At 67.7% G+C, this 113,559-nt stretch carries 103 protein-coding genes, 1 tRNA gene and 1 pseudogene (2 of these 105 cut by a window edge); 66 read left to right on the top strand and 39 right to left on the bottom strand.

Going from position 1 to position 113,559, the window contains the following annotated elements:
- The 8 genes and pseudogenes from QZH66_RS02170 to QZH66_RS02135 all read right to left on the bottom strand — a co-directional run.
- Nucleotides 1-596, bottom strand: the 5' portion of a protein-coding gene (locus QZH66_RS02170) for a DUF4124 domain-containing protein (protein WP_305804300.1). Its footprint begins 88 nt before the window's first position; the window shows 596 of its 684 coding nt (coding positions 1-596); it begins with the start codon at nt 594-596; the stop codon falls past the left edge of the window.
- Between the two features lie 81 nt (nt 597-677).
- Nucleotides 678-1,238 (bottom strand): Sua5/YciO/YrdC/YwlC family protein, encoded by a 561-nt coding sequence (locus tag QZH66_RS02165; RefSeq protein WP_305804299.1) that lies wholly within the window; start codon nt 1,236-1,238, stop codon nt 678-680.
- A 96-nt stretch (nt 1,239-1,334) separates the two neighbouring features.
- A complete protein-coding gene (locus QZH66_RS02160; RefSeq protein ID WP_305804298.1) occupies nt 1,335-3,836 on the bottom strand; it encodes a DNA topoisomerase I in 2,502 nt (833 codons plus the stop codon).
- Nucleotides 3,837-4,025: 189 nt separating this feature from the next.
- Entirely contained in the window at nt 4,026-4,940 is a 915-nt protein-coding gene (locus QZH66_RS02155) for an RDD family protein (RefSeq protein WP_305804297.1), read from the bottom strand.
- 36 nt (nt 4,941-4,976) lie between these two features.
- Nucleotides 4,977-5,702: a GYF domain-containing protein gene (locus QZH66_RS02150; RefSeq protein ID WP_305804296.1), complete on the bottom strand. Its 726-nt coding sequence runs from the start codon at nt 5,700-5,702 to the stop codon at nt 4,977-4,979.
- A gap of 36 nt (nt 5,703-5,738) precedes the next feature.
- Nucleotides 5,739-6,212, bottom strand: a complete 474-nt coding sequence (locus QZH66_RS02145; RefSeq protein WP_305804295.1) for a DUF494 family protein — start codon at nt 6,210-6,212, stop codon at nt 5,739-5,741.
- Nucleotides 6,213-6,363: 151 nt separating this feature from the next.
- Nucleotides 6,364-7,500: pseudogene (gene dprA / locus QZH66_RS02140) on the bottom strand (DNA-processing protein DprA); the annotation flags it as partial.
- Between the two features lie 77 nt (nt 7,501-7,577).
- Complete coding sequence (locus QZH66_RS02135) at nt 7,578-8,702, bottom strand: LysM peptidoglycan-binding domain-containing protein (RefSeq protein ID WP_305804294.1); 1,125 nt, start codon at nt 8,700-8,702, stop codon at nt 7,578-7,580.
- A gap of 129 nt (nt 8,703-8,831) precedes the next feature.
- Between QZH66_RS02135 and def the strand changes: the two genes are divergently transcribed.
- The 5 genes from def to QZH66_RS02110 all read left to right on the top strand — a co-directional run bounded on the left by def (nt 8,832) and on the right by QZH66_RS02110 (nt 14,824).
- The gene (def, locus tag QZH66_RS02130) at nt 8,832-9,344 is read left to right on the top strand and encodes a peptide deformylase (protein ID WP_305804293.1); all 513 of its coding nucleotides are present in this window, start codon (nt 8,832-8,834) and stop codon (nt 9,342-9,344) included.
- A 73-nt stretch (nt 9,345-9,417) separates the two neighbouring features.
- Nucleotides 9,418-10,341 (top strand): methionyl-tRNA formyltransferase, encoded by a 924-nt coding sequence (gene fmt, locus QZH66_RS02125; RefSeq protein WP_305804292.1) that lies wholly within the window; start codon nt 9,418-9,420, stop codon nt 10,339-10,341.
- Nucleotides 10,342-10,345: 4 nt separating this feature from the next.
- Nucleotides 10,346-11,683 (top strand): 16S rRNA (cytosine(967)-C(5))-methyltransferase RsmB, encoded by a 1,338-nt coding sequence (gene rsmB, locus QZH66_RS02120; protein ID WP_305804291.1) that lies wholly within the window; start codon nt 10,346-10,348, stop codon nt 11,681-11,683.
- 24 nt (nt 11,684-11,707) lie between these two features.
- Nucleotides 11,708-13,444: a glycosyltransferase family 39 protein gene (locus QZH66_RS02115; protein WP_305804290.1), complete on the top strand. Its 1,737-nt coding sequence runs from the start codon at nt 11,708-11,710 to the stop codon at nt 13,442-13,444.
- Nucleotides 13,445-13,543: 99 nt separating this feature from the next.
- Nucleotides 13,544-14,824, top strand: coding sequence for an O-antigen ligase (locus tag QZH66_RS02110; protein ID WP_305804289.1), 1,281 nt, complete (start codon nt 13,544-13,546; stop codon nt 14,822-14,824).
- Between the two features lie 36 nt (nt 14,825-14,860).
- Here the strand turns inward: QZH66_RS02110 and QZH66_RS02105 are convergent, their stop codons facing one another.
- Nucleotides 14,861-15,658, bottom strand: a complete 798-nt coding sequence (locus QZH66_RS02105) for a glycosyltransferase family 2 protein (protein ID WP_305804288.1) — start codon at nt 15,656-15,658, stop codon at nt 14,861-14,863.
- Between the two features lie 4 nt (nt 15,659-15,662).
- Here QZH66_RS02105 and QZH66_RS02100 point away from each other — a divergent pair, with 4 nt between their 5' ends.
- The gene (locus QZH66_RS02100; protein ID WP_305804314.1) at nt 15,663-16,718 is read left to right on the top strand and encodes a CDP-glycerol glycerophosphotransferase family protein; all 1,056 of its coding nucleotides are present in this window, start codon (nt 15,663-15,665) and stop codon (nt 16,716-16,718) included.
- A gap of 18 nt (nt 16,719-16,736) precedes the next feature.
- Here the strand turns inward: QZH66_RS02100 and QZH66_RS02095 are convergent, their stop codons facing one another.
- The 4 genes from QZH66_RS02095 to QZH66_RS02080 all read right to left on the bottom strand — a co-directional run bounded on the left by QZH66_RS02095 (nt 16,737) and on the right by QZH66_RS02080 (nt 20,965).
- Nucleotides 16,737-18,239 carry a PH domain-containing protein gene (locus tag QZH66_RS02095; protein WP_305804287.1) on the bottom strand — a complete coding sequence of 501 codons (1,503 nt, stop codon included), beginning with the start codon at nt 18,237-18,239 and terminating at the stop codon, nt 16,737-16,739.
- A complete protein-coding gene (locus QZH66_RS02090) occupies nt 18,236-18,721 on the bottom strand; it encodes a PH domain-containing protein (RefSeq protein WP_305804286.1) in 486 nt (161 codons plus the stop codon). Before QZH66_RS02090 ends, QZH66_RS02095 begins: the two co-directional genes overlap by 4 nt.
- 112 nt (nt 18,722-18,833) lie before the next feature.
- Complete coding sequence (ribA, locus tag QZH66_RS02085; protein WP_305804285.1) at nt 18,834-19,967, bottom strand: GTP cyclohydrolase II RibA; 1,134 nt, start codon at nt 19,965-19,967, stop codon at nt 18,834-18,836.
- Nucleotides 19,968-20,044: 77 nt separating this feature from the next.
- The gene (locus tag QZH66_RS02080; protein WP_305804284.1) at nt 20,045-20,965 is read right to left on the bottom strand and encodes a lauroyl acyltransferase; all 921 of its coding nucleotides are present in this window, start codon (nt 20,963-20,965) and stop codon (nt 20,045-20,047) included.
- Between the two features lie 65 nt (nt 20,966-21,030).
- Here QZH66_RS02080 and dtd point away from each other — a divergent pair, with 65 nt between their 5' ends.
- From dtd to hemC, 7 genes are all read left to right on the top strand, one after another.
- Complete coding sequence (gene dtd, locus QZH66_RS02075) at nt 21,031-21,471, top strand: D-aminoacyl-tRNA deacylase (protein ID WP_305804283.1); 441 nt, start codon at nt 21,031-21,033, stop codon at nt 21,469-21,471.
- An 86-nt stretch (nt 21,472-21,557) separates the two neighbouring features.
- Nucleotides 21,558-23,417, top strand: coding sequence for an RNA polymerase sigma factor RpoD (gene rpoD / locus QZH66_RS02070; RefSeq protein ID WP_305804282.1), 1,860 nt, complete (start codon nt 21,558-21,560; stop codon nt 23,415-23,417).
- 265 nt (nt 23,418-23,682) lie between these two features.
- Nucleotides 23,683-23,758, top strand: a tRNA-Ile gene (locus tag QZH66_RS02065).
- Nucleotides 23,759-24,077: 319 nt separating this feature from the next.
- Nucleotides 24,078-26,000 (top strand): glucans biosynthesis glucosyltransferase MdoH, encoded by a 1,923-nt coding sequence (gene mdoH, locus QZH66_RS02060; RefSeq protein WP_305804281.1) that lies wholly within the window; start codon nt 24,078-24,080, stop codon nt 25,998-26,000.
- 51 nt (nt 26,001-26,051) lie between these two features.
- Nucleotides 26,052-26,717, top strand: coding sequence for a dienelactone hydrolase family protein (locus QZH66_RS02055; RefSeq protein WP_305804280.1), 666 nt, complete (start codon nt 26,052-26,054; stop codon nt 26,715-26,717).
- A gap of 184 nt (nt 26,718-26,901) precedes the next feature.
- Complete coding sequence (locus tag QZH66_RS02050; RefSeq protein WP_305804313.1) at nt 26,902-27,630, top strand: LytTR family DNA-binding domain-containing protein; 729 nt, start codon at nt 26,902-26,904, stop codon at nt 27,628-27,630.
- A gap of 30 nt (nt 27,631-27,660) precedes the next feature.
- Nucleotides 27,661-28,575, top strand: coding sequence for a hydroxymethylbilane synthase (gene hemC, locus QZH66_RS02045; RefSeq protein ID WP_305804279.1), 915 nt, complete (start codon nt 27,661-27,663; stop codon nt 28,573-28,575).
- A 57-nt stretch (nt 28,576-28,632) separates the two neighbouring features.
- Here the strand turns inward: hemC and QZH66_RS02040 are convergent, their stop codons facing one another.
- Entirely contained in the window at nt 28,633-29,409 is a 777-nt protein-coding gene (locus QZH66_RS02040) for a DUF481 domain-containing protein (RefSeq protein WP_305804278.1), read from the bottom strand.
- Between the two features lie 302 nt (nt 29,410-29,711).
- Here QZH66_RS02040 and QZH66_RS02035 point away from each other — a divergent pair, with 302 nt between their 5' ends.
- On the top strand, nt 29,712-30,677 hold the full coding sequence (locus tag QZH66_RS02035; RefSeq protein ID WP_305804277.1) for a YafY family protein: 966 nt from the start codon (nt 29,712-29,714) through the stop codon (nt 30,675-30,677).
- Nucleotides 30,678-30,724: 47 nt separating this feature from the next.
- Here the strand turns inward: QZH66_RS02035 and QZH66_RS02030 are convergent, their stop codons facing one another.
- Nucleotides 30,725-31,303, bottom strand: coding sequence for a lipocalin family protein (locus tag QZH66_RS02030; protein WP_305804276.1), 579 nt, complete (start codon nt 31,301-31,303; stop codon nt 30,725-30,727).
- 130 nt (nt 31,304-31,433) lie between these two features.
- Here QZH66_RS02030 and QZH66_RS02025 point away from each other — a divergent pair, with 130 nt between their 5' ends.
- Nucleotides 31,434-31,751 (top strand): hypothetical protein, encoded by a 318-nt coding sequence (locus QZH66_RS02025; protein WP_305804275.1) that lies wholly within the window; start codon nt 31,434-31,436, stop codon nt 31,749-31,751.
- A 68-nt stretch (nt 31,752-31,819) separates the two neighbouring features.
- The gene (locus QZH66_RS02020; RefSeq protein WP_305804274.1) at nt 31,820-33,922 is read left to right on the top strand and encodes a prolyl oligopeptidase family serine peptidase; all 2,103 of its coding nucleotides are present in this window, start codon (nt 31,820-31,822) and stop codon (nt 33,920-33,922) included.
- Nucleotides 33,923-34,021: 99 nt separating this feature from the next.
- Here QZH66_RS02020 and QZH66_RS02015 read toward each other — a convergent pair whose 3' ends face one another.
- Nucleotides 34,022-35,215 (bottom strand): pyridoxal phosphate-dependent aminotransferase, encoded by a 1,194-nt coding sequence (locus QZH66_RS02015; RefSeq protein WP_305804273.1) that lies wholly within the window; start codon nt 35,213-35,215, stop codon nt 34,022-34,024.
- A gap of 106 nt (nt 35,216-35,321) precedes the next feature.
- Between QZH66_RS02015 and QZH66_RS02010 the strand changes: the two genes are divergently transcribed.
- The 8 genes from QZH66_RS02010 (at nt 35,322) to hslU (ending at nt 42,866) form a co-directional block, all read left to right on the top strand.
- Entirely contained in the window at nt 35,322-37,442 is a 2,121-nt protein-coding gene (locus QZH66_RS02010) for a S9 family peptidase (protein ID WP_305804272.1), read from the top strand.
- Nucleotides 37,443-37,542: 100 nt separating this feature from the next.
- Nucleotides 37,543-37,953, top strand: coding sequence for a YbaN family protein (locus QZH66_RS02005; RefSeq protein WP_305804271.1), 411 nt, complete (start codon nt 37,543-37,545; stop codon nt 37,951-37,953).
- A 65-nt stretch (nt 37,954-38,018) separates the two neighbouring features.
- The gene (locus tag QZH66_RS02000; protein ID WP_305804270.1) at nt 38,019-38,249 is read left to right on the top strand and encodes a lipoprotein; all 231 of its coding nucleotides are present in this window, start codon (nt 38,019-38,021) and stop codon (nt 38,247-38,249) included.
- Complete coding sequence (gene dapF, locus QZH66_RS01995; protein ID WP_305804269.1) at nt 38,242-39,093, top strand: diaminopimelate epimerase; 852 nt, start codon at nt 38,242-38,244, stop codon at nt 39,091-39,093. Before QZH66_RS02000 ends, dapF begins: the two co-directional genes overlap by 8 nt.
- On the top strand, nt 39,090-39,767 hold the full coding sequence (locus tag QZH66_RS01990; protein WP_305804268.1) for a DUF484 family protein: 678 nt from the start codon (nt 39,090-39,092) through the stop codon (nt 39,765-39,767). The genes dapF and QZH66_RS01990 overlap by 4 nt, the downstream gene beginning before the upstream one ends.
- Before the next feature lie 19 nt (nt 39,768-39,786).
- Entirely contained in the window at nt 39,787-40,671 is an 885-nt protein-coding gene (gene xerC / locus QZH66_RS01985; protein WP_305804267.1) for a tyrosine recombinase XerC, read from the top strand.
- Nucleotides 40,672-40,864: 193 nt separating this feature from the next.
- The gene (gene hslV / locus QZH66_RS01980; RefSeq protein ID WP_305804266.1) at nt 40,865-41,416 is read left to right on the top strand and encodes an ATP-dependent protease subunit HslV; all 552 of its coding nucleotides are present in this window, start codon (nt 40,865-40,867) and stop codon (nt 41,414-41,416) included.
- Nucleotides 41,417-41,492: 76 nt separating this feature from the next.
- Nucleotides 41,493-42,866: an ATP-dependent protease ATPase subunit HslU gene (gene hslU, locus QZH66_RS01975; RefSeq protein ID WP_305804265.1), complete on the top strand. Its 1,374-nt coding sequence runs from the start codon at nt 41,493-41,495 to the stop codon at nt 42,864-42,866.
- Between the two features lie 85 nt (nt 42,867-42,951).
- On the opposite strand, the gene QZH66_RS01970 is transcribed toward hslU, so the two are convergent.
- Nucleotides 42,952-43,611 carry a TetR family transcriptional regulator gene (locus QZH66_RS01970; RefSeq protein ID WP_305804264.1) on the bottom strand — a complete coding sequence of 220 codons (660 nt, stop codon included), beginning with the start codon at nt 43,609-43,611 and terminating at the stop codon, nt 42,952-42,954.
- Between the two features lie 197 nt (nt 43,612-43,808).
- Between QZH66_RS01970 and QZH66_RS01965 the strand changes: the two genes are divergently transcribed.
- Genes QZH66_RS01965 through QZH66_RS01955 form a run of 3 tightly spaced genes read left to right on the top strand, consistent with a single transcriptional unit; the run spans nt 43,809 to nt 49,536 of the window.
- Complete coding sequence (locus QZH66_RS01965) at nt 43,809-44,987, top strand: efflux RND transporter periplasmic adaptor subunit (RefSeq protein ID WP_305804263.1); 1,179 nt, start codon at nt 43,809-43,811, stop codon at nt 44,985-44,987.
- Between the two features lie 12 nt (nt 44,988-44,999).
- Nucleotides 45,000-48,152 carry a multidrug efflux RND transporter permease subunit SmeE gene (gene smeE / locus QZH66_RS01960; RefSeq protein ID WP_305804262.1) on the top strand — a complete coding sequence of 1,051 codons (3,153 nt, stop codon included), beginning with the start codon at nt 45,000-45,002 and terminating at the stop codon, nt 48,150-48,152.
- A complete protein-coding gene (locus tag QZH66_RS01955; RefSeq protein WP_305804261.1) occupies nt 48,145-49,536 on the top strand; it encodes an efflux transporter outer membrane subunit in 1,392 nt (463 codons plus the stop codon). Before smeE ends, QZH66_RS01955 begins: the two co-directional genes overlap by 8 nt.
- Nucleotides 49,537-49,591: 55 nt before the next feature.
- On the opposite strand, the gene QZH66_RS01950 is transcribed toward QZH66_RS01955, so the two are convergent.
- Nucleotides 49,592-49,843, bottom strand: coding sequence for a hypothetical protein (locus tag QZH66_RS01950; protein ID WP_305804260.1), 252 nt, complete (start codon nt 49,841-49,843; stop codon nt 49,592-49,594).
- Between the two features lie 127 nt (nt 49,844-49,970).
- Nucleotides 49,971-50,423 carry a nucleoside deaminase gene (locus tag QZH66_RS01945; RefSeq protein WP_305804259.1) on the bottom strand — a complete coding sequence of 151 codons (453 nt, stop codon included), beginning with the start codon at nt 50,421-50,423 and terminating at the stop codon, nt 49,971-49,973.
- A 139-nt stretch (nt 50,424-50,562) separates the two neighbouring features.
- Here QZH66_RS01945 and ubiE point away from each other — a divergent pair, with 139 nt between their 5' ends.
- The 5 genes from ubiE (at nt 50,563) to QZH66_RS01920 (ending at nt 55,916) form a co-directional block, all read left to right on the top strand.
- Entirely contained in the window at nt 50,563-51,327 is a 765-nt protein-coding gene (gene ubiE / locus QZH66_RS01940; protein WP_305804258.1) for a bifunctional demethylmenaquinone methyltransferase/2-methoxy-6-polyprenyl-1,4-benzoquinol methylase UbiE, read from the top strand.
- A gap of 66 nt (nt 51,328-51,393) precedes the next feature.
- Nucleotides 51,394-52,293 (top strand): GGDEF domain-containing protein, encoded by a 900-nt coding sequence (locus tag QZH66_RS01935; protein WP_305804257.1) that lies wholly within the window; start codon nt 51,394-51,396, stop codon nt 52,291-52,293.
- Nucleotides 52,294-52,343: 50 nt separating this feature from the next.
- Nucleotides 52,344-54,281, top strand: coding sequence for a M1 family metallopeptidase (locus QZH66_RS01930; RefSeq protein WP_305804256.1), 1,938 nt, complete (start codon nt 52,344-52,346; stop codon nt 54,279-54,281).
- A gap of 265 nt (nt 54,282-54,546) precedes the next feature.
- Nucleotides 54,547-55,281: a hypothetical protein gene (locus QZH66_RS01925; protein WP_305804255.1), complete on the top strand. Its 735-nt coding sequence runs from the start codon at nt 54,547-54,549 to the stop codon at nt 55,279-55,281.
- Nucleotides 55,282-55,289: 8 nt separating this feature from the next.
- Nucleotides 55,290-55,916, top strand: coding sequence for an HAD family hydrolase (locus QZH66_RS01920; RefSeq protein WP_305804254.1), 627 nt, complete (start codon nt 55,290-55,292; stop codon nt 55,914-55,916).
- 57 nt (nt 55,917-55,973) lie between these two features.
- On the opposite strand, the gene QZH66_RS01915 is transcribed toward QZH66_RS01920, so the two are convergent.
- A complete protein-coding gene (locus QZH66_RS01915) occupies nt 55,974-56,906 on the bottom strand; it encodes a carbohydrate kinase family protein (RefSeq protein ID WP_305804253.1) in 933 nt (310 codons plus the stop codon).
- A gap of 272 nt (nt 56,907-57,178) precedes the next feature.
- Between QZH66_RS01915 and QZH66_RS01910 the strand changes: the two genes are divergently transcribed.
- From QZH66_RS01910 to QZH66_RS01830, 17 genes are all read left to right on the top strand, one after another.
- The gene (locus QZH66_RS01910; RefSeq protein WP_305804252.1) at nt 57,179-58,225 is read left to right on the top strand and encodes a rod shape-determining protein; all 1,047 of its coding nucleotides are present in this window, start codon (nt 57,179-57,181) and stop codon (nt 58,223-58,225) included.
- Between the two features lie 129 nt (nt 58,226-58,354).
- On the top strand, nt 58,355-59,374 hold the full coding sequence (gene mreC, locus QZH66_RS01905; RefSeq protein ID WP_305804251.1) for a rod shape-determining protein MreC: 1,020 nt from the start codon (nt 58,355-58,357) through the stop codon (nt 59,372-59,374).
- Nucleotides 59,371-59,868 carry a rod shape-determining protein MreD gene (gene mreD / locus QZH66_RS01900; protein ID WP_305804250.1) on the top strand — a complete coding sequence of 166 codons (498 nt, stop codon included), beginning with the start codon at nt 59,371-59,373 and terminating at the stop codon, nt 59,866-59,868. Before mreC ends, mreD begins: the two co-directional genes overlap by 4 nt.
- 2 nt (nt 59,869-59,870) lie before the next feature.
- The gene (gene mrdA / locus QZH66_RS01895; RefSeq protein WP_305804249.1) at nt 59,871-61,916 is read left to right on the top strand and encodes a penicillin-binding protein 2; all 2,046 of its coding nucleotides are present in this window, start codon (nt 59,871-59,873) and stop codon (nt 61,914-61,916) included.
- Nucleotides 61,913-63,019, top strand: a complete 1,107-nt coding sequence (rodA, locus tag QZH66_RS01890; RefSeq protein ID WP_305804248.1) for a rod shape-determining protein RodA — start codon at nt 61,913-61,915, stop codon at nt 63,017-63,019. The genes mrdA and rodA overlap by 4 nt, the downstream gene beginning before the upstream one ends.
- A 443-nt stretch (nt 63,020-63,462) precedes the next feature.
- The gene (mltB, locus tag QZH66_RS01885) at nt 63,463-64,599 is read left to right on the top strand and encodes a lytic murein transglycosylase B (RefSeq protein WP_305804247.1); all 1,137 of its coding nucleotides are present in this window, start codon (nt 63,463-63,465) and stop codon (nt 64,597-64,599) included.
- On the top strand, nt 64,596-65,843 hold the full coding sequence (locus QZH66_RS01880; protein ID WP_305804246.1) for a septal ring lytic transglycosylase RlpA family protein: 1,248 nt from the start codon (nt 64,596-64,598) through the stop codon (nt 65,841-65,843). Before mltB ends, QZH66_RS01880 begins: the two co-directional genes overlap by 4 nt.
- Before the next feature lie 96 nt (nt 65,844-65,939).
- On the top strand, nt 65,940-67,142 hold the full coding sequence (locus tag QZH66_RS01875; protein WP_305804245.1) for a D-alanyl-D-alanine carboxypeptidase family protein: 1,203 nt from the start codon (nt 65,940-65,942) through the stop codon (nt 67,140-67,142).
- Nucleotides 67,143-67,558: 416 nt separating this feature from the next.
- A complete protein-coding gene (locus QZH66_RS01870) occupies nt 67,559-67,837 on the top strand; it encodes a DUF493 family protein (protein WP_305804244.1) in 279 nt (92 codons plus the stop codon).
- Nucleotides 67,825-68,529: a lipoyl(octanoyl) transferase LipB gene (lipB, locus tag QZH66_RS01865; RefSeq protein WP_305804243.1), complete on the top strand. Its 705-nt coding sequence runs from the start codon at nt 67,825-67,827 to the stop codon at nt 68,527-68,529. Before QZH66_RS01870 ends, lipB begins: the two co-directional genes overlap by 13 nt.
- 16 nt (nt 68,530-68,545) lie before the next feature.
- Complete coding sequence (gene lipA, locus QZH66_RS01860; protein WP_305804242.1) at nt 68,546-69,556, top strand: lipoyl synthase; 1,011 nt, start codon at nt 68,546-68,548, stop codon at nt 69,554-69,556.
- Between the two features lie 219 nt (nt 69,557-69,775).
- Nucleotides 69,776-71,953, top strand: a complete 2,178-nt coding sequence (locus QZH66_RS01855; protein WP_305804241.1) for a carboxy terminal-processing peptidase — start codon at nt 69,776-69,778, stop codon at nt 71,951-71,953.
- Nucleotides 71,954-72,283: 330 nt separating this feature from the next.
- Nucleotides 72,284-73,495: a hypothetical protein gene (locus QZH66_RS01850; RefSeq protein ID WP_305804312.1), complete on the top strand. Its 1,212-nt coding sequence runs from the start codon at nt 72,284-72,286 to the stop codon at nt 73,493-73,495.
- A gap of 222 nt (nt 73,496-73,717) precedes the next feature.
- Nucleotides 73,718-74,071 carry a BON domain-containing protein gene (locus QZH66_RS01845; RefSeq protein ID WP_305804240.1) on the top strand — a complete coding sequence of 118 codons (354 nt, stop codon included), beginning with the start codon at nt 73,718-73,720 and terminating at the stop codon, nt 74,069-74,071.
- 227 nt (nt 74,072-74,298) lie between these two features.
- Nucleotides 74,299-76,116 (top strand): ATP-binding protein, encoded by a 1,818-nt coding sequence (locus QZH66_RS01840; RefSeq protein WP_305804239.1) that lies wholly within the window; start codon nt 74,299-74,301, stop codon nt 76,114-76,116.
- Nucleotides 76,113-76,553, top strand: coding sequence for a response regulator (locus QZH66_RS01835; RefSeq protein ID WP_305804238.1), 441 nt, complete (start codon nt 76,113-76,115; stop codon nt 76,551-76,553). Before QZH66_RS01840 ends, QZH66_RS01835 begins: the two co-directional genes overlap by 4 nt.
- A 6-nt stretch (nt 76,554-76,559) precedes the next feature.
- Nucleotides 76,560-78,077 carry a response regulator gene (locus QZH66_RS01830; RefSeq protein ID WP_305804237.1) on the top strand — a complete coding sequence of 506 codons (1,518 nt, stop codon included), beginning with the start codon at nt 76,560-76,562 and terminating at the stop codon, nt 78,075-78,077.
- Nucleotides 78,078-78,102: 25 nt separating this feature from the next.
- Here the strand turns inward: QZH66_RS01830 and QZH66_RS01825 are convergent, their stop codons facing one another.
- Nucleotides 78,103-78,864 (bottom strand): 20S proteasome subunit A/B, encoded by a 762-nt coding sequence (locus QZH66_RS01825; RefSeq protein ID WP_305804236.1) that lies wholly within the window; start codon nt 78,862-78,864, stop codon nt 78,103-78,105.
- Nucleotides 78,865-78,954: 90 nt separating this feature from the next.
- On the opposite strand from QZH66_RS01825, the gene folK reads away from it, so the two are divergent.
- The gene (gene folK, locus QZH66_RS01820) at nt 78,955-79,443 is read left to right on the top strand and encodes a 2-amino-4-hydroxy-6-hydroxymethyldihydropteridine diphosphokinase (RefSeq protein ID WP_305804235.1); all 489 of its coding nucleotides are present in this window, start codon (nt 78,955-78,957) and stop codon (nt 79,441-79,443) included.
- 18 nt (nt 79,444-79,461) lie between these two features.
- Here the strand turns inward: folK and QZH66_RS01815 are convergent, their stop codons facing one another.
- Nucleotides 79,462-80,199, bottom strand: a complete 738-nt coding sequence (locus tag QZH66_RS01815) for a pteridine reductase (protein WP_305804234.1) — start codon at nt 80,197-80,199, stop codon at nt 79,462-79,464.
- Between the two features lie 54 nt (nt 80,200-80,253).
- On the opposite strand from QZH66_RS01815, the gene QZH66_RS01810 reads away from it, so the two are divergent.
- Entirely contained in the window at nt 80,254-81,438 is a 1,185-nt protein-coding gene (locus tag QZH66_RS01810) for an SAM-dependent methyltransferase (RefSeq protein ID WP_305804233.1), read from the top strand.
- The gene (locus QZH66_RS01805) at nt 81,426-81,827 is read left to right on the top strand and encodes a VanZ family protein (RefSeq protein ID WP_305804311.1); all 402 of its coding nucleotides are present in this window, start codon (nt 81,426-81,428) and stop codon (nt 81,825-81,827) included. The genes QZH66_RS01810 and QZH66_RS01805 overlap by 13 nt, the downstream gene beginning before the upstream one ends.
- Before the next feature lie 204 nt (nt 81,828-82,031).
- Here the strand turns inward: QZH66_RS01805 and QZH66_RS01800 are convergent, their stop codons facing one another.
- Entirely contained in the window at nt 82,032-83,084 is a 1,053-nt protein-coding gene (locus QZH66_RS01800; protein ID WP_305804232.1) for a glucokinase family protein, read from the bottom strand.
- Between the two features lie 398 nt (nt 83,085-83,482).
- Here QZH66_RS01800 and QZH66_RS01795 point away from each other — a divergent pair, with 398 nt between their 5' ends.
- Both QZH66_RS01795 and nagA read left to right on the top strand, forming a co-directional pair.
- Nucleotides 83,483-83,671 carry a LacI family DNA-binding transcriptional regulator gene (locus QZH66_RS01795; protein ID WP_305804231.1) on the top strand — a complete coding sequence of 63 codons (189 nt, stop codon included), beginning with the start codon at nt 83,483-83,485 and terminating at the stop codon, nt 83,669-83,671.
- Entirely contained in the window at nt 83,671-84,813 is a 1,143-nt protein-coding gene (gene nagA, locus QZH66_RS01790; protein WP_305804230.1) for an N-acetylglucosamine-6-phosphate deacetylase, read from the top strand. The genes QZH66_RS01795 and nagA overlap by 1 nt, the downstream gene beginning before the upstream one ends.
- Nucleotides 84,814-84,995: 182 nt before the next feature.
- Here nagA and QZH66_RS01785 read toward each other — a convergent pair whose 3' ends face one another.
- Nucleotides 84,996-86,207, bottom strand: a complete 1,212-nt coding sequence (locus tag QZH66_RS01785; RefSeq protein WP_305804229.1) for an MFS transporter — start codon at nt 86,205-86,207, stop codon at nt 84,996-84,998.
- A gap of 147 nt (nt 86,208-86,354) precedes the next feature.
- Here QZH66_RS01785 and QZH66_RS01780 point away from each other — a divergent pair, with 147 nt between their 5' ends.
- Nucleotides 86,355-87,257: a LysR family transcriptional regulator gene (locus QZH66_RS01780; protein WP_305804228.1), complete on the top strand. Its 903-nt coding sequence runs from the start codon at nt 86,355-86,357 to the stop codon at nt 87,255-87,257.
- On the opposite strand, the gene QZH66_RS01775 is transcribed toward QZH66_RS01780, so the two are convergent.
- Both QZH66_RS01775 and QZH66_RS01770 read right to left on the bottom strand, forming a co-directional pair.
- On the bottom strand, nt 87,215-88,474 hold the full coding sequence (locus QZH66_RS01775) for a multifunctional CCA addition/repair protein (protein ID WP_305804227.1): 1,260 nt from the start codon (nt 88,472-88,474) through the stop codon (nt 87,215-87,217). The genes QZH66_RS01780 and QZH66_RS01775 overlap by 43 nt on opposite strands.
- 92 nt (nt 88,475-88,566) lie before the next feature.
- Nucleotides 88,567-90,543 carry a transglycosylase SLT domain-containing protein gene (locus QZH66_RS01770; protein WP_305804226.1) on the bottom strand — a complete coding sequence of 659 codons (1,977 nt, stop codon included), beginning with the start codon at nt 90,541-90,543 and terminating at the stop codon, nt 88,567-88,569.
- A gap of 211 nt (nt 90,544-90,754) precedes the next feature.
- Here QZH66_RS01770 and QZH66_RS01765 point away from each other — a divergent pair, with 211 nt between their 5' ends.
- Nucleotides 90,755-93,631: a TonB-dependent receptor gene (locus QZH66_RS01765; RefSeq protein ID WP_305804225.1), complete on the top strand. Its 2,877-nt coding sequence runs from the start codon at nt 90,755-90,757 to the stop codon at nt 93,629-93,631.
- A 79-nt stretch (nt 93,632-93,710) separates the two neighbouring features.
- On the opposite strand, the gene QZH66_RS01760 is transcribed toward QZH66_RS01765, so the two are convergent.
- From QZH66_RS01760 to QZH66_RS01745, 4 genes are all read right to left on the bottom strand, one after another.
- Nucleotides 93,711-94,448, bottom strand: coding sequence for an endonuclease/exonuclease/phosphatase family protein (locus QZH66_RS01760; RefSeq protein ID WP_305804310.1), 738 nt, complete (start codon nt 94,446-94,448; stop codon nt 93,711-93,713).
- Between the two features lie 69 nt (nt 94,449-94,517).
- On the bottom strand, nt 94,518-95,348 hold the full coding sequence (locus QZH66_RS01755) for a thiol:disulfide interchange protein DsbA/DsbL (protein WP_305804224.1): 831 nt from the start codon (nt 95,346-95,348) through the stop codon (nt 94,518-94,520).
- A gap of 125 nt (nt 95,349-95,473) precedes the next feature.
- Nucleotides 95,474-96,124: a thiol:disulfide interchange protein DsbA/DsbL gene (locus QZH66_RS01750; RefSeq protein WP_305804223.1), complete on the bottom strand. Its 651-nt coding sequence runs from the start codon at nt 96,122-96,124 to the stop codon at nt 95,474-95,476.
- 88 nt (nt 96,125-96,212) lie between these two features.
- Nucleotides 96,213-97,001: a c-type cytochrome gene (locus QZH66_RS01745; RefSeq protein ID WP_305804222.1), complete on the bottom strand. Its 789-nt coding sequence runs from the start codon at nt 96,999-97,001 to the stop codon at nt 96,213-96,215.
- Nucleotides 97,002-97,158: 157 nt separating this feature from the next.
- Between QZH66_RS01745 and yihA the strand changes: the two genes are divergently transcribed.
- Nucleotides 97,159-97,788 (top strand): ribosome biogenesis GTP-binding protein YihA/YsxC, encoded by a 630-nt coding sequence (yihA, locus tag QZH66_RS01740; RefSeq protein ID WP_305804221.1) that lies wholly within the window; start codon nt 97,159-97,161, stop codon nt 97,786-97,788.
- 221 nt (nt 97,789-98,009) lie between these two features.
- Here the strand turns inward: yihA and QZH66_RS01735 are convergent, their stop codons facing one another.
- Entirely contained in the window at nt 98,010-98,714 is a 705-nt protein-coding gene (locus QZH66_RS01735) for a VIT family protein (RefSeq protein WP_305804220.1), read from the bottom strand.
- 156 nt (nt 98,715-98,870) lie between these two features.
- Here QZH66_RS01735 and QZH66_RS01730 point away from each other — a divergent pair, with 156 nt between their 5' ends.
- Entirely contained in the window at nt 98,871-100,235 is a 1,365-nt protein-coding gene (locus QZH66_RS01730) for a glutamate--cysteine ligase (RefSeq protein WP_305804309.1), read from the top strand.
- A gap of 68 nt (nt 100,236-100,303) precedes the next feature.
- A complete protein-coding gene (locus tag QZH66_RS01725) occupies nt 100,304-100,942 on the top strand; it encodes a glutathione S-transferase family protein (RefSeq protein WP_305804219.1) in 639 nt (212 codons plus the stop codon).
- 549 nt (nt 100,943-101,491) lie between these two features.
- Here the strand turns inward: QZH66_RS01725 and QZH66_RS01720 are convergent.
- Entirely contained in the window at nt 101,492-103,174 is a 1,683-nt protein-coding gene (locus QZH66_RS01720; protein ID WP_305804218.1) for a hypothetical protein, read from the bottom strand.
- Nucleotides 103,175-103,403: 229 nt separating this feature from the next.
- Between QZH66_RS01720 and frmR the strand changes: the two genes are divergently transcribed.
- From frmR to fghA, 4 genes are all read left to right on the top strand, one after another.
- On the top strand, nt 103,404-103,679 hold the full coding sequence (frmR, locus tag QZH66_RS01715) for a formaldehyde-responsive transcriptional repressor FrmR (RefSeq protein ID WP_305804217.1): 276 nt from the start codon (nt 103,404-103,406) through the stop codon (nt 103,677-103,679).
- 62 nt (nt 103,680-103,741) lie between these two features.
- The gene (locus QZH66_RS01710; protein WP_305804216.1) at nt 103,742-104,851 is read left to right on the top strand and encodes an S-(hydroxymethyl)glutathione dehydrogenase/class III alcohol dehydrogenase; all 1,110 of its coding nucleotides are present in this window, start codon (nt 103,742-103,744) and stop codon (nt 104,849-104,851) included.
- Nucleotide 104,852: 1 nt separating this feature from the next.
- Nucleotides 104,853-105,191 (top strand): DUF3658 domain-containing protein, encoded by a 339-nt coding sequence (locus QZH66_RS01705; RefSeq protein ID WP_305804215.1) that lies wholly within the window; start codon nt 104,853-104,855, stop codon nt 105,189-105,191.
- Nucleotide 105,192: 1 nt separating this feature from the next.
- Nucleotides 105,193-106,029 carry an S-formylglutathione hydrolase gene (fghA, locus tag QZH66_RS01700; protein ID WP_305804214.1) on the top strand — a complete coding sequence of 279 codons (837 nt, stop codon included), beginning with the start codon at nt 105,193-105,195 and terminating at the stop codon, nt 106,027-106,029.
- A 14-nt stretch (nt 106,030-106,043) separates the two neighbouring features.
- On the opposite strand, the gene QZH66_RS01695 is transcribed toward fghA, so the two are convergent.
- The 4 genes from QZH66_RS01695 to QZH66_RS01680 form a co-directional block, all read right to left on the bottom strand.
- On the bottom strand, nt 106,044-106,295 hold the full coding sequence (locus QZH66_RS01695; protein WP_305804213.1) for a DUF6582 domain-containing protein: 252 nt from the start codon (nt 106,293-106,295) through the stop codon (nt 106,044-106,046).
- Between the two features lie 57 nt (nt 106,296-106,352).
- Nucleotides 106,353-107,033, bottom strand: a complete 681-nt coding sequence (locus QZH66_RS01690; RefSeq protein ID WP_305804212.1) for an ATP-binding protein — start codon at nt 107,031-107,033, stop codon at nt 106,353-106,355.
- Between the two features lies 1 nt (nt 107,034).
- Entirely contained in the window at nt 107,035-107,373 is a 339-nt protein-coding gene (locus QZH66_RS01685; RefSeq protein ID WP_305804211.1) for a hypothetical protein, read from the bottom strand.
- 76 nt (nt 107,374-107,449) lie between these two features.
- Nucleotides 107,450-108,394 carry a DegV family protein gene (locus QZH66_RS01680; protein ID WP_305804210.1) on the bottom strand — a complete coding sequence of 315 codons (945 nt, stop codon included), beginning with the start codon at nt 108,392-108,394 and terminating at the stop codon, nt 107,450-107,452.
- 521 nt (nt 108,395-108,915) lie between these two features.
- Here QZH66_RS01680 and QZH66_RS01675 point away from each other — a divergent pair.
- Nucleotides 108,916-109,455 carry a DUF924 family protein gene (locus QZH66_RS01675; protein WP_305804209.1) on the top strand — a complete coding sequence of 180 codons (540 nt, stop codon included), beginning with the start codon at nt 108,916-108,918 and terminating at the stop codon, nt 109,453-109,455.
- A gap of 147 nt (nt 109,456-109,602) precedes the next feature.
- On the opposite strand, the gene grxD is transcribed toward QZH66_RS01675, so the two are convergent.
- Nucleotides 109,603-110,529: a Grx4 family monothiol glutaredoxin gene (grxD, locus tag QZH66_RS01670; RefSeq protein WP_305804208.1), complete on the bottom strand. Its 927-nt coding sequence runs from the start codon at nt 110,527-110,529 to the stop codon at nt 109,603-109,605.
- 61 nt (nt 110,530-110,590) lie between these two features.
- On the opposite strand from grxD, the gene QZH66_RS01665 reads away from it, so the two are divergent.
- Entirely contained in the window at nt 110,591-111,367 is a 777-nt protein-coding gene (locus tag QZH66_RS01665; protein ID WP_305804207.1) for a polysaccharide deacetylase family protein, read from the top strand.
- Between the two features lie 421 nt (nt 111,368-111,788).
- Nucleotides 111,789-113,051, top strand: coding sequence for a DEAD/DEAH box helicase (locus QZH66_RS01660; RefSeq protein WP_305804206.1), 1,263 nt, complete (start codon nt 111,789-111,791; stop codon nt 113,049-113,051).
- 19 nt (nt 113,052-113,070) lie between these two features.
- Here QZH66_RS01660 and QZH66_RS01655 read toward each other — a convergent pair whose 3' ends face one another.
- Together QZH66_RS01655 and QZH66_RS01650 are read right to left on the bottom strand one after the other, a co-directional pair.
- The gene (locus QZH66_RS01655) at nt 113,071-113,391 is read right to left on the bottom strand and encodes a DUF6172 family protein (protein WP_305804205.1); all 321 of its coding nucleotides are present in this window, start codon (nt 113,389-113,391) and stop codon (nt 113,071-113,073) included.
- A 129-nt stretch (nt 113,392-113,520) separates the two neighbouring features.
- Nucleotides 113,521-113,559 carry the final stretch of a methyltransferase gene (locus QZH66_RS01650; protein ID WP_305804308.1) on the bottom strand. 633 nt of this gene lie beyond the right edge of the window, so the window shows 39 of its 672 coding nt (coding positions 634-672); its start codon lies off the right edge, out of view; the stop codon is at nt 113,521-113,523.

The raw sequence follows: 113,559 nt of genomic DNA, 5'->3' as shown, positions 1-113,559 counted from the left end.
TTGTAGCGGCGGATCAATTCCCAGCGGCGGTCTTTCAGCCGCGCACAGACTTCCTGGGGCGGCAGCGCATGGCAGGTATCGCGTACCAATGTGGAGCCGACCGGCGCGACCAGGCTGGGCCGGTGCGTGGGTGGGTCTCCGCTTGGCGGTCGGGGGCCTGGCGGACGCGGCGAATGCCCAAGGTGTGGACCGGGGCCGCGGGGTGGCACCGGATACCCGTAGCCCCACACCGGTACCCAGCGCGGATTGCCTTCGGCGGCGTCGCTGGTATAGCGGGCACCCTCGCTGGTGATGCACTCGTACATCGGCTGTGGCGGTTGCACGGTGACGATGCGGATCTCGCGGGCCGGCACCGGAGCTGACGGCGAGGGGACGGCCGTCACGGGGACGGGAGCCAGGCGCGGCGGCGGGTCGTGCGGCCGTTGCATCTCCAGCACCTGCTGGCGACCCGTGCGGCACGGCGAGTCCTGCAATGCCAGCGCGCCATTGCTGCCCACGCAGCGATAGATGCGCACGTTGTCGGGCGCCGGCGTTGTCGCCGCGGCCGGCAGCCAGGCCAGCAACAGGGAGGAAAGCAGGGGCAGGCGCGCGTGCATGCGCCCATCTTGCCCGAAGCCGGGGTTGGGCAAGTGCGAAGACGCGCAGGGCGACAGGTGCGGGGGCGGCAATCCGCGGGTTCAGTCGCGCACTACCTGGCCATTGCTGGCAAGGCGGATGCCGGTCGGCTGGCCCAGTCCGCCGGTGGCGCCATCCAGCACACCGTCGAGCGTTTGCAGCAGCGCCGGGTCGAGCTGGTCGCGGGTTCGCGCCGGGGCGGCGCCAGCGAGATTGGCGCTGGTCGACACCAGCGGGCCGCCCCACGCGCGGCACAGCGCGCTGACCAGCGGGTGGGCACTGACACGCACCGCGATACCGGTGTGGTCGCCGGTGATCCAGCGCGGCGCCTTGGCGCCGGCCGGCACCACCCAGGTATGGGCGCCAGGCCAGCTGGCGGTGACGGCCTGGCGGCGCTCGGCGGCAAGCTCATCCAGCCGCACCCAGCCCTGCAGCTGGGCGAGGTCGGCGGCGACCAGAATCATGCCCTTCTCGACCGGGCGCCGTTTCAGCGCCAGCAGCTTCATCACCGCCGCCTCGTTGCCCGGATCACACCCCAGGCCCCAGACCGCTTCGGTCGGATAGGCGATCACGCCACCGGCCCGCAGCAGCGGGATCGCGGTGTCCACAACAAGTTCAATCATGGTCGGGAGTCTGCAGCGCGGGGTCGCGGGGGGCACGGCCCGATGCGGGAATCCGGATTATCCCCCTGCACGGGCGACAGGGGGAATGGCGCCTGCTCAGAACGGCGGGGCGTCGTCGGTGGCGGCGGACTTGGCCACGGTCTTCTTGACGGCCGCCTTCTTCACCACCTTCTTCACCGCTTTCTTGGTGGTCTTCTTGGCTGCGGCTTTTTTTGCCGGCGCTTTTTTGGCGGCGGCCTGCTTCGGCGCCGCTTCTTTCTTCACCGCCTTCTTGGCGGTCTTCTTGGCGCCAAAGCCCTTGCGCACCGGCTTGCCGGTTTCTTCCAGCAGCTGCTGCACTTCGGCCAGGGTCAGCGAGGCCGGCTCGCGGTCCTTGGGAATCTTGCCGTTGAGCTTGCCATCGCTGATGTACGGGCCGAAGCGACCGTTCAGCACCTGGATGTCGGACCCGTCGAACTGCTTGATGATCCGGTTGCGGGCGATTTCTTCCTTTTCTTCGATCAGGAACACCGCGCGCGCCAGGTCGATGGTGTACGGGTCGTCCTCCTTCTTCAGCGAGGCGTAGGTGCTGCCGCGCTTGGCGAACGGACCGAAGCGGCCGATGCCGACGCTGACCGGCTCACCGTTGTCCTCACCCAGGGCGCGCGGCATCAGGAACAGCTCCAGCGCGTCTTCCAGGGTGATGGTGTGCATCGACTGGCCCGGCCGCAGCGAGGCGAACTTGGGCTTGTCCTCGGCGTCTTCGGCGGTGCTGCCGATCGCCGCGTATGGACCGAACCGGCCCAGCCGCACGCTGACCGGCTTGCCGGTCTTGGGATCGGTGCCGAGCTCGCGCGCGCCACTGGCCTCGGCGCGATCCACCGACTCCTTCTTCTCTTCCACCAGCTGGTTGAACGGCCCCCAGAAGCGGGCCATCAGCGGGATCCAGTCCTCTTCGCCGCGCGATACCGCATCGAGCTCGTCTTCGAGCTTGGCGGTGAAGTCGTAATCGACATAACGGGTGAAGTGGCTGGACAGGAACTTGGAGACCGCGCGGCCCACATCGGAGGGGCGGAAGCTGCGGCCTTCCATTTCCACGTACTTGCGGAACAGCAGCGTCTGGATGATCGAGGCGTAGGTCGACGGCCGGCCGATGCCGTATTCCTCCAGCGTCTTGACCAGCGCCGCTTCAGTGAAGCGCGGCGGTGGCTGGGTGAAGTGCTGGTCGGCGTTGATGCGGTCCAGCGGGATCCGCTCGCCCGGCTTCATCAGCGGCAGCTTGCGGCCCTCGTCCTCGTCCTCGGCGCTCTTGGTGTCCTTGCCTTCCTCGTACACGGCCAGGAAGCCGGGCACGACCACGGTGGTGCCACTGGCGCGGAATACATGCGCGCTGCCGGCGGACAGGTCGACGCTGACCGTGTTGAGCGTGGCCGGGATCATCTGGCTGGCGACCGCGCGCTTCCACACCAGCTCGTACAGCTTGCGCTCGTCATCGGACAGGAAGCGTGCCACCTGCGCCGGAGTGCGCAACGCCGAGGTCGGGCGCACGGCTTCGTGGGCTTCCTGCGCGTTCTTGGATTTGGTGTGGTAGATGTTGGGCTGGTCCGGCAACGAGGCGGTGCCGTAGTCGCGGGCGATCACATCGCGGATATCGGCCAGCGCGTCCTGCGACAGGTTCACCGAGTCGGTACGCATGTAGGAGATCAGGCCGACCGTGCCTTCCTCGCCGATGGCCACGCCTTCGTACAGCTTCTGTGCCACCTGCATGGTCTTGCGGGTGGTGAAGCCGAGTTTGCGCGAGGCTTCCTGCTGCAGCGTGGAGGTGGTGAACGGCGCGGCCGGGCGGCGTTTGCGCTCCTTGCTGACCACGTCGGTGACATGCAGCGCGCCCTGTGCGGCCTGCTGGATGCGCAGCCGCGCGGCTTCGGCGGTAGCGCCGTCGGTGACCGTGAACTGCTCGAACTTTTTCCCGTCCAGCTTGATCAGCTTGGCGGCGAAATGCTGCGAGGGATGCGCGCACTCGGCGCCGATGCTCCAGTATTCGCGGGCGATGAAGGCGTCGATCTCTTCCTCGCGCTCGACAATCATGCGCAGTGCCGGGCTCTGCACACGCCCGGCCGACAGCCCGCGCTGCACCTTGCGCCACAGCACCGGCGACAGGTTGAAGCCGACCAGGTAATCCAGGGCGCGCCGGGCCTGCTGCGCATCGACCAGGTCGCTGGCGATCGGCCGCGGCTGGCTCATCGCCTCGTTGATCGCCCGCGGGGTGATCTCGGTGAAAACCACGCGCTGCATCGGCTTGTCCTTGACCAGCCCGCGCTCTTTCAGGATCTCGGCGATGTGCCAGCTGATCGCCTCGCCCTCTCGGTCCGGATCGGTCGCCAGGAAGATGGCGTCGGCGCCTTTTGCCGCCTTGACGATCGCGTCGACGTGTTTTTCGTTCTTCTCGATCAGGTCATAACGCATCGCGAAGTTGTTGTCCGGATCAACCGCCCCTTCCTTCGGAATCAGGTCGCGCACGTGCCCATACGAGGCCAGGACGGTGAAGTCCTTGCCGAGGTATTTGTTGATCGTCTTGGCCTTGGCGGGCGATTCGACGATGAGCAGGTGCTTGGGCATGTGGGTTACTTCTGAAAGGACGGGTGGCTTGGGGGCGCTAGGGTGGCGCAATTACGTTGTTTAGTGAAGCGGATTGGCGGTTTCGGATACGTCGACGCCCGGGTGGGCCCCGGGCGTTCAGCTTGCGTCCTTATTAGAGGAATCACGCCAGAGCCGCCGCTGTCAAGCTGCCGGCAGCGGGGATGCGACTCAATTGAAGCTGCTGATGACGATACCGATCAGCACCAGCAGGGCCACGACCCCGACCAGCAGCAGGACGCCGGAAATGGCCAGGATCACCACCGTGACCGTGCCCAGCCCGCGTTGCTGCCACTCCGGGTGTTCGGTGAAAGCCCATTTATCCACCACCAGGGTGTCGCAGATCAGGTCGTGCAAGCTTTGCTTGCGTCCGGTGAAGGCTGCCATCACGTAGCCGATGCACAGGATCAGGCCACTGAGGATGGCGCCGAAGTAACGGCCGATACCGCGGGCCAGCGAGATCCTGTCGCCGTTGCTGCGCACCACCTTGATGCCCACCGCCATCTTGCCCGGCGTGGCGCGGTGGTTGGAGGAGTGGAACCCGGCGTAATACGTCGCCGCAATGGCAATGGAAACCAGGTTGGTCAGCAGCTGGATGGCGATAAAGCCCGCCCCGGCCGTGTCACCACCGGCGCCCATGAACCCGAGCCCGATGGCCGCGCCGAGCACCATCGCGATCACAACGCCGACCATGCCGACGATCACGCTGTCCAGGCAATAGGCCGCCACGCGCTTCCAGAAACCGGCGTAGACGATCTCGCCGCCAAGCACCGGCGGGCGGTTGTCGCCGAGCAGGACGGCAGCCGGTGCCGCATATGGCGAGTAGCTGGATGGGTCGGTCGCAGCGGCAGCCGCACTGTTTCCAATGGCCGAATAATCGGCACGCAGGTCGATGCCCGGTTCGACGGCGATTTTGAGCTGCAGCTCATCGACGAAGTCGGCCAGCGGCTGCCATTGCGGCAGGCCTTCGCGCCAGACCAGCGCAGCCAGGTCCAGTTCGCCCTGCTGGAATTTTTCACGCAGCGTCCCGGCCGCGACCGGCCCGTGCCGCTGCCGTTCGGCATCGGCGTAATACCACTGGCTCATCTGGTTCCCCGTTGGTGTGGTCGGCTGCCGTCCGGCTCAGCCGCGGCATTCGTGTGGCAGATACTTGTCGTCAACCTCGGCGCTGCAGTGCCACTGGCCGCTGCCGGGATCGTAATCGAGCCAGATCGCCTTGCCTTGCAGCTGGACTTCGTCCGGCACCTGCAGCAGCGCTTCCAGCCCGCAGTGACCGTTGTCGAAGCGGCCGATGCGGATCGAACCGATCCCGGCCTGCGCGTAGCTTTCCGGGGCGCCGAACCCGGCATCGTCGTTGACCGGGCAGCGCTGGTGTTCTGCGGCAAAAGTGCTGATCTGCGCCTTCAACGGCACCATTCCGGCGTAGGCGGCCGCGGTTTTGGCGCGCAGCGTGTAGCCTTGGTAAGCGGGCACCGCGATCGCCGCCAGAACCCCGACAAGGGCAACCAGCACCACGCCGACGACCGCGGCAATGATGCCGGCAATGGCGCAGCCGGACAGGCCGCGCTTGGGCGTTGCAATGTTGACGTTGGCCGGTGCGGGCGTCGCCTGCAGCGGCGGCGGCCCCGCGGGTGCTGAGGACGGCGCCACCGGGAGTTCGGCAGGGGGCGGATCGGTCAGGCCCAGTTCGCCGGCAAAAGCGCGCAGCGGCTGCCACTGGTCCATGCCCTCGCGCCAGACCAGGGTGTCCAGCGCGATCCGCCCTGAACGGAACAGCTCCACCAGATTTTCGCCGGGCAGCGGCCCGCGCCGTTCGCGATTGCCTTCCGCATAAAACCACTGGCCCACGTGCTGCTCCTCATGCGTCCGTGCACGGCGCGTGGCTCAGTGCAACGGCTCGGGTTCGTCGACGAACATCTGGGTTTCCATCCACGCGTATGCAGCTTCGGCGCCGGGCTGGTTGAACAGCACCATCAGCACCACCCATTTGAGGTCATCCAGATCCAGTTCATCCTGATCCAGCGCCATTGCCCGGTCCAGCACCAGCTCACGCTGGCCGGCGTCGAGAATGCCGTGCTGCTCAAGGAACATCACGAATCCGCGGCAATCCACGTCCAGCTTGTCCAGCTCCGGGCCGTGGTAGATCCGCACCGGACCATCCACCCGCGGCTGCGGCACGCTGGGCCGTTGTTCGGCCAGTGCATCAAGCCAATCGAAGGCCTTGCTGATTTCCGCGGGGCTGAATCCGGCCTGGATCAGGCCGTTTTGCAGGGAGTCGCGGTCACGGACGAGGTCGGGCTCCTCGCTGAAATAATGTTCAAACAGGTACAGCAGGACGTCCAGAATGCTCTCTTTCATTGCCCTCGGCCTGCGTCGCTAGACGCTGTGGAGGTGAAGGAACCCTTGGGCGCGGACATAGCGGCCATGCTCGGCCACTACCCGTCCATCGAGTTCCATGACCAGCAGCATGGAGGACAGCGTNGAGGTGAAGGAACCCTTGGGCGCGGACATAGCGGCCATGCTCGGCCACTACCCGTCCATCGAGTTCCATGACCAGCAGCATGGAGGACAGCGTGGCGGCCGTCAATCCAGTTCGCTCGATCAATGAATCCATACCGGTTGGGTCATACCCCAGCGCTTTCCACAATCGCTGGTAGTCCCGGTCCGGTGGGTCGAAAACCGGCGCGGTTGCCGGCTGAGCCTGTTCAGTGGGGGCGCCGAGGCGGGTTCGCAAGGCCTGTGCCAGCTCCTGGGCGATCGGAGCCAGCCCCTCCAGCACCTCTTCCGGGCGGGTGACCAGTTGCGCCCCGTCGCGGATCAGGCGATGGCAGCCGCGCGCCATCGGGTTGTGCAGGGAGCCGGGCAGGGCGAACACCTCGCGCCCTGCTTCGCACGCCAGCCGGGCGGTGACCAGCGCGCCGGAGCGTTCGGCCGCTTCGATCACCACCGTTCCCAGTGAAATAGCGGCCAGGATCCGGTTGCGGGCGGGGAAGTGGCCCGGGCGGGCGGCGGTGCCCGGCGGATATTCACTGGCCACCGCACCGCTTTGCGCGATGCGCTGGTGAAGTGGGAGATGGTGGCGGGGATAGGTCAGGTCCGGCCCGGTGCCGATCACGGCAAAGGTGGGCGCGCAAAGTGCCAGTGCGGCCTGGTGGGCGGCCGCGTCCACGCCCGTCGCCAGCCCGCTGGCGATGGCAAACCCGGCGCGGGCAAAGGCGGTGGCGAAATCCGCGGCATTGTCCCGCCCCCCGGCGCTGGGCGAGCGGCTGCCCACCACGGCGATCGACGGATGCCAGAGCCGGGCGGGGTCACCATCGATGAACAGTGCCAGCGGAGGGGTAGGGCTGCGCCGCAGCAATGGCGGGTAGTCGCGGCTGTGCCAGCCGACGAGGTGATGCCCTGGCCGCTCCAGCCAGTCCCGGCCGCGCTGCATGGCATGCCGGTCCGGCGTTGCCAGGGCCGCGCACTGTTCAGGGCTGCAGCCGGCGGCTTTCCATGCATCGGGCCCGGCGGCCAGCGCGGCCGCCGGACTGGCGTGGCGCTCCAGCAAGGTGCGCCGGGACTGGCCACGGCCGCCGGCCAGGATCAGGGCCAGCAGTGCGGCGGTGTCTTCGGGATTCGGGCTCGAAGCGGCGTCATCGTCCATGCCGCCAGCCTGCGGCGAAAACGGCGACGGCGCCCTCGGGCGCCGTCGCATTGCATCGTAGGAGTTTGCCGCAGCGGTTACTGCGCGTCCGGATGCCTGAGCTCGTAACCCACGCGGGCCGGCTTGGTGCCTTCCATCACCAGCGCGTAGCTGACCTTGTCAAAGGTGCGGAACACCATGGCATGGGCGGCATATTCGTCCGGCAGGCTGATGCGGCCGGCGCCCGGGGTGAGGGCGTCATCCATCCGCGACGAACCCGGGTGGTGCATTTTATCGGTGACGTGACTGCCCTGGCGCCAGATCGAGAACACGGTGCCGTTGTCGATACCGTCACGGGCGCCGCCGGAGATCGCGATCACGTCCCGCGGGCCGCCCGAGGTGAAGGTGTCCGCCACCGCCAACACGCGCAGATGACCGGCGTTCGCCTGGGTACCGGGCGCATGCGGGATGAACTGCAAATCGTACGGATTGGCCTGTACCGCCACGATCCGGTCGCCGGCGCGCACTTCCCGGCCACTGTCCTGCAGCATCAGTGTCGCCGCCTGCTTGTCGCCTCCGGCGGCACGGGTCAGCGTGCCGACGTTGACCTGGGCCAGCTCGTAGCCGAGGAACTCGCCGCGCTCGCTGGGCGAGACGTAGTTCTTCCACAGGTTGCCACTGCCGGGAATGGTTTCGCCGCGGGCGTCGAGATCCTCGGTCGGCTTGGGCAGGCCGAAACGCACGGTCGGGCGCACTACCGCATAGCGCTGGCCGGGTTGTGCGTTTTCCAGACCGACCACATAGGCCAGCTGGCCGGCACTGGCGCGGAGGCGATTGTCTTCCAGGCCCACGACGTAGGGCAGCTGCTTGAAGCTGTCGACCACGGTGAGGTTCTTCAGGAACGGTTCCACTTCGGACAGTGGAATGGCATTGATCGGCGCCTCGTTGCGGGCGCCGGGCCGGGCCACCACGCGGTCCAGATAGGCCAGGCTCAATACGTCACCCGGGTAAATCAGGTGCGGGTTCTTGACCTGTGGATTGGCCTGCCAGATCTCCGGCCAGAGCCAGGGTTTGGTCAGGAAGCGGGCGGAAATATCCCACAGCGTGTCGCCCTTGCGCACCACATAGGTGTCAGGGTGGGACCGATTCATTTCCACAGCGACAGCGTAGGTCGTCACGGTCAGCAGCGCTACGGCGGCGACCGTACGGATTTTTTTCAACATGATTGAGCTCTGCCTGATTCCCCAACAGGTTGCGGCACTATAGTCCAGAAACAGGGGCGTCGTGCAAGCGCAGGCGTTAGAATTGCGACGTCCTGCCGAATTATCCGGCGCCCCCATCCCGGTATCGCTATGGCCATGTTGCCCATTCTTGAATTTCCCGATCCGCGCCTGCGTACCAAGGCGGCGGAAGTCGACGTTGCCGAGGTTGGCACCGCGGCGTTCCAGCAGCTGCTCGATGACATGTTCCAGACCATGTACGAGGCGCCCGGCATTGGTCTGGCGGCCAGCCAGGTCGACGTGCACCAGCGCTTCATGGTGGTGGATGTCAGCGAGGAGAAGAACACCCCGATGGTGTTCATCAACCCGCAGGTCGTCGAAAAAAGCGGGGGCCAGGTCTACCAGGAAGGCTGCCTGTCGGTGCCCGGCATTTTTGCCGATGTCACCCGCGCCGATGCCATTGTGGTGCGCTATCTGGACCGCCAGGGCCAGCCGCAGGAGCTGGCCGCCGACAGTCTGCTGGCCGTGTGCATCCAGCACGAGATGGACCACCTCGACGGCAAGCTGTTCATTGATTACCTGTCGCCGCTCAAGCGCGAGATGGTGCGCAAGAAATTGGCCAAACAGCGCAAACAGATGGCCTGAGCCGCACCGTTGCGGGCAGCATTCTCCGGCGCCGGATTCCGGCGCCGTTTTTCTTTCTGCAAGTGGAGTTCCCATGAGGATTGTCTTTGCCGGTACGCCGGACTTCGCGGTGTCTTCGCTGCGTGCGGCGGCCCGCCACAATGAAGTGGTGGCGGTGTACACCCAGCCCGACCGTCCCGCCGGGCGCGGCCGCGGGCTGATGCCTTCGCCGGTCAAGAGCGAGGCGATCGCCCGCGGGCTGCCGGTGTTCCAGCCGGAGAGCCTGAAAACCGCCGAGGCGCAACAGCAGCTGCTGGAACTGCAACCGGATCTGCTGGTGGTGGTGGCGTACGGGCTGATCCTGCCGAAGAAGGTGCTGGCCATTCCCACCCACGGCTGCTGGAACGTGCATGCTTCCTTGTTGCCGCGCTGGCGCGGGGCGGCGCCGATCCAGCGGGCGATCGAGGCCGGTGACAGCGAAAGCGGGGTGTGCCTGATGCAGATGGAAGCGGGGCTGGATACCGGGCCGGTACTGTTGCGCCAGCACACCGCCATCTCCGTTACCGATACCGGGGGGCAACTGCATGACCGCCTGGCCGAACTGGGCGCGCAGGTATTGTCCGACGGCCTGGGACTGCTGCGTGCGGGCCTGAAGCCGATCGCGCAGCCGCAGCCTGACGCTGGCGTCACCTACGCGCACAAGCTGGACAAGGCCGAAGCCCGGCTCGACTGGGGACAGGATGCCGATGTGCTGGCGCGCAAGGTGCGGGCGTTCAACCCGTGGCCGGTCGCCGAAGCGGTGCTGGCCGGTGAGCGGGTGCGCATCCACGGCGCGGTCGCGTTGGACGACCATCGCGGCCGTCCGCCCGGCAGCGTGATTGCCGCGTCCAAGGACGGCATCGACATCGCCTGTGGCCACGGCGCGTTGCGCCTGCGTGTGGTGCAGCGCGAAGGCGGCAAGGCGATCACCGCGGCCGACTACCTCAACGCCCGCCGCGACCTGCTGGCTGGAGCCTGAGCCGATGTCGTACACGCCGGACAAGGGAACCGCGGCGCGCGCCGCACAGATGCCGGGCGTCAGCACCCGGGTGCTGGCCGCCCGGGTATTGAGCGCGGTGACCGGCCATGGCCGTTCGCTCAAGGCGGAACTGGCGGCGGTGTTGCCCAAGCTCGATGACAGCCGTGACCGCGCCTTGCTGGAGGCGATCTGTTTTGCCGCGCTGCGCCGCCGGGTGGCCTACGCGATGCTCCTGCGGCAGTGGCTGCAGAAGCCGCTGGGGCGCCGTGACGAGGATTTGCACAGCCTGCTGCTGGTCGGCTTCGCCCAGCTCGATGTGCTGCAGTTGCCGGCCCACGCCGCGCTGTCGGCCACGGTGGATGCGGCCCGCGCGCTGGGCCGCGAACGCCAGGCCGGAATGGTCAATGCGCTGCTGCGGCGTGCACAGCGCGAAGGGTTTCCCGCGGCCGTGGCGCAGGATGCGTGGCCGCACTGGCTGCTGCAGCAGGTGCAACGCGACTGGCCGCAGCAGGCGCAGACGATCTTCGAGGCCAGCCTGCAGCCGGCACCGTTGTGGTTGCGGGTGAACCGGCAACAGCATTCGCGTGAGGCTTATCTGGCGTTGCTGGCGCAGGCCGGGATCGAGGCGGAACCCTCGCCGGTGGCCGCCGATGCCATCTGCCTGCCGGTACCGGTGCCGGTGGCGGCATTGCCGGGGTTTTCCCGCGGCGCGGTCTCGGTGCAGGATCTGTCGGCGCAGCAGGTCGCCGACGCACTGGCGCCGGCGCCCGGCGCCCGGGTGCTGGATGCCTGTGCCGCGCCGGGAGGCAAATCGGCGCATCTGCTTGAACGCGAGCCGACGCTGCGGCTGCTGGCGCTGGATATCGACCCGCGGCGGCTGCAGCGCATCCGCGACACCTTTGCCCGTACCGGCGTCGGTGCGCAGGCGGTCGTGACCGCGGCCGATGCCACCGCCACGGCCAGCTGGTGGGATGGGCAGGCGTTCGATGCGGTGTTGCTGGATGCCCCGTGTTCGGCCACCGGCATCATCCGCCGCCAGCCGGACGTGCTGCTGCACCGGCGCCCGGCCGATATCGGGGCCCTGGTGGCATTGCAGTCCCGGTTGCTGGATGCGGCGTGGACGGTGCTGCGGCCGGGCGGCACCCTGGTCTATGCCACCTGTTCCCTGCTGCGGCAGGAAAACCAGCAGCAGGTGGACGCTTTTGTGGCGCGCACCGCCGATGCGCGGATCCAGCCGCTGGCCGAAGCGTTCGGTCACGATCACGCCGGCACCCGCCAGCGGCTGCCCGGCGAGCACGGCGGTGACGGTTTCTTCTACGCGCGGCTGGTGAAGCAGGGATAAGCCGGGCCGTTTATCATCCGGCCCATGCTGACCCCGCGCGCCTCCCGCGATTTCTGGCTGCTCGCCCTGATGGCGTTGCTGGTACTGGGCGCCGGTCTGGGCTTGCGCGATCCCTGGCCGGCGGATGAGCCGCGTTTTGCACTGGTCGCCCGGCAGATGGTCGAAAGCGGGGACTGGCTGTTTCCGCATCGCGGCAGCGAGCTGTATTCGGACAAACCGCCACTGTTGATGTGGCTGCAGGGCGGTTTCTATCTGCTGCTGGGCAACTGGCGGCTGGCCTTCCTGCTGCCGTCCCTGCTGGCGGCGCTGGGCACGCTGGCCTGTGTCTACGATCTCGGCCGGCGCCTGTGGACACGGCAGGTCGGGCTGTATGCGGCATGGACGCTGCTGTTCACCCTGCACTTCACCTTCCAGGCCAAGCGGGCGCAGATCGACCCGCTGGTGGTGTTCCTGATCACGTTGGCCAACTACGGGCTGTTGCGGCACCTGTTGTCGGGACCGGCGTGGCGCTGGTGGGTGATCGGCTGGGCCGCGGCCGGGCTGGGGATGATCGCCAAGGGGGTCGGCGTGCTCGGGTTGCTGATGCTCGTGCCGGCGCTGGTCGCGCAATGGCGGGGCTGGCCGCGGGTGCGGATACCTGTGCGCGACGCCCGCTTCTGGCTGGGACCGCTGGCATTTGCCGGGGTGGTTTCGGCCTGGCTGCTGCCGCTGGTGACGGTGGCGCTGGCGAGCCCTCTTGCCGAGTACCGCGCCTATCTGCATGACCTGCTGCTGCGGCAGACCGCCGGGCGGTACCTGGCCTCCTGGGACCACCCGCAGCCGGCCTGGTACCACTTCGGGGTGATGGCGGTGATGTGGTTGCCGCCGTTCCTCGCCCTGCCGTGGGCGCTTCCGGCATGGCGCCGGCGGCTGCAGCGGCGCGACCCGCGCTATCTGCTGCCGCTGGCGTGGTGGGGGCTGGTGCTCGTGTTTTTCTCCATCCCGCACGGCAAGCGCGACGTCTACATCCTGCCGGCGCTGCCGATGTTCTGCCTGACATTGGCACCGCTGCTGCCGGGACTGCTGCGCAAACCGGCGTTTCGCGCGCTGCTGTATGGATTTTCCCTGCTGCTGGTGGCGGCCCTGGGGCTGGCCGCGGCGTGGATGCTGGAGGGGCCGCCGCGATACGGCGAGGCGCTGATGACCAGCCGTGGCATCGATGGCGCCACCTTCCGGGCATTGGCATGGCTGGTCGCGGCGATGGGCGCGTGGGGCGCCGCCAGTGTGCTGTGGTTTGGCCGCCGTCGTCCGGTGGCGGTGCTGGTCTCCGTTCTGGCGGCGATATGGGTGATCTCCAGTCTCGGCGGCTATCCGCTGCTGAACGATTCGGGCTCGGCGCGCGGCTTGATGCGCACTGCCGGGGCCCGTATCGGGCCACAGGCCGAGCTGGGGCTGGTCGGCTGGAAGGAGCAGAACCTGCTGATGGCCGATCGGCCCGCGGTCACTTTCGGTTTCAATGTGGCGTGGGACGAACAGTTGCGTCGCGCGGTGGCCTGGCAGGCGCGGCGGCCGCAGCAGCGCTGGCTGCTGGTGCAGGAGCCGGCGCTCTACGGCTGCGTGGACCGCGCGCAGGCGCAGATGCTGCGCGGCTCGCACCGGCGCCGCTGGTGGCTGGTACCGGCTTCGGCGGTGCACGGCGCGTGCCCCGTCATTGCCCAGGAACGCATGTCTGGGGGCGTGGAACAGGGTCCGGAGATGACAGCCGGGCGCGGATTCCGCTGACTGTTTTTTTGTCCTGCGCAGGCTACCATCGCCGACTTCACAGACGAACGCGTCTCCCCGACCGGGGTCGGTTCAGAGCGCAGGACCCAGTATTTGGCCATGAACCCGCCCACCCCTTCCTCCGTGCCGGTCGCGGACGCGCCCCCATTGGCGGACGCGCGCTGGCGCCGGCTGCACGGGCTGGCATCGCTCGCCCTGCTGTGCCTGCCGGCGCTGGTGGTCACCACGCCGAGCAATCTGCTGCCGTTCGGCCTGCTGCTGCTGCTCGGCAGCGTGCTCGGCCTCGACCATCTGTGGCGCGCGCGGACGCTGGCCGGCCCGCTGTTGCGGGCGCAGGCCGGGTTGATGCTGGCGGTAGTGCTGCTGGCGGTGCTGTCGGTGTGGCTGTTCGATCTTGGCCTGCGTGATGTCGACAACCGCTCGCGGTTCGTGGTGATGCCGTGGACGCTGCTGTGGGCCTGCGCGTTCAAGCCGCGGCTGGCGATGTTGTGGTGGGGCGCGCTGGCCGGACTGTTCGGTACCCTGCTGATCGCCGTGGTCCAGGTCTATGGCGGGGCGCCGCGCGCCGATGCGTGGACCAATGCCATCGTGTTGGCCGACGTGGTGCTGGTGCTGATGGTGCTGGTGGTGTTCTGCCGCCCGCCGCGGCGCTGGCCGTGGGTGCTGGCCGGGATGGCCGCCGGCTGTGCCGTGATTGTCCTCAGTGGCAGTCGCGGGGTGTGGCTGGCGTTGTTGGCGCTGCTGGTGGCGATGGCGCTGGCGATCCCGTGGGGCCGCGGCCGGGTGCGGCTGATGGCGCTTGCCGGGTTGCTGCTGCTGCTGGCCACGGTGGCGCTTACTGTCCCGGAGCTGCGCGAGCAGATGCGGCTGGATGAGTTGCGCAGCGACGTGGTGCGGATCGAACAGGGGGATGTCGATTCTTCCGCCGGCGCCCGTCTGGAACGGCTGCAGGTGGCGTATGCAACTTTCATCGAGCGGCCGTGGACCGGCGTGGGCATCGGCCATTTCGACGAAGCCATGAAGCGCCTGCCGTTATGCCGGGTGCCGGGAAATACGGTAAAGCGCTGCCACCTCGACCATGCCCACAACGATGTGGCCGAATGGGCCGCAACCCAGGGGTTGCCGGGATTGCTGCTGATGCTGGCGGTTTACGGGCTGCCGCTGGGCTGGTTCATCCGCCTGCATCGGCGCACCGGCCAAAACGGATTCCGCGGCCCGGCGGCGGCCGGCATCATGGTCGTGGTGGCCTACGTGCTGTGCGGCATGACCCAGTCGATGTTCGCCCACCAGATCACCGCCAGCCTCTACGTCGTCCTGGTCGGCGTGCTGAGCGGGCTGGCACTGGTCAGCACGGTCACGCCGCGCCAGAGCGCGCGGTAGCGACAGCTTCATCGCCCGGAGGGGCCGGGGCGGGCGCTATGGGGTGGTGACGGCCTGGCCGTTCTGCAGCATCCACAACATGATGGTTTTCTGGCGGACATAGTTGGCACGGACATAGGCGTAGACCAGCCCGTGCCAGCCGTCGCGGAAGCCGCCGCGCAGCACATAACCGCGCCAGAAGCGCCATGCCGGGGCCAGCACCAGCTTGCCCAGGGTGGCGCGTTTGCCACGGGCGAAGTCATGCTCGGCCATCATCCGCGCATAGCGCTGGGTCTTGGCCAGTTGCTGTTCCAGCGAGCGGTACGGGTAGTGGATCAGATCACCGTGGAGCAAGCCCGGGCGACCGTCGATGCTGGCCGCTTCGTGGATCTCGCGGCTGCCGCGCCAGCCGCCGTGGCGGCGGTCGAACAGCCGCAGCACCCGGTCCGGATAGGCGTTGCCATGGCGCAGGAACTTGCCGAAGTACTCGGACAGCCGCGCGAAACGATAACCATGGACGCCGGCAAAGCCACTGGCCTGGGCCGCGAGGATGGCGTCGCGCAGCGCGGGGCTGACCCGCTCGTCGGCATCCAGGCACAGTACCCAATCGTGGCGGGCCTGCTCGACGCAGAACGCCTTCTGGCTGCGGAAACCCTCGAACGGCCGCTGCAGCACGCGCGCGCCCGCCGCCTCGGCAATGGCCACGGTGGCGTCGCTGGAGAACGAATCCACCACCACAATCTCGTCGCAGAACGCCAGCGAGGCCAGGCAGTCGCCGATACGCGCGGCTTCGTTGAACGCGATAATGCACGCCGAAATGCGAGGCCGTTCGGTGGGAGCGGTCGAAGAGGACATGTGGATGGCCGAATACCTGTTGTTTGCGACGGAGCGCTACGCGCTGCCTATTCTCGCGCCTCTGGCCCTGGCCTTGCACGCATCGGGACAATCGGTGTCGGCCTGGTTCGAAGACGGCGCGGCCGGATCGACCCTGCCCGGGGTGCCTGAGGTCGGTTTGAAGCAGGCGCTGGCGCTGCGGCCGCGGGCGGTATTCAGTGCCGCCAACTGGGTGCCGCCGTTCGTGGCGGGGGCCAAGGTGCAGCTGTTCCACGGTTTCAACGTGCAGAAGCGCGCGGACACCCGTGGCCACTTCCGGGTGCGCGGCCTGTTCGATCTGTATTGCACCCAGGGGCCGGCGACGACGGCGCCGTTCCGTGCGCTGGCGCAGCGCGAAGGCCACTTCGCGGTAGCCGAAACCGGTTGGCCCAAGCTCGATCCGCTGTTCCGCGGGGATGGCGGCGAAAGCGCCGCGTTGCGTGCGCCGGCCGGTTCGCGGCCGGTGATCCTGTTCGGCTCCACCTTCACCGAACGGCTGAGTGCGGCGCCGCATCTGCATGCGCAGATCGCCGCCGACATCGCCCGCGGCGGGCACTACTGGCTGCTGACCCTGCATCCGAAATGCGCGCCGGAACTGTTCGAGCGCTATCGCGCGCTGGCCGGGACCAATGCCCGCTTTGTCGAGCCCGAACAGGTGATGGCCGCACAGCGGGCGGCCGATGTGCTGGTGTCCGATACCTCCTCGATCGTTTCCGAGTTCGTGGTCCAGCACAAACCGGTGGTGACCTTCCGCAACCGCGTGCCGCAGCCGCACATGCTCGATTTCACCGATCCGCAGCAGTTGCCGGCGATGCTGGCGCGCGCGCTGGCCCCCGACCCGGCGCTGGTGGCCGAAATCCGGCGCTACGCCGATTCGATCCATCCGTTCCGCGATGGCCGCTCTGCGGAGCGGGTGATCGCCGCCACCGAAGATTTCCTGGCCGGGGAAATGGGCACGCTGCGGCGCAAACCCTGGGGCGCGCACTGGCGCGCGCTGCAGATCCGGCGCGAGCTGGGCTATTGGGGGCCGGCCCGCAGCTAACCGCCGGTCGCTGCCGCGCTACCAGCGCAGCCGCCGCCGCGCCAGCGCCTGTGACAGCTGTTCCAGCAGCGCTTCGGCGTGGGTGACGGGCAGGAAGCGCAACCGCAGCGGCGGGGTATTGCCACCGGCGCCGGCCGTATCCAGGGTGAGGGTGGCGGTGCCGAAGCGACGATCCAGCGGTGAGCGGCTCAGTTGCAGGGCCTGCAGTTTGTCCACCTCGGCCAGCCGCCACCAGCGGTTCCACCAGCCGCCGCGCACCGCCACCCGCTGCGCGTCGACCGCATAGCCCATGCGTGCGATCTGGCGCCGTGCCTTGAATGCCGACCACGGCATCCACAGCAGGGGCAACAGCCCCCAGGTGCCGAACCGGTAACCGGTGGCGGCAGCCAGCAGCACGGTGAACAGCAGCGCCGGCAGGCACAGCCGCCACCAGCCCTCTCGCGCTACCGGATGCCATTGCCGCGGCGGCCATTCGGCAGCGGGCAGCAGCCGGTTGATCAGCGCATCGCAGGCCTGCGCGGTGGCGATCGGCGCCAGCTCCTTCAGCATGCGGCCCTGGTCATCCCCGGCAGTGCCCGCGGCGATATCCACACGCAGGTTGCGGCGCCCGAACAGGCGGTGCAGCACGCCTTCGCGCAGGGTCCAGGCCTGGATGCGGCGGCGTGCGGCGCTGGTGCGCAGATGGCTGAGCAGGCCGCGCTCAACGGTGAGCCGGCGCTCGGTTTCGCTGAGGCGGAAGCCGTGGTACTGCAGCAGCGCCAGGCCCACCGACAGCACGCGCAGCACCAGCAGCGCGAACAGCAGCAACGCCGCCGCCGAGAATGCCGTGGCCGCGCTTCCCAGTGGCAGGTGGCTGGCATAGCCGGCCATCTGCCGGCCCTGGTGTTCAAGGAAGGTGCCGACCGCCTGACGCGGGATCAGCTGGTAGCCGGCCCCGAAGGCGGCGGCCACGACCACCAGCGCACGGTTGGAAATCAGCCCGAGCCGGACCAGTTCGCCGGGCGCCAGGGTGAGCAGTACCTCGGCGGTCGGCTCGCTGTCGGCGCCGCCCGCCGGCGTGGTGCCGCGCTGGCGGACCAGCCGCTCCAGCGCCAGCGCCTGCGACAGATCCAGCACCTGCATGCGCGCTTCGGGCTTGTGGCCGGCAGCCGATTCCAGCCGCAGTTCGGCCACCCCGAACAGCCGGTGCAGCGGATTCTGGTGGACGATGACGTTGTGGATGCGGGCGAAGGGGATCTCGCGCCGGTTGCGCTGCAGCACGCCGCTGCGGATGCTCAGCCCGTCGCTGCCGATGCGGTAGCGGTAGGTCAAGTACTGCAGCACCGAGGCGGCCACCAGCGCCAGGACCACGCCGAGGGTGACCAGGTGGTTGACCAGGTCGCTGCGATCCCCGCGTCCGCCGAAGACCACCAGTGCCAGCAGCGGCAGCAGGAACTGGCGCAATTGCTGGATCAGCACGAACAGCCATGACCACGGATGCAGGCGCCGCTCGCTATCGGCGTGGGAGGCCGCCGGATTCACAGCCCGTCGTCGTGATCGAGCTGGTGCGCCAGGCGGTCGCGCAGATGCTCGGCATCGGCCTGGTCCAGCCCGGCGACCGCCACGGTGTTGAAGCGGCTGCCGGCGGTGTGGACCACCAGCGTGGCCAGATGGGCCGCGCGCTGCAGCGGCCCGCGGCGCAGATCCAGGTGCTGGACGCGGGAAATCGGCACGCGGGTGTCGCTTTGCCACAGGTGGCCGCGGCGTACCGCCAGGCCCTGCCCATCCAGTTGCCAGAAGGTCAGCCGGTGCCGTCGCCAGCCGAAGCCGCCGCCGACCAGCAATCCGGCCGCCGCGGCCACCGCGCCGCTGGCCAGCAGGTGCCCGCTGCGCAGCACCAGGCTGAGCCCGCCCACGGCGAGCATCAGCGTCAGGGCCAGCGTCAGCCCGGCGCCTGCGGCCGCCAGCAATGCGCCGCGCCGCGGCAACGCTTGCCAGCCTTCCGGCAACGGGGCGCCCGGCATGACCGGCAGCGGCGGGGGAACGGGAGGGGGCTGTGGCAAGCGGAGTCTCTGCAGCGGCGGCGCTGGCGAGCCTACCATCGACCGCGGTGGGCGGTGCAGGTGCGCGGGCGGGTCACTGCGAGGCCAGAATCAACGCATCGACATCGAGATGGTGGCCGCCGCGCTCGGCCTTGGTGCGCAGGTACTGCTCGTTCTCGGCGGTGATCGCGCCGGTCACCGGGATGCAATCGACCACATCGATACCGGCATTGCGCAGGTGCTGCACCTTGGTGGGATTGTTGGTCAGCAGCTGCACCCGCTGCACGCCGAGTCCGCGCAGCATCGCCACCGCGCTGGCATAGCGGCGTTCATCGGCGCCGAACCCCAGCTGCGCATCGGCGTCGATGGTGTCCAGGCCTTCATGCTGGTAGCCATAGGCGCGCATCTTGGCGGCGATGCCGGTGCCGCGGCCTTCCTGGTCCAGATACAGCAGCACACCGCCGCCCAGTGCCTTGAGCGTGAGCAGGCCGCGGTGCAACTGGTCGCCGCAGTCGCATTTCAGCGAGCCGAACAGATCTCCGGTCAGGCATGAGGAATGCACCCGTACCGGCACCACGCCGTTGAAATCCGGGTTGCCGACAATCACCGCCACCTGGTCGCGCTGAGCCACACCGCCGCGGAATACCGCGAACTGGCTCATGCCGACCTCGCGCAGCGGCACCGGCGAGCGCGTGACCAGCTCATAGTCGCTTGCCGCCTGCGCCGCGCCGTCGCGCAGGTCCTGCATGCACACCTGCAGGCAATCGTCGAACGCCGATGGGGCGGCGGGCAACGCCACCGACACCATCGCCGGCAACAGCAGGCCCAGCCGCGCCAGTTCCGCCGCGGCGGCATCGAGCGGGTCGCCGGGCGTACAGCCTTCGGGGAGTTGCGGGGTATCGCGCAGATACCCCAGCGCCGGCAGGGCGTCGAAATCACGGCCGGCCAGCGGCAGGCGCAGCCCGTGCTCGGCGGTTGCGCCCAGGACCCGGCTGCGCGAGGCGGTCAGGAACAGGTAATGCCGCTGCGCTGCGGCGGTAGCGAATGCCTCGAAACCGGCGCGGGTGGTGTTGTCCAGCGCCACCGTCGCCAACCGCGCGCCCCCGTCAACGACCACAACGGGACGGCCGGCGCGCATTTCAGCGACCGCGCGTTCGCAGCGGATCACGGCGGTTTGGCCAAACGGGGCCGCGGGGGTCACAGCAGGGACGGGGGAGGGGGCGCTCATCGTGGAACCTTATGGGGATCGCCGCGGGCCGATTCAATCGTTACCGGCCGCCGGCGCGGTGGTGCGGAAGGGACGGCTCAATGCGGGTGCCGCGCCGTCGCGTAGGGGTCGGCCTCGCCGCTGCCCGGTGGCCGCAGCGTGTAACGCTTGTAGGTCCACTGGTACTGGCTGGGGTCGCGGCGGGCGATGCGCTCGATGCCGGCGTTCAGGGTGCTGGCTGCCAGCAGCGGGTCGGGATCGGCAATAGCGGCCGGGGCCGGTTCCACATGCAGGCTGAAATCCAGTCCGGCACCGGTGCGTTCGCACCAGGCGTACAGCACGGTGGCCCCGGTGCGCCCGGCCAGCCGGTTGACCAGGGTCATGGTCAGTGCGGGCACGCCGAAGAAGGGCACGAACACGCCATCGCCGTTCTTCGGCTGCTGGTCGGGCAGGATGCCGACCGCACCCCCCTCTTTGAGCACTTTGAGCAGCTGGCGCACGGCCGCGCCTTCGGCCCGGACCTGGCGCACGTTGTCGCCGCCACGCACCCGCTGCAGGAAGGCGTCACCTACCGCCGAATCCGGCGGCGCATAGACGATGGCGATCGGCCCGCGCGAGGCCAGCCACTGGTTGAGCAGCTCCCAGTTGCCATAGTGCGGGGCGACCACGATCACGCCCTTGCCCGCCGCCAGCGCCGCGTCGTACAGCGCCTGGCCGTGACGCGGGCCCAGATGGCGGGCGAGGTTGGCGGCCGGCGGGCGGGTCCACAGCCGCAGGGTTTCCAGCGCCTGGCGCGCGGTGGTGCGCAGTACCGCCTGCTGCAGCCGCGCGCGCGCGGCGGGGTCCATTTCCGGGAATGCCAGTTCCAGGTTGCGGCGGGTGACCCGGCTCTCGCGGGCGTCGAGCCGGCACCACAGCCAGGCCAGAGCGTCGGCCAGCGAGCGCAATACGGCCCAGGGCAGGCGGGTAAGCGCGGCGGCGGCGCGGTAGAACAGTTCGGCGGTGGTATCCGGTTTCATCCGTGCAAGTCTAGCGGCTGGCAGCCGGTGCTATGGTCTGCCCGCCCTTTTTTCCAGGAGTGTCCATGCTTGCCTTGATCCAGCGCGTAACCCGGGCAGCGGTGACGGTGGACGGCGAAATGGTCGGCCAGATCGGTCCCGGCCTGCTGGCTCTGGTGGCCGTGGAGCCCGGCGATGACGAGGCCCGGTTCGCGCGGATGGCCGACCGGCTGCTGGGTTACCGTGTGTTTTCCGATGAGGCCGGCAGGATGAACCACTCCCTGCGCGACACTGGCGGAGGATTGCTGCTGGTCAGCCAGTTCACCCTGGCGGCCGATACCGCCTCGGGCATGCGGCCGGGCTTCAGCACCGCCGCGCCCCCGGCCGAGGCTGAACGCGGGTTCAACCGTCTGGTCGCGATTTGTCGTGAAAAACACGGCGGAGGGGTGGAAACCGGGCGATTCGGCGCCCATATGGTTGTCAGCCTGATCAATGACGGTCCCGTGACCTTCCTGCTCAGGGCCTAGCTGCCGGGACCCACCGCCCGGCAAAGGCCGGCCTGGGCTGGTATAATGCTAGGTCCTTTTTTCCCTGCCGGTGGCGCGAGCACTACATGGCCAACGAACGTCCTGCCCAGCAATCCGATATCAAGAAACTGATCAGCAAGGGCCTGGAACAGGGCTACCTGACCTATGCCGAAGTCAATGATCACCTGCCCGACGACATTGTCGATCCGGAACAGATCGAAGACATCATCGGTCTTATCACTGGCATGGGCATTGACGTCCATGAAGTGGCGCCCGATGCCGATACCCTTGCCCTGAGCGACAGCAGCACCGGCAACCGCGAGGTCGATGACACCGCGGCCGAGGAAGCCGCTGCCGCCCTGACCGCGCTGGACACCGAAGGCGGCCGCACCACCGATCCGGTGCGCATGTACATGCGCGAAATGGGAACGGTGGAGCTGCTGACCCGCGAAGGCGAAATCGCCATCGCCAAGCGCATCGAAGAAGGCCTGGGGCAGGTGCAAGCCGCACTGGGCACCTTCCCGCTTGCGGTGGAAACCGTGCTGGCCGATTACGAGCTGCACAAGGAAGGCAAGAAGCGCCTGGCCGAAATCATCGTCGGTTTCAACGACCTGGTCGAAGAAGAGCCGGCGCCCGTGCCGGCACCGGCCGCCGAAGGCGATGACACCGAGGCCGATGCCGAGGCCGAGGAAGAAGACGACGACGTCGCCGAAGAGGAAGCGGGCCCGACCGGTCCGGATCCGGTCGAGGTGCTGCGTCGCATGGATCTGCTGGCCAGCGACCTGGCCAAGTTCAAGAAGGCCTACGCCAAGGGCGGGCCCAATGACAAGGCGGCCACCAAGCTGCGCGAGGAGCTGTCGGCCACCTTCGTCACCCTGAAGCTGCCGCTGCCGCTGGTCGACGTGCTGGTGCGCCAGCTGCGCGACACGATGGCGCAGATCAAGGCCCAGGAGCGCCGCGTGCTGCACCTGGCGACGGTGACCGCGCGCATGCCGCGCAAGGATTTCATCCGTTCCTGGGAAGGTAACCAGACCAACCTGGAATGGGTGGAAGATGCACTCAAGCGCAAGCAGAAGTGGTCCTCGGCCCTGCGTGACGTCAAGGACCAGATCATCGCCGAGCAGCAGGCCACCATCGACGTCGAAAAGGCCACCTCGCTGTCGCTGGACGAGCTGAAGGAAATCAGCCGGGTGATGGCCTACGGCGAGGCTCGCGCCCGCAAGGCCAAGAAGGAAATGGTCGAGGCCAACCTGCGCCTGGTCATCTCCATCGCCAAGAAGTACACCAACCGCGGCCTGCAGTTCCTGGATCTGATCCAGGAGGGCAACATCGGCCTGATGAAGGCCGTGGACAAGTTCGAATACCGCCGCGGCTACAAGTTCTCCACGTACGCCACGTGGTGGATCCGCCAGGCCATCACCCGCTCGATCGCCGACCAGGCCCGCACCATCCGTATTCCGGTGCACATGATCGAGACGATCAACAAGTTGAACCGCATTTCCCGGCAGATGCTCCAGCAGTACGGCCGCGAGGCCACGCCGGAGGAGCTGGCCAAGGAAATGGACATGCCCGAAGACAAGATCCGCAAGGTGATGAAAATCGCCAAGGAGCCGATCTCGATGGAAACCCCGATCGGCGACGACGAGGATTCGCATCTGGGCGATTTCATCGAGGACACCAATGTGGAGTCTCCGGTGGACAACACGGTCAACATCAACCTGTCGGAAACCGTGCGCGACGTGCTCGGCGGGCTGACCCCGCGGGAAGCCAAGGTGCTGCGCATGCGCTTCGGCATCGACATGAACACCGACCACACCCTCGAGGAAGTCGGCAAGCAGTTCGATGTCACCCGCGAGCGCATCCGCCAGATCGAGGCCAAGGCGTTGCGCAAGCTGCGCCACCCCAGCCGTTCCGAGCAGCTGCGCAGCTTCCTGGATATCGACTGATCCAGCGCGCGCTGACGTGACACTGGCAGACCCCGCTCAGGCGGGGTCTGTCGTTTCCGGCTGGGGCGAGCAGGTTGCATGCGTTCCAAGTGCCGGGGCGGCCACCTTTCCGCGCAGGGACGTTGTGATGGCGAAGCCGCGGAGGAACATCCCGAGGTTGTCGCGGGCAGTGCGAGCTTTGAACGCCCCGGCGACTACTCTGAAAATCCGGTCGCCACGGCCGTAGTCGCTGCAGGAGCTCTCCACTACACTGTGCAGCCGCAGTGGGCCTATAGCTCAACGGTTAGAGCAGAGGACTCATAATCCTTTGGTTGCAGGTTCGAATCCTGCTGGGCCCACCATCATATCTGCCCGCGCGGCATCGGCGCCTTGATCCGGGCGTACAGGCGGCGCTCCAGGGCAGTGTCGCTGGTACCGGTGGGGCCGCGTTTTGATGCCGGCGCGGTCAGGTACCGCTGTCAGGCCGGGCGCATCGAAAGTGTCTATTTCGCGTCAGATTCATCTTTTCCCGACTACGCTGAACAGCTGCCACCGTTGTTGAGGAATGCGCGTGCGTCGCACCACCGTTGCCGGAATTTTTCCAGACACACCTCGTGGTTCACTCTCCGTCGCGAGACGTGGCGGGCGGGCAGCAGCTGCATTTTTGCAGGATGCGGGGGCATGAATTCTTCCGGACACCAGGAAGTGGCCGTGCTGGCGCTTGATGCCGGGGTCGCCATCCTGCCGCCGGGCAATGCCTTGGCCATGCCCGAGCAATCGCTGCGGCACGGGGTGTTACAGCAGCGCCGGCAGGGAACGGCGCCGGCCCATATCGGGCTGCGCCGCTTCTATGTGTTTGGCGGCACCGCGCTGATGACCCTCGCAGCGACGTGGATGATGTGGCGGGTACTGGCGGTGGGGGGCGTCAGCATTCTGGAGGCGTGCCTGCTGGCGCTGTTTGTGGCGTTGTTCGCCTGGATCGCGCTGTCGTTCGTCGGCAGCGTGGCGGGCTTCCAGGCGCTGCTGCGTTCGCGCCGCAAGCTCGGAATCGATCCGGCCCTGCCGCTGCCGCGGTTGTCGTCGCGTACCGCCTTGCTGATGCCGACCTACAACGAGGACCCGCGCCGGATGATGGCCGGGCTGCAGGCGATCTATGAGTCGGTGCAGGCGACCGGCCAGCTGGCGCAGTTCGATTTCTTCATCCTCAGCGATACCACCCGCGAGGCGATAGGGCGCGACGAGGAGCGCGTGTTTTCCCGGCTGTGCGAACGCACCGGCGGGCATGGCCGGCTGTTCTACCGCCGCCGTGCCGACAACAGCGGGCGCAAGGCGGGCAACATCGCCGACTGGGTGCGCCGCTTCGGTGGTGCCTATCCGCAGATGCTGATCCTCGACGCCGACAGTCTGATGACCGGGGACGCCATCGTCCGGCTGGTGGCCGGAATGGAGGCGCATCCGGATGTGGGTCTGATCCAGTCGCTGCCGGCGGTGGTCAATGGCCGCACCCTGTTTGCGCGGATGCAACAGTTCGGCGGCCGCGTGTACGGGCCGGTGATGGCCTACGGCGTGGCGTGGTGGCACGGTGCCGAGAGCAACTACTGGGGGCACAACGCGGTGATCCGCACGCGTGCGTTCGCCGAGCAGGCCGGGCTGCCGGAACTGCCGGGGCGCAAACCGTTCGGTGGCCATGTGCTGAGCCACGATTTTGTCGAGGCGGCGCTGATCCGCCGCGGTGGCTGGGCGTCGCACATGGTGCCGTACCTGCAGGGCAGCTATGAGGAAGGCCCGCCGACGTTGACCGATCTGCTGGTGCGCGATCGCCGCTGGTGCCAGGGCAATCTGCAGCACTCCAAGGTGGTCACCGCCCATGGCCTGCACTGGATCAGCCGCGTGCACATGCTGATCGGCATCGGCCATTACTTCACCGCGCCGATGTGGGCGATGCTGATGCTGATCGGCATCGCCATCCCGCTGGTCAGCGATGGTGTGGATCTGATGCAGGAGCTGCACCTGCCGTTTTCCCCGGCCTACTACTGGCACAACCAGGACCAGGAAGGCGTGCTGTGGGTGTTCGCGGTGACCATGGCGGTGCTGCTGGCGCCCAAGATGATGGGCTATCTGGCCGTGTTGACCTCGCGCAGCGAACGGGTTGGTTGCGGCGGTGCGTTGCGCGCGCTGCTCAGTATGTTGCTGGAAACGCTGCTGGCCGCGCTGATGGCGCCGATCGTGATGTACGTGCAGTCGCGCGGGGTGGCCGAAGTGCTGGCGGGCAAGGATTCGGGCTGGGATGCGCAGCAGCGTGACGATGGCAGTGTGTCGTGGTCCGATCTGCTGCACAGCTATGGCGGCATCAGCCTGGCCGGGTTGCTGGTGGGTGGCATGGCCTATGCGGTATCGCCGCCGCTGGCGGCATGGATGTCGCCGGTCATCATCGGCATGGTGCTGGCGGTGCCGGTGGTGGCGTTGACCTCCTCGCGCGTGGCCGGGGAATGGTTGCGCCGGCACCGGCTGCTGACCATTCCCGAGGAGTCCAGCCCGCCCGCGGTATTGGTGCGGGCGGCCGAATTGCGCGCGGCGGCACTGAATGAAACTGTCCGCCGCTGAGCGGCGGTGGTCGCAGGCATAATGCGGCCCCCGAGTTCAGGAGCTGTCGCGATGCTGGAAACGTTGGAGCTGGAAACCGGCGCGGTGCCGGAATGGTCGGTGGTGTGGCTGCACGGGCTGGGGGCCGATGGCAATGATTTCGCGCCGATCGTTCCCGAATTGCTGCGGCCCGGTTGGCCGGCCATCCGCTTCGTGTTCCCGCATGCGCCGCTGCGCCCGGTAACCGTCAACAACGGCGTGCGCATGCGTGCCTGGTACGACATCGTCAGCATGGATTTCCGCAGCCGCGCCGATGCCACCGGCGTAGCCGAATCCATCGCCCAGGTGGAGGCGCTGATCGAGCGCGAGCAGGCCCGCGGGATTCCTGCCGAGCGCATTGTGCTGGCCGGTTTCTCCCAGGGCGGGGCGATCACGCTGGCCGCCGGGCTTGCGCGCAGCCAGCCGCTGGCCGGGCTGGTGGCGCTGTCCACCTATCTGCCCGATGCCACAGTAGCCACCGCGCAAGTGGCGGCGACCGCCAGCACCCAGCCGGTGTTCATGGCCCATGGCAACAGCGATCCGGTGATTCCCGTGCAGATTGGTGAACACAGTGCGCAATTGCTGCAGGCCGCCGGATTTGCGCTGGAATGGCATCGCTATCCGATGGCGCACCAGGTCTGTGCGGAGGAAATCCGCGACCTGGGCGACTGGCTGGGGCGCTTGTTCGCACGCCGTTGAGCGGATGGGACTCCGCGGACGACCCTGCGGCCGCACGCGCGCCGTGGATGCTTGGCGCTTGCGGCCCCGGCCGATCGATCCGCATCGTGCCTTCCCGGTGCGTTCCGTGGCGAAGCTGACGCCAGACCGGCGTGCTGGCTACTATGGCCTGCACTGACAGGGCCCTTGGAGCGAGGTGGAAGTCTTGAAGCTGGTGATTGCCGACGACGAGCCGCTGGCCCGCGAGCGGCTGCGTTCGCTGCTCACCGAGCACGCAGGGGTCGTGGTGGTGGCCGAAGCGGCCAATGGTGCCGAGGCGCTGCATGTCTGCGCCGAGTTTTCGCCGGATGTGGTGCTGCTGGATATCGCGATGCCCGGCGTCGACGGGCTGGAGGCGGCACGGCATCTGGCCACGTTCGAGCCGCGGCCGGCGGTGGTGTTCTGTACCGCCTACGATGCCCACGCGCTGTCCGCGTTCGAGGCGGCCGCGATCGATTACCTGATGAAGCCGGTACGCCCCGAGCGGCTGGCGGTGGCGCTGGAGCGTGCGCGCACGTTTGTGGCCGGCCGCGGCAATGCCCAGCCGTTGAAGCCGGCACGCGCGCGCACACTGTTGTGCGCACGCCTGCGCGGCAGCCTGCGGCTGATCGCGGTGGAGGACATCCACTACCTGCAGGCGGAAGAGAAGTACGTGGTGGTGCACCATGCGCGCGGCGAGGACCTGATCGAGGAGTCGCTGAAGTCGCTGGAAGAGGAATTCAGCACCCGCTTCATCCGCATCCACCGCAATTGCCTGGTCGCCCGCCAACAGCTGGTGGAACTGCGCCGGGTCCCGGGCGGGCAGGTGCAGGCGGTGTTGCGCGATGGCAAGCAGCCGCTGGAAGTGAGCCGCCGCTGCGTGACCAGCCTGAAGCAGCAACTGCAGGCGCTGTGATCGCCCCGCCGGGTCCGCGATAATGGCGCCATGAAGATCCTGCGTATCGCTACCCGAAAGAGTCCGCTTGCCCTGTGGCAGAGCGAGCATGTTGCCGATCTGCTGCGCCTGGCACACCCCGGGCTGGAGGTGCGGCTGGTGCCGATGAGTACCCGTGGTGACGAGGTGCTGGACCGCTCGCTGGCGGCCATTGGCGGCAAGGGCCTGTTCCTCAAGGAACTGGAGCTGGCCATGCTGCGCGGCGACGCCGACTGCGCGGTGCATTCACTGAAAGATGTGCCGATGGAGCTGGACGAACCGTTCGGCTTGCCGGCCATCCTCACCCGCGCCGACCCTTCCGATGCCTTTGTTTCCAATCACCACGCCTCGCTGCAGGCCCTGCCGCAGGGCGCGCGGGTGGGAACCTCGTCGTTGCGCCGCCAGTCGCAGTTGCGCGCGCTGCGTCCGGACCTGGAGTTGCGCGACCTGCGCGGCAACGTGAACACGCGGCTGGGCAAGCTCGACAACGGCGATTACGACGCCATCGTGCTGGCGTGCGCGGGGCTGGAGCGGCTGGGCTTCCACAGCCGCATCCGCGACCGGCTGCACGGCCCGCAGTGGCTGCCGGCGCCGGCGCAGGCGGCGGTGGCGGTGGAATGCCGCGGCGATGATGCCGCGACGATCGCACTGATGGCGGCGCTGGACGATGCGCGCACCCGCAGCTGCGTGGAAGCCGAGCGGGCGATGAATCGCGCCCTGCATGGCAGCTGTCATGTGCCGGTGGCCGGGCTGGCGCAATGGCGCGGCAGCGATCTGTGGTTGCAGGGACTGGTGGGCGGGGTAGCCGATGGCCGGCTGGTGCGGGCTGAAGCGCAAGGCCCGGCGGTGGATCCGGAGAGGCTGGGGCGCGAGGTGGCGCAGTTGCTGCTCGATGCCGGGGCCGGGGAATTGCTGGCCCGGCTCTGAAACGCACAACGGAGGGCGCAGCGCCCTCCGTTGCTGTTTGCCGATTGGCTTGAACGATTACTTGAAGCTGTAGACCACGTTCATTGTGGTCAGGGTGTCGGTCTTGCGCTTGTCGTCGGCAACAATGCTGTTGTGACGGGCCTGCCAGCCGGCTTTCAGCGCGAAATGCTCGTTCATGTTCACCGCCACACCGAAATCGTTCTGCGCGAAGGTGTTGTACGAGCCGGATTCCACCAGCAGCGTGTTGACCAGGTCGGTGTTGTCGGTGATCGCGAATTTCAGGTCGAACAGGCCGCGGCCGATGAAGCCGTTGCGGTTCTCACCGGTGGTGGCATTGTGGCTGCGGCGCACACCGGGGCCGATCTGGGCGTCCAGATACAGGCGGTCGGTGTTGATCAGCCGGGTGCCGTAACCCAGACCGAAGCTGCCCTGGCGGTCATAGGTGGCGAAATCGTCGCTTTCATAACGCACCGTGGCGGTGAGCTGGCGGTGTTCGCCCAGCTGCAGGGCGCTGCCGGCGCTGGCGGTGTAACGGTTGGCCGTGGTCTGCTGCCGGCGGACGATGCTGCCATCGTCGGCGGTTTCGGTGTATCGGGCGCTGGAGCGCAGGCCGAACAGATCCATGCTGTGGACCCAGTCATCATCGCTGTAACGCAGCTTCAGGCGGCCGTTGAAGCTTTCGGTATTGCTGTTGCCATGGGCCGATGCGAAGCCGAGTTCACCGCCGCTGCCGCTCCAGGGGGAAGACATCGCAGCCAGATCGGAGGCGCTGTCGGCCAAGGCAAGCGGGGAACACAGCAGCAGGGACAGTAACAGCGGGACACGCACGGACATCAACAATTCTCCAGGGACGGGGCGCAGGGAAGCAGGCTTTTCATGATACTGGAAGCTTCCGGCGCGCCGGTTTGATGCGGCTCCGGGCTTCATTTGCGGTTGGGTTGGCGGCTGAGTCCGCGTCCCCAGTGGACACCGGGCGCCTGTCGCAAGCCGTGCTCCAGGCCTGAGCGGGCGCAAACAGGGCGGCAGGCACCGGGGGGCGCACCGCTGCGGATGGAACGCCGCGTATCCGCCTGCCCCGACCGGCGCGGCGCCGGCGGGCGTGTCCATTGCCGCCCGGACTCGGACATAATCGGGTCATGGATCGTTATGAACGCATCAACGCCCTGCATCGCCTTCTCAAATCTGCCCGCTACCCGGTCACGGTGGCGCGACTGCAGGATGAGCTGGGCTGTTCCCGTGCCACTGTCTATCGCGACCTCGCTTTTCTGCGCGATGCGCTGATGGCGCCGGTGGAAGGCGATGGCGAAGCCGGCTTCCGCTACCAGAGTGGCGAGAATGAACGCTTCGAGCTCCCCGGGCTGTGGCTGAGTTCGGAAGAGCTGCACGCGCTGCTGGCCTCGCAGCATCTGCTGGCGCGTACCGGCGGCGGCGTATTGTCATCAATGCTGGCGCCGTTGCAGCAGCGGATCGAGGGGCTGCTGGCCGCACAGGCCGGCGCGTCAGCGTGGCCGGTGGAGCGGGTGCGGGTGATTCCGCATCGCGGCCGCAAGCTGGATGAAGCCAGTTTCCGCGCTGTCGCCTCGGCGGTGCTGGAGCGCAAGCAGCTCTCGTTCGACTACCGTGCGCGTTCCACCGACGAGGCCACCCGGCGCACGGTGTCGCCGCAGCGCATTACCCACTACCGCGACAACTGGTACCTGGATGCCTGGGACCATGGCCGCGAGGCGGTGCGCAGTTTCGCGGTGGACCGGGTGCATCAGGCGCGGCTGCTCGACCAGCCCGCCCGCGATGTGCCCGACACCGAACTGGATGAGCAGCTGGCGGCCAGTTACGGCATTTTCTCCGGCCCGCCCAAGGGCTGGGCGACGATCGTGTTCAGTGCCAAGGCCGCGCGCTGGGTCGCCGACGAACACTGGCATTCCAAGCAGCAGGGCAGGTTCCTGGCCGATGGCCGTTACGAGCTGAAGGTGCCGTACAGCGTGTCACGCGAATTGCTGATGGACGTGCTGCACTACGGCTCGGATGCGGAGATCATCGAGCCGCCCTCGTTGCGCGAACAGGCCAAGGCGCTGCTGGCGCTGGCGCTCAGCAACTACGACTGAGGCCGCTGTTGACGGCCGCCGCTGCCATGCGGCCGTCGTCCTCTGTCCTATCTGACGTTGGGCACTTCAAAGCCCAGCTGGTCGACCTGGTCGGGGTGCTGCGGCACGCGCTTGAGCTTGTCGGTGTTGACGTTGTACTTGTCGCGCAGGCGCGCGGCCAGTTCGCGGTACAGCGCCTTGTCCATGTCCGGCTTGCGCGCGAAGATCCAGGCCATCTCGCGCCCCGGATAACCGATCAGGGCCCAGGAATAGTCCGGCGCCACTTCCAGAATGCGCGAGTGGGTCGGGATGATCTTGTAGAACCAGGTGCGCCAGCGCCGGTTGCCGCTGTCCTTGTCCACACTGGCGCGGATGTTCACCTCTTTCTGCGGCTCGCGGAAACCCTCCCGGTACAGGTAGCGGATGGCGACCTTGTCTTCGTCGTACAGGCTGTAGTCGTTGACGCTGGCCACGTGGCCACGCTCGATGAAGTTGGGGACCCGGCCGATCACGTACCAGCGGCCCATGAAGCGTTGCAGATCGACCGGCGCGCCGGCTTCGATCGACGCGTTCCGGGCATGGGCCGGCGCCAGCGGCAAGGCAAGACTCAACAGCAGCACAGAGGCAAACGAAAGAATCAGTCGCATTGCAGGCTTCATCAGGGAGGGAGTGCCGTCAGCATGGTCGTCGGCCGGCGAGGGTGGCGTCAATGGCAGATCGCAGCCAGTGAGATGGGTACTGCGCATGCTCGCCTCCCACCCCCTGTTGGAGGCTGTCATGAAGGTTGCGCATTTTTCCCCGCGTGGCGGGAACACGCCGGTATCGCCCGATCCGCAGCTGTTGCGTTACGCCAGGCATATCGCCTTGGCCGGGATGGCGCTGGTGCTGGTATGGCCGGCCGCGCGCGGTTACAACGCGTGGATCGGCTGGCTGCCGCTGTGGTTGTTGGGAATGCCGGCGGCGGCCTGGTGGAGCCTGCACCGGTTCCGGCTGCCGGCCGGATTGCGCCGCCCGCGTCTGCCGCGCCGGCGACGCACTCCGCAGGCGCGGCGTACCCGCAAGCTACGGACCGCTCGCTGGACCCAGGTGGCCTGACCTTCGACACGGGAGCCGGCGGCGGAGGCTGTGCTAGCGTTTGCGGCCTATGATCTTCTGGAGCCGCAATGTCTCGATTCACATCCGCTTGCCTGTTGGCGGGCCTGCTTTCTGCCGGTGCCAGCGCGGGCGCCGCCATGGCTGCTGAACCGGCTGCCGATGCCTATGCCTGGCTGGAAGACGTCGCCGGCGACAAGCCGCTGGCGTGGGTGAAGGCGCAGAATGCCAAGTCGGAAGCCGCGCTGGCGCACAGTGCGCGCTTCAAGAAGATGGAAGCCAGCATCCGCGAGGTGCTCGATTCGGACGCCAAGATTCCGGGCGTGGAAAAGATCGGCGACTATTACTACAACTTCTGGAAGGACAAGCAGCACGAGCGCGGACTGTGGCGCCGCACCAGTCTGGCCGAGTACCGCAAGGCCGAACCGGTATGGGAAACCGTGCTGGATCTGGATGCGCTGAACAAGGCCGAAGGCGAGAACTGGGTCTGGCACGGCGCCAATTGCCTGCGTCCGGAATACACCCGCTGCCTGATCGCGCTGTCGCGCGGTGGTGCCGACGCCGACGTCACCCGCGAATTCGATACCGCCAGCAAGCAGTGGGTCAAGGACGGCTGGTTCCGCCCCGAGTCCAAGGGTGGGCTGGGCTGGATCGATCGCGACAACGTGTTTGTCTTCACCGATTTCGGCGACGGCTCGATGACCACGTCCGGCTATCCGCGGGTGGTCAAGCAATGGCAGCGCGGCACGCCGATGGCTTCGGCCAAGGTCGTGTACGAAGGCAAAAGCGATGACATGTACATCGCTGCGATGCATGACGACACGCCGGGGTTCGAGCGTGATTTCGTCAGCCGCACGCTGGCCTTCTACAACAACGAGCTGTACCTGCGCGGCAAAGACGGCACCCTGGCCAAGGTCGATGCGCCGAATTCGGCGGAAAAGTCCGTGCGTCGCCAATGGCTGACGCTGGAACTGCGCGAGCCGTGGACGGTCGCTGGCAAAACCTATGCCGCCGGTTCGCTGCTGGCGACGAAGTTCGACGACTTCATGGCCGGCAAGCGGGACTTCGACGTGCTGTTCGCCCCGACCGACACCACCTCGCTGGCCGGCGCTTCGTGGACGAAATCGCACCTGGTGCTGAACATCCTGGATGACGTCAAGAACCGCTTGCAGGTGCTGACCCCGACCGTCGGTGGCTGGCAGAGGAGTGCGTTCACTGGTGCGCCGGCCTTCGGCACCATTGGCGTGGGCGCGGTGGATGCCGATGAAAGTGATGCGGTGTGGATGACGGTCACCGACTACCTGACCCCGACCACGCTGGCGCTGGCCGAAATCGGCCAGCAGCCGGAAGTGCTCAAGACCATGCCGGCGTTCTTCAATGCCGCTGACAAGGTGATCGAGCAGCACTTCGCCACCAGCAAGGATGGCACCCGCGTGCCGTACTTCGTGGTGCATGCCAAGGACATGAAACGCGATGGTTCCAATCCGACCCTGCTGTATGGCTACGGTGGCTTCGAGATCTCGCTGACCCCCTCGTACTCCGGCGGCATGGGCCGGTCGTGGCTGGAAAACGGCGGGGTGTACGTGGTGGCCAACATCCGCGGTGGCGGCGAGTACGGCCCGCGCTGGCACCAGGCGGCGCTGAAGCAGAACCGCCACAAGGCCTACCAGGACATGGCGGCGGTGGCGCAGGATCTGGTTGCCCGCAAGATCACCTCGGCCAGGCATCTGGGCGTGCAGGGCGGCAGCAACGGTGGCCTGCTCACCGGCAACATGCTCACCCAGTACCCGGAGCTGTTCGGGGCGGTGGTGGTGCAGGTGCCGCTGCTGGACATGAAGCGCTACAGCCACCTGCTGGCCGGCGCCTCGTGGATGGCCGAGTACGGCAACCCGGATACGGCGGATTGGGAATTCATCCAGACCTTCTCGCCGTACCACCTGTTCGACCCGGCCAAGCGCTACCCGCCGGTGCTGTTCACCACCTCCACCCGCGATGACCGCGTGCACCCTGGCCATGCCCGCAAGATGGCGGCCAAGATGATCGACGCCGGCAAGGATGTGACCTACTACGAGAACATCGAAGGTGGCCACGGCGGGGCGGCGAACAACGCGCAGGCCGCGCACATGCAGGCGCTGGCCTACAGCTTCCTGTGGCAGCAGCTGTCGAAGAAGTAGGCTGCAAGGCGGTTGTCGTCATTGCGACAACCGCCCAGCCAAAACGAGAACGCCGCCTTCGATGGGCGGCGTTTTCCGTTTGCGGACCGTGCCGGCTCCTCAGCGCTGCCGCCAGCTCTCCAGCCCGCGGGCGATGCGCATCACCGCTTCGCGCAACCGCGGCAGGTCCTGGGTATAGGCGATGCGTACATGCTGGTGGGCGCGGTGCTGGCCGAAGTCCAGCCCCGGGGTGAACGCCACATGCTCGGTTTCCAGGAAATGCGCGCAGAACGCCTGTGCGTCCTCGGTGAAGGCGCTGACATCGCAGTACAGGTAGAACGCGCCCCGTGGCTCCACGTCGATGCGCAGACCGAGTTCGCGCAGCGCCGGCAGCAGGTAGTCGCGGCGCTGGCGGAACTGCTCGCGGCGCTGTTCGAGAATGGCCAGGGTGTCGGCTTCAAAGCACGCCAGCGCCGCGTGCTGGGCGATGGACGAGGCGCTGATGTACAGGTTCTGGGCCAGCTTCTCCAGCTCCGGCACCGCCCGCGGCGGAGCTACCAGCCAGCCCAGCCGCCAGCCGGTCATGCCGAAGTACTTGGAGAAACTGTTGAGCACGAAGGCCTCGTCGTCCACTTCCAGCACGCTGGGCGCGTCGAAGCCATAGGTCAGGCCGTGGTAGATCTCGTCCACCACCAGGTGCCCGCCACGCGCCTTCAATGACGCCGACAACGCGGCCAGCTGCCCCGCATCAAGCGTGGTGCCGGTGGGATTGGCCGGAGAGGCCACCAGCGCGCCGACACTGTCGCCATTCCAGTGGCGGGCGACGCTGTCGGGGGTGAGCTGATAACCCGCGTCGGCATCCACCGGCACCAGCTGCGCGGCGCCTTCGACCAGGCGCAGGAAGTGGCGGTTGCACGGATAGCCGGGGTCGGCCAGCAGCCAGTGTTTGCCCGGATCGACCAGCAGGCTGGAGGCCAGCAGCAGCGCGCCGGAGCCGCCGGGCGTGACCAGGATGCGCTCGGGGTCGATGTCCAGCCGGTAGCGCTCGCGATAGAAGCCGGCAATGGCCTGGCGCAGGGCGGGCAGCCCGCGTGCCGGTGTATAGCGGGTATGTCCGGCTGCCAGCGCGGCCTGTCCGGCCTGCACGATCGGCGCGGCGGTGGTGAAGTCCGGTTCGCCGATTTCCAGGTGGATCACATCAGCGCCGGCCTGCTCCAGCGCATTGGCGCGCGCCAGCAGCGACATGACGTGGAACGGGGCGATTTCATGGCTGCGGCGGCTGTAGCCGGAGGGGGGCGGGGGCGGGATCGTCATCGACGACATGATAGGCCGTGCGCGCCGGTTGAGGAGCGCGGCCAGGCCCATGGCACACTGGCCACCGCACATGGACGCCATTGCATTCACCCGCAGGAGCCCTTACGTGAAACCCGTTCTCTATTTCCTGGTTGCCAGCCTGATGATGCCTTCCGTTTCCGCCCCTGCCTTGCCCTTGCCGCCGGATGTGGAAAAACAGCCGCACCAGGTCACCACCCCGTTTGGCGCGGTCCGCGACGACGAATATTACTGGCTGCGTGACGACGCGCGTGCCAATCCGGAGATGCTGGAGTACCTGGAGGCGGAAAACGCCTATGCCGATGCGCTGATGGCGCCGCTCACCCTGCTGCAGGACCGGCTGTACGACGAGATTGTCGGCCGTATCAAGCAGGACGATGCCAGCGTGCCGTACCGCGAGCGCGGCTACTGGTATTACAGCCGCTTCGAGACCGGCAAGGACTATCCGATCCAGGCGCGGCGCAAGGGCAGCATGGAGGCGCCGGAGGAAATCCTGCTCGACGTCAACGTGATGGCGGCAGGCAAGGGTTACTTCAATGTCGGCGATGCGCAGGTCAGCCAGGACAACCGGCTGCTGGCATGGGCCGAGGACAGCGTCGGCCGGCGCCAGTACACCCTGCGGTTCAAGGATCTGCAGACCGGGGCGCTGTTGCCGGATGTGATCGAGGGCGTATCGCCCAACGTGGTGTGGGCCGATGACAACCGGACCGTTTTCTATGTCGAGAACGACCCGGAAACGCTGCTGACGGTGCGGGTCAAGACGCATGTGCTCGGCACGCCGGCCAGTGCCGATGCCACCGTGTACGAGGAACACGACGACAGCTTCTACATGGGCGTGGGCCGCACCCGCGATGACCGCTACATCACCATCGGCGTGGAAAGCACGGTGTCCTCCGAGCTGCGCTACACACCGGCGGCGGCTCCGGGCGCGTTCACCGTGCTGGCACCGCGCGCGCGCGATGTCGAGTACGACGCCGACCACCATGCCGGGCGCTGGGTGATCCGCACCAACGCCGATGGCGCCACCAACTTCAAACTGGTGACCGCGCCGGACGGCGCCACCAGCCGCGCGCAGTGGCGCGACTGGGTGGCGCACGACGACAACGTGCTGGTTGAGGGCTTCGAGCTGTTCAACGGCTTCACCGCCGTTGCCGAACGTGCCGAGGCGCTGGAGCGGGTGCGGCTGCTGTTTGCCGATGGCCGCAGCGAATTCGTCAAGGCCGACGAACCGGCCTATTCGATGGGATTGTCGGTCAACGCCGAGCCGGACAGCGAGTGGCTGCGCTATGGCTACACCTCGCTGACCACGCCGGCGACCACGTACGAGTTGAACGTCAGCACCGGTGAGCGGCGCCAGCTCAAGCAGCAGCCGGTGATCGGCTATGACGCTTCGCAGTACGTCACCGAGCGGGTCTGGGTGAGTGCGCGTGACGGCGCCCGGGTACCGGTGTCGCTGGTCTACCGCAAGGGCTTCAAGAAGGACGGCAGCGCCGCGCTGTACCAGTACGCCTATGGCAGCTATGGCATGTCGATGGACCCGGGCTTCAACCTGCCGGTGGTCAGCCTGCTCGACCGGGGCGTGGTCTATGCCATCGCTCATATCCGCGGCGGCGAGGAAATGGGCCGCCGCTGGTACGAACAGGGCAAACTGCTGAACAAGCAGAACACCTTCAACGATTTCATCGACGTCACCCGCGCGTTGGTCGAACAGGGCTATGCCGCCAGGGAACGCATCGGCGCCTCCGGCGGCAGCGCCGGTGGGCTGCTGATGGGCGCGGTGGCCAACCAGGCGCCGCAGGACTATCGGGTGATGGTGGCGCAGGTGCCGTTCGTGGACGTGGTCACCACCATGCTCGATGCCAGCATTCCGCTGACCACCAACGAGTACGACGAGTGGGGCAACCCGGAACAGAAGCCGTTCTACGACTACATGCTGACCTATTCGCCCTACGACAACGTCCGTGCCCAGGCCTATCCGGCGCTGTTCGTCGGTACCGGGCTGTGGGATTCGCAGGTGCAGTACTGGGAGCCGGCCAAGTGGGTGGCGCGCCTGCGTGATGTCAACACCGGCCGCCAGCCGATCCTGTTCCGCACCAACATGGAAGCCGGTCACGGTGGCAAATCGGGGCGCTTCCGCCGCTATCGCGAGCTGGCCGAGTCGTATGCGTTCGTGCTCGACCAGCTGGGCGTGGCAGCCGATCGCGACTGATTTCACGCCGGACAGGGGGGGGCGGCGGTTCCGGTCTGCGCGGGCGCGTGGCCGGGACAGCGGTTTTGGCCGCCCTGCAGGTGCCGGTTATGCTTTGCCGATGTCGTCCGATCCCCTGCCGGTTCCTGCCCCCCGCATCGTCCGCTTCCGTTGGGCATGGTGGCTGCTGGCCTACGCCAGTCTCGGCATCGGCATCGTCGGCATCTTCGTGCCCGGGCTGCCGACCACGGTGTTCATCCTGGTCTCGGCCTGGGCCGCCTCGCACGGTTCGGAGCGGCTGCATCGCTGGCTGCTCGCGCACCGCCAGTTCGGGCCGATGATCGCCGATTGGCAGGCGCATGGCGCGGTCAGCCGCAAGGCCAAATGGATGGCGACGGCCACCATGCTGCTGTGTGCGGCGGTCATGCTGTGGTGTGTGCCCCTGGCCTGGCTGAAATGGCTGTCCATCGCCAGCATGGCGACCGTGGCGATCTGGCTGTGGAGCCGGCCGCTGCCGCCGGCTGCGGGCTGAATCCGCGCGCCCGCGTGGGGAGGCCCGCGGCATGGTTTCATGCCCGAGTGGATATACTCCAAGGCATGAATATGACGTCCCGTTCCTTGCTGTTTCCCGCAGTGGCCATGTCCGTGCTGCTGTTCCTTTCGGCCTGCGGCAACAAGGGGCCGCTGGTGATGCCACAGAAGCCGGTGCCGGTCGAGGAGCAGAGCGTCGAGCCCGCTGCCGATGCCGACAGCCAGAAACAGGCGGACCGCAAGGCCCAGGAAGCGATTGAAGAGCCGACGCCGGTCAATGACGACGGGAATGACTAAGCCGGCATCGGGGCGAATGCATTTCAGCAAGATGCATGGCGCCGGCAATGACTTCGTGGTGCTCGACCTGCGTGACGGGTCCCCGCCGCCGGATGCGGCGCTTGCCGCGCGGCTGGCCGACCGCCATCGCGGGGTGGGCTGCGACCAGATCCTGACCATCGAAGCGGCGCGTGCGCCCGAATCGGTGGCCGCCTACCGGATCTGGAATTCCGACGGGTCGACCTCGCAGCAATGCGGCAACGGCGCGCGCTGCGTGGCGGCGTGGCTGGTGCGTGATGGCGCCGTGCAGGACGACGCGTTCTTCATCGACAGCCCGGTGGCCACCCACAAGGTGCAGCGGCTGGATGACGGCCACTATGCGGTGGCGATGGGCATGCCGCAGTTCGATCCCGCGCAGATTCCGCTGGTCGGTTTTCCGCGCGCGCGCGAGGCCTATGTGCTGCCGTTGCAGGGCGAGAACGTGCGCTTCGGCGCGGTGTCGATGGGCAATCCGCATGCGGTGCTGGAGGTGGGGCTGATCGAGGCCGCGCCGCTGGAGCGGCTCGGGCCGCTGCTGCAGCAGCACGCCTCGTTCCCGCAATCGGTGAATGTGGGTTTTGCACAGATTCTCGACCGTTCCCACGCGCGCCTGCGGGTGTATGAGCGCGGGGTCGGCGAAACCCTGGCCTGTGGCAGCGGCGCCTGTGCCGCGGCGGTGGTGCTGATGCAACGCGGCCGTCTGGACCGTGATGCGGTGATGTCGCTGCCCGGCGGCGATCTGCGCATCCAGTGGCCGGCCGACGATGCCCAGGTGGTGATGTCCGGGCCGGCAGCGTTTGTCTTCGACGGGGAGTGGAATGCATGAGCGAGGCGCTTGAGAAGATCGGTGCACACGAGGTTGCGGCGTGGTTGCGGCGGCACCCCACTTTTTTGAAGCAGTTTCCGGACCTGGCGCTGACGCTGGTGGTGCCACGCGATGACGGTCCCACCGCCTCGCTGGCCAGCTACCAGCTGGAGGTGCTGCGCGAGAAGAACCGCGAGCTGTCGCGGCGTCTGGCCGATCTGGGCGCAACGGCACAGGTCAACGAACGCCTGGCCGTGCGCACCCATCAGTTGACGCTGGCGCTGATGCGCCAGACCAGCGCGGCCGACACGCTGCGGGCGATGGCCGCTTCGCTGGAGGAGGATTTCGCCGGTGACCGGGTGCGCATCGTCACCCTGTTGCCATGCCCGGGCCTGGAGCACGCCGACTGGTTGCAGGTGATGACGGCCGACGATGCGCGATTGGCCCCGTTCCAGGACTGCCTCAAGGACGGCGAACCGATCTGCGGGCGCCTGCAGCTGGACAAGAACACGGTGCTGTATGGCGATAGCGCCGATGCGGTGCAATCCACCGCGCTGCTGCCGCTGCCGGGGGTCGGCCTGGTCGCGGTGGGCAGCCATGATCCAAACCGCTTCTATCCCGGCATGGGCACCCTGTTCCTGCGGATGATGGGCGAATCGCTGGTGGTGGCCTTGCAGCGCTTTCCGGCGGCCTGAAGTTGCCGGCTGCAGCGTCATGAGTGCCTGCGAGGATTTCCTTGCCTATCTGCAGGTGGAGCGCCGCATGTCGGCGCACACCCTGGATGCCTACCGTCGCGATCTGGCTGCGCTGTCGGGCTGGAGCGAAGCGGGCAGCGGTGATCCGCTCGAGGCGTTGCAGGCCGACCAGTTGCGGCAGTTCATCGCCGCCGAACACCGCCGCGGGCTGGCGTCCAAGAGCCTGCAGCGGCGGCTCTCGGCCTGCCGCAGTTTCTACACCTGGCTGCTCAGGCAGGGCCGGATCGAGGTCGATCCGACCGCCGGGCTGCGCGCGCCCAGGGCGCCGCGCAGACTGCCGCAGGTGCTCGATGCCGACGAGGCGGTGCGGCTGGTGGAACTGCCCACCGACGCGCCGCTCGGGCGGCGCGATCGCGCCTTGCTGGAACTGTTCTATTCCTCCGGGCTGCGTCTGAGCGAGCTGTGCACGCTGCGCTGGCGCGATCTGGATTTCATCGGCGGCAGTGTCAGTGTCGTCGGCAAGGGCCAGCGGCAGCGGCTGGTGCCGGTTGGGTCGCATGCGTGCAAGGCGTTGCTCGACTGGCGCGCGGAAGGCGCGGCCACGGCGGAGGCTCCGGTATTTCCCGGTCGCGGCGGCGCGTTCATCTCGCAACGCGCGGTGCAGATCCGGATCAAGCAGCTGGCCCAGCGCCAGGGGCTGTTCAAGCACGTCCATCCGCACATGCTGCGGCACAGTTTCGCCAGCCATATCCTGGAATCTTCCGGTGACCTGCGTGGGGTGCAGGAACTGCTCGGCCATGCCGATATCGCCACCACCCAGATCTACACCCACCTGGATTTCCAGCATCTGGCCAAGGTGTACGACGCCACCCATCCGCGGGCCAGGCGCCGCAAGACGCCGTAGCCGGAGCCGGCATTCAGCGCCCGGCAGGCAACGCCAGCCGCGTCCCCACACCGGCTGAACGTGCTGCTTTCAGGCACTTGCAGCCATGGTGGGCCGGTTGTGCAGGGCGATGGCCACGTACGCGCCGATGACGCTGCTCTTGATCGGCCATCCGCCAGCCCCCATTACCGGCTGACAGTATCCCGGAGGCCATATGGACCCCAGTCAGAATCCCACCGTATTCCACGCCACCACCGTCATCTGTGTCCGCCGTGGCGAGCATGTGGCCATTGCCGGTGACGGCCAGGTCACGCTGGGCCATACCGTGATGAAGGGCAACGCGCGCAAGGTGCGCCGGCTCGGCCGTGACGGCCAGGTGCTGGCCGGGTTTGCCGGTGCCGCCGCCGATGCCTTCACCCTGTTCGAGCTGTTCGAGGCCAAGCTGGAAAAGCACGGCCAACTGACCCGCGCCGCGGTGGAACTGGCCAAGGACTGGCGCACCGAGCGCCGGCTGGGCAAGTTGGAAGCACTGCTGGCGGTGGCCGATCGCGAGACCTCGCTGATCATCAGCGGCACCGGTGATGTGATCGAGCCGGAGGACGGCATCATCGCGATCGGCTCGGGCGGTTCCTATGCGCTCTCGGCGGCGCGCGCCTTGATGGCGCATACCCAACTCGATGCCAGGGCGATCGCCACCGAGTCGATCAACATCGCCGGCGACATCTGCATCTACACCAATCGCAACGTGGTGGTGGAAGAGCTGTAACGCGCTCTGCCGCGGTTCACCGCTTCCCTGTTCCACGGCATCCCGCCGGTGCGGGATCGACCTCAAAGAGTCCGATATGTCCAACAAGATCGAAGTCAACTCCGCCAGCATGACCCCGCGCGAGATCGTGCAGGAGCTGGACCGCCACATCGTCGGCCAGCACGATGCCAAGCGTGCGGTCGCCATCGCGTTGCGCAACCGCTGGCGCCGCAGCCAGCTGCCGGAGGAACTGCGTGACGAGGTGATGCCCAAGAACATCCTGATGATCGGCCCGACCGGCGTCGGCAAGACCGAGATCGCGCGTCGCCTGGCCACGCTGGCCAATGCGCCGTTCGTGAAGGTCGAGGCCACCCGTTTCACCGAGGTCGGCTATGTCGGCAAGGATGTGGAGCAGATCATCCGCGACCTGGCCGATACCGCGGTCAAGCTGTATCGCGAGCAGGCCAAGGTGCGCGTGCGCACCCAGGCCGAGGAGCGCGCCGAGGACCGCATCCTCGATGCGCTGCTGCCGCGCCGCAGTGGCGGCATCGGTTTCGATGCCGAAGCCGCGCGCAACGAACCTTCGGCGCAGGACAACGAGACCCGCCTCAAGTTCCGCCGCATGCTGCGCAATGGCGAGCTGGACCAGCGCGAGATCGAGCTGGAAATCGCCGCCAACGTGTCGATGGACATCATGACGCCGCCGGGCATGGAGGAAATGGGCCAGCAGTTGCGCTCGATGTTCGCCAACCTGGGCGGGGGCAAGTCCAACAAGCGCACGCTCACGATCAAGGCCGCGCGGCCGCTGCTGCTCGAAGAGGAGGCCGGCAAGCTGGTCAACGAGGACGACATCCGCAGTGCCGCGATCGAGGCCTGCGAGCAGCACGGCATCGTGTTCATCGACGAGATCGACAAGGTCGCCAAGCGCAGTGACAACATCGGTGGCGGCGATGTCTCGCGCGAGGGCGTGCAGCGCGACCTGCTGCCGCTGGTGGAAGGCTCCAGCGTGTCGACCAAGTACGGCACGATCAAGACCGACCACATCCTGTTCATCGCCTCCGGCGCATTCCACATGGCCAAGCCCAGCGATCTGATTCCCGAGCTGCAGGGCCGCTTCCCGATCCGGGTCGAGCTGGGGGCGCTGAGCAAGGACGATTTCGTGCGCATCCTCACCGAGCCGAAGGCCGCGCTGACCAAGCAGTACGAAGCGTTGCTGAAAACCGAGGGCGTGTCGGTGACGTTTGCCGCCGACGGCGTGGAGCGCCTGGCCGAGATCGCCGCGCAGGTCAACGAGCGCCAGGAAAACATCGGTGCGCGGCGCCTGCATACGGTGCTCGAGCGCCTGCTCGACACGCTCAGCTACGAAGCGCCGGACCGTGATGGTGACAGCGTCACCATCGATGGCGGCTATGTCGATGCGCATCTGGGCGAACTGGTGCAGGACCAGGACCTGAGCCGCTATATCCTGTAATTGCCATTGCCGGAAACCCGGACGGCGGCACGGGGTGCCGCCGGTTTTTCTGCGCGCCCGGCGGTGCCGCGGCGCTTGTGCACGCTCAGTCCAGCGGCAGCGGTGACGGCTCGGCGCCGCAGGTGAACACGCCTTCCTTGACGTGGGCGTACAGCACCACATCCAGGATCTGCTGGAAATCGCGGCGGATGTCGAACAGCTCCGGCTGGATCATCGCGTTGTAGATCACCCCGGTGAGGCAGGTGTGCAACATCCGCGCCATGGTGCGCGGCTCGGCGAATTCGCGCAGCTGGCCCAGTTCGCGCGCGCGCGTGAAGACGCGGGTGTAGATCTCCATCTGCTCCTGCGCGTTTTCCTTGTGGATGCGCTGCATCGCCACGCTCTCGGCGGACAGGTCGTTGCGCAGCATGATCTCCATCGTCTGGCGGCCACGGTCATCGCGGGCCAGCTCGTCGAGGGTCACCAGCAGCGCCGAGCGCAGATCCAGCACCGGAGTGGTGCGCTGCGCCGAGCAGCTGCGCCGCAGGCGTTCGATGAAGGGCAGGCGCTCGCGTTTGACCAGTGCCTCCAGCACCTCGGTCTTGTTCTTGAAATGCCAGTACACCGCGCCGCGGGTAAAACCGGCGCGGTTGCCGATCATCGCCAGGCTGGCGCCGGCCACGCCGTGCTCGTGGAAACAATCCCGGGCCGCGTCGAGGATGCCTTCGCGGGTGGCCTGGGCTTCTTCTTTGGTCCGTCTGGCCATGGCGTTGCTCACATCCGGAATGAAACCGGGCTGAATTATAGCTGTTTACAAACATCCGCGCATGTATGTATATTCGCGGCCCTCCCCGTGAATCCGCATGCCGTTGCCCCTGTGGCGGTGAACGGCTGGCCCCCATGCGCAACTCCGATCTTCGGCCGCGGGTAGCGGCGACCCTTCTTTCCTCTCGAGCCCCTGTCATGACCCGATCCCCCCGCCGTCTTGCCGCGCTGTCCCTTGCTTTGACCCTGGCGCTGTCCGCCTGCGCGGGGGCCGGGGCGCCGCCGGCGCAGGGGCCGGGACAGGTCACCGTGGTCACCTTGGCCACCGCGCCGGTCACATTGACCCGCGAGCTTCCCGGCCGTGCCGTGGCCTACCAGGTCGCCGAAGTACGGCCGCAGGTCAACGGCATCGTCGCCAAGCGCCTGTTCACCGAAGGCGGGCAGGTGAAGGCCGGCCAGCCGCTGTACCAGCTCGATGACGCAGCCTACCGCGCCCAGGCCAACAGCGCCCGCGCCCAGCTGGCGCGCGCCGAAGCCACCGCCGAAGCCGCGCGCCTGAGTGCGCGCCGCATCGCCGAACTGGCCAAGGTCAAGGCGGTCAGCGTGCAGGACAACGAGAACGCGCAGGCGGCGATGCAGCAGGCCCAGGCCGATGTCGCGGCCGCGCGCGCCGCGCTCGACGCGGCCAATGTCACGCTGGGGTATGCGCGTATCAGCGCGCCGATCAGCGGCCGTATCGGCAAGTCCGCGGTGACCCAGGGCGCGCTCATCACCGCCGGGCAGGCCGGCGCACTGGCCACGATCCACCAGCTCGATCCGATCCACATCGATCTGACCCAGTCTTCCAGCGAACTGTTACAGCTGCGCCGCGAACTGGCGGCCGGCCGCCTGCAGGGCAACGAGCAGTTGCCGGTGACGATCCTGCTCGAGGATGGCAGCGAGTTCGCGCACAAGGGCACGCTGCAGTTCTCCGAGGTCAGCGTCGACCCGGCCACGGGCAGTTTCAACCTGCGCGTGCGCGTGGCCAATCCCGAAGGTGAGCTGATGCCGGGCATGTACGTGCGCGCCCAGGTGGGCAGCGGCATCCGCGAACAGGCGCTGCTGGTGCCGATGCAGGGCATCGCCCGCGATCCCAAGGGCAATACCAGCGCCATGGTGGTCAATGCCGAGGGCAAGGTCGAGGTGCGTCCGGTCACGGTCAGCCGCGCCATCGCCGACAAGTGGCTGGTGGAGGCCGGATTGCAGGCCGGTGACAAGGTCATCGTCGAAGGCCTGCAGAAGATCGGCCCCGGGATGCCGGTCCAGGCCACCGAGAAGGGTGCCGACACGGCCCCGCCCGCCAGTGCCGCCGCCGCGGTGCCGGCCGCCCAGCAGTAAGCGGAGAATCCCATGGCACGTTTCTTTATTGATCGCCCCGTTTTCGCCTGGGTCATCGCCCTGGTCATCATGCTGGCCGGCGCACTGTCGCTGTTCAAGCTGCCGGTATCGATGTATCCGGAAGTGGCGCCGCCGGCCGTGGCGATCAGCGCCAGTTACCCCGGCGCCTCGGCCAAGGTGGTTGAAGACTCGGTGACGCAGATCATCGAGCAGAACATGAAGGGCCTGGACGGGCTGATCTATTTGTCGTCCAACAGCTCCTCCAACGGCCAGGCCAGCATCACCCTGACCTTCCAGAGCGGGACCGATCCGGACATCGCCCAGGTGCAGGTGCAGAACAAGCTGCAGCTGGCGATGCCGCTGTTGCCGCAGGAAGTGCAGCGCCAGGGCATCAATGTGGCCAAGTCGTCCAGCGGCTTCCTGCAGGTGATCGGTTTTGTGTCCGAAGACGGCAGCATGGATGCCACCGACATCGCCGATTACGTCGGTTCCAGCGTCGTCGACAGCCTCAGCCGGGTGCCGGGCGTGGGCAACATCCAGGTGTTCGGCGGCAAGTACGCCATGCGCATCTGGCTGGACCCGAACAAGCTGCACACCTACAGGTTGTCGGTGGCCGATGTCACCGGCGCGATCCGCGCGCAGAACGCGCAGGTGGCGATCGGCCAGCTTGGCGGCTCGCCGTCGGTACAGGGCCAGCAGCTCAACGCCACCATCAACGCGCAGGACCGCCTGCAGACTCCCGAACAGTTCCGCAACATCCTGGTGCGCAGCAGCGAGCAGGGGGGCGAACTGCGCCTGGGCGATGTCGCCCGGGTCGAGCTGGGCGCGGAAACCTACGACTTCACCACCCGCTACAACGGCAAGCCGTCCACCGGTATCGCCATCACCCTGGCCACCGGCGCCAACGCGCTGGAGACCGCCGAGGGCGTGCGCAGCGCGCTGGAAGGGATGCAGTCCAACTTCCCGACCGGGCTGAAGTACGTGGTGCCCTACGACACCACGCCGTTCGTGAAGGTCTCGATCCAAGGGGTGATCAAGACCCTGATCGAAGCCATCGTGCTGGTGTTCCTGGTGATGTACCTGTTCCTGCAGAACTTCCGCGCCACCCTGATCCCGACCATCGCGGTGCCGGTGGTGTTGCTGGGCACGCTCGGCATCCTCGCCGCGCTGGGTTTCTCGATCAACATGCTGACCATGTTCGCGATGGTGCTGGCGATCGGCCTGCTGGTCGATGACGCCATCGTGGTGGTGGAAAACGTCGAGCGGATCATGTCCGAAGAGGGCTTGTCGCCGCTGGAGGCCACCCGCAAATCGATGGGCCAGATCACCGGCGCGCTGGTCGGCATCGGCCTGGTGCTGTCGGCGGTGTTCGTGCCGATGGCGTTCATGAGCGGCGCCACCGGCGTCATCTACCGCCAGTTCTCGGCGACCATCGTCTCGGCGATGGCGCTGTCGGTGCTGGTGGCCATCGTGCTGACCCCGGCGCTGTGCGCGACCATGCTCAAGCCGATGCAGAAGGGCCAGCCTCACGGCGCCCCCAAGGGCCTGTCGGGTCGCTTCTTCGGCGCCTTCAACCGCGGTTTCGACCGCACCAGTGGCAGCTACCAGCGCGGCGTGCGCGGCATCCTCGCCCGGCCCGGCCGGTTCATGGCGGTGTTCGCGGCGCTGGCGATCGTCATGGGCGTGCTGTTCGTGCGCCTGCCCAGTTCGTTCCTGCCCAATGAAGACCAGGGCATCCTGTTGGCGCTGGTGCAGGCCCCGGTCGGGGCCACCCAGGAGCGCACGCTGGAATCGCTTTCCAAGCTGGAAAACCACTTCCTGGAAAACGAAAAGGACGCGGTCGAGTCGATCTTCTCGGTGCAGGGCTTCAGCTTTGCCGGCATGGGCCAGAACGCAGGCATGGCCTTCGTCAAGCTCAAGGACTGGAGCGAGCGCACGCCCGAACAGGGCGCGATGCCGATCACCGGCCGCGCGATGGGGGCGCTGAGCCAGGTCAAAGACGCCTTCATCTTCGCCTTCCCGCCGCCGGCGATGCCGGAACTGGGCGTCGGCTCGGGCTACACCTTCTTCCTGAAGGACAACGGCAGCCACGGCCACCAGGCGTTGCTGGATGCACGCAACCAGCTGCTGGGTCTGGCGGCCCAGAGCAAGCTGCTGGCCAACGTGCGCCCGAACGGGCAGGACGACACGCCGCAGCTGCGGATCGATATCGACGTTGCCAAGGCCGGCGCGCTGGGGCTGTCGCTGGACGTGGTCAACAGCACCCTGGCGGCGGCGTGGGGCAGCCAGTATGTGGACGACTTCATCGACCGCGGCCGGGTCAAGCGGGTGATGCTGCAGGCCGACAGCCCGTTCCGGATGAATCCGGAGGATTTCAACCTGTGGTCGGTCAAGAACAACAAGGGCGAGATGGTGCCGTTCCCGGCATTTGCCAGCAGCCGCTGGGATTACGGTTCGCCGCGTCTGGAGCGTTACAACGGTGTGGCGGCGATGGAAATCCAGGGCGAGCCGGCCGCAGGCGTGGCCTCGGGCGATGCGATGGACGAGGTCGAGCGCCTCGCCAGACAGCTGCCGCCGGGCTTCGGTATCGAATGGACCGCGCTGTCCTACCAGGAACGCGAGGCCGGTTCGCAGACGCCGCTGCTGTACACGCTGTCGGTGCTGATGGTGTTCCTGTGTCTGGCCGCGCTGTATGAAAGCTGGAGCGTGCCCACCGCGGTACTGCTGGTGGCGCCGCTGGGCATCCTCGGTGCGGTGCTGGCCAACACCTTCCGCGGCATGGAGCGCGACATCTACTTCCAGGTGGCGATGCTGACCACGGTCGGGCTGACCTCGAAGAACGCGATCCTGATCGTCGAGTTCGCCAAGGAGAACGTCGAAAAGGGCGCCAGCCTGATCGACGCCACCATGCACGCGGTGCGTGACCGCCTGCGCCCGATCATCATGACCTCGCTGGCCTTCGGCCTGGGCGTGCTGCCGCTGGCGATCGCCGCCGGTGCCGGCTCCGGTGCGCAGCGCGCGATCGGTACCGGCGTGCTCGGCGGCATGATCGTGGGCACCCTGCTGGGCGTGTTCTTCATTCCGCTGTTTTTCGTGGTGGTGCAGAAGCTGTTTGTGCGCAAGCGCCAACCGGCTGCCATCGATGCAGGAGATTCCCATGTCTAAGTCGGCAACCGGCGCCCTGGCCCTGGCCGTGGGCCTGTTCGTGTCCGGGTGCGCCGTGCTCGAACCGCGTGATGTCGAGGTGGCGCCGGCTGTGGCGGTGCAATGGCCGATACCGGCGTCGGCCGGGGCGTCCAGCGGCGCGGCAGCGGAGACCGGTTGGCGCGATTTCTTCACCGATCCGCGGCTGCAGGAGGTGATCGCGCTGGCCTTGCAGAACAACCGCGACCTGCGCGTGGCGATGCTCAATGTCGACAAGGCACGGGCGCAGTACGGCATCCAGCGTGCCGAGCGGCTGCCGGCCCTGGCAGCCAACGGCCAGTTGCTGCGCAGCGGCGGCGATATGCCGGTCGGCACGCAGTACAGCGCCGATCTGGGCGTGGCCGGGTTCGAACTGGACCTGTTCGGGCGGGTGCGCAACCTCAGCGAAGCGGCGTTGCAGCAGTATTTCGTCAGTGCCGAGGCACGCCGCGCCGCGCAGTTGTCGCTGGTGGCGGGCGTGGCCCAGAGCTGGCTGGGGCTGGCTGCCGATGGCGAACGGCTGCGTATCGCCCAGGCCACTTTCGACAGCCACGCAACCTCGTTGCAGCTGATCGAGCAGCGCGAGCGGCTGGGCGCGGCCTCGGCGCTGGAGCTGAACCAGGCGCAGACGCAACTGGAAGCCGCGCGCGCCGACGTGGCGCGTTACCGCGGGCAGCTGGCGCAGGACCGCAACGCATTGAACCTGCTCGCCGGGCAGACGGTGGCAGCGGATCTGCTGCCGGAGACATTCGTGGCGCAGGTGGGCGGGCTGGAACCGCTGCCGGCCGGGGTGCCGGCCGAGGTGCTGTTGCGGCGCCCGGATGTGATGGCGGCCGAGCACCGGCTGCTGGCCGGCAACGCCAATATCGGTGCGGCGCGGGCGGCGTTCTTCCCGTCGATCCGGCTGACCGGCGCGGTCGGTTCAGCCAGCGCTGAACTGTCGGGCCTGTTTGAAAGCGGCACCCGGATCTGGAGCTTCATGCCGCAGATCAGCCTGCCGATTTTCCAGGGCGGGCGCCTGCGCGCGAACCTGGGCGTGGCCAATGCCGATCGCGATATCGCCCTGGCCGAGTATGAAAAAGCGATCCAGAGCGGGTTCCGCGACGTCGCCGATGCGCTGGCGCTGGAACAGGCCTTGGGCGAACAACAGGCAGCGCAGCAGGCCCTGCTGCAGGCCGCACAACGCGCGCACGAACTGGCACAGGCGCGCTATGACGCCGGCCTGGACGGCTTTCTGGTGCTGCTGGATGCGCAGCGCACGCTCTACGGTGCGCAGCAGGGACTGGTGGCCACGCAACTGGCCGGGCAGGCCAACCGGGTGTCGCTGTACAAGGCGCTGGGCGGTGGCTGGCGCGAGCGCACCTGAGCGCCCGGCCACACCGGCCCGCAACGGCGGGCGTACCCGTCGCGGTGGGGAGCGCTCACAACGGCGGGGTATCCACCAGTTGCGCCTGTTCGACCGCGCCCAAGCGCTGGGCGATTTCGGCCATCAGGTTGCACAGCTCCACGCGCTGCCCGGGAAAACTCTCGGCCAGCTCGTCCTGGATGGCCTGATAGGCGTTCCAGAAGCTGGCCGACCGTTGATGGCGGGCGTACTGGGTACGCAGACGCTCGCCGACGTCGGCCAGCGAGCAGCGACGTGCAGGCGGCAGAGGACGCGATGGGTGCGGCATACATCACCTCGGTATCAGTATCCCCCCTGATGCCTGGAGCATGCGCCCAATCGGTGACCGGAGTGTTACCGGAACGTAATCCGGACAGGCGGGTGCCCCGGTCTGTGACCGGCCGGCAACGCCGCGCTCATTCGCCGATGTCTTCGTTCCAGATCTCGGGATTGGCGGCGATATAGCCACCCATCATGGCGATGCATTCCTCGCTTTGCAGGTCGATGACGTTGACCCCGTTCTCGCGCAGCCAGTCGATGCCGCCGCCGAAGGTGACCGATTCGCCCACCACCACGGTGCCGATGTTGAACTGGCGCACCAGTCCGCTGCAGTACCAGCACGGGGCCAGCGTGGTGACCATGATGGTGTCGCGGTAGCCGCGCTGGCGGCCGGCCTTGCGGAAGGCGTCGGTCTCGCCGTGGATCGACGGATCGCCTTCCTGCACCCGGCGGTTGTGGCCGCAGCCGAGCAGGCGGCCGTCGTTGTGGTACAGCGCCGCGCCAATCGGGATGCCGCCTTCGGCCAGGCCCTGGCGGGCTTCGGCGATGGCGGTGTCGAGCAGGGCGCGATAGTCGGGGGTGGTGATCATGCGGAATTTCCTCGGTGGCACAGACGGGCAGGGCAGGAGGCGCGCGGCCACCCGCAGGGTCGGCATGATAACGGCAGGGCGGTGGCGGCCCTGCCGTGGGCCAAGGGCGCGCTGGCGCCGGCGGTGCGATAATTGCCGCATGAGCGAATCTCCCTACAAGACCGGTACCACCCATTTCGGTTTCCGAGACGTGCCCGCCAAGGACAAGCAGAAGCTTGTCGGCGAGGTGTTCACCTCGGTCGCCGGCAACTATGACCTGATGAACGACCTGATGAGCCTGGGCATCCATCGGGTGTGGAAGCGCTATTTCGTCGCCACCGCGCAGGTCAAGCCGGGCGACCGCGTGCTCGACCTGGCGGGCGGCACCGGCGATATCGCGGTGCTGCTGAAGCAACGGGTGGGCAGTGAGGGCGCCGTGGTGCTGGGCGACATCAACGCCGGCATGCTGTCGGTGGGCCGCGACCGGCTGACCAATCGCGGCCATGTCTCCGGTTTCGACTATGTGCAGTGCGATGCCGAGGCGTTGCCGTTCCCGGACCAGAGTTTCGACCTGGTGACGATCTCCTTCGGCCTGCGCAACGTCACCGACAAGGACGCCGCGCTGCGCGAGATGTACCGCGTGCTCAAGGTCGGCGGCCAGGCGCGGGTGCTGGAGTTCTCCGAAGTGACCGTGGACTGGTTCAAGCCGATCTACGACTTCCATTCCTTCAAGGTGCTGCCGCGGCTGGGCAAGCTGTTCGCGCGCGGCGATTCGGACAGCTACCAGTATCTGGCCGAGAGCATCCGCAAGCATCCGCCGCAGGAAGAACTCAAGGCGATGATGGCGCAGGCCGGATTCGAGCGCTGCCACTACAAGAACCTCAGCGCCGGGATCGTCTCGATCCACTCCGGCTACAAGGTCTGAGACCGCGGTAGCGGTTGCCTGGCGCTGCAGCGGTCACACTGCAGGCCGGCTCTCCGGGAAGCACGCATGTCCTTGTATCAGCGGTTGGCGCGGGTTTTCCCGCGCTCCTTCAGCGCCAGACTGCTGGCGGTGGCGTGTGTCGGCCTGCAGGTGCCGTTGCTGGGTCTGCTGGGCTGGATGCTGTGGCAGGGCGATTTCCAGCACGGCCGCCTGCTGCCGGCTCTGGCCGTGGTGCTGGTGGCCACGCTGGCTGGCGGCGGGGCGACGCTGCTGGCCCTGCACCGGCTGCTGGCGCCGTTGCGCGCCGCGGCCGATGCGCTGGATGCCTACTACGAGCAACAGCGCCTGCCGCACCTGCCCGATCTGGGCCAGGACGAGATCGGCCGGGTGCTGCGCGGGATCAACCGCAGCCTGCATGGCGTGGACGCCGGTCTGGCCGACCTGCACCGCAGCGTGCTGCTCGATCCGCTGACCGAGGCGCTCAACCGCCGCGGCTGCGAGCAGGCGCTGGCCGAATCGGCCCGCGAGGCCCAGGACAACAGCTGGCCGTTCGTGCTGTTCGTGGTCGACCTGGACAACCTCAAGCCGATCAACGACCGCTTCGGCCACCAGGCCGGCGACCAGGTGCTGGTGCGGCTGGTGGAATCGGCCTACCACTGGCTGGGGGCGCAGGACTGGATCGGGCGCTGGGGCGGCGATGAGTTCCTGGTCGGAGTGCATGCCGAACATCACATCGCCACCGCCAAGCTGCGGCAATGGCTGGCGGCGCTGGAGCAGCCACGCCGCGCGGAAGATCCGCCCGTGCAGGCCAGCGCCGGCTGGGCGGCCTATCGCCCCGGCGAAGACCTGCGCGGGTTCTATGCCCGCGCCGATGCGGCGATGTACCGGGCCAAATATGCCGGCGGTCGGCAGCTGCAGGGCGAGGACGGCGGTGTGCAGCGGCAAACGGAAACCGAACGGACGTGATCGCCACAGGACGTTAAACTGGCTTATTCATCCAGATCGGTTACAGATCCATGCGCACACCGTTCCTGCTTCTGCCCCTGGCCATGGCGTTCGTCGCCGGCTGTGCCAATGAACCCGCTGCCGCCGTGGCGGATCCCGCCGCCCAAAAACCGGCCACCGCTGTGAATACCGTCAACCGCAGTCACGATGAAAGCTCCTATGCCGAGCCGGACAAGGTCGTCATCAAGGACCTGGCGCTGGACCTGAAGCTGGATTTCGACCACAAGCAGATCGCCGGCACCGCCACCTACACGCTGGACTGGAAGGACAAGGCCGCCACCCAGCTGGTGCTGGACACCCGCGAGCTGACCATCGAGAAGGTCGATGCGGTGGAGGCCGGCGGCACGCTGTCGCCGCTGCCGTTCCAGCTGGCCAGCGCCGACAAGGTGTTCGGCAGCAAGCTGAGCATCGAGGCGCCACAGCATCCGCAGACGGTGCAGGTGACCTACCACACCGCCTCGACCGCCTCGGGCCTGCAGTGGCTGGAGCCGTCGATGACCGAGGGCAAGCGGCTGCCCTTCATGTTCAGCCAGTCGCAGGCGATCCACGCCCGTTCGTGGGTGCCGCTGCAGGACACCCCGAGCGTGCGCTTCACCTACAGCGCGCACGTGGTCTCGCGTCCGGACGTGATGGTGCTGATGAGCGCCGACAACGATCCCAAGGCCGTGCGCGACGGGGATTACAGCTTCAAGATGCCGCAGCCGATTCCGTCCTACCTGCTGGCGATTGCCGCCGGCGACCTGGTGTTCGAGCCGATCTCCGGCCGCTCCGGGGTGTGGGCCGAGCCGTCGATGGTCGGCAAGGCCGCCAAGGAATTCGAGGACACCGAGAAGATGATCGGTGCCGCCGAAAAGCTGTACGGCCCTTACCGCTGGGGCCGCTACGACATGCTGGTGCTGCCGCCGTCGTTCCCGTTCGGGGGCATGGAAAATCCGCGCCTGACCTTCGCCACCCCGACCGTGATCGTCGGTGACAAGTCGCTGGTGTCGCTGATCGCCCACGAACTGGCGCACAGCTGGTCCGGCAATCTGGTCACCAACGCCAGCTGGAAGGACATCTGGCTCAATGAAGGCTTCACCACCTACGTCCAGGCCCGCATCACCGAGGCGCTGTACGGCCCGGAAATGGCCGAGATGGAGCGCGAGATCGACCAGACCGACCTGCTGGCCGAAGTGAAGGGCATGAACCCGGCCGACCAGGCGCTGGCGCTGCCGCCGCTGACCGAGCGCGACCCGGACGACGCGTTGAGCCAGGTGGCCTACGTCAAGGGCGCATGGTTCCTGCAGTTCCTGGAGCAGCGTTTCGGCCGCGCGGTGTTCGACCCGTTCCTGCGCGGCTGGTTTGACGACCACGCCTTCCAGAGCGCCACTACCGACCAGTTCGTCGCGTACCTGAAGAAGAACCTGCTGCCGAAGAACCCGAACGCGGTCACCGCCGCCGAGCTGGACGCATGGCTCAACGAGCCGGGCATCCCGGCGTTCGCGCAGAAGGCGCGTTCGCGCAATTTCTCCATCGTCGATACCGCGCGCATCGCCTTCCTCGGCAGTGACCAGTTGCCCAACCGCCAGGTGACCAGCGAATGGAGCACGCAGGAATGGGTGCGCTTCATCGATGGCATGGGCAAGACCCTGCCGCTGGAAAAGCTGGCGCAGCTGGACCGCGGCTACAAGTTCACCGGTACCGCCAATGGCGAAATCGCCATGCGCTGGTATCCGCTGGCCATCCGCAGCGGCTATACCGAAGCGCAGGCCGCGGCCGGCGAGTTCATCCAGCGCGTGGGCCGGCGCAAGCTGGTCCTGCCGATCTACGCCGAACTGGTGAAGACGCCGGAAGGCCTGGCGTTTGCCAAGGAAGTGTTCGCCCGCGCCAAGCCGGGTTACCACCCGATCACCACCGCCTCGGTGGAGGAAATGCTGGCCAAGGCCGAAGCAGGCGCGGCCAAACGGTAATCACCGCAATGGCGGGTTGAACGGAAACGGCGGGGAAATCCGCCGTTTTCTTTTGTGCGGCGGGCCCTGGCCGGGTATTGCTGTTTCGCGGCCGCCATCGCCCCACCCCGGGCGTAGCGCCGCGCTGGCCGGCGGTGCCTCCGGTCCCGAATAATGGCCGCCGCTGGCCCGATGCCCGCGGCCGCGGCGGGTCCCGCCGCCATTGCTTGACGATAAAGTAGCCGGTCGACGCTCCACGGCGTCCCGGTCAACTACGGAGCACCTGATGAAACACCTGATTCTGGCCACGGCCTGCGCCCTCGCGCTGGTGGCTTGCAGCAATCCCGAGGCCGAGCGCCAGGCGCAGGAAGCGGCCGCGACGCGGGCCCGGGCCGCGCGCGAGCAGCAGGCCGAAGCCCTCGGCAAGCAGTACGACAGCGCCGTGACCACGGGTGACTGGGACAAGGCGCGGATCTTGGGGGCGGGGCTGTTCGACCAGTTTCCCGATTCGGACACCGCCCGCCGGGTCGAACCCGGCTACGCCGACGTCAAGGCCAAGGGCGAGGCCGCGCGCGAGCTGCGGCGGATGCAGGCGCTGTGGAACTACAGCCAGGTGGCGGTCAAGGGCGGCACCCAGCGCTCGGCGACGATCTACAGCAAGCAGCCGGTGGACGTGGACGGCCGCGGCGCCAAGCCGGTACAACTGGTGTTCCGCGACCACCCCGAATGGAAGCGCCACGCCTATCTGGTGCTGCAGGCCGGCGACTTCGCCAAGGCCTGCTACCGCAGCTGCCAGGTCACGGTGGCGGTGGATGGCGGCACGCCACGGCCCATGGCCGCCTACCGGCCGGATACCGACGAGGCGATCGCGATGTTCATCACCGACCACAAGGCGATGTGGAAGACGGTGCGCAACGCCCGCAGCGTGGAGATCAGCTTCCCGGTCAAGGCCGGCGGCACCCGCAGTGTACTGTTTGAAACCGGCGGGCTGGACGGCAGCCAGATGCCGGCATGGGATTGAGCGGGGCGATGGCGGGCGGCGCAGGCGGTACCTCCCTGCCGCCGGTGGCGGCCAGCCGCCACTGGGTGTTCGACATGGATGGCACCCTGACCGAGCCGCTGCATGATTTCGATCTGATCCGGCGTGAATTGGGGATTCCGGCCGGGGCCGACATCCTGCAGCACGTGGCCGGGTTGCCGCCGCGGCAGGCGGACGAATGCCACGACTGGCTGCTGCGGCACGAACGTGCGCTGGCGATGGCGGCGACGCCCGCACCGGGCGCGGTGGCGCTGGTGACCACGCTGCAGGCGGCCGGTTGCCGGCTGGGCATCCTCACCCGCAACGCGCGCGAGCTGGCACTGCTGACGTTGGCCGCGATCGGGCTGGCGCACTGTTTCGCCGCAGAAGAGATCCTCGGCCGCGAGGAGGTGGCGCCAAAGCCGGCGCCGGCCGGGCTGCGGTTCTTTGCCGCCCGCTGGGGCGTGGCGCCGCCGGCGATGCGCATGGTCGGCGACCACTATTACGATCTGGCCAGCGCGCAGGCGGCCGGCGTGCCCGCGGTGCTGGTCAACCAGGCCGGCGACCCGTGGCCGGGACTGGCGCAGTGGCGGCTGCGCGATTGCGCCGAGCTGCTGCAGTGCTGGCGCAACGGCTGAGGGCAGGCAGAAAAAACGGCGCCGCGGCGCCGTTTTCCATTCCAGCGGGGACGCGGCTCAGAGCGCGTAGCCGAACTGCTGCTTGAACTGGTCGTTGAACTCGTCGAAGTCGAAGCGCTGGTTCTGGGTGCCGGGGTGCTCGACCTTCAGTGCGCCCATCAGGTTGCCCATGCGGCCGATGGTCAGCCAGTCGTAACCCTTCTCGATGCCGAAGATCAGGCCGGCGCGGAACGCATCGCCGCAGCCGGTCGGATCGACCACCCGGCGCTCGTGCGCGGGCGGGATCTGGTAGCTCTTTTCCGGGGTATGGATGACCGCGCCCTTCGGGCCCTGGGTGGTGATGTAGGCCTTGACCCGGCTGACGATCGCTTTTTCGTCCCAGCCGGTGCGTTCCTGCAGCAGGTTGGACTCGTAGTCGTTGACCACCACGTAGTCGGCCTGCTCGATGAACTGGCGCAGTTCGGGGCCGTTGAACAGCGGCATCGCCTGGCCCGGGTCGAAAATGAACGGAATGCCGCATTCGAGGAATTCGGCCGCATTCTGGATCATGCCCTCGCGGCCATCCGGGCTGACGATGCCGAAGCTCACGCCGGGCACGTCGCGCACGTGGTTCTCGTAGGAACGCATCATCGCGCCGGGGTGGAAGGCGGTGATCTGGTTGTTGTCGTGGTCGGTGGTGATGAACGCCTGCGGGGTGAACAGGTCATCGAGCACCTTGATCCGCGACATGTCGATCCGCTGTTCGGCGAAATGCTCGCGGTACGGGCTGAAATCCTGGCCCACGGTGGCCATCGGGATCGGCTCGCCGCCCAGCAGCTTCAGGTTGTAGGCGATGTTGCCGGCGCAGCCGCCGAACTCGCGGCGCATGCGCGGCACCAGGAACGAGACGTTCAGGATGTGCACCTTGTCCGGCAGGATGTGGTTCTTGAACTGGTCCGGAAACACCATGATGGTGTCAAAGGCAAGAGAACCACAGATCAAAGCGGACATCGGGAAAGACCTATACGGGTGGGAGTTTCCACCCGGCGGACGGGGTGGTTTGGGCGCCGGAGGGCGCATGGCGGTGCAAAGGTTACCGGCTGAGGCGGCCTAGGACCAGAACCGCGGATGTCCGGGCGCGACCGGAATCGGTCCGGCGCCCCGTTTTGACAAGGATTGTCCTTGCCCGGGCCGGGGTGGGTTGATAGGCTAGCGGACCTCATTTTCTGCCCATTTTTTCGCCAGTCGGCGTGGGCACGACACCCCTCAGGATCACCTCCCAGATGTTCAAGAAGCTGCGTGGCATGTTCTCCAATGACCTGTCCATCGACCTGGGCACGGCCAATACCCTCATTTACGTGCGTGGGCAGGGAATCGTGCTCAACGAGCCGTCGGTCGTGGCGGTACGTCAGGATCGCGCCATTGGCGGCACCCGTTCGGTGGCCGCGGTCGGCGCCGAGGCCAAGCAGATGCTCGGCCGTACCCCGGGCCACATCACCACCATCCGCCCGATGAAGGACGGCGTCATCGCCGACTTCACCTACACCGAGGCGATGCTCAAGCACTTCATAAGGAAGGTGCACAAGTCGCGCTTCCTGCGTCCCAGCCCGCGCGTGCTGGTGTGCGTGCCGGCCGGCTCGACCCAGGTCGAGCGCCGCGCGATCAAGGAATCGGCCGAGGAGGCCGGTGCGCGCGATGTGTTCCTGATCGAAGAGCCGATGGCCGCGGCGATCGGTGCCGGTATGCCGGTGACCGAGGCGCGCGGCTCGATGGTCATCGATATCGGCGGCGGCACCACCGAAGTGGCGGTGATTTCGCTCAACGGCATCGTCTATTCGGCCTCGGTGCGCATCGGTGGCGACCGCTTCGACGAGTCGATCACCAACTACGTGCGCCGCAACCACGGCATGCTGATCGGTGAAGCCACCGCCGAGCGGATCAAGGTCGAGCTGGGCTGCGCCTACCCGCAGGCCGAAGTGATCGAAATGGAAATCTCCGGCCGCAACCTCGCCGAGGGCGTGCCGAAGATGATCAAGATCAGCTCCAACGAGGTGCTCGAAGCCCTGCACGAGCCGCTGTCGGGGATTGTTTCCGCGGTCAAGCTGGCGCTGGAGCAGACCCCGCCGGAACTGTGCGCCGACGTCGCCGAGCGCGGCATCGTGCTGACCGGCGGTGGCGCCTTGTTGCGCGACCTGGACCGGCTGATTTCCGAGGAAACCGGCTTGTATGTGCAGGTGGCCGATGACCCGTTGACCTGCGTGGCCCGCGGTGGCGGCCGTGCGCTGGAGCTGGTGGACATGCACGGCAACGAGTTCTTTGCGCCGGAATAAGCGGTGCCGGCCCTGTATCGCGCACGCGCCTCCGCGGCGTGATGCCGCCGGCGTGGGTGCCGCGCCGGACATCGCCCCGCTGGGGCGTTGTCGCATCCTTCTCCCGTCTTTTTCCAGTCGAAGCTTGTCGTGCCGCCCTACGCCGGTCCTCCCGTAGCCTCCCGCCAGGGTGATGCCAGCAGCCCGCTGCGGCTGCTCGCCTATCTGGCGCTGGCCATCACCCTGATCGTGCTCGACGACCGGGGCGGCTGGCTGTCGCGTCTGCGCAGCCAGGCCACCGTGCTGGTGCAGCCGGTATGGGCGCTGGCCGGCTTGCCGGGGCGCCTGGGTTCCTCGGTCAAGGACAACGCCGCCAGCCACAACCAGCTGGTGGCCGAGAACCGGGAGCTGCGCAACCAGTTGCTGCTCGCCAACGCGCGCCTGACCCGGTTGCAGACCGCGGCGCTGGACAACGCGCAGCTGCGCGAACTGCTCAACGTGGCCGAACGCAGCGGGCTGGACGTGCAGCTGGCGCCGATCCTGGATATCGACCTGGACCCGGTGCGGCAACGGCTGGTGCTCGATGCCGGCAGCCGCGAGGGCGTGCACGTTGGCCAGGCGGTGATCGATGCCGGTGGCCTGATGGGCCAGGTGATCGCGGTGACTCCGGCGCATTCGACCGTGCTGCTGCTGACCGACCCGGACCATGCGGTGCCGGTGACGGTGGCGCGCAATGGCGTGCGCCTGATCGTCTACGGCCGCGGCGACACCCTGGAGCTGCGCGACATTCCGCTCAGTGCCGGGGTGGAAGTGGGCGACGAGATTGTCACCTCCGGACTGGGCGGCCGGTTCCCGTCCGGGTTCCCGGTCGGAACCATCACCCGGCTGCGGCCGGACGATACCCACGCCTTCCTGGTGGGTGATCTGCAGCCGGCGGCCCAGCTCGACCGCGGCCGCGATGTGCTGCTGCTGCGCGCGGTACCGGCGCTGGCGCTGGGTACAGCGGCCGAAACCGCGGCAACGCCGGCTACCGGCGCGGTACCCGCCACCGGCCGCGCCGCGGTGCCTGCCGCCACTGCTGCCGGCACCGCGGTGAAAACGGCCCGTCCGGACGTCGCACCGCCCCCGGCCGCGCCTTCTTCCCGTGCCGCTGCCGAGCCGCGTCCATGAGTCGCCTGCGCACCAAGAGCTGGGTCCTGCCCGTCAGCCTGATCCTGGCCCTGCTGCTGGGGCTGGTGCCGCTGCCGCCGCTGTTGCAGCCGCTGCGGCCGTACTGGCTGGCGCTGGTGCTGGCCTACTGGGTGATGGAAACGCCCGAGCGGGTCGGGCTGGGATTCGCCTTTGCAATCGGCGTGCTGGCCGACCTTATGTACGGCAGCATCCTTGGCGAGCAGGCGCTGCGGCTGGTGATCTTCACGTTCATCCTGCAGCGCTTCCGCGCGCGCATCCGTTTCTTCCCGATGTCGCAGCAGGCGCTGGCGATCGGTGGCCTGCTGGCCAATGACCGCATCGTCGATGCCGCCATCCATCTGCTGGCCGGCGAGCCGATGCTGCCGTGGACCTACTGGTGGGCACCGCTGCTGGGCATGCTGCTGTGGTTGCCGCTGTTCGTGCTGCTCGATGCGGTGCGGCTGGGCCGGCGCAGTCGCGGCCGCGGGCGCTGAGCATGTATCCGCGCCGTCAGGCCAAGAATGTCCACGCCGAGGCCGAGCAGTTCCGCCGGCGCGCGGCCCTGGGGTTTTTCGCGGTGGTGGTGGCGTTGCTGGCGCTGGGCGGCTGGTATTTCAAGCTGCAGGTGCTGGACCACGACATCTACGCCACCCGGTCGGAGGCCAACCGCATCAAACCCCGGCCGGTGGTGCCCGGGCGCGGCATGATCTACGACCGCAACGGCCGGCTGCTGGCCGAGAACGTGCCGGCGTTCCGGGTCGATGTCACCCCGGACAAGGTCGAGGACATGGATGCGACTCTGGCCGGGTTGCAGGGCATCTTCGCGCTGACCGACGAGGACATCGAGCGCTTCAACGAACTGCGCAAGGCGCGCCGGCGGTTCCTGCCGGTGACGCTGAAGCTGCGGGTCAACGATGAGGAAATGGCCCGCTTCGCGGTGGATCGCTGGAAGTATCCGGGGGTCGAGCTGGAGCCGTATCTGACCCGGCGCTATCCCTTTGGCGACCTGTTCGCGCACGTCATCGGCTACGTCGGCCGTATCGATGACAAGGATCTGGAAACCCTCGGCGAGGGCAATGCCGCGCTGACCCATATCGGCAAGTCCGGGCTGGAGCGCTATTACGAGCAGGCGTTGCGCGGCAAGGTCGGCTACGAGCAGGTCGAGACCAATGTGCAGGGGCGGGCGATCCGTACCGTCGGCCGGGTGCCGGCGCAGTCGGGGGCCGACCTGCGGCTGTCGGTCGATGCCGACCTGCAGCGGGCGATGGTGGCCGCGTTCGGCGACGAGGAAGGCGCCGCCGTGGCGATCGACCCGCGCACCGGCGAGGTGCTGGCGATGGTCAGCCTGCCGTCCTACGACGCCAACCTGTTCGTCAACGGCATCTCCCACGCCGACTTCAAGGCGCTCAATGCCAACCCGTCGCGGCCGCAGTTCAACCGGCTGGTGCTGGGCGGGGTGGCGCCCGGGTCGACGGTCAAACCGTTGATCGGTCTGGCCGGGCTGGACAGTGGCGTGCGCCGGCCGGAAGACAAGGTGCTGTCCACCGGCATGTTCTATCTGCCCGGCACCAGCCGCGGCTGGGGCGATGCCAACCGCAGCGGCCATGGCTGGACCGATCTGCGCAAATCCATCGCCCAGTCGGTCAATACCTATTACTACCGGCTGGCGCTGGACCTGGGGATCGAGCGCTTCGACCACTACATGGGTGCGTACGGCTTCGGGCAGCCGACCGGGATCGATCTGGTCGGCGAGATCGGCGGCATCGTGCCCTCGCCGCAGTCCAAGCTGAAGGCGCGCAAAGAACGCTGGTATCCCGGCGATACGGTCAACTCGGCCATCGGCCAGGGCTTGTGGAAGGTCACCCCGCTGCAGCTGGCGCGCGCGGTCGGGGGCCTTGCCGACGGGCAGCTGCGGCGCCCGCACCTGGTGATCGAACAGCGGGCCGGCTTCGACCACGACTGGCTGCCGCTGGCGCAACCGCCGGGCAGGCCGATCAGCCCGAATCCGGGCAACCTGCAGGCGGTGCGCGAGGGCATGAAGGCGACCATGCAGCCCGGCGGCGGCGGCTGGCGTTCGGCGGTCGGCGCGTCCTATGTGATGGCCGGCAAGACCGGCACCGCGCAGGTGGTCAGCCGGCGCGGCACCGCCTCGGTCAATCCCAAGAGCCTGCCGATGCACCTGCGCCACCGCGCGCTGTTTGTCGGCTTCGCGCCGGCCGACAATCCGGTCATCGCCATTGCGGTGGCGGTGGAGGGCGGCGGTTACGGCGGCTCGGCGGCCGCGCCGATCGCACGCAAGGTGTTCGACGCCTGGTTGCTGGGCAAGATGCCCGACGGGTTGCAGCCGCTGGACAGCGAGCGCGGCACCACCAGCATCGGCACCACCCCGTTCGACGCCGAGGATCCGGCCCTGCATGTCGCCGGCGAACACGCCGCGGCGGCGCTGGAGGACGACATTCCGGTGCAGCTGGGCGCGCCTGCGCCAGCGGCAGCGGCACCACCCATTGCCCCGCCGGGACCGGCGCTGGAGCCGCGGCGATGAACGATTTCCTGCGCTGGGCCAGCGAGATGGGCGGGCGCCTGACCCGCGGTGTGGACTGGATCCTGTTGCTGGCCTTGCTGACACTGATGGGGATCGGCCTGGCGGTGCTGCACAGCGCCGGCGGTGACCGCCTGGTGATGGCGCAGGCGGCGCGTTTCGGGGTCGGGTTGCTGGCGATGTGGGGTATCGCGCGGTTGTCGATCCTGCGCATCCGCGCGTGGACGCCGATGATCTATGCGCTGTCGATGCTGCCGCTGCTGGCGGTATTCGTGCTGGGCACCGGCAAATACGGCCGGCAATGGCTGGACCTGAAATTCTTCTACCTGCAGCCGGCCGAGCTGCTCAAGGTTAGCCTGCCGATGATGGTGGCCTGGTACCTGCACCGGGTGCCGCTGCCGCCGCGGGTGCCGGTGGTGCTGGTGGCTGCGCTGATCATCGGCCTGCCCACCGCGCTGGTGATGCTGCAGCCGGACTTCGGCACCGCGGTGCTGATCGCGGCCAGTGGCGCCTTCGTGCTGCTGCTGGCGGGACTGCCCTGGTGGTGGGTAGGCGTGGGCGTGGGCGGCGTGGCGGCAGCCGCACCTGTCGCCTGGTTCTGGCTGCTGATGCCCTACCAGAAGGACCGCATCCTGATGTTCCTGGACCCGGAGAGCGATGCGCTGGGCGCGGGCTGGAACATCATCCAGTCCAAGATCGCGATCGGTTCGGGCGGGCTCGGCGGCAAGGGCTGGGGGCTGGGCTCGCAGTCGCATCTGAACTTCATTCCCGAGCAGACCACCGACTTCGCGTTCTCGGTGTTGAGCGAGGAGTTCGGCTGGATCGGCGTGGCCATCGTGCTGGCGCTGTACCTGCTGGTGATCGGCCGCTGCCTGTGGATCGCGGTGCAGTCCCGCGACAGCTATTCGCGGCTGCTGGCCGGCGCCACCGGGTTGGCGTTCTTCGTCTACGTGCTGGTCAACGGCGGCATGATCTCCGGGGTGATGCCGGTCGTCGGGGTGCCGATGCCCTTGATCAGCTATGGCGGCACCTCGGCGGTGTCGCTGCTGGCCGGCTTCGGGCTGGTGATGGCGGTGCGCGCGCATCGCCCGGTGCATGGCCACTGACGGCAAACGTGCGGCGCCGGGTGTCTGGAGTTTTGATCCAGATCAAAACAATTTTTTGCGTTGCTGTTCACAATGGCGCCCCCATCGCCGGTCGCCACGCGCCGCGGGGGAGGCGGGGCGGCAGCCCGGTCGTGCCGAATTCGGGGCCTGGTCCGTGGGGAGACGGACCAGGCCTGTACGGGATCCGGTGGGAGTGCCGGCTGCGCCTGCGGGGATGGGGGCGCAGCCGGCAGTCCATTTTTCGGATCCGCCGCCGCTGATCCGCACGGCAGGCCTCCGGCCCGGCGCCGGCCTGCCGTCGCCCCGGGGGCCGCATTCAGGGCGGCGGGCAGCGCACAGACGCCCCGATACAGCCGCAATCCACGGCTTTGAAGTGCTTCAATCCTGTTGCGATTCATGGTCTTATTGATGGAAATTCATCCTTGACCTGCTAATCTCGCCCGATGATTCGAAGCGCACTGGTCTGTTTTTTCACGTTCGGTCTGGTCGCCTGCGCGACCCCGCCGCAGGCATCCACTCCCTCGTCCGCGGCCATGCCGGCCGGGTCGGTTGTCCCGGGCAAGGGGCCGGCCGAAGCCGCGCCGGAAACCGCTGGCAACCTGCCGCCGGTGGACTTGGCTCCGGTGCCGTTCGCCACCGCGCGGGCCAACTTCATCCGCGACACCGCCGCCCGCTACCGGATCGATCCGGCGTTCATTGACCGCACCCTGGCCAGTGCCCAGGTGCGCCCGCCAATCATCGCGGCGATGTCGCGCCCGGCCGAACGGGTCAAGCCGTGGAACGAGTACCGGCCGATGTTCATCAGCCAGGCACGGATCGACGGCGGCCGTGCCTTCCTGGCCCAGCACCGCGACGAGCTGAAGCGGGTGGAGGCGGCAACCGGGGTGCCGGCCGAAGTGATCGTGGCGATCATCGGCGTGGAGACCAGCTACGGCGCCAACACCGGAAAGCACAAGGTGCTCGATGCGCTGTACACGCTGGCCTTCAACTACCCGCGCAGCGGCGACCCGGACAAGCTCGAGCGCGAGGTGCGGCGCGAGCTGTTCTTCCGCGACGAGCTGGCCAAGCTGTTCGTGCTGACGCGCGACGAGAACCTGGACATCACCGCGCTGCAGGGCAGCTATGCCGGCGCGATGGGCATGGGCCAGTTCATGCCGTCGAGCTATCTGGATTTCGCCGTCGACGGCAACGGCGATGGCCGCCGCGACCTGTTCAACAGCTACGACGACGTATTCGCCTCCATTGCCAACTATTTCGTGAAGAAGGGCGGCTGGGTGCGGGGGGGGCAGGTGGCGGTGCCGGCCACGCTGGCGGCGGGCAGGGACGAGTTCAATCCCGCCGACTGGACGCCGGGTTACAGCCTGGCCGACCTTGCGGCCCGCGGCTACCGCGCCAGCGGCCCGGTGCGGGCGGGCGCCACCGCCACCCCGATCACGCTGGAGGCCAGCAACGGCAAACAGTACTGGCTGGGCTTCCAGAACTACTACGCGATCACCCGTTACAACCTCTCCAAAATGTACGCGATGGCCGTGTTCCAGCTGTCCCGGGCCATCGCCGGCGAGGAGCTTCCGCCGGCATGAAGATGCGATGGCTGGTCCCTGCGTTGATGGTGCTCGGGCTGGCGGCCTGCAGCAGCGCACCGAAGAAGTCCGGACCCGCGGCCGCCGCGGCCAGGCCGGGCGGCGTGGTTCATGGTGGCAAGAGCGCGGCCAGGGGTTGCCCGGAAGGCTCGCCGTATGCGCCGGCGAAAGAGGATCTCTCCACCCGCGGCAATTACACCGCCGGCGGCCTGTACAAGCCCGGGGTCTCGGACACCACTCCGGACTATGTGCCCAATGTGGCCTGTATCCCGGAGCCGCGGGTGACCGATGAACCGCGTTCGCCAGTGGGCAACCGCTCGCCGTACACGGTGCTGGGCAAGGAATACAAAGTGATGGACCGGGTGGCCGACTACGCCGAGCAGGGCATCGCCTCGTACTACGGCAGCAAGTTCCACGGCCGGCTGACCTCCAATCGCGAGGTCTACGACATGTATGCCTTCACTGCCGCGCACAAGACCTTGCCGCTGCCGAGTTTTGCGCGGGTCACCAACCTGGACAATGGCGAATCGGTGGTGGTGCGGGTCAATGACCGTGGCCCGTTCCACGACGGCCGGGTGATCGATCTGAGCTATGCCGCGGCGGTGCGGCTGGGTATCACCCAGCGCGGCACCGGCCGGGTCGAGGTGAAAGGGCTGACGCCCGGTAGCGACAATCTGCTGGCCGCCGGAGCGGATAAACCTGCCCGGCGGGCCCAGGCCGCGAGCCGGGCTGCCGCCACCGCGGCGGCCAGTGATATGGACCGGCTGGTGGGCAAGTTGCCGCCGGTAACGGCCGCCGCCGTGACCACCGCGCGCCAGACCGTGGCCACGGCGCCGGTCGTCGCGCGCGCCGGGGCCGCGGCATCCGCGGCGGCGGACGCCGCCGACAGGTCCGATGCGTGGATGAAGGACGCCGGGGTGCGCGTGGCCAGCGGCCGTGCAGCGGGCACGCCGCCACCGGCAGCCGCTGCCCCGGCGCCGACGGCATCCCCCACCCTGGCCGCGAGCGCGCTGGGCAATGTGCTGCTGCAAGTGGCCAGTTTCTCCAATCGCGACAACGCCACCCGGGCATTGGGCCAGCTGGCGTCGGCCGGCATCGCCGGGGCCAGCCTCAGCGACATCGTCAGTGGCGGGCGCACCCTGTGGCGGTTGCGGGTCGCGGCCAATGACGTCGGCAATGCCGCCGAGCTCGCCGGCCGCATCGCGGGGCTGGGGTTTGGCCAGCCACAGATCGTCCGTGACTGAATCCCGTATGCGGACGGGGGCCGCCGCACTCCGGCCTGCCGTCGTCGCCCTACAATGCTTGCCCCGATCTGCCCGTCCATCAGGAACCGTTGTCCGATGAAATTCCGTTTCGCCATCGCCGCCATGGCCACGCTCGCCATGGGCCTGGTTTCCGCCCAGACGCCTACTCCCGTTCCAGCCCCGGCGGCCGCCGCGCCGACGGTGGTCGCCACGCCACCGGCGCCGGTTCCCAGCGCGTCCAGATCCTGGGTGCTGATGGATTACGCCACCGGCCAGGTGCTGGCGGGCGAGAACATCCATGAGCAGCTGCCGCCGGCCAGCATCACCAAGGTGATGACGTCCTACGTGATCGCCGCCGAAATCAAGAACGGCAAGATCAAGCCCGACGACCAGGTGATGATGAGCGAGCGCGCCTGGCGCGAAGGGGGCGCCGGCACCGATGGCAGTTACAGCGGTTTCCCGGTCAACCAGACCGCGCGTCTGGAAGACATGGAAAAGGGCATGGCGGTGCAGTCCGGCAACGATGCCGCGATCGCGCTGGCCGAGCACGCGGCCGGCAGCCAGGAAGCGTTTGCCGCGCTGATGAACAGCTATGCCGCCAAGATCGGCATGAAGGACTCGTACTTTGTCAACGCCCATGGCCTGACCGCCGAAGGGCACCATTCCACCGCCTACGATCTGGCGTTGCTGGGCCGGGCCCTCGTGCACGATTACCCGGAGACCTACGCCTACAACAAGATCAAGGAATTCAAGGTCGGCGACATCACCCAGCCCAACCGCAACCTGCTGTTGTGGCGTGACCCGAGCGTGGACGGCATCAAGACCGGCCACACCTCGGCCGCCGGTTACTGCCTGATGAGTTCGGCCCAGCGCGGCGACCAGCGCCTGATTGCGGTGCTGATGGGGGGCAGCTCGGAGAAGCAGCGGGCCAACGACAGCCTGGCGCTGCTGAACTGGGGGTTCCGTTTCTTCGAAACCCATCGCCTGTACGAGCCGGGTGCGGCGGTGACCACGCAGAAGGTATGGAAGGGCAAGGGCGACCAGGTGCAGTTGGGCGTGGCCGAGCCGCTGCTGGTCAGCGTGCCGCGCGGCCGCTACAACGATCTCAAGCCGAGCATGGACGTGCCCAAGGTGCTGGAGGCGCCGATCACCGCCGGCCAGCAGATCGGTACGGTGAAGGTTTCGCTTGACGGCAAGGTGGTGGCCCAAGCGCCGCTGGTGGCCGTGGCCGCGATCGAGGAGGCCGGTTTCTTCAAGCGCCTGTGGGACAGCTTCATGATGTGGTGGAAGTCGGAATAACGACGCCCCCGCTTGCGCCGGCCCTCGGGCGGCGGACACAAAAAGCCGGCACTTGTGCCGGCTTTTCTGTGCACCGGCATCGCCGCCCGGCTGCGGGCCTGCCGGACAGCGCTTCACTGGCCAGCGCGCAGCAGGCCATCACAGTGACCGGCGCCGGACGCCTGTGGGCCAATGCCCGGGGCACCGGAGCGGCCGTGCGCAGCCTGGACCTGCGCATGGTGCTGTACCCGAGCGGGGGAAGGACGGGCTGATGTGGGAGGTCGAGCCGGGCGGCAATGGCGGGTGTCTTCCACCCGGCTGCAACTGTCCAGGTAATCCAGCGGCGGGTAGTGCTGCCAAGGGGCGCGCTTGCGGCCCTCGCCTTTAGGGGCCATGGAAACCTTGGGTTTGCCGGCCGCTGCCCCGATAATGGGCGCATGGAAATCAAGTCCGACAACCCCGAACACGGCTTCCAGTTTCCCGGTACCTTCGAGCTCAGTGCCATGGGCACGGCGGGGATCGGACTGGAAAGCGAACTGCCGCGCCTGCTGGAGCAATCCGGCGTGGAAGTGCTGAGCGAGCGCATCAGCTGGAAGCATTCCAGCAACGGCAAGTATGTTTCCGTGCGCATCGCCTTCAAAGCGGACAGCCGCGAACAGTACGACGCCGCCCACGTGGCCCTGCGTGACCATCCGGAAGTGAAGTGGACGCTGTAGACCGCGTTCCCGTCGCGTCCGCGGTGGCCAGGGCGCCGCGTCCGGCGCTGGTCCGTGATCTCGGTCGCCAGCCCTATGCGCCGGTGTGGCATGCGATGCAGCGGTTCACCGATGCCCGTAGCGAAACCACCGCCGACGAGTTGTGGGTGGTCGAGCACGAGCCGGTATTCACCCTGGGCCAGGCCGGCAAGCCGGAACACGTGCTGGCGCCGGGGGATATTCCGGTGGTGCACGTCGATCGCGGCGGTCAGGTGACCTATCACGGCCCGGGCCAGATCGTGGTCTACCCGCTGCTGGAGCTGCGCCGGCTCGGCATTGGCGTGCGCGAGTACGTCTGCCGGATCGAGCAGGCGCTGATCGATACGCTGGATGAATGGAACATCGTGGCGCAGCGACGCGACGGCGCGCCCGGGGTGTATGTCGCCGACGCCAAGATCGCCGCGCTCGGCATCCGCGTGCGCCGCGGCTGTACCTTCCATGGGCTGGCGTTCAACGTGGCGATGGACCTGGAGCCCTTCCACCGCATCAACCCCTGCGGCTACCAGGGGTTGCAGGTGACCTCGGTGCTAGACTTGGGCGGCCCTTCGGGGATCGAATCCGCCAAGCCGGTGCTGCTGCGCCATCTGGCCCGCCAGCTCGGGCTGGCGCTGCAGCCGACCCCCGATTTGCCCGACCTGACTTTCGCGGCCTGAGCCCGCCGATACCGCCATGACCGAATCCAGCACCCGCTCCATCCCCCTGCAGGTCCTGCAGAGCGACACTCCGGCCGCACCGCTGCAAGCCGGCGTGAAACAGCTCGGGGGCGACAAGATCGCGCGCTCACCGGTGCAGTTCGCCGATGCGCCGGTGCTGCGCAAGCCCTCGTGGATCCGGGTGCGTATTCCGTCCGGCAATGCGGTGGCCACCCTCAAGGCCAAATTGCGCGAGAACCGTCTGGTGACGGTGTGCGAAGAGGCCAGCTGCCCGAACATCCACGAGTGCTTCAGTCACGGCACCGCGACCTTCATGATTCTGGGCGAGGTCTGTACCCGTCGTTGCTCGTTCTGCGATGTGGCGCATGGCCGGCCCAAGGCGCCCGATGCCGGCGAGCCGGCCAGCCTGGCGCAGACCGTGGCCGACATGGGCCTGAAGTACGTGGTGGTGACCAGCGTCGACCGTGACGACCTGCGCGACGGCGGTGCCCAGCATTTTGTCGACTGCATCGGCGCGATCCGCGACAAGGCCCCCACCACCCGCATCGAGATCCTGACTCCCGATTTCCGCGGCAAGGGCCGCATGGACCGCGCGCTGGCGATCCTGGCGACGTGTCCGCCGGACGTGTTCAACCACAACATCGAGACCGTCCCGGACCTGTATCCGAACGTGCGTCCCGGCGCCGATTACCAGTGGTCGCTGACCCTGCTGCAGAAGTTCAAGGCGCAGCACCCGCACCTGACCACCAAGTCGGGGATCATGCTCGGTCTCGGCGAGACCCTGGAGCAGGTGCAGGCCACGTTGCGCGACCTGCGCGCGCATGACGTGGACATGATCACCATCGGCCAGTACCTGCAGCCCACGGCGCACCACCATCCGGTGCTGCGCTACTGGACGCCGGAGGAATACAAGGCGCTGGAAGACTACGGCAACGCGCTGGGTTTCAGCCACGTCGCCTCCGGGCCGATGGTGCGCTCGTCCTACCATGCCGACCGCCAGGCCGCCGACGCCGGCGTGGCGGGCTGATTCCGCATTTGCGTCTGCGGCGCGGGAACGGGCGTCACGATGCCGGCGCTGACAACCGCGCCGGGGCCATCGCGCACTGCATGGGCGGTTCACAAATCACTACAGGCCGCCGGCTAGTCTGCATGGGCCCGGGATGACAAGCACCGAAACTTTCGGCACTGTCAGCCTGTCTGAAACACCCGCAGTCTCCCTTTTCGGCCCGGTGCCCAGAGTACGTAGATGAATTACAGAGTCCCCGCTTTCCTGCTGGCCTTTGCGCTGACGGCGCCGATCGCATTGCTGGCCCGGGCCGACACGCCCTTGCAGCCGATGGCGGCCACGGCAGACCAGGCCACGACCTCCAAGCTGGTGTACGGCCTGCTGTCCGACAGCCGCTATGCCTACCGGCCGCGGCCACTGGATGCGGAAACCGCCAAGGACGTGTTCAAGCGTTATCTGGAGACGCTCGACAGCGGCAAGCAGTTCTTCACCCAGGCCGATATCGCGCGCTTTGCCCCGGATGAAGCGGCGGTGGCACCGGCCATCCGCAACGGTGAGCTGGCCCCGGCGTTCGACGTGTTCGCGGTCTACCAGCAGCGTGTGGCCGATCGCATCGCGTATGCGCGCAAGCTGCTCAAGCAGGACTTCGATTTCAGCACCGACGAGAAATTCGAGTACGACCGCAAGGACGTGCCGTGGGCGGCCAGTACCGCCGAGCTGGACGAGCTGTGGCGCAAGTCGGTCAAGAACGACTGGCTGCGACTGAAGCTGGCCGGCAAGCCGGCCGCCGAGATCCGCAAGACCCTGGACAAGCGTTACGCCACGTTGCTGAAGTCGGTCAACGAGCTCAAGGGCGAGGACGTGTTCTCGTTCTTCCTCAATTCCTACACCCGCGCGGTGGATCCGCATACCGACTACTTCACCCCGCGCACCGCCGAGAACTTCAACCAGGCCATGTCGCTGTCGCTGGAAGGTATCGGCGCACAGCTGCAACGGCAGGACGATATGGTGGTGATCCGCGAGATCATCGCCGGCGGGCCGGCCGCGCTGGATGGCACGCTCAAGCCGGGTGACCGCATCGTCGGCGTCGGCCAGGGCAAGTCCGGGCCGATCGAGGATGTGATCGGCTGGCGCATCGACGATGTCGTGGCCAAGATCCGCGGCAGCAAGGACACCCAGGTGCGCCTGGAATTCCTCTCCGCCGAAGAGGGGCTGGACGGCAAGCACCACCATGTCACCCTGACCCGGCAGAAGGTGCGCCTGTCCGAACAGGCGGCCAAGGCCGAGACGATGGCCATTCCGGCGACGGCCACCGAGCCGGCGCGCCGGATCGGCGTGATCAAGCTGCCGACCTTCTATCAGGATTTCGAGGGCCGCCGCCGCAACGCCAGCGATTACGCCTCGGCCACCCGCGACGTGGCCAAGCTGCTGGCCGGTTTCAAGACCGACAAGCTCGACGGTGTGGTGCTGGACCTGCGCAACAACGGCGGGGGTTCGCTGGATGAGGCGATCGAGCTGACCGGCCTGTTCATCGAACAGGGCCCGGTGGTGCAGGTGCGCGAAGCCGGCGGCCGCGTCACCGTCAATGGCGATCGCAACCAGAGCGTGGCCTGGGATGGCCCGCTGGCGGTACTGATCAACCGCGGCTCGGCCTCGGCCTCGGAGATTTTTGCCGGCGCCATCCAGGATTACGGCCGTGGCCTGGTCATCGGTGAAACCAGCTTCGGCAAGGGCACCGTGCAGAACGTGGTGCCGCTGGACCGCTGGCCGGCCAGTGAGACCGAGCGCTTCGGCCAGGTCAAACTGACCATCGCCCAGTTCTTCCGCATCAGTGGCTCTTCCACCCAGCACAAGGGCGTGGTGCCGGACCTGGCGTTCCCGGCCAGCGTCGATGCCAGCGAGTTCGGCGAGAGCACCTACGACAACGCGCTGCCGTGGACGCGCATTGCCGCGGTCCCGCACATCCAGTACGGCAATTTCAGTCCGCTGATGCCCAAGCTGGAAACGCTGCACAGCGCCCGCATTGCCACCGACCGCGAATTCCAGTGGTGGGAAGAGGATGTGCAGCAGTTCCGTGCCGAGGCGGCCAAGAAGTACATCTCGCTCAATGAAGGCGTGCGGCGGGCCGAGCGCGAGAAACAGGAGGCACAGCGCAAGCAGCGGCAGGAAATCCGCAAGGAGCTGGGGTTGGCGCTGGATCCACTGGCCGATGACACCAACGATGACGGCCTCACCGGCAACGAGCGCGACATCGTCAAGGATGCCGCGCGCGAGAAGGCGGCTGAGAAGCGTCCGGATCCGTTGCTGCGCGAGTCGGCCTCGATCCTCTCCGACGCGGTGAACCTGCTCGAGCATGATCGCCCGCTCTCGGCGCAGGTGCTGCCGCAGTCCACCGGACCGGGGCGCTGGGCCAACTGACTCCGTCCGGCCGCTGCTGCACGGCATAGAGCGCCGTCAATGCCGCTGGCATTGGCGGCGTTATGCTGTCTGCCGTCTGCAATCTGGCGGAGCACCCATGACCACAAGCCGGACCGCGAACGGAGCTGTGCGCCGGTCGGGAGGCTGCGGGCGCCATGTCCGCGGCCTGCGCCGGAAAGCCGGGCGTTATCGACGGCTTTTCCTGCGGGGTGCGGCGCACGCCGTGCCTGCGGGTGGCGGCCCCTCCCTCGTTGACGGGGCGCCGCGATGAGCGCCCGGGTGCAGCGCTGGGTCCTGCGCACGGGTATGCGGGTCTGTGCACTGGGGTTCATGCCGGGGGCCTTCGCCCAGTCGCCGGCAATGTGCGAGGCCAAGGTGCTGGAAGGCCTGGGGTGGCAGCTGTTGACAGCCGCGGTGGCGCAGCCGCGCATTGAGGCGGGGGCGCCATGTGACCGTGCGGACTTGCCCGCGGCGCAGGCGGCCGGGGACCTGCGGGTGTTGGTCCCCGCGCACTACGATCTGGCGCAGCACCCGGAACTGGTGCGCGAGCTGCTGCAGCATCCGGCCACCCGCTGCGCGTTCGGGTTCGAGTTGGGGGCGGCCACGCGCCGGGCCACGCGCCGGCTTCAGGACAACAGCCATTACCGCTTTTCGGCGCTGCAGCTGGGCTGGATCGGTTTCGGCATGGGCGGCGCGCAGGCGCAAGGTTGGCAGCGCTTTCGCAGTTTCGGCCGCGGCTATGCGCCGCTGGGCAGCAACTCGAGGGCGCTGGAGACGTTCTACAGCGGGCGGGTGCGGTCGGAATGCGGTGTGGGCCGCCAGGTCGCGCAGCTGGCGACGCTGCGCGAACTGTTCGGCGATGCCGCGTTCGACCAGGCATTTACCGCCGGCGAGCTTTCCATCGGCACTTTCCTGACCCTGCACGACACCCCCAGCGTGTTGCTCGGCGCCAGTGCCGGCGAACGCTTCGCCGACGGCAAGGCGCAAAAGACCGCACGCCTGGGCCGCCAGGCGTTCGTCGGTGCCCCGGGTTTCATCGAGCATGTATTTGATCGCAGCCATCTGGATGACATCCACAACCAGGCCGAGAACTTCGTCATCACCGATGTCAGCGCCGCGGCCGCGGCAGCGCTGGCCCGGCATGACGGTTTTGCCCACTACGACCGCCTCAACCGGCGCATCTGGGAAATCGCCACGCAGATGCCCGGAACCGGCCGGCGCCGTTTCGAGCGGTTGCTGTACGAACGTGACCGGGCCCTGCGCCAGGCGCTGCCGGCGGCGCAGCAGCCATTGCTGCGGCAGCTGGACCAGCTGCTGGCCGATCCGTTCTATGCCGGCTTTGAAATCTACGTGCATCCCAAGGGCGTGCGCCCGGTCGGGTATCACATCGTGCGTCTGCTGGACCGCAATCCGCGTACGCCGTATTCGTTGAATCTGGCGTTGCACAACCTGCCCACCACGATATGGCAGCGCTGGCTGCACGCCCGGGTGGATCACTGCGGCGCTGCCGGTAGTGCCGTGCATCCGCCACCGCCGCAGTGAAACGGGACGGCGCCATGGGCGCAATCCTGCCGCCGCGCGCCGGGCCGGCATGTGGCCAACGTCGGGCGCCGCGGCGGCGGACCTCGATCCGTCGTGCTGCCGCAGTGCCGCAACAGGGGGCATGGAACTGAACCCTTCAGGCAAGGGTGGGGAGGAACCGACATGGTGTGCACACCGCTTCACCGAGACTCGGTCCACCCCACCCCTAGGAGGATTTCAAACATGAACAATCATTCCGGTACCGGCAAGCTGCTGGCTTCCGCTGCGGTTCTGGGCCTGGCGTTGGCAGCAGGCGCCGCCTTTGCCGAAAATCCCCCGGCCGCCCATGTGAAGGGCGAATCCCACGAGCCGGTGAGTGACAGCTGGATCACCACCAAGGTCAAGGCGGATCTGCTGGCCACCAAGCATGTGTCCGGTACCGAAATAAAAGTGGATACGGTCAATGGCGTGGTGACCCTCAGTGGCAGTGTCGGCAGCGAAGCCGAACGCGAGCGTGCCATCGGCGTTGCCAAAAAGATCAAGGGTGTCAGCCGGGTGGAGGCAATGGACCTCAAGGTGGACGCGACCAAGCGCTGAAGCTTCCGTCAGTTCCCGTCCAGGGCGCGTTCCCCGCGGAACGCGCCTTTTTCGTGGCAGTTGCTCCGGCTTCACTCGCTATGCGAATCATGCAATGCTTCCATTCCGGTCGGGTGCGGGTGTTTTTCCGGAGTGGCGTGCGCTGCTGACCCCTTGCCCACAGTGGGTTTGGAGGCAAGGGAAGCTCTCGCAACGGACGGAACAGCGGAATCTATGCAGGGGTGAGGATGCACAACAGGCAGGTGGACGAAGGGTGGCATCGCTGGCGGCTGCCCGTAATGGCGCTGGTGGCGGCGTTGATCATCGTGCTGCCGTCGCTGGTTCTGCAACGGATGGCTAAAGACAGTGCCGAAGCGTCCAACTGGGTCATGCACACCCAGCAGGTGGGGGTACGCCTGTACAACCTGCAAGCGGATATACGTGAAGTCGAATCGGCGGCCTTGACCCTGTCCAAGGGCATCGACACGCCGATGTTGCGTGAGCGCTTGCGCCGGGCCGACGAGATCATCCCGACGCTGCGGGAGTTGTCGGCGCTGGTCCAGGACAGTCCCGAACAGCTGGTGCGGCTCGGGCGTATCGAATCGATGATTGAACAGCGCATCAGCCTGGCCCAGCAGATTGCCGCCATTCCGGAGTCTCCCCGGCAGCTGGCGCTGGTGGAGGAGATGGCCACCCGCTACCCGATCCGCGATCTGGTCAACCAGTTGCAGCAGTACGAAGAGCGGTTGCTGCAGCAGCGTACCGCGGCTTCCTTCAGCCAGCAGCGGCTGGCGTCACTGGTGTCGTGGATTGCGCTGGCGCTGCAGCTGCTGCTGCTGTGTGTGGTGATGCTGCTGTTGCAACGCCAGATCAGGCACCGCCTGGAAGCCGAGCGGCGCTCGCTCAAATCCAGCGCGCGGGCCTCTTCGGTGCTGCAGACGGTGCGCGAGCCGATCGTGCTGCTCGATGCCGAGCAGCGCGTCGTGCTGCACAATCCCGCGTTCTCCGAGTTGTATGGATTGGCCGAGGAGAACATCAACCAGCGCCCGCTGGACCAGTTGGGCGATGGCGCATGGAGCGATCCGCTCATCCACCAGCGCCTGGCCGACGTGTTGTTGCGCGGGCGCGAGCTGTGGGATCACGAACACGAGCAATGCGCGGGTGATGGCGTGATGCGGACCATGCTGATCAATGCCCGGCGGATGCCGTTGCCGGACAGCGACGATGAGGTGGTGCTGATGACGGTCAGCGATGTCACCTTGCAGCGCGCGGTGCAGAAACGGGTCGAAGAACTCAACCACCAGCTTGAGGGCAAGGTTGAACAGATGGCCGAGATCAACCGCGAGCTGGAGGCCTTCAGCTACTCGGTGTCCCACGATCTGCGCGCGCCGCTGCGCCATGTCGCCGGCTTTTCCGACAAGCTGACCGCTTATCTGGGTGACTCCGCCGACGAGAAATCGCGTCATTACCTGGAGGTGATCAGCAGTTCGGCGCGGCGGATGTCGACGCTCATCGATGATCTTCTGGTGTACTCGCGCCTTGGCCGTGGTGCGATGCGGATGCAGACGGTGGACATGCAGTCGCTGGTGCAAGACACCCGCTCCCTGCTCGATTCCAACCTGCAGTCCGAGGCGGGCGCGGACGCGGCGCCGCGCCACATCGAGTGGCATATCGGCGCGCTTCCCATCGTGTTGGCCGACGAGAACATGATGCGCCAGCTGTGGTTGAACCTGCTCGGCAACGCGGTGAAGTACACCACCGGCCGTGCCACCGCCGCGATCGCGGTGTCCTGCCAGCCGCTGGCCGACGGCGGCCACCAGTTCACCGTTCGCGACAACGGCGTCGGCTTCGACATGGCCTACGCCGGCAAGTTGTTCGGGGTGTTCCAGCGCCTGCACAAGGCCAGCGAGTACCCCGGCACCGGGATCGGCCTGGCCAGCGTGCGCCGGGTGCTGATGCGCCACGGTGGCCGCATCTGGGCCGAATCCGCGGTTGATCAGGGCACCACCTTCCATTTCATTCTTCCTTCCGCGCTCGACGCGAACAAAAAAGGCTCCATCGTATGAACCCATTGCGCACCATCCTGATCGCTGAAGACAGCCCGGCCGATGCCGAAATGGCGATTGACGCCCTGCGCGATGCGCGCCTGGCCAATCCCATCGTGCATGTGGAGGACGGCGTCGAGGCGCTGGATTTCCTGCTGCGCCGCGGTGCCTTTGCCGATCGCGAACCGGGCCTGCCGGCGGTGCTGTTGCTGGACATCAAGATGCCGCGGATGGACGGGCTGGAGGTGCTGCAGCGCATCCGCAACGAGGAGGAGCTCAAGCGTCTGCCGGTGGTGATCCTGTCTTCCTCGCGCGAGGAAACCGACCTGGCGCGCAGCTGGGATCTGGGCGTCAACGCCTATGTGGTCAAGCCGGTCGATGTCGACCAGTTCTTCACTGCGGTCAAGACACTGGGCACCTTCTGGGCGGTGATCAACCAGGCCCCGGAGCTGGAGTAACTGCCGATGCCGCTGAATGGCAACCCGTTGGGTACGCTGCGGATCCTGCTGGTGGAGGATTCGCCCGAGGATGCCGAACTGTTGTCCGACCAGATCCTCGAGGCCGGGCTGGCGGCGAGTTTCGAGCGGGTGGACCAGGGCGCGGCGATGCGCGCGGCGCTGGCGCGGGGCGCGCCGGATATCGTGCTGTCGGACCTGAGCATGCCGGGATTCTCCGGCTACGAGGCGTTGCGCATCCTGCGCGAGCTGCATCCCAGGGTTCCCTTCATCTTCGTCTCCGGCACGATCGGTGAGGAAAACGCGGTACAGGCGCTGCATGAAGGCGCCAACGATTACATCATCAAGCACAGCCCGGCGCGGCTGCCCTCGGCAGTGGCGCGGGCGGTGCGCGAAGCCCGCAGTGCGATCGAACGGATGCGGGTTGACGAAGAACTCATGCGCGCGCAGCGGCTGGAGAGCCTGGCGTTGCTGGCCGCTGGCCTGAGCCATGACCTGCGCAACATCCTGCAACCGCTGCTGATCGTGCCGGACCTGATGCGCGGCCGCAGCGCCGATCCGCAGCTCGGACGGCTGGCCGACGTGGTCGCCGAATGCGGCCGGCGCGGCCATGAAATGGTCGACTCGATGCTGTCGTTCGTGCGCGGTTCGCGTCAGCCCAGCGAACGGATCGTGGTGCAACGGCTGTTCCAGGGGGTCGGCATGCTGCTCAAGAGCAGCATGCCGGCACATGTGGAACTGTTTATCGACGTCACCGATGAGCGGTTGGCGGTGGAAGCCAATTACACCGAGCTGCAGCAGGTGTTGCTCAACCTGTCGTTGAACGCGCTGCAGGCGATGCCGCAGGGCGGGCGCCTGAGCCTGATTGCCGAATGCGTGCAGGGTGTCGATGGCACCGATCTGCTGCGCATCCGGGTGCAGGACCAGGGCGTGGGCATGGATGAGCAGACCCAGGCGCGGCTGTTCAGTCCGTTTTTCACCACCAAGGCTAATGGCACCGGGCTGGGGCTGGTGTCGTGCAAACGCATCATCGAAAGCAGCCACGGCAGCATCCACGTGCACAGCGAGCCCGGAGTGGGCACCTGTTTCGATCTGCTGTTGCCGCTGCAGCTGCAGACCGAGGGTCGTGAAAGTGTGGATGCGCCGCTGGTGCCGGCGGGCAGGGGGCAGCGGGTGCTGGTGGTGGACGGAGAGGCCACGCGGCTGTCGTTGCTGGGCAACGCCCTGTCCAGCCAGGGCTACCAACTGCGGCTGGCCGCCGACGGGGCGGCGGCCATGCGCCATATCCAGGACGCGGGATTGCCGGAGGTGGTGCTGGTGGACAGCGGCATCCAGTTGCTGTCGGCCGGCCAGCTGCTGCACGAGATGCGCGAGCTGGGGTACTGCGGCCCGGCGATCGTACTGGAAGAGGCGGGCGCGCCGACGTTCGCGGCGGGATATTCGCCCGCGGGCATCGACGTGCACGTGTTGCCAAAACCGCTGGAAATGCAGCGGGTATTCCATGCGGTGGCCGACGCGCTGCAGTGACCCCGGCGCTGGCGCCGGGCACGCCTCAATAGGGCGGACAGATCGCCGGTGGCGCATCTTTTTCCCACGGGAAGCGTGGCAGGGTGGTGACTGCCTGCTCCAGCTTGCGTGACCAGCTGGTATGGATCTGGGCATACAGCGGGGTGTCGGCCGTCATCCGCATCTGCTGGCTGATGCGCAGATCATTGGTGCGGACCAGCGCCAGGTCCAGTGGCAGGCCGACCGAGAGATTGGAGCGCAGGGTGGAATCCAGCGACAGCAGCGCGGTGCGTGCGGCGTCTTCCAGATGGATGCGCGGCTGCACGATGCGGTCCAGGATCGGTTTGCCGTACTTGGATTCCCCGATCTGCAGATAGGGGGTTTCCGGTGATGCGGCAATGGCGTTGCCCAGTGGATAGATCATGTACAGGCCCGGCTGTTCGCCGGCGACCTGGCCGCCGAGGATCAGCGTCGCCTGGGTGTTGATGCCGCTGTCGTGGTGGCTGTCCGTCGCCTTCACCTGGCTGTCGACCAGAATCTGGCCGACGTGCTCGGCCACCTCGAACATGTGCTGAAAACTGCGCAGGCTCGGGGTGGTACGCGCCTCGGCATCGCGCTGCAGGCGCGATATCAGCAACTGGGTCGTGGCCAGGTTGCCCGCGGTCATGATCACGAACACCGCTTCGCCCGGGTATTCGAAAACATGCAGTTTGCGGTGCACGCGGACATCGTCCAACGAGGCGTTGGTGCGGGTATCCGCGGCGAAGACCAGGCCCTCGTCGACTTCGATTCCGACGCAATAAGTCATGCCCGTGCCATATGATGTGCGCCCTGATTGCAAGTGGCCACGCGATCGTGCCGACCGGGTGCATCGTTGCCGCAGACAAGTAAAAATCCGATGACGACTGTGCTTTTGAGCCTGGGTAGCAATCTGCAACCGCAGCAGCACCTGCGTGCCGCCGTGCAGGCGCTGCGCGCGCGCTTCGGCGCGCTGCGGGTGTCGCCGACGTACCGGACCGCGGCGGTGGGTTTCGAAGGCCCGGACTTCCTCAACAATGCGGTGGCGCTGCAAACCACGCTGCCGCTGGAAGCGCTGGACACCTGGCTGCACGCCCTGGAAGACGCCCACGGCCGCGACCGCAGCGGCCCGCGTTTCAGCGACCGCACGCTGGATATCGATGTCGTCTACTACGGCGATCTGGTGCAGGCCGGGCCGGGCAATCTGCGGATTCCGCGGCCCGAGTTGAAGCATGCCTTCGTGCTCAAACCATTGGCCGATATCGCCCCGGATTTCATCGATCCGGTAAGCGGATTGCCGTTGCAGGCGATGTGGCGGGCGCACCCGCAGTTCGGCCAGCACTTCCAGACGCTGCCGCTGGCGCCCTGATCCCGGCCATGCCGGCGCTCAGGTCAGGGTGCGGCCGCCGTCCAGGCGCAAGGTGTGGCCAGTGACGAACGGGGCCTCGTCCAGCAGCCAGCGCACCGCCGTGGCGATTTCCTCGGCGGTCCCGGTGCGGGCCAGCGGCGTGCGTTCCAGCAGCGCCTGCTTGGCCTGGTCGCTCTTGCCCAGTTCCGGCCACAGGATCGCGCCGGGCGCGATGGCGTTGACGCGCACCTGCGGCGCCAGTTCCAGCGCCAGCGTGCGTGTGACCATTTCCAGCGCGGCCTTGGCGGCGCTGTAGACCGGATGGTCGCGCAGCGGCTGGGTGCCATGCAGGTCGGTCAGGTTGACGATCGCCCCGCGCTGGCGGCGCAGGTGCGGCGCGGCGGCCTGGGCCAGGAAGAACGGCGCGCGCGCGTTCACCGCGAACAGGTCGTCCCACTGCGTCACGCTGACCTGGCCGACCGGGGTGGGATAGAAATTGGAGGCGTTGTTGACCAGCGCATCGAGACGCCCGAACTGCGCCACGCATTGCTCGATCAGATCGGGAACCGCCTCGGGGTCACGCAGATCCGCTTCCAGCGCCAGCACACTGCCCGGGCGCGCGGCTTCCAGCTCGAACGCCAGCGCCTGCAGCGCGTCGCTGGAGCGGTGGGCATGCAGGGCCAGCCGGTAGCCGTGCCCGTGCAGCTGGCGGGCAATGACCGCGCCGATCCGACGTGCGCTGCCGGTGACCAGGGCCACCCGTTGGGAATCGCTCATCTGCTGTTTCCTTGCTCGGCTATCCTGTGCATTGTCCACACAATCTGCCGTCACATGCATCCCGACCTGCCCACGCCCGATCCCGAAGCGCTGGCCCACAGCGACCAGCTGGCGGCGCACCTGCGTGCCGACATCCTCGCCAACGGTGGCGCCATCCCGTTCTCGCGCTTCATGGAACTGTCGCTGTATGCCCCCGGTTGGGGGTATTACAGCGCCGGGTCCAGCAAATTCGGCGCCGCTGGCGACTTCGTCACCGCAGCGGAGATGGGACCGCTGTTTGCCGCCACCACCGCCAGTGCACTGGCGCCGGTATTGCAGCAGCTCGGGCCGCAGGCGCGGATGCTGGAGCTGGGCGGTGGCAGCGGCGCATTTGCCGAGGTGATGCTCAAGCGGTTGCTGGAACTGGATGCGTTGCCCGAGCGCTACGCGATCCTGGAGCCGAGCGCGGACCTGCGCCAGCGTCAGCGCGAACGGCTGCAGCAGACGTTGATTCCGCCGGTGTTCGCGCTGGTGGAATGGCTGGACCGGCCGTTCGAGGACGACTGGGACGGCGTGCTGTTCGCCAACGAGGTGATCGACGCCCTGCCTACGCCGCGCTTCCTGGCCCGCGACGGCAACCTCTACGAGGAGGCGGTGAAGCTGGACGGGGAAGGCCGTTTCATCCGCGGCGAGCTGCCGGCCGATGCGATGCTGACCGCTGCGGTACGGCATATCGAACAGTACTTGGAGTCGCCGTTTGCCGGCACCTACCGTTCCGAGGTGCTGGTCCAGCTGCCGTACTGGATCCAGGCGGTGGCCGGTGGCATGCAGCGCGGCGCGATGCTGTTCGTCGACTACGGCTATTCGCGCAAGGAGTACTACCAGGCCGACCGCAGTGACGGCACCTTGCGCGCGTTCTACCGTCACCGCATGCACAACGATGTGCACCGTTGGCCGGGCCTGCAGGACCTCACCGCCTCGGTGGATTTCACCGCATTGGCCGAAGCCGGCACCGGCGCCGGCTACGAACTGGCCGGCTACTGCAGCCAGGCCAGCTTCCTGCTTGGCAATGGCCTCACCGGACTGTTGGAGCAGGCCGAAGCGCGCGCCGATGAAGTGGGTCGCGTGCGCCTGCGCGAGCAGGTCAAGCGGCTGACCTTGCCCAGCGAAATGGGTGAGCGTTTCCAGGTGATGGGTTTCAGCCGCGAGGTGGATCTGTCGGCCTCGTTCCTGCTCGGCGACCTGACCTGGCGGCTGTGATCGCCGCGCTCAAACCGCTGCGCCGGCCGTGGTTGTGGCTGGGCCTGTGGTGGATCGCCGTGCTGGCGGTGGTCGTGGTGTGCCTGATGCCGCCGCCCCCGCTGCCGCCACTGCCGGACAACAGCGACAAGATCGAGCACTTGCTGGCCTATTTCCTGCTTGCCGCCGGTGCGGTGCAGCTGTGGCGCAGTGGCCGCGTGCTGCTGGGCATCGGCCTCGGGCTGGTGGCAATGGGGATCGGCATCGAATGGGCGCAAGGCGCCTGGACCGACACCCGCATGGCCGACCCGATGGATGCACTGGCCAACAGCCTGGGCGTGGTCGCGGGCATGGCCACGGCGCTGACACCGCTGCGTGACTGGCTGCTGCGGGCGCAGGCGCGCCGCTGACGCGGCACGGCCAGCAGCGTGGCTAGAAACGCTTGATTCCGGTAGTGCCGGGCAACGCCGGGCAGCCGAGCTTGATTCCGGTAGTGCCGGGCAACGCCCGGCAGCGGGGCATCGATCCGCCCGACCGGCCGCAGGGCCGGCGTGTTCCACCCCCCCCCTTCCTGGAAAACCGCGCGGGCCTGGCAGGGGGTCGGCGGCGGGAAATCACCGCGACGCTGCTCCAGTGGTGCCGGGTCCCGGTGGGGCGGTCTTTTCCATATACCAGCGGGCGGCGCCGATGACGCCCAGCTGCCCGTGTTCGACCAGCTTCACGGGAATGCGTTCCAGCGCCTTGCGCATGGGGCCCTTGTTGAGAAACCGCTCGACAAAACTGCTGTGCAAAAGCAACTCGCTGATCCGGGGCAGGATGCCGCCGGCCAGATAGATGCCGCCCTGGATGCCGTAGAGCAGGGCCATGTCGCCGACCGTGCTGCCGAGCAGGCCGCAGAACAGCTGAAGTGTTTCCACCGCCAGCGGGTCGCTGCCAGCGCGGGCCGCGGCGCTGACCGCATCGGGGCGGGCGTGCTGCGGGCGCTGGCCGCGGACCGCGCACAACGCGGTGTACAGATTGAGCAGGCCCGGTCCGGACAAAGCCTGTTCGGTGGGGACATGCGAGCGGCCCTGCAGCAACCGCCGCAGCACCGCCATTTCCAGGTCGGTGCCGGTGGCCAGCGCGGCCTGCCCGGCTTCGGTGGCCAGCACCACTGAGCGCCCGCCAAGCGGAATCCACACCGCCGCGCCCAGCCCGGTACCGGGGCCGACCACCAGGGTCGGCCCGCGCGGCGCGGTGGGCGGGCCGGTGAGCTGCAACACCTGGCTGGCATCGACCTGGGCGGCGGCATGGGCCACGGCCTCGAAGTCGTTGACCAGATGCACCGCATCGAACCCCAGCGCGTCGCGGAGCTGCGCGGGCGACAGCGGCCAGGGCAGGTTGGCGGTGATGACGCTGCCATCGGCCAGCTGGCAGCCGGCGCTGGCGATCACGCAGTCGCGCACCGACGGCAGGTGCTGGCGGAAGTCGGCCAGGATCGCGCCCAGGCTGGGGTAATCGGCGCAGCGGTACTTGCGATAGGCCAGCAGGGTGATCGGCGCGGTGGGGCCGGCACCGGGCTGGACCAGGCCGATGCGGACATGGGTACCGCCGACGTCGGCGGCCAGGAACGGCGGATCACCGGCGCCGGATGCCGGTGCGGACTGGGGGGGGATGGTGGCGGTCACTCGGAATCCCTTGGGGTACCCACCCGTGGGGAGGGGGATTGGGGGTGGAGTCTGTGATCGCCTCGACAACGCTGTCAACGGATGGTCCGCGGCTGCCCACGCGGGCGCGGCGTCCCTGCGTACCGGCCGCGTTGGAATTCACTGCGGTGTCGGCCTCCTGGCGCCGATCAGGCCCAGTCTGGCCCGGGTTTCACTGGTCCTGCCGCGAAGAGGCTCCATCGCCCTTGGGCGAGGAGGGGAGAACAGGCTGGCGGTGAATGCGCTGCTGGTGGCTGGCATTTCCCGGCGCTGTGCGGGTGACGCGCGCGGTGACGTGTTCGCGGCCGGGGATGCAGGGCGTGGGCCACCGTCGCAACCCGGCCCCGGGTGAATCACGCATCATGGCGGGATATCGGTCAATGCAGGAACAGGTGATGTGCAGAGCTACCATCAACGACGTTGCCGGGCACGCCAACGTGGCGCGGGAGACGGTTTCGCGTGCCTTCGGCACCGTGCCTGCGGTGCGGCCGGCCGCGCGCGCTGGTGTTGCCGCGCAGGCCCACGCCCGTCCTGCCGCGCATCTGGACAACGGGAGGGAAACCGTCTGATGAAAACCGTACTGGGCAATGGCCGCGTGCTCGCCGGCGACGCCTTCCGCGATGACGTGGCGGTGGTGATCGAACATGGCCGGGTGCAGGCCGTGGTGGCGCCCGATGATCCGGCGGTGGCCCACGCCGATGCATACATCGACCTGCGCGGCGGCTGGCTGGTGCCGGGCTATATCGATGTGCAGGTCAACGGCGGCGGCGGGGTGCTGTTCAACAACACCCCGGATGTGGCGACGCTGCGCACGATGGCGCAGGCCCATCGCCGCTTCGGCACCACCGGGCTGTTGCCGACGCTGATCAGCGACGATCTCACGGTGATGGCGCGCGCCATCGCCGCCACCCGTCAAGCGCTGGATGGCGCAATTCCCGGGGTGCTGGGTATCCATCTGGAAGGGCCGTACCTCGCCCCTGCGCGCAAAGGCACGCATGACGCCAGCAAGTTCCGGGTTCCCGACGCGGCCGAGATCGAGCTGGCCACCTCCCTGGACAACGGCGTCACCCTGATCACCCTGGCCCCGGAGCGGGTACCGGCGGCGGCCATCGCGCGGATGGTGGCGCGCGGTGCCGTCGTCGCCGCCGGCCATACTGCCGGCAGCTACGATGAAATCCGCGCCGGGTTGCGCGCCGGCATCACCGGCTTCACCCATCTGTACAACGCGATGTCGCCACTGCAGGGACGCGAGCCGGGCGCGGTGGGCGCGGCGCTGGAAGACCGCCACAGCTGGTGCGGAGTGATCGTTGATGGCGTGCACGTGCATCCGGCCAGCCTGCGCGTGGCGCTGGCCGCCAAGCCGCGCGGGCAGCTGATCCTGGTCACCGATGCGATGCCGATGGTCGGCGCGGACGATCCCTCGTTCGCGCTGTATGGCGAGGTCATCACCGCGATCGACGGCGTGGTGCGCAATGCCGCCGGTGCGCTGGCCGGCTCGGCGCTGGACATGGCCACCGCGGTACGCAACACGGTCAATCTGCTCGGCCTGCCATTGGAGGAAGCCGCGCGCATGGCCTCCACCTATCCGGCACGGTTCCTCGGGCTCGGCCACCGCTACGGCCAGATCGCGACCGGCTACCAGGCCGACCTGGTGCTGCTCGATGCGGACCTGCAGGTACAGGCGACCTGGATCGCCGGCCAGCGCGACTGACCGGCCTCACTGGCGCCTGCCCCGATGGGGCGATGCGCTGCTGCAGCAGTACCAGCCTGGCGTTGGACAACGCCGTTGCGGGTTACCGAATCGATCACGCTGCGGCCGGTTGGGCACCAGGTGCGCAGGTCGATGCCATGGAAATCATGGAAGCCCGTCAACAAGGGGAGGGGAGGCGGGGTTCAGCACGATTGCGGCAGTGCGCGGGTGGGCGGGATCGCAAGATCACGGCGGTCCAGATAGCCGGCCAGCGTGGCCAGTCCCCAGGCGGCGGCCACCACCGCCGCGCCGATCCAGGGCGTGTGGCGCAGGCCGAGGTGTTCAACCACCACGCCGCCAAGTGCTGCGCCCAGGGCGATGCCGACATTGAAGGCGGCGATGTTCAGGCCGGAGGCCACGTCGACCGCCTGCGGCGCGAAACGTTGCGCCTGCTTGACCACATACACCTGCAGGCCGGGTACGTTGCCGAACGCCACCGCCCCCCAGGCCAGCACGGTGGCCAGCACCAGCCAGCGGTGGCCGGCAGTAAAGGTCAACAGCAGCAGGACCAGCGCCAGCAGCGCGAAGATGATCTTCAGCGCGGGCACCGGGCCACGGCGATCGGCCAGCCGGCCGCCCCACAGGTTGCCTATCGCCACCGACACGCCGTACACCAGCAGCACCAGACTCACCGCGTTGGCGGAAAAACCGCTGAGGTCCTGCAGGATCGGCGCCAAGTAGGTGAAGGCGAGGAAGGTGCCGCCATAGCCGGTTGCGGTCATCGCATACACCAGCAACAGGCGAGGCTGGGCCAGCACGCCCAGCTGCTGCCGGAACGTGGCGGCCGCGCTGCCGGGGAGATTGCGCGGGACAAAGGCCAGGCTGCCCAGCAGCGCGATCATCCCCAGCCCGGCCACCGCCAGGAAGGTCGCGCGCCAGCCCAGGTGCTGGCCGATGAAGGTTCCCAACGGCACGCCGGTGACCAGCGCCACGGTGAGTCCGGTGAACATGATGGCGATGGCGGACGCCGCTTTTTCTTTCGCCACCACCGAGGTGGCGATGATCGAGCCGATCGAGAAGAACACGCCGTGGGCCAGCCCGGTCAGCACCCGCGCCACGATCAGCGAGCCATAGCCGGGCGCCATCCATGCCACCACGTTGCCAACGGTGAACAACACCATCAGCGCGACCAGCAGCGCCTTGCGCGGCACGCTGCCGGTGAGTGCGGTAAGCACCGGTGCGCCGATGGCAACACCCAGCGCGTACAGGCTGACCAGCAGTCCGGCCGAGGGCAGGCTGACCTGCAGGTCGGCGGCGATGGTCGGAATCAGGCCGACAATCACGAACTCGGTGGTGCCGATGGCGAACGCGCCGAGGGTGAGCGCCAGCAGCGCAAGCGGAATAGCACGGGGCATGGCATGCATCCAGTAAACGGGAGGCGTGCATTCTGGCCGGGATATTGTTGCGGAATAACCAGTGTTTACGCCAATCACCTTTGATATAAAGTCAATTATCCAGGGCCGGCTCCATCGCCCCCGATACCGGACGGAACCCTTCTTCGCATGAAAACCACGCTCGACGAATTGCAGGCCTTCATCGCCGTGATCGACAGCGGCACCATCACCGCCGCGGCCGAGGCGCTGGGGCAGACCGTGTCCGGGGTCAGCCGCGCGTTGTCACGGCTGGAGGAAAAGCTGGGCACCACCTTGCTGGTGCGCACCACCCGGCGCCTGCAGCTGTCCGAGGAAGGTGCGGCCTTCCTGCAGCATGCGCGGGGTATTGTTGCCGCGGTCGAAACGGCGGAAGAGCAGATGGCGGCACGCCGCGAGCGCCCGGCCGGGCGCCTGCGCGTGGATGCGGCAATGCCGTTCCTGTTGCATGTGATCGTGCCGCGGGTGGGCGGTTACCGGCAGCGCTATCCCGAGGTGCAGCTGGAATTGAACAGCAACGAGGGCTACATCGACCTGCTGGAGCGGCGCACCGACCTGGCCATCCGCATCGGCCCGTTGCGCGATTCCTCGCTGCATGCCCGGCCCCTGGCCAGCAGCCGCATCCGCATCCTGGCCAGCCCGGAGTACCTGCAACGACGCGGCACCCCGAAGCGCGCCGCCGATCTTGCCGGCCATTCGCTGCTGGGCTTCAACCAGCCCGAATCGCTGAACGAATGGCCGCTGCCCGGCGCCGATGGGGCGCCGGTGCGGATCACGCCGGCGGTGGCGGTATCCAGTGGCGAGACCCTGCGCCATCTTGCGCTGGCCGGCGAAGGCATCGTCTGCCTGTCCGATTTCATGACCCTGGAAGACCGCCGCAGCGGCGCGTTGCAGCCGCTGTTTGCGCGCGACACGCTGGACATCCGCCAGCCGGTCAACGCCGTGTATTACCGCAACACCGCGGTGTCGGCGCGCATCGCCTCGTTTGTCGACTACCTGGGTGAATCGCTGGCGGACAGATCGTTCGCGGGCTGACGGGCGAGGTGGATGGCCGCGATCCGCGCGGCCTTCAACGCCTCGCCAATCGCCGGGCCGCGCAAATCGCCGGTGGCGATATCGCGCGCGTTGATCGCCAGCGCCGCCTGATGCAGCCGCCGCAGCGTCGCGCCCTGCGGATAAGCGCGCTCCTCGAAGCCGAGCCGGCCGCGCGCATCGCATTCGCAGGCGATGGCGATCTGCGCGATGCGCTCGGGGCGGCGGAAACCGTCGCAGCGTGACAGCAGTTCCAGCACCGTGGCATCGCGCAGTTCATCGATGCGATGCACGTTGAGGTGCTCGCGGCAGACCGCCTCGGCCAGCTGCCGGTAGTCCAGTGGCACCTTCAGGCGCTCGCACAGCTGCTGCAGCGGTTTGAGGCCGCGCTGCTCGTGCATGAGGTGGCGCGGCCATTCCGCGCGCGGGGTCAGGCCCTTGCCAAGGTCGTGGACAAGGGCGGCAAAGCCGGTCAACGCATCGCCCGGTGCCAGCCGTGCGGCCATGTCGCTGACCATCTCCTGATGCCGGCCGGTATCGATTTCCGGGTGGTATTCCGCGCGCTGCGGCACGCCATACAGCGCTTCCAGTTCGGGCAGGATCGAGCCCAGGGCGCCGGCTTCATGCAGCGTGCGCAGGAACGCGGACGGCTGCTGCGAGGCCAGCACCTTGCGCAGCTCCTGCCACACCCGCTCCGGCACCAGCGTGTCGAGCTCGCCACTGGCGGCGATCTGGCGCATCAGCACCATCGTTTCCGGGGCGACGCGGAAACCCAGCGGCGCGAAGCGGGCCATGAAGCGGGCCGCGCGCAGCACCCGCAGCGGATCCTCGCTGAACGCCGGGCCGACATGACGCAGCACGCGGCGTTCGATATCGCCCACGCCGCCGTAAGGATCGACCAGTTCGCCGCTGGCCTCGTCGCGGGCAATCGCATTGATGGTGAAGTCGCGCCGCAGCAGGTCTTCTTCCAGCGTCACCGACGGATCGGCATCGACCACGAAGCCGCGATAGCCGCGTCCGGATTTGCGCTCGGTGCGCGCCAGCGCGTATTCCTCACCGGTGTGCGGATGCAGGAATACCGGGAAGTCGCGGCCTACCGGTCTGTAGCCCTGCGCCTGCATCTGCGCCTGGGTGGCGCCGACCACCACCCAGTCGCGGTCACCGGCGTCCAGTCCCAGCAGTGCATCGCGGACCGCGCCGCCGACAAGATAGATCTTCATGTGCACATGATGCCCGATCGGCGTGATCCGCCTTCCACCCGCAGGGCCGGTGTCTGCGCCGGTGCCCGCCCCGAGCGCGGCGCGGCGGTGGATCAGCGGCCGCTGCCGGCGGCCGTCGCCGGCGTCGCGGCCGGACAGGTGAAGCGTTTGCGTGGCGCCTGCAGCCGTCCGTTCATGCGGTCGCTGACCGGCAGGGCATCGCCGTTCAAGCGCCAGTCGTAGATCACGCTGAAGGCCAGAATCCGCGCCACGTATTCGCGGGTCTCCTTGTAGCTGATGGTCTCGATCCAGAAATCCGGATCGTAGTTGGGCCGTTGCGACTGCCAGCGGGCGGTCGGCGTCGGCCCGGCGTTGTAGGCGGCGATGGTGATGTAGGGCAGGCCGCCGTACTTGTCCATCAACTGGCGCAGGTAGGCGGTGCCGATCGCGATATTGGTGTCCGGGTCATACAGGCTGGCCGCCCCGCCGTAGCCGCCCAGGCCGAGGCTCTTGGCCACACTGGCACCGGTGGCCGGCAGCACCTGCATCAACCCCATCGCATTGGCCGGCGAACGCGCCTTCGGGTTGAAGGTGCTTTCGGCGCGGATCTCCGCCGCCACCCATGCCGGATCGATGGCATTGCGGGCGGATTCGCGCCGGATCGCGGCGTCGTGATACAGCGGGAAGCGCAGTTCGTACAGGCGCTGTTCCTCGGGACCCTTGAGCGCGAACACCGCGCGGTCGAACCAGCCGTTGTCACGCGCCACTTCCACCGCCAGCCGGCGCCGGGTGTCGTCGAAACGGCTCAGCGCATCGTTCCACTCCAGCGTGGCCCAGCCGCTGCGGTCGAGCTTGAACAGCTCCATCGCCCGTACCAGCGCCGGGTCGGTGGCCACCGCCGCGCGCGCCTGGGCACTGTCCTGCGGGCTCCACGGGCACAGCGCGTAGGCCTGCTGCAGGCGGTCGGCGGCAAGGAAGCCATGGAAGGTGGCCGTGCCGGCCACGCTGCGATACAGCGGCGTGGCGTCGGCCGGGGCGCCGGTTCTTTCCAGCAGCCGTGCTTCGAAATAACGCCAGCGCGAATCGCTGCGCTGGGTGGCGGGCATCCTGCGGATCGCCACCAGTGCCGCCGGCCAGTCGCCGCGGGCCATCGCTTCGCGCGTGCGCCACTCGTGCAGACGTTCGTCATAGGCCGATTCGGGGACCGCGGCCAGGCGCCGCGCAGAATCGGGCAGGTAGGAGGCCACGGTCCACAACGCGATCTGGTAGAGCACCTGGTTGCGCTGGTCCGCGTTGAGCTGCAGCGCGGCCGCGTACTGCGGCAACTGCTGTTCGGCGGCAGACGGGTCGGCCTTGGCCAGCTTTTCCAGGCCATCGGTGGCGATACGGCGGCTGCGCTCGTTCTTCGGCCAGTTCAACGCGCGTGCATCGGGGGTGTCGACGAAGGCGGCGTAGTCGTAGGCCTGGGCCAGTTCGGCCTTTGGCAGGCCACGGGCGGCGGCGCGCATCACCGCCGGCTGCTGGGCATCGGCGGCGGCATCGATACGTTCCCAGCGCAGCGCCGGCGCCAGCCCGCCGCGGGCGTCGAGCACGGCGAACACCGGATCGCAGGCATCGGGCAGCGGGTTGCCACTGCTGCGCCACAACGCCTGGGCGTCGGACGTCCACTGTGCGTCGGCCTTGCCGGTGGCCTGGCGCGCGTTGAGTTCAGCGCAGCGCAGGGCGGTATTGGGGGTCGGTTTCCAGTTGGCCAGCAACGTCGGCCAGTCCTGGCGCCGGGCCAGCGCCGGCAGCCACATCGCGCGCAGTGCTTCGGCCACCGCTTGTCCCTGGTAGCGCCTGAGGAAGTCCTGCGCCTGGGCCGTGCTCACGGTGTCGATGTTGCGCCGCAGGTTGGCGTATTCGATCCAGCCATACAGCGGATGCCGGCGCAGGCTGCTGGCCTGGGCGGCATTGAATTGCCCGTTTTCGGCGCTGTCGATGGCGGTGCGGACCGCTGCGCGCTGCGCATCCAGCGTCTGCGCCGGGACAGCGGTGGAGACGGCCAGCAGGGTGGCGGCGAGGGCGGGGGCAAAAGGCAGTCGGATCATAGGCAGGAAGGATACCGGCCGCCGCGCCGCGGGGATGTGGTCGCGCTGAATGGAAAGGGATGCGGGGCGGGGGCACGGCGCGAGGATGCCGGCAAATGCCTTCACATTGCCGGCACTTGTGGTGGCTTTACGTTTTGTTTACAACGTGGAGCGAGCCGCGGCAGTGGCAGGGGGCAAGGCGCGGTGGACCCGTTTCCTTTGGAGAGAAAGGATGAAAAGCCTGCACCGTGGCCGCCTGGCCATTGCCGTACAGCTGTCACTGCTCACCGTCTGCGCGCCGGCCATCGCCCAGGAGGCCGAGGCCGGCTCCCGCGCGACCACGCTCGACCGCGTCCAGGTCACCGGCACCCGCATCAAACGCGCCGAGGTCGAAGGCCAGGTGCCGATCCAGACGCTCACCCGCGACGATATCGAGCGCACCGGCTTCAACTCGATCAGCGAGGTGTTGCAGCAGCTCACCGCGTCCGGCTCGGCGTTGAATGCCAAGTTCAATTCCTCCGGCAACTTCGGCTTCCCGCCCGATGGCAGTGGTGTTGGCGCCGGTTCGGCGCAGGTGGATCTGCGCCATCTGGGGGCCAAGCGCGTGCTGGTGCTGGTGGATGGCATCCGCTGGGTCAACGAGTCTTCCGCCTCCGGCGTGGGCGCGGCGACCGACCTGAACACCATTCCACTGGCGATCGTCGAGCGCATCGAAGTGCTCGAGGACGGCGCCTCCTCGCTGTACGGCTCCGATGCGATTGCCGGGGTGGTCAACATCATCACCCGCCGCGATTTCGACGGCGCCCAGGTGACGGTGAACTACGGCCAGTACGGCAAGGGCGACGGCACCCAGAAAGGCGTCGACCTGGCGTGGGGCACCACCACCGAGCGCACCAGCCTGTTTCTGGGCGCCAGCTGGGTGAAGCAGGATCCGGTGTATGCCCGTACCCGCGAACAGTCGCGTTATCCGATTCCCGGCACTGGCCTGGCGTTCGGCAGTTCGGCCACGCCGACCGGGCGTTTCATCTTCATCGACCCGGTCACCGGCGCCGAGCAGGACCTGACCCCCAACAGCGGCGCACGCACCCCGGTCTATGACGGCAGCGCCGGCTGCAACCGCCGCGACGACTACCACTGCTTCGGCCGCGCCGACCGCTTCAATTTCGCCCAGTACAACCTGCTGCTGACCCCGTCCGAGCGCAAGGGCGTGTTCGGCCAGTTCCGCTACTTCTTCAACAACGACACGCAGTGGTACGTGAAGGCGCTGGGCAACCGCCGCGAGTCGACCAACCAGGCCGCGCCCGAGCCGCTGTTCTTCGGCCCGGAAGCGGGGACCGGCAATCCGCTGGCCGATGACATCTTCATTTCCGCGCGCAATCCCTACAACCCGTTCGGGTTCGATCTGGACTCGGCCGACAACCTGATCATGATCGGCCGGCGCCCGGTGGAAGGTGGCGCGCGCGTGTTCGAGCAGCGCGTGGATACGCAGTACTTCAACACCGGGCTGGTCGGTTCGTTCGAACGCGCCTCGCGCAGCTGGTTCTGGGACGTCAACGGCATGTACGCCCGGAACAAGGCCGAACAGACCAACTACGGCAGCTACAACATCTACAACGTCGCCCTGGCGCTGGGCGATCCGGCCGCGTGCGCGGCGGTGAGCGGCTGCGTGCCGCTGAATATCTTTGGCGGCCCGGGCACCATTACCCCGGACATGCTGCGCTGGATCCAGCCGGTGGTGCATGACCGCAGCCAGAACAAACTGGGCCTGTTCACCGCCAACCTCAGCAGCGACATGTTCACCCTGCCCGCCGGCAAGGTGTCCTTCGCCACCGGGTTTGAATACCGCAAATACGAGGGCTGGTACCAGCCCGATCCGCTGACCGTGATCGGCCACTACAACGGCGTGCCGTCGTTGCCGACCTCCGGTTCCTACGACGTCAACGAGGTGTATCTGGAGCTGAGCGTGCCGATCTTCGCGCACTCGGCGCTGGGCGAGGCACTCGACCTCAGCCTGGCCGGGCGCTATTCGGACTACTCCACTTTTGGCGGCGAATTCACCCCCAAATACGGCCTGCGCTGGCAGGTGAGCGAGGACTTCGTGCTGCGCACCAGCTACGCCGAAGGCTTCCGCGCCCCGACCATCGGCGAGCTGTACGGCTCGGCGGCGCGGGCCGACCTGCAATTGTCCGATCCGTGCTCGATCGGCCTGGGTGGCACCCCGCCGCGGGGCAGCGCCGCCAACTGCGCCGCGCTGGGCGTACCCGGTGGCTACCAGCAGGCCAATTCGCAGATCTCGGTCACCACCGGCGGCAACACCGCGCTGGACCCGGAACGCGCGCGCAGCCTCAGTGCCGGTTTTGTCTGGAGCCCGTGGTTTGCCAGCAACTCGGAGTGGGCCGACCGCTTCGATGTGGAAGTGACCTTCTACCGCCACGCTATCCGCGGCGCGATCCAGGCCATCGATGCGCAGACCCAGCTCGACCTGTGCGTGGATACGCTGGACCCGCTGTACTGCGGCGGCATCACCCGCGCCACCACCGGCGGTATCAACGGCTTCAACAACCGGCTGACCAACCTCGGCTCGATCAAGACCGACGGCTGGGATGTGAACCTGTTCTGGACCTTCCCCGAAAGCGCGGCCGGGCGCTTCAAGCTGGCCTGGCAGAACACCTTTGTCGGCCGCTACGAGGCCACCGGCGCGGCCGGCCAGCGGCAACCGCAGCGGCCGGGGGTGGAGGTGGTGGACAGTGCGATTCCCGAGTGGACCTCCAACGCGATGCTGGACTGGTCGCGCGGGCCGTGGACCGCCTCGTGGACGTTGCGGCATACCTCCAGGCTGAGCGAGGACTGCGGTGACGCGGTGGCCTTCCCGGTGTGCCGCAATCCGGTCGATGGCCGCAATACGCTGGCGGCCATCAGCTACCACGACCTGCAACTGGGCTACCGCTTTGACTGGTTGAAGGGGCTGCAGCTCAGTGCCGGGCTGAACAACGTGTTCGACAAGGATCCGCCGATCTGTCTGTCGTGCTCGTTGAACGGCTATGACGCCTCGACCTACGACATCCCCGGCGGCCGCTACTGGTATGTGCGGGCGGACCTGAAGTTCTAGGCCGGCAATCGCCGAAAAGACAGAAGGCCGGCACCATGCCGGCCTTCTGCATTGGCGCCGGACAGGGCCGCCGGCGCGTTCAGCGCAGGCACTGGCGGGGCACCTGCACGTCCATCGCCACGGCCAGGTGGTCGGAGTAGGCGGCGGCCACCGCGCGGGTGTCGAGGATGCTGAGGTTGGCGCTGATCAGGATGTGGTCGATGGCCCGCTCCGGGCGCCAGCTGGGGAAGGTCGGCACCCTGCAGCCGGGCGGCTGCAGCCGGGTCTTGCGGTACAGCACCTGCATCTCCGGGCGTTCGGCCACGCAGTTGAAGTCGCCCATCAGGATCGCGTTGGGATGGTCGGACAGCAGTTCGGCGATGAAGTCCAGTTGCGACTGGCGCGAGCCGGTGCCCAGCGACAGATGCGCCACCGCCACCGTCAGGCCTTCGGTGCCGTCCCCGAACTTGGCCAGCAGCACCCCGCGTCCGCCCAGACGGCCGGGCAGGGCGTGGTCCTGCACTTCCACCGGTTCCAGCCGGCTCAGCAGGCCGTTGGCGCTGGAGGCCACCCCGCCCATGCGCCGGTTCGGCTGGTGGCTCCAGTAATTGAAACCGGCGCGTTCGGCCAGGTAGTGGGTCTGGTTGGTGAAGCCCGAGCGCAGGCTGCCCGGGTCGGCCTCCTGCAGGCCGACAATGTCATGGCCGCTGGCCAGCTTGGCGATCGCATCCAGGCTGGAACGCTTGCTGCCCGCCGGCAGCGCATGTGACCAGCTGCGGGTCACATAGTCGCTGTAACGGCGGGTGCTGGAGCCGGCCTGGATGTTGGCGGTGAGCAGCCGCAGGGTGGAGCTGGGGGGAGGATTCACGGCAACTGCTGATCGCTTCAAGAGGGTTCCACTACTACCTTATCGAGCGTGGGCGGCGCGTTCGCGTGCGATCAGGTGATCGGCGATGCGCAGCATGTCCTCGAAGCTGGTGCCCTTGACCAGGTACTTGCCGTCGATGATCAGCGACGGGGTGCCGGAGATCTTGCTGCGCTGGGCGAACTGCCTGGCGCGGTTGACCTTGGCGTTCACGCCGAAGCTGGCCATGGTGTCGGCGAACTTCTTCGCATCCACGCCGTGCTTGGCATAGAAGCTGGCGATGTCCTGCACCGAATCACGGCCGCGTTCGCCCTTCAGGCTCTGCTCGACGTGGATGGCCGAATACAGCGCGTCATGGGTTTTTTCCTGTACGCCGAGCGCTTCAGCGGCATAGAACGCACGCGCGTAGTCATCCCAGGTGCCACCGAACGCGGCCGGCACGTAGACGAAGTTGACGTCCGCCGGCAGCCCGGCCTTCCACGGGCCGATCAGCGCCTGGAAGCGGGCGCAGGCCGGACACACATAGCCGAAGATCTCGGCCACTTCGATCTTGCCGGTGGCCGGCTGGATCGGCTGGCCGCCTTCGATCACCAGGTAGTCGGTGCCGGCCACCGGCTCGGGGCCGACCGGACGCGCCGGCGCCGGTACCGGGGTATTGGCCGCGGCCGTGGTTTCGCTGCTGGCGGTGTCGGCGGCCGGCGCTGCGTCGCTGGCCGGAGCCGCGCTCTCGGCGGGTGCGGCTTCAGCAGCCTCGCTGGTGCCGGTCGGGGCGGCCGTGGCCGGAGCAGTGGTGGCGGTCGAGCCGTCCTGGGCCTTGCAGGCGACCATGATCGGGAGCAGGGCCATCAGGGCCAGGGCGAAGCGGATTTTCATCGTTTTGATCTCCAACAGGAAACGGAAAGTCGGCCGCCGCGAAGCGCGCGCGGCCAAGTAATTGATCATGACATCATGCGCCGCCGCCGCGGCAGCAAACACGCCGGTGGTTCAGCAGCGCTTGTTCAACGCTGTTTGCCGGCGCTGCGCTCGCGCGCGACCAGCGCATCGGTGATGCGCAGCACGTCCTCGAAGTTGCGGCCCTTGACCAGATATTTTCCGTTGACGATCAGCGTCGGCGTGCCCTGCACCCCGCTGCGGATCGCGAACTCGCGCGCGGTCTTGATCTGCTGGTCGACCTTGTCGCTGCGCAGCGCCTCGATATAGCGCTGCGGCGTCACGCCGTAGCTCGAATAGAACGTAGCCAGCTCCTGCGGCGAGACGTTCTGCATCGGCAGGCTGCGCTTGTCGTGCAGGGCTTCGAACATGGCGCCGTGGCTGCGTCTGGACACGCCCAGCTGGTCGGCGGCGTAGTAGGCGCGGGCGAACGCATCCCAGGTGCCGCCAAAGGCGGCCGGAACCGGGGTGAAGCGCACGTCGGCCGGCAGCTTGGCCACCCACGGCCGCAGCACCGTTTCGAAATGCGCGCAGTGGCCGCAGGTGTAGCCGAACACTTCGGTGACCTCGATCTTGCCGGCCAGCGGCGCGAACGGCGCCGGATTGGCGATCAATTCGTAGTCGCGGCCTTCCAGCAGCGCCGGGGTACTGGCCGCGGCAGCGGCATCGGGCGGCAGCAGGCACAACAACAGGAACATCAGTCGGGGGAAGCGCTTCATGGTTTCTCCGGGGTGAAAAAACACGCCGGCCTCGGGGCCGGCGTGCGCGGTAACAACGCCGGCCAGGTCGCCGCGGCGACCGCCGGGCTCAATGGTTTGCCGGGGCGGCGACGACGGCCTGGAGGTCGGCGGCGCGGTCGTGCAGGCCCTGCAGGTAACTGGCCAGGGCCTGGATTTCCTGGGTAGTCAGCGACCTGGAAATCTGCGCCATGATGTTGAAGTGGGCGGTATCGGTTTCCTGGGTCTGCCCGGCCTGGTAGTACTCCAGCCGCTGGCTGAGGTAGGCCGCATGCTGGCCGCCGATATGCGGATAGGCCGGTCCGGGATTGCCCGCGCCGGTGGGGCCGTGGCAGGCCATGCAGGCGGGAATACCGCGCGCGCTGTCACCGCCGCGATACAGCTTCTGGCCGATTTCGTAGAACTTCATCCCGGCATAGCTGCCGCTGGTCACCGCACTGTCGTCGGCAATGCCGGCGCCGGCCTTCTGGGTGGCGAAGAATGCACCGATGTCACGCATGTCCTGCGCGCTGAGGTTCTGCACAAACGGCACCATCGCCACCGCCGCGCCGCTGTTGCGCTGGCCATTGGCGATCAGGGCCATCTGCTGGGCGATATAGCGTTCGCTCTGGCCGGCGATGCGCGGATACATGTCGACGCTCGAATTGCCATCGGCGCCATGGCAGGCCGCGCACGCGGTGGCCTTGCTCTGCCCGGCTTCAACATTGCCCCACTGGGTCTTGGAGAAGTCGATCTCCAGCGGCGCGGTCTGCACCGGTGCGTTGTCCGGGATCGGGGTCACCGAGGTCTGCGCAAGCGCGACTGCGGCCAGGAGGGGCACTGCGAAAGCGGTAACGGCAAGAACGCGGGCATGGCGCATGCGGAAGCTCCGTGTGGACCTGACCAGGCAGGGGCGGGAAGCCGCTGCAACGGGCCGGCCGATTATCCCTTCGCCTTCTTTGCCGGGTCAACGAACAGTGCAGCATAAAGTGCGTGCGGTGCCGGACGTGGCCGGCCGGACATGCGATCCTAAGCGCATGTCACAGCTCCTAGAACGCGCCCAATATCTGCTTTCCGCCCACAACGCCCGGCAATTGCCGGCCGACGTGGGCAGCGAAGTCGCCTTCGCCGGCCGCTCCAATGCCGGAAAGTCCAGTGCCCTCAATGCCCTGACCCGCCGCAATGCGCTGGCGCGGGTGTCCAAAACGCCCGGTCGCACCCAGCAGCTGGTGTTCTTCCAGGTCACCCCCGATGCCCATCTGGTCGACCTGCCCGGTTACGGCTATGCCAAGGTGCCGATGGACCTGCAGGCGCACTGGCAGGCGTTCATCGACCAGTATTTCCGCACCCGCGAGGCGCTCAAGGGGTTGGTGGTGGTGATGGATATCCGTCATCCGCTGCGCGAATACGACCTGCAGATGCTCGCTTATGCGGTCCAGCGCGGGTTGCCGGCACATGCGTTGCTGACCAAGGCCGACAAGCTCGGCCGCGGCCAGCAGATGCAGACCCTGCAGAAGGTGAGGAAGGAATTGTCGGGAATGTACGGCGACAGCGTCAGCGTGCAGACCTTTTCCGGCGAGTCACGGCAGGGGGTCGACGAGGCCCGCACCGTGATCGGCAGCTGGCTGGGGCTGAACCCGTCGGCGCCGGGACCGGGCGCCGCCTGAGCCGCAGTTGCCGCCTGCGCCGCTCAGCAGCGCTGGCGGCAACCCGCCTGGTTCCTTCTTCAACGCGCGCGCCTGATGGCGCATCGCGGCTGGCCGCGGAAGTGGCAGAGCCGTGTTCGCTTCCATATTCATTGCCATTGGACGCTGCGCAAGCGCAGCTGTGTGCAACACCGCCAATCGCCTCTGCGGCCGTCGGCGGTTGCCGGAGTGATGTGCCGCAATCAGGCCGGAATATGGAAAAACTGCCCGATAAGCGCGGCCGCAGCCATCGCCAACGCACCCCAGAAGGTGACCCGCAACGCACCGTGCCACGGCGACGCTCCGCCCATGTGCGCGCCCCAGGCACCGGTCACGCACAGGCAGGCGAGGGTCGCGGTGGTGGTTCCGGCGGCGACATGCTGTGCGGGCACCAGGATGGCCGTCAGCAGTGGCAGTGCGGCGCCGATCACGAACGCGCAGGCCGACGCGGAGGCCGCCTGCAACGGGCGTGCGCGCAACGTGTCGGTGATACCCAGTTCGTCGCGCGCATGGGCACCGAGCGCATCGTGTGCGGTCAGCTGCACCGCCACTTCGTGCGCCAGCGTGGGGGTCAGCCCGCGCTGGCGATAGATCGCCGCCAGTTCTTCCAGCTCGCTGTGCGGGTCTTCGTGCAACTCGCGCGTTTCGGTTGCCAGGTCGGCATGTTCGGTATCGGCCTGCGACTTGACCGAGACATATTCGCCGGCGGCCATCGACATCGCCCCGGCCACGGTACCGGCCACCCCGGTGGCCGCGATCACCGCGGTGCTGGCTCCGCCGGCGGCCACGCCGACCACCAGACCGGCAATCGAGACGATGCCGTCATTGGCGCCCAGTACGGCCGCGCGCAGCCAGCCCACGCGGTCGGAACGATGCAGTTCACGATGATGGCGGCGGATCGGCTCCATGGCCCAGTATAGCGGCGGCGCCGGTCAAGCCGTCGTGCGTGGGACGCACAAACCCGGCTTCGTCCACATGGGCAGCCATGGCCTCACGATATAGTGCCGCCTTGCGATGTGGGGGTCTGGTCCCCACATTTCCCCACCCCCTGTGTGAGCCTGCCCTTGTCGAGCCCCAGCCACGTCGCCGATACGCCGATCACCGATCGTTCCCAACTGGTCGAAAACCTGGCCTCGGGCGAAAAGCCGAAGGCGCAATGGCGCATCGGTACCGAGCATGAGAAGTTCGGCTTCCGTCTGGATGACCTGCGCCCGCCGACGTTCGACGGCGATCGTGGCATCGAAGCGCTGCTCACCGGGCTGACCCGTTTCGGCTGGGTGCCGGTGCAGGAAAATGGCCGCACCATCGCGCTGCTGCGCGACAGCGCCTCGGTCACGCTGGAGCCGGCCGGGCAGCTGGAACTGTCCGGCGCCGCGCTGGAAACCCTCCACCAGACCTGCGTGGAAACCGGCACCCATCTCAATGAAGTGGCGCAGGTGGCCGGTGAGCTGCAGCTGGGCTTCCTGGGCATGGGCTTCCAGCCCAAGTGGACGCGTGCGGACATGCCGTGGATGCCCAAGGGCCGCTACCAGATCATGAAGAGCTACATGCCCAAGGTCGGCGCGCTCGGCCTGGACATGATGACCCGCACCTGCACGGTGCAGGTCAATCTGGATTACGCCAGCGAAGCGGACATGGTGAAGAAGTTCCGCGTGTCGCTGGCGTTGCAGCCGATCGCCACTGCGTTGTTCGCCGATTCCCCGTTCACCGAAGGCAAGCCCAACGGCTACCTCAGCTACCGCTCGCACATCTGGACCGATACCGATCCCGATCGCACCGGCATGCTCGATTTCGTGTTCGAGGACGGCTTCGGCTATGAGCGCTATGTCGATTACCTGCTCGACGTGCCGATGTACTTCTCCTACCGCGATGGCATCTACCACGACGCCAGCGGCCAGAGCTTCCGCGATTTCCTGCAGGGCAGGTTGCCGGTGCTGCCGGGCGCGCTGCCGACGCTGCGCGACTGGTCCGACCACATGACCACCGCGTTCCCGGAAGTGCGGCTGAAGAAGTATCTGGAAATGCGCGGCGCCGACAGCGGTCCGTGGAGCCGGATCTGCGCGCTGCCGGCGTTCTGGGTGGGACTGCTGTATGACCAGACCGCGCTGGATGCGGCGTGGGACCTGGTCAAGGATTTCAGCCTGGCCGAACGCCACGCATTGCGTGACGGCGTGCCGAAGCAGGCGCTGAGCCTGCCGTTCCGCGACGGCACCGTGCGTGACCTTGCCGCGCGCGCGCTGGAGATCTCGCGTGACGGCCTGCGCCGCCGCGCGGCACTCAATGCCGACGGGCAGGATGAAGCCCGTTTCCTCGACGTGCTGCAGGAGATCGTCGATTCCGGCAAGACCGCCGCCGAGCGCAAGCTGGCGCTGTACCACGGCGACTGGAATGGCGATATCGACCGCGTGTTCCGCGAATTCGCCTACTGAGCCCGCGGGCTGGCGGCATCCATCCGATGCGTTGCTAAACTGCCGGTCCACAATCCGGAGGCAGGTGCATGGGCAGTTCGAACGATGAGATCGTCTTCTACACCCACCCGCAGTCGCGCGGCCGCATCGTGCGCTGGATGCTGGAGGAGATCGGCCAGCCCTACCGTGTCGAGGTGATGGGCTACGGCCAGAGCATGAAGGCGCCGGAGTACCTGGCGATCAATCCCATGGGCAAGGTGCCGGCCATCGTGCACCGGGGTGTGGTGGTGACCGAAACCGCGGCGATCTGCGCCTATCTGGCCGATGCCTTCCCCGCGGCCGGCCTGGCGCCGGCGCTGGACGACCCGCTGCGCGGCAGCTACCTGCGCTGGCTGTTCTTTGTCGCCGGCCCGGTCGAGGCTGCGGTCACCGCCCGCGCGCTGGGCCAGGAACCGCCGCCGGAGAAGGCCGGATTCGTCGGCTATGGCAGCTACGAGGCCACCATCGGCCTGTTGCAGCAGATCGCGGCCGGCGCTTCGCCGTGGCTGCTCGGCGAGCGCTTCAGTGCGGCCGATGTGTACGTCGGCAGCCAGATCCTGTTCGGCCTGACCTTCAAGACGCTGCAGCCGCACCCGGCCTTTCTGGCCTATGCGCAGCGCCTGGGCGAGCGCGAGGCCTTGAAACGTGCCGCAGCGGCCGATGACGCGTTGATTCCGGCACAGGCCTGAGCGCACCGGGCGTGGTTGCCGGGAACGCAGGGAAGCGCGGATGCGTGCGGCGACGGCGTCGCTGATGCGCCTGTTGGATGGTGCTGCCAGTCCGCCGGCATTGGCGGCCGGGCTGCCGCCGGCCTTGCCGTCGCTGACGGAGCTGTCCGGCAGCCGGGAGCGCACCGGGCTGCTACCCGGGCATCACGGCAGCGCGCAATGGCCGCGGCGGGAGCAGGTGCTTGTCGGCCGGGCAGCGCATGGCGGCAGGGCCGGCTGCAGCCCTGGCAGCGGCTGCGGATCGCGCAGAACGGTGGCGAGGTCCGTTACACCGCCAAGGTGCCGGGCAATGCCGCACCGATGAGGTTCCGGCAGGTGGAGCAGGGACCACCGCAGGTGGTCTTCGCGCCTCCGGTCCATGATTTCCGCAGCGGCTCGCCTGCTGCCGCGAGGCGCGCGGTTGACCGCGGCGATCTCGGACCTCGCCCGCGAGCGCGTGCCGGTGTAACGGTTCCGGCAGTCCCGGCCTCCGCAGCAGTGAGGCCGGATGTGCGCTGCCGGTTGCGCCGCTCAATAGCGCGCGGCGGTCAGTGGCGCATCGGCCCACTGCCAGGCGTTGGCCTGCAGGCGCGAGGTCTGGCGCGCTGCACCGGTCTGGCCCAGGGCCTGTTGCGCCTGCGCCAGACCGAACAGTGACCAGCCGTTGGTCGGGTAGGTCTTCAGGTCCTGCTGGAAGGCCTCCGCCGCGCCTCTGGCATCGCCGCCATCGAGCAGGGCCGCGCCCAGGTACGGACGCACCGGCAGTGGCCAGTCGGCCGGCTCGTTGTAGGCCAGTGCGTCCTCGGCCGCGGCGGCGTCACGCAACGCGCCGATCGCCTGCTTGTGCTTGCCCTGCGCGCGCAGCAGTTCACCGCGCAGCAGCGCATCGGCCACGCGCAGGACACCATCGGCATGGTTGATGTCGAAGAAGCTGACCTGGGCCATCGCCGGATCGATGGCGGTCGCGTGCAGCGCGTCGGCCTCTTTGGCCGCTTCCTCCACGGCGCCTTTGCGCAGCTGGGCCATGCCGCGGGCGAAGTGGCGGATCGCGGCCGGATAGGGTAGTTCCGAAGGCGGAGCCACCGCGGACAGGATCGCGTCCCAGTCGCCGAAGCGGACCTGGGTGAGCAGTGGAGCGACTACGAACTGCTGCATGAACTGCATCGGCGCCTGGCCCATCGCCGCGTGGTCGGCGCGCTCGGCGGTCTGCCGGGCGGCCTGCAGCGCCAGCGTGCGCGAGCCGGTCAAGCCGCTGGTCATCGTCGCGAAGTGCCAGTTGTGTGGCACGTAGCCCAGCGGATAGACGCCGTTGCTGCCCCGGCACACCGCCAGGAAATCCTTGTCGGCGGTGGTGGCGGCCAGATTGGTCAAGGTCGCATCGTGGTAGCGGCCGACGCGGATGTAGATGTGCGCGGGCATATGCACCAGATGCCCTGAGCCGGGGGCCAGCGCCGCCAGCGTATCGGCGTAGGGTTCGCCGCGCTGCGGTTCGGGCGAGGCCTCAATGGCGTGGATGTAGTAGTGCATCGCGCCGATATGGCGCGGGTTGCGAGCCAGCACGCGCTCCAGCTCGCCGACCAGCTTCGGGGTGAACGCCGCCGGCGTGCCATCGGCATTCCAGTATGCCCACGGCGACAGGTCCATCAGCGCCTCGGCATACAGCGTGGCGGCATCGTCATCGCCCGGAAACCGCGCCACCACCCCGGCCATCGCCTCGGCATAGCGGCGGTCCAGGGGTGTGCGGTCCTCCGGTGCGGGATCGGCATAGCGCTGCTGCAGTGCCTGGATCAGCGCCTGGTCCGCCGGTCGCGCGTTGCCGGCGAGGCTGGCGGCCCGCTGCGCCAGCGCGGTGGCCTCTTGGGCCGCGGCCGGGTCCATCGCCAGGTTGATGTTCGGCCCCAGCACCAGCGCCTGGCCCCAGACGCACATCGCGCACTGCGGATCCAGCTGCGCCGCTTCGGCAAAGGCACGCCCGGCGGCTTCATGGTTGAAGCCGTAGGCCAGCCGCAGCCCCTGGTCGAAATAGCGCTGGGCCAGCGGCACCTGGGTGCCGATATCGCGATGCAGGTCGCCGAAGGTCTCGAACAGGGGCACGGTCGCCCGGACGGGCGCGGCGGCAGTATCGGTGCCGACTTTCTTCACCGGATCACAGCCGGTCAGCAACATCGCAACCAGCGTCGACGGAAGCAGCAGGAGCAAGGATCGGCGGATCATTGGGGCGTCTCCGGGGCGGGTGACCGCGACCATACTGCGGCCGCACGCGGGGGGTGATACGGCGCCGTGAAGGACGCGCTGACATATCCCGTGGGGGTCGCTTGCCGGCGAGAGCCGCCGGCGCGACGGCAGGAGATGGCCGCTGCCCGGGCCGCGGCCGGCAGGGCGATGGCAATCGCGGGAGCCCGTCAATATACTGTCCCCCAGTACAGGATGTGGGGGCGGGTCGATGCCGCATTCGCCGGAAGAAAAGAAGAAGGTGCTGGCACGGGTCAAGCGCATCCGCGGCCAGTGCGATGCGCTGGAACGGGCGCTGGAAGCCGGCGCCGACTGTCACCCGGTGCTGCAGCAGATCGCCGCCATCCGTGGCGCGGTCAACGGGCTGATGTCCGAGGTGATGGAGGCGCATCTGCGCGAGGAGTTCGGCCAGCCGGCCCAGTCCGAAGTCCAGCGTGCCCAGCGCGTTGCCGAGATGGCCAGCCTGATCCGTTCCTATCTGAAATAACCCCTACCCATGATCCGGCGGTGGCCTCCACTGTCGAATTTGAACCCCTGCAGGAGAATTCCATGAAATCACGTGCCGCCGTCGCCTTTGGTCCCGGCCAGCCGCTGGAGATTGTCGAGATCGATGTCGCTCCGCCCAAAGCCGGCGAGGTGCTGGTCAGGATCACCCACACCGGGGTCTGCCATACCGATGCGTTCACCCTGTCCGGCGACGATCCGGAAGGCATCTTCCCGGCGGTGCTCGGCCATGAGGGCGCCGGCATCGTGGTTGAAGTGGGCGAGGGCGTGACCAGCGTCCAGCCGGGCGATCACGTGATTCCGCTGTACACCGCCGAGTGCGGCGAATGCCTGTTCTGCAAGTCGGGCAAGACCAACCTGTGCGTGGCCGTGCGCGCCACCCAAGGCAAGGGAGTCATGCCCGATGGCACCACCCGCTTCTCCTACAACGGCGAGCCGATCTACCACTACATGGGCTGCTCGACCTTCAGCGAGTTCACCGTGGTGGCCGAGGTGTCGCTGGCCAAGGTCAACCCGGACGCCAACCCGGAGCACGTGTGCCTGCTCGGCTGCGGCGTCACCACCGGCATCGGCGCGGTGCACAACACCGCCAAGGTGGCCGAGGGCGACAGCGTGGCGGTGTTCGGCCTGGGCGGGATTGGACTTGCGGTGATCCAGGGCGCACGCCAGGCCAAGGCCGGCCGCATCATCGCCATCGACACCAACCCGTCCAAGTTCGAGCTGGCCAGGCAGTTTGGTGCCACCGACTGCGTCAACCCGAAGGATTTTGACAAGCCGATCCAGCAGGTGATCGTGGAGATGACCGGCTGGGGCGTGGACCACAGCTTCGAGTGCATCGGCAACGTCCACGTGATGCGGGCGGCGCTGGAATGCGCCCACCGCGGCTGGGGCCAGAGCGTGATCATCGGCGTGGCCGGTGCCGGCCAGGAGATCTCCACCCGTCCGTTCCAGCTGGTCACCGGCCGCAAGTGGATGGGTACCGCGTTTGGCGGGGTCAAGGGCCGCAGCCAGCTGCCGGGCATGGTCGAGGACGCGATGAAGGGCGATATCGAGCTGGCGCCGTTCGTCACCCACACCATGGAACTGGACAAGATCAACGAGGCGTTCGAGCTGATGCACGAAGGCAAGTCGATCCGTTCGGTGATCCACTACTGAGATGACTGCGATGTTCAATAAAGAAGGATTGGCCGCGGCACTGGCGGGTATGGATGACAGCCCGGAAGCGCGTGAGGCGATCGAGCGGCTGCAGGCGTCGGACCTGGCGAAGATCGACCAGTTGATCCTGGCGTCGCTGGACCGGACCTGGAAGAAGGCCGGCTTCGTTACCGCAGGGGTGCTGATCGCCGCGCCCGACGAGTACGAGGACCTCCCCGAGGCGTATTACGCTTCGCGTATCTGCACGCTGGCCGAGGCGTCGCGTATCGAAGTGAAGGGCGATCTGGAGGCGTTGAAGACCTGCCAGATCCGCCTTTCATCTGCATCGGGAGCGGATTGAGATGACGAGCGAACGGATCGAACACCGCGCCTGTTTCGGCGGCTGGCAGGATGTCTACCGGCACGAGTCGAAAGTGCTGGGCTGTGACATGACCGTGGGCGTGTACTACCCGCCGCAGGCCGAACAGGGCCCGTGCCCGGTGCTGTACTGGCTCAGCGGCCTGACCTGCACCGAGCAGAATTTCATCACCAAGGCCGGCGCGCAGCGTTATGCGGCCGAGCACGGCATCATCCTGGTCGCGCCCGATACCAGCCCGCGCGGTGACGACGTCGCCGATGCCGACAGCTACGACCTCGGCAAGGGCGCCGGCTTCTACCTCAATGCCACCGAGCAGCCTTGGGCCACGCATTACCGCATGTACGACTACATCACCGAGGAGCTGCCGGCGTGGGTGGAAGCCGATCCGGCGGCCAGCGATGTGCGTGCGATCAGTGGCCATTCGATGGGCGGGCACGGTGCGTTGACCATCGCGCTGAAGAATCCCGGCCGCTACCGCAGTGTGTCGGCGTTCTCGCCGATCGTGGCGCCGGCGCAGGTGCCGTGGGGCGAAAAGGCGTTCGCCGCCTATCTGGGCCAGGACCGTGCGGCATGGCAGCGGTACGACGCCACCGCGCTGGTGGCCATGGCCGCGGAAAAGCTGCCGTTGCTGGTCGATCAGGGCGGCGCCGACGAGTTCCTCGAAAGCCAGCTCAAGCCGCACCTGCTGCAGGCCGCATGCGAGGCCGCCGGCCATCCGCTGCAGCTGCGCATGCAGCCCGGTTACGACCACAGCTACTATTTCATCGCCAGCTTCATCGGCGATCACATCGCCCATCACGCCGCGGCAATGCGCGGCTGATCCGGCAGGGTCGCTCAACGGGCGCGGGGCTTGTCCGGCTCGCGCCAGTCGTTGCGAGTGACGTCAACGCCGTGTTCCTTGGCTGCCGCCACAATGCGTTTCCAGGCGTGGTCACGCTCGGTGTCGCTCACTTCCTTCACCTGGTCGAAGCGTGCGATGGCGTTGCGTACGTGCGCGGCATCATGGATCGGCAGCTTTTGCTGCTGCGGGAAAGCGAAGTCGGCGGCGGGCAGGCGGTTGCGGTGTCGGGTGTCCAGTTCGCCCATGGTCAATTCCTCCGGCAGGGGGAGGGGCAGCGTGCACGTGCGCACGCAAGGCCGGTGTCAACCCGGCATGAAATCGGTGTAGGCATAGCGCCCGTCACGCAGCACGGTTTCGCCGCGCACCAGCGTGAGCGCTTTGTCGAACATCGGGCCGGCGCTGACGCAGGTGTGGAACTCGCCGTGCTCGCCACAGGCATCCACTTGGCCGGGCAAGCGCTCCAGCAGCCGGTGATTGAACTCCTCGCCGGCAAAGCTGGCATCAAGCTGCTGCGTATCCACGCAGCACAGTTGCGCGCGCAGGCCCTGGTCGATCATCTGCCGCGCCAGCGCAGCGGTGTTCTGGCCAAACAGCGGGAACAGGCAGGCCCAGCCCATCTGCGCGTACTGCTGCTCGCGCCAGCTGCGGATATCGGCCAGCAGCAGGTCACCAAACGCAACCGTGGCCAGGTGCGGCCAGCGCTCCCGCGCCTCGCCCAGCGTCTGCGCGGTCCGCTGCAGGTAAACCGCGTTGTCGCAGGCCTGCGGAATCCACGAGCACACCAACGGCAGCCCGGCCGCCTCGGCCTGGGCCTGCAGTACGGCCTGGCGGACGCCCTGCATGGACGCGCGCCCGTAGTCTTCGGTCAGCGTGCTGAACAATGCGACGACCTCGATGCCAGCATCCTGGCGCAACGCGTGCAGTGCCCATGCCGCGTCCTTGCCGCCGCTCCATGACAGCATGACGAGTTGCCGTGCTGTCATTTCAGCGCACGTTGCGCAGTTCCCAGTGGTTGCCGGCCAGCAGCCGCATCCGCTGCTTGAAGATCTCGCCGGGAATACTGGTGATGGCGACCAGGTTGATGCGCAGGTCCGCCTGCTCGCCGGTCACGGTTGCCGCCGGGTCGGTCGCCCCCATCTCCGGATTGACATCGTCCGGATCACTCTGGCGGTCGCGCCAGCGTTCGAACAGCGACGTGGTACGCAGCGCCTGCTGCAACTGCGCGGCGAATTCGTCCGCGCCGTTGGCGGTGAATGACAGGTCCAGGTCATTGCCGCGGGCCTTGGATGGATCGGGAAGGGAAATCGAATATTGCACGGACATGGGGATCCTCCTGGACAGGCAGACAGGGTAGTACCGGGGATGTCGGCAAGCCGTCATCAATTTCCGGGGCGATCACTCAGCCATTGAAGGAGTGCGGGCCATCGGCGAAGCCCAGGGTCACCGCGCCTTTGCCGACGTTGACCATGCCGGTCAGGCTCATCACGCTTTCGAAAACCTCCACCGCGTGCGCCGCGCAGACCTCGCGCAGCTCCCGGTAGCCGGGCAGGGCGCGCAGATCGGCCAGCTCGCCGCCGTAGCTCAGGCACAACGTCGGCGTCATCAGCCCGCTGCGCACGCGCTGGCCGGCGAAATCGAACAGCCGTTTCACCGCGTTGTCGAAGCCCTTGATCTTGGCCACCGGCGCGGTGTTGCCGCGATAGCCATGCAGCACCGGTTTGATGTCCAGCGCGCTGCCGAGGGTGGCGCTGAGCAGGCCGACACTGCGGTCGCCCTTGTGGCGGGCGCGGGCACGCATGTAATACAGGTCGCGCGTGATCATGTAGCCGTGCACGTTGCTGGCCAGTTCTTCCAGGCGCTCGCGGATTCGCTGCACGCTGGCGCCGCTGTCGCGCAGGCGCACCGCCTCCACCGCGGTGACCGCCTGGGCGGCGAACAGGTTCTGGGTATCCAGCACACGCAGGGCGAACGGGGAATTGTGCCCGGCCGCCTGCCGCACCGGCTTGTAATCGTTGAGGATGGCGAAGCTGGCCTGCATCGCGTTGTCGTGGATCGGGCTGCGGGTCTTGGTGATCGTCATGCAGAACACATGGTCGTAATCGATCACCAGCTTGCCGAGGAACAGGTCGCGGATCTGATTGACGCTGAAAGGAATGGTTTCAGCCTCTGCGCCATGGTCGGCCACATGCGTGTGCAGGAAGTTCAGTGTGGCCTCTTCGTCGCGGTGGTCGGCAAGCACGGCGTCGCCGATCCGCACCGTGATCGGCAGCAGCACGATGCTGTGCTGGCGGATGAAATCCTGCGGCAGGTCGCAGGCTGAATCGACAACAATTCCGATGCGCATTAAAGCCCCCTGTGCTGACGTGATTCCAATATGCGAACCGTATCGCAAAACGGAGGCGGACATGCGCCCCGGTGCCGGCCATCAGGCGCTCGTTCCAGCAGCCGCCCGTCGGCACCGCCGGGTGCCGGCCGGCAACGGCCGGGCGCGCGATTGCCACTTCCCGCCAAAGTTGCAGGGTGTGCATCGGTTCCGGCATCACGCCGTGGGCGTCGCAACGCCAGTAGCAGGCACCGCCGCCCGACAGGATCGGCCTGCCGAAGCCGCCAGCAGGGCGGATACGGCGTGGCACGCAAGGGCACCTGGCTCGCGAGCGCGGCGAGAGTGGCTTGGGGGCCGACAATGCCGGGCAGGGTCGCCGTGTTGGCGGACAGCTGCAGGGCTGTTTTCCCCGCAGCGGTATGCATGCCGGCATCCGGGCGCTTAAGCTACCGCGGCGAAACGGCGGCAGACGCTGTCGTTGTGGTTTGACGAATTGAAAGTATGTGCGGTGACAGCCGCCAGGCGGTACAGGGGAAGTACGGATGGAAACGGCAGGTTCGGTGGTGGAGTTCTGGCAGGCGGCAGGGCCGCGGCGCTGGTTCGTGCGCGATGACGCGTTCGATGCCGCGTTCCGCCAGCGGTTCCTCGAAATGCATTACCTCGCCGCCCGCCGTGGGTGCGAGGAGTGGCTGGCCAGTTCCGAAGGTGCGCTGGCGTTGTTGATCCTGCTTGACCAGTTTCCGCGCAACTGTTTCCGCGACACCGCCCACGCCTATGCCACCGATGGGCTGGCGCGGCACTACGCCATGCGCGCGATCGAGGAAGGGCTGGACCGGGCGCTCACCCCGCAGCTGCGCGCCTTCATCTACCTGCCGTTCGAGCACTCCGAAGATCCGCAGGACCAGGAGCGTTCGGTGGCGATGTTCGAGGTGCTGGGCGATCTGGAATATCTGAAGTTCGCCGAGCTGCATCGCGACATCATCCGCCGTTTCGGCCGCTTTCCGCATCGCAATGCGGTGCTGGGGCGGATGCCGACCCCGGAAGAACTGCATTATCTGGCCGAGGGCGGCTTTGCCGCTTGAGCGCCGCGCGTAGAGCAGCCAGCCGGTTGCCGGCACTGCCCCGGAATATTCCGCCGCCGGCATGACGCCGGCTTGATGCCGAAGAGAATTGCGGACAGAAAAACGCCGGCGTGCGCCGGCGTCTTGTCTGCAGCCCGACTCTGGAACTCAGTACTTCGGCACGCCGTTGTCCACTTCGTCCGACCACGCGTCGATGCCGCCGACCACGTTGTGCACGCGGGTGAAGCCGAGCGAACGGAAATGTTCGGCCGCCTGGGCGCTGCGCCCACCGCGGTGGCACAGGAACGCCAGCGCGGTGTCCTTGGGCAGGGCCTCGAGCCTGGCGCGGTTGTCGCCATCCAGGGTTTCAAACGGGGCGTTGATCGCGGCGATCGCACGCTCGTCGGCCGGGCGCACGTCCACCAGGGTCAGGCGGCCGGCGCGCAGCTGGTCGTCGGCTTCGCGCACGCTCAGGTCCTTGACCGGCTTGGGGGCGTTCGGATTGTCGATCGCCAGACCCTTGCCGCGGATGTCCTCGACCCAGTCGATGGTGATGCCATTGGCGCGGCGCGCGCTGGCCGGGTCGAACTGCACGCGCAGGCCATTGGATTCGGCGGCAATGGCGTTGTCGTCATGCGGGGCCAGCTGGAAGTTCGGCTGGAACTGGGCGTCGATGCCCAGCTGCAGTGCGGCACCGGGCGCGTCGGCCAGCGCGCCCTTGAGCATTTCCACGGCGGCCGGGGTCACCGTGATCGACGGCGGGGTGCGGTCCGGCGCGGCCACGCCCAGCAGCGTGCTGAGCTCGCCGCTGTTGGCCATCTGCAGGATGATGTCGCTGCCGCCGACCAGTTCGCCATCCACATACAGCTGCGGAATGGTCGGCCAGTCGCCATAGGCCTTGATGCCTTCGCGGATTTCCGCATCGGCCAGTACGTTGACGTGGGCGAAGTCCACGCCCAGGTCGGTCAGCGCGCCGACTGCCTTGGCCGAAAAACCGCACTGCGGCATGGTGGGCTGGCCCTTCATGAACAGCACGACGCGGTTGGCGCCAAGAAGGGATTCGATGCGTGAACGCAGGGCAGGATCCAGGGACATCGTGTACTCGTAAAAGTGGTCGAAGACACAGGGGATTCTACGCTGCATGGCATCATGGGACATGACCGCCACGCAAACCCTGCATCGCATCCCCGCCCGCCCGTGGCGCTGGCTGGCGTGGCTGGCGCTGTCGCAGGCACTGGTGGCGCTGCTGTGGTGGCAGCTGGGCTGGAAAACCGGAGTGCCGCTGATGCTGGCCAGCCACGTCCTGTTCGTGCTGCCGGTGTTCCTGCCCAACAGCCGTTTCTATGCGCCGGTGCTGAGCCGTCTGCCGCACGGCGATGACCGCGTCTGGCTGACGATTGACGATGGCCCGTCCGACGACACCCGGCCGATGCTGGATCTGCTGGAGCGCTACGACGCCTGCGCCACTTTTTTCGTGGTCGGTGAGCGCGCAGCGGCACGGCCCGAACTGGTGCGCGAGGTGCTCCAGCGCGGCCACAGCCTCGGCAACCACAGCCATTCGCATCCACAGGCGCGCTTCTGGGCGCTGGGGCCGGCGCAGCTGGCGCGTGAAATCGGCCAGTGCCAGCACGCGCTGGCGCAGATCACCGGGGCCGCGCCGCGCTGGTACCGCTCGGTGGTCGGCATGACCAATCCGTTCGTGGCCGCGGTGTTGCAGCGGCATGGGCTGACCCGGGTCGGCTGGAGCGCGCGCGGCTTCGATGGCGTCGATTGCCAGCCGCAGGCGGTGGTCGAACGCATTGCCGCCGATCTTGCTCCCGGCGCCATTGTGTTGCTGCACGAGGGCGCCGCCCATGGCCACAATCTGGTCATCCTGGAGGCGGTGCTGCAGCAATTGCAGACGCGCGGGCTGCGCGCGCAAGCGCCGGGCTGAGCGGCGCGGTCAGCCCCGCCAGCAGCGCGCCCGCCGGAAAAACCGGTGTCAACGTGGCAGGCATCCATCCGAAGCCGGAACTTTCTACCGCTGTCTGCGCATAACCCCCGGCAATTCCAGGGAAGTCCGCGGTCATCCGCGCAGGCAGGTGGTCGAACTAGGGCAGGCCGGCCACCAGGGGGCGACTCCTGCTCGCGCCCGTTGCCGGTAGCGGTCTGCAGCACGTCGGCCACCATTCAACGCCCTGTATCCAGGCCTGGACAGGTCGCTGCAGGCACAGGCCGCTGAAGTAGCGGCCGGCCCGCATCGGCCAGCGCGCGGGCGGATATTGCCGCATCGTGGATGAGGACTAGACTTGTCTGCCCCGACCGGCCGCCTGCCGGCCGTTCCTGCCGTCGCCGGCGTCCCGATCCGAGTTTCCATGCCCTTTTCCCATCTTGGTCTGTCGCCGTATCTCCTGCCCGCCTTGCAGCGGGCGCTGCAGGAACAGGGCTACGTGCAGCCGACACCGGTCCAGCAGCGCGCGGTGCCGGTGATCGTGCAGGGCCGCGACGTGATCGCGATGGCGCCGACCGGCTCCGGCAAGACGGCTGCGTTCGTGGTGCCGTTGCTGCAGCAGTTCATCACCCGCGAATCCGGCGCTGCCCGGGCGGTGCCGCAGCTGGTGCTGGTGCCCACCCGGGAACTGGCGCTGCAGGTGGCGGAAACCTTCACCGCGCTGGCGGCGCATCTGCCGCGGCGGCCGAAGGTGGTGGTGGCGGTGGGCGGGGTCTCGATCAACCCGCAGATGATGGAATTGCGCGGCGGCGCCGACGTGCTCGTGGCCACGCCGGGGCGGTTGCTGGATCTGCTGTCCCACAACGCGCTGTCATTGAAACAGCTGGCCACGCTGGTGCTGGACGAGGCCGACCGGCTGCTGGATCTGGGCTTTGGCGAGGAACTGGCGCAGATCCTGCTGAAGGTGCCGGCAAAGCGGCAGACGCTGCTGTTTTCGGCGACCTTCCCGCCGGCCATCGCCCGGCTGGCGGCGGCCGGGCTGCGCGATCCGCAGCGCATCGAGATCGATTCCCATGCGGAGCAGCCGGAGATCACCCAGCGGGCGATCCGGGTCGACAGCGGGCGCCGGACCCAGCTGCTGGCCCATCTGCTGCGGCAACAGGGCTGGCCGCGCGCGCTGGTATTTGTCGGCAGCCGCCACGGCAGTGAAGTGGTGGCCGACAAACTGGCCAAGGCGGGCGTGTCTGCCGCCGCGCTGCATGGCGATCTGTCCAACGGCCGCCGCCTGCGCGTGTTGCAGTCGTTCCGCACCGGCGAGGTGCAGGTGCTGGTGGCCACCGATGTGGCCGCGCGCGGTATCGATATTGTGCAGCTGCCGGTGGTGGTCAATTACGACCTGCCGCGTTCGCCGGCCGATTACACCCATCGCATCGGCCGCACCGGGCGTGCCGGCGAGTCGGGGTTGGCGGTCAGTTTTGTCAGCGCCGACACCGAGGCGCACCTGCGCCTGATCGAGAAACGCCAGCAGTTGCAGATTGAACGCGAGCAGGTGCCCGGCTTCGAACCGCAGGACGTTGCCGCACCGGCAGCGGTGGCCGATGGCAATGGCGGTATCAAGGGCCGCCGTCCCAGCAAGAAGGATCGCCTGCGGGCGGCGGCCGCCGCCGGCACACCACCCGCGAAGTGACGCGGGCGGTGGCGGGACCTCAGTCTTCCAGGATTTCGTCGTCGGCCGCGGGCACCGGCTTGGGCGTGCGCTTGCCCGGCTTGCGCAGCACTTCGACGAAGAACTGGTCATTGCCGGCGGTCACCAGCGTATCGACCGAGCGGATCAGCTCGGCAAACGGCACGCTGACGGCGCCGGCCTCGTCCACGCCGGACTTGCTGTCGAAATCCCAGAAGTCGGCGCCGGCCGGCAATTCCTTGCCGCGCTCGCGTTTCACATACTTGCGGATGTCGTGTTTGGCTGCTTCCACAAGGCGGTCGCGGTTCTTGCCTTCGATGTTGAGCTGGTAAGTCTTTCTCACGGGATGTCCTGAGGGGGGCTGCGCACGAAGCGCGAAGGGCCGGCGGCTGGCCGGCCGGAAAACGGGGGCGGAATGTCGGCGCCGTGGCGCGATTATCGGTGCAAACGGATCCCGGTGCCGCCGCGGCGCTCAACGCCGCTGGGCGACGATCAGCCAGTTGTTGAACGG

Source organism: Stenotrophomonas sp. YIM B06876, assembly GCF_030711595.1.
In the GTDB taxonomy this organism is placed as follows: domain Bacteria; phylum Pseudomonadota; class Gammaproteobacteria; order Xanthomonadales; family Xanthomonadaceae; genus Stenotrophomonas.
The sequence above is the reverse complement of the archived record's forward strand: the minus strand, read 5'-3'. Positions and strand labels throughout refer to the sequence as shown.

Coding starts and splice junctions, on each gene's coding strand:
- QZH66_RS02165 (WP_305804299.1), bottom strand. CDS start 1,238: ATGATTGAACTTGTTGTGGACACCGCGATCCCGCTGCTGCGGGCCGGT.
- QZH66_RS02160 (WP_305804298.1), bottom strand. CDS start 3,836: ATGCCCAAGCACCTGCTCATCGTCGAATCGCCCGCCAAGGCCAAGACG.
- QZH66_RS02155 (WP_305804297.1), bottom strand. CDS start 4,940: ATGAGCCAGTGGTATTACGCCGATGCCGAACGGCAGCGGCACGGGCCG.
- QZH66_RS02145 (WP_305804295.1), bottom strand. CDS start 6,212: ATGAAAGAGAGCATTCTGGACGTCCTGCTGTACCTGTTTGAACATTAT.
- QZH66_RS02135 (WP_305804294.1), bottom strand. CDS start 8,702: ATGTTGAAAAAAATCCGTACGGTCGCCGCCGTAGCGCTGCTGACCGTG.
- def (WP_305804293.1), top strand. CDS start 8,832: ATGGCCATGTTGCCCATTCTTGAATTTCCCGATCCGCGCCTGCGTACC.
- fmt (WP_305804292.1), top strand. CDS start 9,418: ATGAGGATTGTCTTTGCCGGTACGCCGGACTTCGCGGTGTCTTCGCTG.
- rsmB (WP_305804291.1), top strand. CDS start 10,346: ATGTCGTACACGCCGGACAAGGGAACCGCGGCGCGCGCCGCACAGATG.
- QZH66_RS02115 (WP_305804290.1), top strand. CDS start 11,708: ATGCTGACCCCGCGCGCCTCCCGCGATTTCTGGCTGCTCGCCCTGATG.
- QZH66_RS02110 (WP_305804289.1), top strand. CDS start 13,544: ATGAACCCGCCCACCCCTTCCTCCGTGCCGGTCGCGGACGCGCCCCCA.
- QZH66_RS02105 (WP_305804288.1), bottom strand. CDS start 15,658: ATGTCCTCTTCGACCGCTCCCACCGAACGGCCTCGCATTTCGGCGTGC.
- QZH66_RS02100 (WP_305804314.1), top strand. CDS start 15,663: ATGGCCGAATACCTGTTGTTTGCGACGGAGCGCTACGCGCTGCCTATT.
- QZH66_RS02090 (WP_305804286.1), bottom strand. CDS start 18,721: ATGCCGGGCGCCCCGTTGCCGGAAGGCTGGCAAGCGTTGCCGCGGCGC.
- ribA (WP_305804285.1), bottom strand. CDS start 19,967: ATGAGCGCCCCCTCCCCCGTCCCTGCTGTGACCCCCGCGGCCCCGTTT.
- QZH66_RS02080 (WP_305804284.1), bottom strand. CDS start 20,965: ATGAAACCGGATACCACCGCCGAACTGTTCTACCGCGCCGCCGCCGCG.
- dtd (WP_305804283.1), top strand. CDS start 21,031: ATGCTTGCCTTGATCCAGCGCGTAACCCGGGCAGCGGTGACGGTGGAC.
- rpoD (WP_305804282.1), top strand. CDS start 21,558: ATGGCCAACGAACGTCCTGCCCAGCAATCCGATATCAAGAAACTGATC.
- mdoH (WP_305804281.1), top strand. CDS start 24,078: ATGAATTCTTCCGGACACCAGGAAGTGGCCGTGCTGGCGCTTGATGCC.
- QZH66_RS02055 (WP_305804280.1), top strand. CDS start 26,052: ATGCTGGAAACGTTGGAGCTGGAAACCGGCGCGGTGCCGGAATGGTCG.
- hemC (WP_305804279.1), top strand. CDS start 27,661: ATGAAGATCCTGCGTATCGCTACCCGAAAGAGTCCGCTTGCCCTGTGG.
- QZH66_RS02040 (WP_305804278.1), bottom strand. CDS start 29,409: ATGTCCGTGCGTGTCCCGCTGTTACTGTCCCTGCTGCTGTGTTCCCCG.
- QZH66_RS02035 (WP_305804277.1), top strand. CDS start 29,712: ATGGATCGTTATGAACGCATCAACGCCCTGCATCGCCTTCTCAAATCT.
- QZH66_RS02030 (WP_305804276.1), bottom strand. CDS start 31,303: ATGCGACTGATTCTTTCGTTTGCCTCTGTGCTGCTGTTGAGTCTTGCC.
- QZH66_RS02025 (WP_305804275.1), top strand. CDS start 31,434: ATGAAGGTTGCGCATTTTTCCCCGCGTGGCGGGAACACGCCGGTATCG.
- QZH66_RS02020 (WP_305804274.1), top strand. CDS start 31,820: ATGTCTCGATTCACATCCGCTTGCCTGTTGGCGGGCCTGCTTTCTGCC.
- QZH66_RS02015 (WP_305804273.1), bottom strand. CDS start 35,215: ATGACGATCCCGCCCCCGCCCCCCTCCGGCTACAGCCGCCGCAGCCAT.
- QZH66_RS02005 (WP_305804271.1), top strand. CDS start 37,543: ATGTCGTCCGATCCCCTGCCGGTTCCTGCCCCCCGCATCGTCCGCTTC.
- QZH66_RS02000 (WP_305804270.1), top strand. CDS start 38,019: ATGAATATGACGTCCCGTTCCTTGCTGTTTCCCGCAGTGGCCATGTCC.
- dapF (WP_305804269.1), top strand. CDS start 38,242: ATGACTAAGCCGGCATCGGGGCGAATGCATTTCAGCAAGATGCATGGC.
- QZH66_RS01990 (WP_305804268.1), top strand. CDS start 39,090: ATGAGCGAGGCGCTTGAGAAGATCGGTGCACACGAGGTTGCGGCGTGG.
- xerC (WP_305804267.1), top strand. CDS start 39,787: ATGAGTGCCTGCGAGGATTTCCTTGCCTATCTGCAGGTGGAGCGCCGC.
- hslV (WP_305804266.1), top strand. CDS start 40,865: ATGGACCCCAGTCAGAATCCCACCGTATTCCACGCCACCACCGTCATC.
- hslU (WP_305804265.1), top strand. CDS start 41,493: ATGTCCAACAAGATCGAAGTCAACTCCGCCAGCATGACCCCGCGCGAG.
- QZH66_RS01970 (WP_305804264.1), bottom strand. CDS start 43,611: ATGGCCAGACGGACCAAAGAAGAAGCCCAGGCCACCCGCGAAGGCATC.
- QZH66_RS01965 (WP_305804263.1), top strand. CDS start 43,809: ATGACCCGATCCCCCCGCCGTCTTGCCGCGCTGTCCCTTGCTTTGACC.
- smeE (WP_305804262.1), top strand. CDS start 45,000: ATGGCACGTTTCTTTATTGATCGCCCCGTTTTCGCCTGGGTCATCGCC.
- QZH66_RS01955 (WP_305804261.1), top strand. CDS start 48,145: ATGTCTAAGTCGGCAACCGGCGCCCTGGCCCTGGCCGTGGGCCTGTTC.
- QZH66_RS01950 (WP_305804260.1), bottom strand. CDS start 49,843: ATGCCGCACCCATCGCGTCCTCTGCCGCCTGCACGTCGCTGCTCGCTG.
- QZH66_RS01945 (WP_305804259.1), bottom strand. CDS start 50,423: ATGATCACCACCCCCGACTATCGCGCCCTGCTCGACACCGCCATCGCC.
- ubiE (WP_305804258.1), top strand. CDS start 50,563: ATGAGCGAATCTCCCTACAAGACCGGTACCACCCATTTCGGTTTCCGA.
- QZH66_RS01935 (WP_305804257.1), top strand. CDS start 51,394: ATGTCCTTGTATCAGCGGTTGGCGCGGGTTTTCCCGCGCTCCTTCAGC.
- QZH66_RS01930 (WP_305804256.1), top strand. CDS start 52,344: ATGCGCACACCGTTCCTGCTTCTGCCCCTGGCCATGGCGTTCGTCGCC.
- QZH66_RS01925 (WP_305804255.1), top strand. CDS start 54,547: ATGAAACACCTGATTCTGGCCACGGCCTGCGCCCTCGCGCTGGTGGCT.
- QZH66_RS01920 (WP_305804254.1), top strand. CDS start 55,290: ATGGCGGGCGGCGCAGGCGGTACCTCCCTGCCGCCGGTGGCGGCCAGC.
- QZH66_RS01915 (WP_305804253.1), bottom strand. CDS start 56,906: ATGTCCGCTTTGATCTGTGGTTCTCTTGCCTTTGACACCATCATGGTG.
- QZH66_RS01910 (WP_305804252.1), top strand. CDS start 57,179: ATGTTCAAGAAGCTGCGTGGCATGTTCTCCAATGACCTGTCCATCGAC.
- mreD (WP_305804250.1), top strand. CDS start 59,371: ATGAGTCGCCTGCGCACCAAGAGCTGGGTCCTGCCCGTCAGCCTGATC.
- mrdA (WP_305804249.1), top strand. CDS start 59,871: ATGTATCCGCGCCGTCAGGCCAAGAATGTCCACGCCGAGGCCGAGCAG.
- rodA (WP_305804248.1), top strand. CDS start 61,913: ATGAACGATTTCCTGCGCTGGGCCAGCGAGATGGGCGGGCGCCTGACC.
- mltB (WP_305804247.1), top strand. CDS start 63,463: ATGATTCGAAGCGCACTGGTCTGTTTTTTCACGTTCGGTCTGGTCGCC.
- QZH66_RS01880 (WP_305804246.1), top strand. CDS start 64,596: ATGAAGATGCGATGGCTGGTCCCTGCGTTGATGGTGCTCGGGCTGGCG.
- QZH66_RS01875 (WP_305804245.1), top strand. CDS start 65,940: ATGAAATTCCGTTTCGCCATCGCCGCCATGGCCACGCTCGCCATGGGC.
- QZH66_RS01870 (WP_305804244.1), top strand. CDS start 67,559: ATGGAAATCAAGTCCGACAACCCCGAACACGGCTTCCAGTTTCCCGGT.
- lipA (WP_305804242.1), top strand. CDS start 68,546: ATGACCGAATCCAGCACCCGCTCCATCCCCCTGCAGGTCCTGCAGAGC.
- QZH66_RS01855 (WP_305804241.1), top strand. CDS start 69,776: ATGAATTACAGAGTCCCCGCTTTCCTGCTGGCCTTTGCGCTGACGGCG.
- QZH66_RS01850 (WP_305804312.1), top strand. CDS start 72,284: ATGCCGGGGGCCTTCGCCCAGTCGCCGGCAATGTGCGAGGCCAAGGTG.
- QZH66_RS01845 (WP_305804240.1), top strand. CDS start 73,718: ATGAACAATCATTCCGGTACCGGCAAGCTGCTGGCTTCCGCTGCGGTT.
- QZH66_RS01840 (WP_305804239.1), top strand. CDS start 74,299: ATGCACAACAGGCAGGTGGACGAAGGGTGGCATCGCTGGCGGCTGCCC.
- QZH66_RS01835 (WP_305804238.1), top strand. CDS start 76,113: ATGAACCCATTGCGCACCATCCTGATCGCTGAAGACAGCCCGGCCGAT.
- QZH66_RS01830 (WP_305804237.1), top strand. CDS start 76,560: ATGCCGCTGAATGGCAACCCGTTGGGTACGCTGCGGATCCTGCTGGTG.
- QZH66_RS01825 (WP_305804236.1), bottom strand. CDS start 78,864: ATGACTTATTGCGTCGGAATCGAAGTCGACGAGGGCCTGGTCTTCGCC.
- folK (WP_305804235.1), top strand. CDS start 78,955: ATGACGACTGTGCTTTTGAGCCTGGGTAGCAATCTGCAACCGCAGCAG.
- QZH66_RS01815 (WP_305804234.1), bottom strand. CDS start 80,199: ATGAGCGATTCCCAACGGGTGGCCCTGGTCACCGGCAGCGCACGTCGG.
- QZH66_RS01810 (WP_305804233.1), top strand. CDS start 80,254: ATGCATCCCGACCTGCCCACGCCCGATCCCGAAGCGCTGGCCCACAGC.
- QZH66_RS01795 (WP_305804231.1), top strand. CDS start 83,483: ATGCAGGAACAGGTGATGTGCAGAGCTACCATCAACGACGTTGCCGGG.
- nagA (WP_305804230.1), top strand. CDS start 83,671: ATGAAAACCGTACTGGGCAATGGCCGCGTGCTCGCCGGCGACGCCTTC.
- QZH66_RS01785 (WP_305804229.1), bottom strand. CDS start 86,207: ATGCCCCGTGCTATTCCGCTTGCGCTGCTGGCGCTCACCCTCGGCGCG.
- QZH66_RS01780 (WP_305804228.1), top strand. CDS start 86,355: ATGAAAACCACGCTCGACGAATTGCAGGCCTTCATCGCCGTGATCGAC.
- QZH66_RS01775 (WP_305804227.1), bottom strand. CDS start 88,474: ATGAAGATCTATCTTGTCGGCGGCGCGGTCCGCGATGCACTGCTGGGA.
- QZH66_RS01770 (WP_305804226.1), bottom strand. CDS start 90,543: ATGATCCGACTGCCTTTTGCCCCCGCCCTCGCCGCCACCCTGCTGGCC.
- QZH66_RS01765 (WP_305804225.1), top strand. CDS start 90,755: ATGAAAAGCCTGCACCGTGGCCGCCTGGCCATTGCCGTACAGCTGTCA.
- QZH66_RS01755 (WP_305804224.1), bottom strand. CDS start 95,348: ATGAAAATCCGCTTCGCCCTGGCCCTGATGGCCCTGCTCCCGATCATG.
- QZH66_RS01750 (WP_305804223.1), bottom strand. CDS start 96,124: ATGAAGCGCTTCCCCCGACTGATGTTCCTGTTGTTGTGCCTGCTGCCG.
- QZH66_RS01745 (WP_305804222.1), bottom strand. CDS start 97,001: ATGCGCCATGCCCGCGTTCTTGCCGTTACCGCTTTCGCAGTGCCCCTC.
- yihA (WP_305804221.1), top strand. CDS start 97,159: ATGTCACAGCTCCTAGAACGCGCCCAATATCTGCTTTCCGCCCACAAC.
- QZH66_RS01735 (WP_305804220.1), bottom strand. CDS start 98,714: ATGGAGCCGATCCGCCGCCATCATCGTGAACTGCATCGTTCCGACCGC.
- QZH66_RS01725 (WP_305804219.1), top strand. CDS start 100,304: ATGGGCAGTTCGAACGATGAGATCGTCTTCTACACCCACCCGCAGTCG.
- QZH66_RS01720 (WP_305804218.1), bottom strand. CDS start 103,174: ATGATCCGCCGATCCTTGCTCCTGCTGCTTCCGTCGACGCTGGTTGCG.
- frmR (WP_305804217.1), top strand. CDS start 103,404: ATGCCGCATTCGCCGGAAGAAAAGAAGAAGGTGCTGGCACGGGTCAAG.
- QZH66_RS01710 (WP_305804216.1), top strand. CDS start 103,742: ATGAAATCACGTGCCGCCGTCGCCTTTGGTCCCGGCCAGCCGCTGGAG.
- QZH66_RS01705 (WP_305804215.1), top strand. CDS start 104,853: ATGACTGCGATGTTCAATAAAGAAGGATTGGCCGCGGCACTGGCGGGT.
- fghA (WP_305804214.1), top strand. CDS start 105,193: ATGACGAGCGAACGGATCGAACACCGCGCCTGTTTCGGCGGCTGGCAG.
- QZH66_RS01695 (WP_305804213.1), bottom strand. CDS start 106,295: ATGGGCGAACTGGACACCCGACACCGCAACCGCCTGCCCGCCGCCGAC.
- QZH66_RS01690 (WP_305804212.1), bottom strand. CDS start 107,033: ATGACAGCACGGCAACTCGTCATGCTGTCATGGAGCGGCGGCAAGGAC.
- QZH66_RS01685 (WP_305804211.1), bottom strand. CDS start 107,373: ATGTCCGTGCAATATTCGATTTCCCTTCCCGATCCATCCAAGGCCCGC.
- QZH66_RS01680 (WP_305804210.1), bottom strand. CDS start 108,394: ATGCGCATCGGAATTGTTGTCGATTCAGCCTGCGACCTGCCGCAGGAT.
- QZH66_RS01675 (WP_305804209.1), top strand. CDS start 108,916: ATGGAAACGGCAGGTTCGGTGGTGGAGTTCTGGCAGGCGGCAGGGCCG.
- grxD (WP_305804208.1), bottom strand. CDS start 110,529: ATGTCCCTGGATCCTGCCCTGCGTTCACGCATCGAATCCCTTCTTGGC.
- QZH66_RS01665 (WP_305804207.1), top strand. CDS start 110,591: ATGACCGCCACGCAAACCCTGCATCGCATCCCCGCCCGCCCGTGGCGC.
- QZH66_RS01660 (WP_305804206.1), top strand. CDS start 111,789: ATGCCCTTTTCCCATCTTGGTCTGTCGCCGTATCTCCTGCCCGCCTTG.